Source organism: Flammeovirga yaeyamensis (assembly GCF_018736045.1).
GTDB lineage: Bacteria > Bacteroidota > Bacteroidia > Cytophagales > Flammeovirgaceae > Flammeovirga > Flammeovirga yaeyamensis.
On the sequence record NZ_CP076132.1, the window covers coordinates 3169019 to 3284361 of the forward strand.

At 32.3% G+C, this 115343-nt stretch carries 78 protein-coding genes, 1 other RNA gene and 1 riboswitch (2 of these 80 running past the window's edge); of the genes, 25 read left to right on the forward strand and 54 right to left on the reverse strand.

The genetic code is table 11. From position 1 onward, the window contains the following. Nucleotides 1-1260, forward strand: partial view of a RagB/SusD family nutrient uptake outer membrane protein gene (locus KMW28_RS12505; RefSeq protein WP_169663124.1) — the 3' portion only. It extends 378 nt beyond the left edge of the window; 1260 of the gene's 1638 nt are visible here — the last part of the coding sequence; its start codon lies beyond the left edge, outside the window; it ends in the stop codon at nt 1258-1260. A gap of 112 nt (nt 1261-1372) precedes the next feature. On the opposite strand, the gene KMW28_RS12510 is transcribed toward KMW28_RS12505, so the two are convergent. The 4 genes from KMW28_RS12510 to KMW28_RS12525 all read right to left on the reverse strand — a co-directional run bounded on the left by KMW28_RS12510 (nt 1373) and on the right by KMW28_RS12525 (nt 7866). Beyond that, entirely contained in the window at nt 1373-2410 is a 1038-nt protein-coding gene (locus KMW28_RS12510; RefSeq protein WP_169663123.1) for an endonuclease/exonuclease/phosphatase family protein, read from the reverse strand. Between the two features lie 842 nt (nt 2411-3252). Beyond that, nucleotides 3253-4941 carry a ribonucleoside-diphosphate reductase subunit alpha gene (locus KMW28_RS12515; protein ID WP_169663122.1) on the reverse strand — a complete coding sequence of 563 codons (1689 nt, stop codon included), beginning with the start codon at nt 4939-4941 and terminating at the stop codon, nt 3253-3255. Between the two features lie 42 nt (nt 4942-4983). Then, nucleotides 4984-5961: a ribonucleotide-diphosphate reductase subunit beta gene (locus KMW28_RS12520; protein ID WP_169663121.1), complete on the reverse strand. Its 978-nt coding sequence runs from the start codon at nt 5959-5961 to the stop codon at nt 4984-4986. A gap of 155 nt (nt 5962-6116) precedes the next feature. Next, nucleotides 6117-6320, reverse strand: a riboswitch (cobalamin riboswitch). Nucleotides 6321-6747: 427 nt separating this feature from the next. Next, the gene (locus KMW28_RS12525) at nt 6748-7866 is read right to left on the reverse strand and encodes a BamA/TamA family outer membrane protein (RefSeq protein ID WP_169663120.1); all 1119 of its coding nucleotides are present in this window, start codon (nt 7864-7866) and stop codon (nt 6748-6750) included. A 243-nt stretch (nt 7867-8109) separates the two neighbouring features. Between KMW28_RS12525 and KMW28_RS12530 the strand changes: the two genes are divergently transcribed. Beyond that, nucleotides 8110-9030, forward strand: coding sequence for an exonuclease domain-containing protein (locus KMW28_RS12530; RefSeq protein WP_169663119.1), 921 nt, complete (start codon nt 8110-8112; stop codon nt 9028-9030). Here the strand turns inward: KMW28_RS12530 and KMW28_RS12535 are convergent. Beyond that, nucleotides 9027-9278, reverse strand: coding sequence for a hypothetical protein (locus KMW28_RS12535; protein ID WP_215585735.1), 252 nt, complete (start codon nt 9276-9278; stop codon nt 9027-9029). The genes KMW28_RS12530 and KMW28_RS12535 overlap by 4 nt on opposite strands. Nucleotides 9279-9418: 140 nt before the next feature. Here KMW28_RS12535 and modA point away from each other — a divergent pair, with 140 nt between their 5' ends. Genes modA through KMW28_RS12555 form a run of 4 tightly spaced genes read left to right on the forward strand, consistent with a single transcriptional unit; the run spans nt 9419 to nt 12078 of the window. Beyond that, nucleotides 9419-10162 carry a molybdate ABC transporter substrate-binding protein gene (gene modA, locus KMW28_RS12540; RefSeq protein WP_169663118.1) on the forward strand — a complete coding sequence of 248 codons (744 nt, stop codon included), beginning with the start codon at nt 9419-9421 and terminating at the stop codon, nt 10160-10162. Further along, nucleotides 10159-10560: a TOBE domain-containing protein gene (locus KMW28_RS12545; RefSeq protein WP_169663117.1), complete on the forward strand. Its 402-nt coding sequence runs from the start codon at nt 10159-10161 to the stop codon at nt 10558-10560. The genes modA and KMW28_RS12545 overlap by 4 nt, the downstream gene beginning before the upstream one ends. Then, nucleotides 10557-11228, forward strand: coding sequence for a molybdate ABC transporter permease subunit (modB, locus tag KMW28_RS12550; protein ID WP_169663116.1), 672 nt, complete (start codon nt 10557-10559; stop codon nt 11226-11228). Before KMW28_RS12545 ends, modB begins: the two co-directional genes overlap by 4 nt. Next, nucleotides 11215-12078, forward strand: coding sequence for an ATP-binding cassette domain-containing protein (locus KMW28_RS12555; RefSeq protein ID WP_169663115.1), 864 nt, complete (start codon nt 11215-11217; stop codon nt 12076-12078). Before modB ends, KMW28_RS12555 begins: the two co-directional genes overlap by 14 nt. Here KMW28_RS12555 and KMW28_RS12560 read toward each other — a convergent pair. Then, nucleotides 12075-12314, reverse strand: a complete 240-nt coding sequence (locus KMW28_RS12560) for a hypothetical protein (protein ID WP_158297543.1) — start codon at nt 12312-12314, stop codon at nt 12075-12077. The two genes, KMW28_RS12555 and KMW28_RS12560, sit on opposite strands and share 4 nt — an antisense overlap. 235 nt (nt 12315-12549) lie before the next feature. On the opposite strand from KMW28_RS12560, the gene KMW28_RS12565 reads away from it, so the two are divergent. Continuing rightward, on the forward strand, nt 12550-13230 hold the full coding sequence (locus tag KMW28_RS12565) for a metal-dependent hydrolase (protein WP_169663114.1): 681 nt from the start codon (nt 12550-12552) through the stop codon (nt 13228-13230). A gap of 364 nt (nt 13231-13594) precedes the next feature. On the opposite strand, the gene KMW28_RS12570 is transcribed toward KMW28_RS12565, so the two are convergent. From KMW28_RS12570 to dnaE, 4 genes are all read right to left on the reverse strand, one after another. Next, on the reverse strand, nt 13595-14941 hold the full coding sequence (locus tag KMW28_RS12570) for a carbohydrate porin (RefSeq protein ID WP_169663113.1): 1347 nt from the start codon (nt 14939-14941) through the stop codon (nt 13595-13597). Between the two features lie 98 nt (nt 14942-15039). Next, a complete protein-coding gene (locus KMW28_RS12575) occupies nt 15040-15282 on the reverse strand; it encodes a hypothetical protein (RefSeq protein ID WP_169663112.1) in 243 nt (80 codons plus the stop codon). Nucleotides 15283-15398: 116 nt separating this feature from the next. Further along, nucleotides 15399-15653 (reverse strand): hypothetical protein, encoded by a 255-nt coding sequence (locus KMW28_RS12580; RefSeq protein WP_066206388.1) that lies wholly within the window; start codon nt 15651-15653, stop codon nt 15399-15401. Between the two features lie 295 nt (nt 15654-15948). Next, on the reverse strand, nt 15949-20214 hold the full coding sequence (gene dnaE, locus KMW28_RS12585) for a DNA polymerase III subunit alpha (RefSeq protein ID WP_169663111.1): 4266 nt from the start codon (nt 20212-20214) through the stop codon (nt 15949-15951). A 260-nt stretch (nt 20215-20474) separates the two neighbouring features. On the opposite strand from dnaE, the gene KMW28_RS12590 reads away from it, so the two are divergent. Next, complete coding sequence (locus KMW28_RS12590; RefSeq protein ID WP_205958141.1) at nt 20475-21113, forward strand: trimeric intracellular cation channel family protein; 639 nt, start codon at nt 20475-20477, stop codon at nt 21111-21113. A 65-nt stretch (nt 21114-21178) separates the two neighbouring features. On the opposite strand, the gene KMW28_RS12595 is transcribed toward KMW28_RS12590, so the two are convergent. Next, a complete protein-coding gene (locus tag KMW28_RS12595) occupies nt 21179-21415 on the reverse strand; it encodes a hypothetical protein (protein WP_066206383.1) in 237 nt (78 codons plus the stop codon). A gap of 275 nt (nt 21416-21690) precedes the next feature. On the opposite strand from KMW28_RS12595, the gene KMW28_RS12600 reads away from it, so the two are divergent. Further along, nucleotides 21691-22230, forward strand: a complete 540-nt coding sequence (locus tag KMW28_RS12600) for a dihydrofolate reductase family protein (RefSeq protein WP_066206380.1) — start codon at nt 21691-21693, stop codon at nt 22228-22230. Between the two features lie 17 nt (nt 22231-22247). Here the strand turns inward: KMW28_RS12600 and KMW28_RS12605 are convergent, their stop codons facing one another. From KMW28_RS12605 to KMW28_RS12620, 4 genes are all read right to left on the reverse strand, one after another. Then, nucleotides 22248-23222: a hypothetical protein gene (locus tag KMW28_RS12605; protein WP_169663110.1), complete on the reverse strand. Its 975-nt coding sequence runs from the start codon at nt 23220-23222 to the stop codon at nt 22248-22250. Between the two features lie 27 nt (nt 23223-23249). After that, nucleotides 23250-23792, reverse strand: a complete 543-nt coding sequence (locus tag KMW28_RS12610; protein WP_169663109.1) for a hypothetical protein — start codon at nt 23790-23792, stop codon at nt 23250-23252. Between the two features lie 255 nt (nt 23793-24047). Beyond that, nucleotides 24048-25919: a SusD/RagB family nutrient-binding outer membrane lipoprotein gene (locus tag KMW28_RS12615; protein ID WP_169663108.1), complete on the reverse strand. Its 1872-nt coding sequence runs from the start codon at nt 25917-25919 to the stop codon at nt 24048-24050. An 11-nt stretch (nt 25920-25930) separates the two neighbouring features. Beyond that, nucleotides 25931-29023 carry a SusC/RagA family TonB-linked outer membrane protein gene (locus KMW28_RS12620; RefSeq protein ID WP_169663107.1) on the reverse strand — a complete coding sequence of 1031 codons (3093 nt, stop codon included), beginning with the start codon at nt 29021-29023 and terminating at the stop codon, nt 25931-25933. Nucleotides 29024-29695: 672 nt separating this feature from the next. Between KMW28_RS12620 and ssrA the strand changes: the two genes are divergently transcribed. Both ssrA and KMW28_RS12630 read left to right on the forward strand, forming a co-directional pair. Continuing rightward, nucleotides 29696-30104, forward strand: a transfer-messenger RNA (tmRNA) gene (gene ssrA / locus KMW28_RS12625). Between the two features lie 230 nt (nt 30105-30334). After that, on the forward strand, nt 30335-32029 hold the full coding sequence (locus KMW28_RS12630) for a hypothetical protein (protein ID WP_169663106.1): 1695 nt from the start codon (nt 30335-30337) through the stop codon (nt 32027-32029). Between the two features lie 25 nt (nt 32030-32054). Here the strand turns inward: KMW28_RS12630 and KMW28_RS12635 are convergent, their stop codons facing one another. The 13 genes from KMW28_RS12635 to KMW28_RS12695 form a co-directional block, all read right to left on the reverse strand. Next, nucleotides 32055-33563 carry a DEAD/DEAH box helicase gene (locus tag KMW28_RS12635; protein ID WP_169663105.1) on the reverse strand — a complete coding sequence of 503 codons (1509 nt, stop codon included), beginning with the start codon at nt 33561-33563 and terminating at the stop codon, nt 32055-32057. Then, nucleotides 33556-33957 carry a hypothetical protein gene (locus KMW28_RS12640; RefSeq protein WP_169663104.1) on the reverse strand — a complete coding sequence of 134 codons (402 nt, stop codon included), beginning with the start codon at nt 33955-33957 and terminating at the stop codon, nt 33556-33558. Before KMW28_RS12640 ends, KMW28_RS12635 begins: the two co-directional genes overlap by 8 nt. Then, on the reverse strand, nt 33950-35545 hold the full coding sequence (locus KMW28_RS12645; RefSeq protein ID WP_169663103.1) for a hypothetical protein: 1596 nt from the start codon (nt 35543-35545) through the stop codon (nt 33950-33952). Before KMW28_RS12645 ends, KMW28_RS12640 begins: the two co-directional genes overlap by 8 nt. An 8-nt stretch (nt 35546-35553) precedes the next feature. Continuing rightward, entirely contained in the window at nt 35554-37233 is a 1680-nt protein-coding gene (locus KMW28_RS12650; protein ID WP_169663102.1) for a hypothetical protein, read from the reverse strand. A 69-nt stretch (nt 37234-37302) separates the two neighbouring features. Then, entirely contained in the window at nt 37303-38430 is a 1128-nt protein-coding gene (locus KMW28_RS12655; RefSeq protein ID WP_169663101.1) for a hypothetical protein, read from the reverse strand. Between the two features lie 10 nt (nt 38431-38440). After that, the gene (locus KMW28_RS12660) at nt 38441-39472 is read right to left on the reverse strand and encodes a hypothetical protein (protein ID WP_169663100.1); all 1032 of its coding nucleotides are present in this window, start codon (nt 39470-39472) and stop codon (nt 38441-38443) included. Nucleotides 39473-39498: 26 nt separating this feature from the next. Beyond that, nucleotides 39499-40578 carry a hypothetical protein gene (locus KMW28_RS12665; RefSeq protein WP_169663099.1) on the reverse strand — a complete coding sequence of 360 codons (1080 nt, stop codon included), beginning with the start codon at nt 40576-40578 and terminating at the stop codon, nt 39499-39501. Nucleotides 40579-40594: 16 nt separating this feature from the next. Continuing rightward, nucleotides 40595-40819, reverse strand: coding sequence for a hypothetical protein (locus KMW28_RS12670; protein ID WP_169663098.1), 225 nt, complete (start codon nt 40817-40819; stop codon nt 40595-40597). A gap of 35 nt (nt 40820-40854) precedes the next feature. Continuing rightward, the gene (locus KMW28_RS12675) at nt 40855-41157 is read right to left on the reverse strand and encodes a hypothetical protein (protein ID WP_169663097.1); all 303 of its coding nucleotides are present in this window, start codon (nt 41155-41157) and stop codon (nt 40855-40857) included. An 18-nt stretch (nt 41158-41175) separates the two neighbouring features. Next, nucleotides 41176-41901 carry a uracil-DNA glycosylase family protein gene (locus KMW28_RS12680; protein WP_169663096.1) on the reverse strand — a complete coding sequence of 242 codons (726 nt, stop codon included), beginning with the start codon at nt 41899-41901 and terminating at the stop codon, nt 41176-41178. A gap of 31 nt (nt 41902-41932) precedes the next feature. Further along, a complete protein-coding gene (locus KMW28_RS12685) occupies nt 41933-46186 on the reverse strand; it encodes an Eco57I restriction-modification methylase domain-containing protein (RefSeq protein WP_183363872.1) in 4254 nt (1417 codons plus the stop codon). A gap of 18 nt (nt 46187-46204) precedes the next feature. Beyond that, on the reverse strand, nt 46205-49015 hold the full coding sequence (locus tag KMW28_RS12690; RefSeq protein WP_169663095.1) for a helicase-related protein: 2811 nt from the start codon (nt 49013-49015) through the stop codon (nt 46205-46207). A 56-nt stretch (nt 49016-49071) separates the two neighbouring features. After that, nucleotides 49072-54402: a DEAD/DEAH box helicase gene (locus KMW28_RS12695; RefSeq protein ID WP_169663094.1), complete on the reverse strand. Its 5331-nt coding sequence runs from the start codon at nt 54400-54402 to the stop codon at nt 49072-49074. A 137-nt stretch (nt 54403-54539) separates the two neighbouring features. Here KMW28_RS12695 and KMW28_RS12700 point away from each other — a divergent pair, with 137 nt between their 5' ends. The 3 genes from KMW28_RS12700 (at nt 54540) to KMW28_RS12710 (ending at nt 58427) form a co-directional block, all read left to right on the forward strand. Then, a complete protein-coding gene (locus KMW28_RS12700) occupies nt 54540-55601 on the forward strand; it encodes a ComEC/Rec2 family competence protein (RefSeq protein WP_169663093.1) in 1062 nt (353 codons plus the stop codon). A 123-nt stretch (nt 55602-55724) separates the two neighbouring features. Further along, complete coding sequence (locus KMW28_RS12705) at nt 55725-56135, forward strand: helix-turn-helix transcriptional regulator (protein ID WP_169663092.1); 411 nt, start codon at nt 55725-55727, stop codon at nt 56133-56135. 222 nt (nt 56136-56357) lie between these two features. Beyond that, entirely contained in the window at nt 56358-58427 is a 2070-nt protein-coding gene (locus KMW28_RS12710; protein WP_169663091.1) for a DUF3854 domain-containing protein, read from the forward strand. A 445-nt stretch (nt 58428-58872) separates the two neighbouring features. On the opposite strand, the gene KMW28_RS12715 is transcribed toward KMW28_RS12710, so the two are convergent. The 18 genes from KMW28_RS12715 to KMW28_RS12800 all read right to left on the reverse strand — a co-directional run bounded on the left by KMW28_RS12715 (nt 58873) and on the right by KMW28_RS12800 (nt 89385). Further along, nucleotides 58873-59142, reverse strand: coding sequence for a helix-turn-helix domain-containing protein (locus tag KMW28_RS12715; RefSeq protein ID WP_169663090.1), 270 nt, complete (start codon nt 59140-59142; stop codon nt 58873-58875). A gap of 121 nt (nt 59143-59263) precedes the next feature. After that, the gene (locus tag KMW28_RS12720) at nt 59264-60487 is read right to left on the reverse strand and encodes a tyrosine-type recombinase/integrase (RefSeq protein WP_169663089.1); all 1224 of its coding nucleotides are present in this window, start codon (nt 60485-60487) and stop codon (nt 59264-59266) included. Between the two features lie 358 nt (nt 60488-60845). Beyond that, complete coding sequence (locus tag KMW28_RS12725) at nt 60846-62858, reverse strand: hypothetical protein (RefSeq protein WP_169663088.1); 2013 nt, start codon at nt 62856-62858, stop codon at nt 60846-60848. Then, a complete protein-coding gene (locus KMW28_RS12730; RefSeq protein ID WP_169663087.1) occupies nt 62848-66279 on the reverse strand; it encodes a hypothetical protein in 3432 nt (1143 codons plus the stop codon). The genes KMW28_RS12725 and KMW28_RS12730 overlap by 11 nt, the downstream gene beginning before the upstream one ends. 57 nt (nt 66280-66336) lie before the next feature. Further along, the gene (locus KMW28_RS12735; protein ID WP_169663086.1) at nt 66337-67248 is read right to left on the reverse strand and encodes a helix-turn-helix transcriptional regulator; all 912 of its coding nucleotides are present in this window, start codon (nt 67246-67248) and stop codon (nt 66337-66339) included. A gap of 482 nt (nt 67249-67730) precedes the next feature. After that, the gene (locus tag KMW28_RS12740) at nt 67731-68648 is read right to left on the reverse strand and encodes an HNH endonuclease (protein ID WP_169663085.1); all 918 of its coding nucleotides are present in this window, start codon (nt 68646-68648) and stop codon (nt 67731-67733) included. 2 nt (nt 68649-68650) lie between these two features. Then, nucleotides 68651-69985 (reverse strand): AAA family ATPase, encoded by a 1335-nt coding sequence (locus tag KMW28_RS12745; protein ID WP_169663084.1) that lies wholly within the window; start codon nt 69983-69985, stop codon nt 68651-68653. Between the two features lie 107 nt (nt 69986-70092). Next, nucleotides 70093-71799 carry a restriction endonuclease subunit S gene (locus KMW28_RS12750; RefSeq protein WP_169663083.1) on the reverse strand — a complete coding sequence of 569 codons (1707 nt, stop codon included), beginning with the start codon at nt 71797-71799 and terminating at the stop codon, nt 70093-70095. A gap of 2 nt (nt 71800-71801) precedes the next feature. Then, entirely contained in the window at nt 71802-73232 is a 1431-nt protein-coding gene (locus KMW28_RS12755) for a type I restriction-modification system subunit M (RefSeq protein WP_169663082.1), read from the reverse strand. Nucleotides 73233-73253: 21 nt separating this feature from the next. Continuing rightward, entirely contained in the window at nt 73254-73955 is a 702-nt protein-coding gene (locus KMW28_RS12760; protein ID WP_169663081.1) for a hypothetical protein, read from the reverse strand. A 22-nt stretch (nt 73956-73977) separates the two neighbouring features. Next, nucleotides 73978-74862, reverse strand: a complete 885-nt coding sequence (locus KMW28_RS12765; RefSeq protein ID WP_205958140.1) for a GIY-YIG nuclease family protein — start codon at nt 74860-74862, stop codon at nt 73978-73980. A 3-nt stretch (nt 74863-74865) separates the two neighbouring features. Further along, nucleotides 74866-75702 (reverse strand): agmatine deiminase family protein, encoded by an 837-nt coding sequence (locus KMW28_RS12770; protein WP_169663080.1) that lies wholly within the window; start codon nt 75700-75702, stop codon nt 74866-74868. Between the two features lie 2 nt (nt 75703-75704). Next, nucleotides 75705-79907 (reverse strand): sacsin N-terminal ATP-binding-like domain-containing protein, encoded by a 4203-nt coding sequence (locus tag KMW28_RS12775; protein ID WP_169663079.1) that lies wholly within the window; start codon nt 79905-79907, stop codon nt 75705-75707. 2 nt (nt 79908-79909) lie between these two features. Continuing rightward, the gene (gene hsdR, locus KMW28_RS12780) at nt 79910-82273 is read right to left on the reverse strand and encodes an EcoAI/FtnUII family type I restriction enzme subunit R (protein WP_169663078.1); all 2364 of its coding nucleotides are present in this window, start codon (nt 82271-82273) and stop codon (nt 79910-79912) included. 294 nt (nt 82274-82567) lie between these two features. Further along, nucleotides 82568-82759, reverse strand: a complete 192-nt coding sequence (locus tag KMW28_RS28510) for a Txe/YoeB family addiction module toxin (protein ID WP_394369905.1) — start codon at nt 82757-82759, stop codon at nt 82568-82570. A 51-nt stretch (nt 82760-82810) separates the two neighbouring features. Beyond that, the gene (locus KMW28_RS12790; protein WP_169663077.1) at nt 82811-83083 is read right to left on the reverse strand and encodes a type II toxin-antitoxin system Phd/YefM family antitoxin; all 273 of its coding nucleotides are present in this window, start codon (nt 83081-83083) and stop codon (nt 82811-82813) included. A gap of 65 nt (nt 83084-83148) precedes the next feature. Continuing rightward, nucleotides 83149-87945 (reverse strand): RecQ family ATP-dependent DNA helicase, encoded by a 4797-nt coding sequence (locus KMW28_RS12795; protein ID WP_169663076.1) that lies wholly within the window; start codon nt 87943-87945, stop codon nt 83149-83151. Between the two features lie 81 nt (nt 87946-88026). Continuing rightward, the gene (locus KMW28_RS12800; RefSeq protein ID WP_169663075.1) at nt 88027-89385 is read right to left on the reverse strand and encodes an ADP-ribosylglycohydrolase family protein; all 1359 of its coding nucleotides are present in this window, start codon (nt 89383-89385) and stop codon (nt 88027-88029) included. Nucleotides 89386-89562: 177 nt separating this feature from the next. On the opposite strand from KMW28_RS12800, the gene KMW28_RS12805 reads away from it, so the two are divergent. Then, nucleotides 89563-90162: a transcriptional regulator gene (locus KMW28_RS12805; RefSeq protein WP_169663074.1), complete on the forward strand. Its 600-nt coding sequence runs from the start codon at nt 89563-89565 to the stop codon at nt 90160-90162. A 59-nt stretch (nt 90163-90221) separates the two neighbouring features. On the opposite strand, the gene KMW28_RS12810 is transcribed toward KMW28_RS12805, so the two are convergent. Both KMW28_RS12810 and KMW28_RS12815 read right to left on the reverse strand, forming a co-directional pair. Next, nucleotides 90222-90776, reverse strand: coding sequence for an acetate uptake transporter (locus KMW28_RS12810; RefSeq protein WP_066206332.1), 555 nt, complete (start codon nt 90774-90776; stop codon nt 90222-90224). Between the two features lie 134 nt (nt 90777-90910). Further along, nucleotides 90911-91369 (reverse strand): DUF4174 domain-containing protein, encoded by a 459-nt coding sequence (locus KMW28_RS12815; protein ID WP_169663073.1) that lies wholly within the window; start codon nt 91367-91369, stop codon nt 90911-90913. Between the two features lie 902 nt (nt 91370-92271). Here KMW28_RS12815 and KMW28_RS12820 point away from each other — a divergent pair. Then, nucleotides 92272-93285, forward strand: coding sequence for an alkane 1-monooxygenase (locus tag KMW28_RS12820; protein ID WP_169663072.1), 1014 nt, complete (start codon nt 92272-92274; stop codon nt 93283-93285). A gap of 27 nt (nt 93286-93312) precedes the next feature. On the opposite strand, the gene KMW28_RS12825 is transcribed toward KMW28_RS12820, so the two are convergent. Continuing rightward, nucleotides 93313-94950, reverse strand: a complete 1638-nt coding sequence (locus KMW28_RS12825; protein ID WP_169663071.1) for a toxin-antitoxin system YwqK family antitoxin — start codon at nt 94948-94950, stop codon at nt 93313-93315. 127 nt (nt 94951-95077) lie between these two features. Between KMW28_RS12825 and KMW28_RS12830 the strand changes: the two genes are divergently transcribed. From KMW28_RS12830 to KMW28_RS12860, 7 genes are all read left to right on the forward strand, one after another. Then, nucleotides 95078-96178, forward strand: coding sequence for an acyltransferase family protein (locus KMW28_RS12830; protein WP_169663070.1), 1101 nt, complete (start codon nt 95078-95080; stop codon nt 96176-96178). Nucleotides 96179-96461: 283 nt separating this feature from the next. Beyond that, nucleotides 96462-98051: a BCCT family transporter gene (locus tag KMW28_RS12835; protein ID WP_169663069.1), complete on the forward strand. Its 1590-nt coding sequence runs from the start codon at nt 96462-96464 to the stop codon at nt 98049-98051. A gap of 149 nt (nt 98052-98200) precedes the next feature. Further along, nucleotides 98201-99358 carry a hypothetical protein gene (locus KMW28_RS12840; RefSeq protein WP_169663068.1) on the forward strand — a complete coding sequence of 386 codons (1158 nt, stop codon included), beginning with the start codon at nt 98201-98203 and terminating at the stop codon, nt 99356-99358. Between the two features lie 347 nt (nt 99359-99705). Beyond that, nucleotides 99706-102519 carry a hypothetical protein gene (locus KMW28_RS12845; RefSeq protein ID WP_169663067.1) on the forward strand — a complete coding sequence of 938 codons (2814 nt, stop codon included), beginning with the start codon at nt 99706-99708 and terminating at the stop codon, nt 102517-102519. Beyond that, nucleotides 102519-104294 carry a hypothetical protein gene (locus KMW28_RS12850; protein ID WP_169663066.1) on the forward strand — a complete coding sequence of 592 codons (1776 nt, stop codon included), beginning with the start codon at nt 102519-102521 and terminating at the stop codon, nt 104292-104294. Before KMW28_RS12845 ends, KMW28_RS12850 begins: the two co-directional genes overlap by 1 nt. 17 nt (nt 104295-104311) lie before the next feature. Beyond that, on the forward strand, nt 104312-106084 hold the full coding sequence (locus KMW28_RS12855; protein ID WP_169663065.1) for a hypothetical protein: 1773 nt from the start codon (nt 104312-104314) through the stop codon (nt 106082-106084). A gap of 16 nt (nt 106085-106100) precedes the next feature. After that, nucleotides 106101-107540 carry an ATP-binding protein gene (locus KMW28_RS12860; protein ID WP_169663064.1) on the forward strand — a complete coding sequence of 480 codons (1440 nt, stop codon included), beginning with the start codon at nt 106101-106103 and terminating at the stop codon, nt 107538-107540. Nucleotides 107541-107630: 90 nt separating this feature from the next. On the opposite strand, the gene KMW28_RS12865 is transcribed toward KMW28_RS12860, so the two are convergent. Next, nucleotides 107631-108290 carry a methyltransferase domain-containing protein gene (locus KMW28_RS12865; protein WP_169663063.1) on the reverse strand — a complete coding sequence of 220 codons (660 nt, stop codon included), beginning with the start codon at nt 108288-108290 and terminating at the stop codon, nt 107631-107633. 1 nt (nt 108291) lies between these two features. Between KMW28_RS12865 and KMW28_RS12870 the strand changes: the two genes are divergently transcribed. Beyond that, a complete protein-coding gene (locus tag KMW28_RS12870; protein ID WP_169663062.1) occupies nt 108292-109437 on the forward strand; it encodes an HNH endonuclease domain-containing protein in 1146 nt (381 codons plus the stop codon). Here KMW28_RS12870 and KMW28_RS12875 read toward each other — a convergent pair whose 3' ends face one another. From KMW28_RS12875 to KMW28_RS12890, 4 genes are read right to left on the reverse strand one after another with little or no spacing between them, the layout of a single operon-like run. Further along, on the reverse strand, nt 109438-110655 hold the full coding sequence (locus KMW28_RS12875) for an McrC family protein (RefSeq protein ID WP_169663061.1): 1218 nt from the start codon (nt 110653-110655) through the stop codon (nt 109438-109440). Nucleotides 110656-110661: 6 nt separating this feature from the next. Beyond that, a complete protein-coding gene (locus KMW28_RS12880) occupies nt 110662-112797 on the reverse strand; it encodes an AAA family ATPase (protein WP_183363871.1) in 2136 nt (711 codons plus the stop codon). 43 nt (nt 112798-112840) lie between these two features. After that, nucleotides 112841-113563 (reverse strand): hypothetical protein, encoded by a 723-nt coding sequence (locus tag KMW28_RS12885; protein WP_169663060.1) that lies wholly within the window; start codon nt 113561-113563, stop codon nt 112841-112843. Between the two features lie 9 nt (nt 113564-113572). Beyond that, nucleotides 113573-114013: a very short patch repair endonuclease gene (locus tag KMW28_RS12890; protein ID WP_183363870.1), complete on the reverse strand. Its 441-nt coding sequence runs from the start codon at nt 114011-114013 to the stop codon at nt 113573-113575. Between the two features lie 86 nt (nt 114014-114099). Here KMW28_RS12890 and KMW28_RS12895 point away from each other — a divergent pair, with 86 nt between their 5' ends. Then, nucleotides 114100-115343, forward strand: partial view of a hypothetical protein gene (locus KMW28_RS12895; protein WP_169663059.1) — the 5' portion only. Its footprint extends 703 nt past the window's final position; only the first 1244 of its 1947 coding nucleotides appear in the window; the start codon lies at nt 114100-114102; its stop codon lies off the right edge, out of view.

Below are 115343 nucleotides of genomic sequence, written 5' to 3' on the forward strand. Positions count from 1 at the left end.
TCTTTTAATGAAACGGATGATATTAAATCAACTAAAGCAGAAGTACGTTTCCTTAGAGCTTATTATTACTTCGTTTTAATGGATATGTTTGGTAATGTACCATTAGTTTTAGTATCAAAGCACGATGGTGATACTCCAGCATCTTCTCGTCCTGAACTGACTCAATTTATCATTGATGAATTAGAAGCTGTAAAAGATATTTTACCTGCTTCACCTGCATATGCTAGAGTGGGCCAAGGTGCAGCTTATGGTTTATTGGCAAAGATTTATTTAAATGCTGGTGTCTATTTACAAGATGGTTCAACTGTTGTTGCTCCAACTACCGCTCAATTGGACAAGGTGATTGAATATACATCCAAAGTAGAAACCTTAGGTTACAGCCTCTATTCTTCTTACCTAGAAACATTCAAATTAGGGAATGAAGAAGGGAATACAGATTATATCTTTAGTATCACTTATACTGCAGATGATCCACTAGGTAACCATGGTAATTCATGGGGTGTTCATTACGATACTTATAAAGTGAAAGGTGTTGAATGGGCAGTTCCATCAAAATGGAATGGTTTCTCGATAATGACTGATCGATATGAATCATTTAGTGATGATGATTTGAGAAAGGATCAGTTCTACACTGAATTTGAATCTGTAAGTGGCGATATCGTTCAACACGAACCGGAGTTACCATTATTTGATGCGAATAAAACACAAGGTGTTCGTTTGATGAAGTGGGAGCCTGATGCTGGTGCAGTGGGCGTTTCTTGGGGTGGATGGTCAGGTAACGACTTCCCTATCCTACGTTATGCAGATATTTTATTAATGCATGCTGAGGCATTGGCTCGTAAAGGGGATCCAGGAACTGCGATGCAAATCATCAATACATTAAGAACAGAAGGTGGTCGTTTTAAAAGTGGTTCTGCTATTGCAGATGCAAACACTCATTATGCTCAGCTATTATCTGATGGTAAAGTTGAGAATGAATTAGACTTCATCTTAATGGAAAGAGGTTGGGAATTATGTTGGGAAGGTGTAAGAAGACAAGACCTTATCCGTTTCGGCAAATACCTAGATGTATGGCAAAACAAGCAAATGGAGAATGATCCTGATGCTTTTGAATTAAGAATGAATGATCAAGATGTTGAATATCAGTTCTGGTTACCTTCTCAAGGCAAACCATCTGATGGTACGAAAAGGTATTTATTCCCAATACCTCCAACTCAGGTTGCTACCAACCCAAATCTTGATCAGAATACAGGTTATTAATTTCTTAAAAAGGAAAAAAGATCCGCATTTACTTTATTATTGAGATAAATTCAGACACCATCGAATTCTGTTCGATGGTGTTTTTTTTATTCGTTTTTTAGATGAAGATCCACTAATTAATTTCAAACTGAGCAAACAGAGCCATATGATCTGTCGGCCAAATGCCTAACGGAGACACAATACTATCCTCTGTGACTTCACTTACTACTTTATTATAGGCAATAGATGCTCTCGGACCTATCAAATACGTTTTCTCACATCTGATATTTTGAGAAGGATTGTAGAATATATAATCAATTCTATCCCTATCATCTGATTTTGGTGCCCAAACTAATTTAGAAAAATCAACATCCGGATTATATACAGGAAATGTAAAACCAGGGTGAGATATTGGGTTAGGATACTGTTCTCTATAAACATCTTTAAAATTATTATCCTCTAATTCTTTGGTACAAGTCCATGGGATCACCAACCCATTATGTTCATATTTATGCTTATTCGCCTCGACCCAATCTAAGTGTGACGCCTCATTGAAGTCTCCAGCTAAAATCACTAACCTACCTTTACCCATTTCTTTTTTAGCATCAGTTATAAATAGTTTTATCGCTTCAATTCTCTTCGATCGATTATTGTAGTTTAGAATAGAATCTTTATCAAATATAGGAGCCTTCAATTCCTCCCATGTGCTTCCATCATATCCTCTTGGTAAATAAATTGCACAATTTCTGTAATCTAAATGAGCTGAATAAAAAGCTATTTCCTGATGATTATAATTAATTATAGCTTTAGTAATGGATCCCCTATCGTCTTTTACCGGATAAAACATTTCCTGCTTAACTATGGGATATTTTGATAAAATACCTGAATCTTGACTGCTATCCATATAACATGTGAAGCCCTCTTGCTTTAAATCTTCTACCATACGTTTTGCTAAAGAACTTTTATTATAGTTTCTAACCTCGCTTAAAGCAATAATATCAGCTTCTGAATTGATAATCTCTGTAATTATCGCTTCATATCCATTAGGGACAACCGTCCCTTCTTGCCATATATTAAATTGAAGGACTTTTATGTTATATGATGATGATTGAGAACAAAAGGTAAAAAATAAAACCCCTAAGAATAAGGATAATAAGGTGTTTGTTTTCATGATAATGGATTCTAGTATTGTTGTTATCGATCGACGAAAAAAAAATATTTTTTTCAAAAAAAATCAAACTTGAATTGTACAAATTTTAAGCAAAATAAGTACATTTTTCAGAAAATCATACACTATTTTCAACCGATTGCACCCCATTTTTTATTAAAAATTGTCCTTCTATCTATTTCCGAAACCGATTGAAATTGTATTTATTACGCTTTTAAGTAGTTTTATCAAAATAATACAATTTTAACTATTTTCACATCTATATATCCACTTTATAATATTTGTAAAATACGAATGTATGTCGTACTATTGTAATGTAATATGAAATGAAAAACAGTCGAATACATAATAATAATGACGTATTTGACAAATATGAAAATGAAATAAAATTCTTTAATCAAACTCTCTTATTGTCCATCTTAAAAGAGTGATATAATAATAATACAATTATAAAAAATATGGCGGGTTGTAAGTAAAACTTTTGTCTATGGTTTTACAAGCGGTGTCAGAGGGTGCATGCTCTCTGACATTCCCCAAAAAATCGAAGTGTTTAACACTTCAACCTTCTTACTATAAGTTGCAATCTAATTAATAAGATATTCTCTTCTTTGCTTCGGCAATGCGGTACTCGTTAAGATACATCTTAACCCGTATAAGAGATCATCCAGACTTCCACTGATGGATTTAATTAGTTTCGGCTCAATTTTGAGCGCGGGGACACTCTCCCGCCATACTTATAGACAAGTCTCCTATACCTTTCGGGGTATAGGGGTACTTGTCAAGAATTTAGATTATAAAAAAAGCTGTGTATCTCTACACAGCTTTTTTTGTATATCATTACTTGCTTAACCCTCACAAGACACGCAACCATCATCAGTTACATTCATCTGAGTTCTAAGGATACTTTCGCTTCTTTGGTAATAAAGTGTCTTCACCCCTAACGCATGTGCTTCTAATAACACTGCGTTAATATCCTTTACAGGAGTATTTGGAGGGAAGTTCAAGTTCAAGCTTTGTGATTGATCTAAGAATTGCTGACGTAAAGCAGCTTGACGAACAATCTGCATTTGATTAATCTCCTTAAATGTCAAGAATAGTTCTTTCTCTTCATCAGTTAAGCCATTGATGTTTTGAACAGAACCACCATCAGCAAGAATTTGTTTCCAAACTTCGTCTTCATTCAATCCTTTTTCTTCAAGTAGTTCTACTAGAAGTTTATTCTTTCTTGAGAACACTCCTTTTGCAGAATCCATTACATAATAGTTACTTGCCAAAGGTTCAATACCTGTACTGTAACCACCTGCAATTAATGCGTTTGAAGTTGTTGGTGCAACAGTTAAAAGAGTAGCGTTTCTACGTCCCGTATCCATCATCACTTTAGGTTCTCCATAGGCGTTAGCCAATTTTTCAGAAGCTCTAATAGATTGCTCTTTAATCTGTTTGAAGATAATTCTTGTCCAAGAATCAGCTGCAATACCTACAAAAGGAATTTTCTTCTTTTGTAAGAAACTGTGCCATCCAAGAACACCTAAGCCAAGAGCTCTATGATTTTTAGCAAAGTTCACGGCTCTTTGCATGTGCTCGATGTCTTTGGCTTTATCAATAAATTCTTCCATTACAGCGTCCAAGAAGAAAATAGCTGTTTCAACTACATCTGTATCTTTCCACTCGTCGTATCTCACTAAGTTTAGTGATGATAAACAACAAACAAAAGATTCTTCTTCGTTAGATGGAAGCATAATTTCTGAACAAAGGTTAGAAGCCTTAATTTCAAAACCTTGGTCTTTATACCATCTAGGTCTTTGATTATTGGCATTGTCCTTATACATGATGTAAGGAATACCTTTTTCAATTCTAGACTTAATCACTTTTGCCCATACTTCACGAGATCTTCTGTCACCTGATCTAACATTATCAATAAAATTGTCAGATACAGTTACGCCCATGAATATATTTTGAATACTTTTCCCAACGTCTTTAATCGTCAAGAACTCATCAATATCACCATGTTCTACATCCAAGTAAGCGGCAAGCATACCTCTTCTTGTACTTCCTTGATTTGTACCATTAATTACTGAATCGTACATTTCAAGGAATGGATAAACACCATTTGATGTCCCATTATTTGTGATTTTTGCACCTCTAGGTCTAACATCAGACATGTTAATTGATGTACCACCACCAATTTTAGACATCATCATGACTTCGCCCAAAGAAGCACCTATTCCAGCAATACTATCTGGAATATAACTACCAAAACAACTAATAGGTAAACCTCTTTCGGTTCCCATATTAGACCAAACTGGAGAAGCAGGACATAAATAGTTATTCCAAATCGCATCAAAGAACCTCTTTTCGAAATCGGGCCTTTTTAAACGACTTGCGGCTGCCTTAGCGATACGAGTAACTGCATCTCTTACAGTTTCTCCTTCTAGTAAATAACCATTTTGTAAAGTTTGAAGACCTTCTTTTGTCATCCATTTTGGATTTGCTTCAAGATTAGAGGCCTCGGTAGTTAATGTAATTTCAGACATGTTGTGTATGAGGGTGTAGAAATAAGAGTATCAATTTATTATTTAGAAAAGATCATCAGCAGTTACTGATTGTGTCTTTTTAGTATATTCTGTAGGTCTTACAGCGAAGAAATCGTCGTGTGCTAAACCAAATACTTCTTCATCGAACCATTGCATTTTCTTCAATGTTTCTTTATCAACTTCAAAGATAGGTTTTAGACCAATTTCGCTTAAACTTTTATTCAGACGATCTCTCATGAAGTGAACTAAATGTTCTATTGGTAAAAATTCCAACTCACCATCTTCAAAAATACCATTCAGCAACCTTACTTCCACATCGTGAGAAATTTTTGCTGCTTCATAGATACGATCTTGAAGTTCTTTAGTATTCAACTCAGGGTATTCAGCAATCATCGTATTGTATAACCACATACCTGCACGTGCATGAGAGTTTTCATCCTTAGCAGACCACTTGATAATGTTACCAATACCTTTAAGTTGATTTTTGAATTTTTTATAGGACAGTAAAATAGCGAACTGAGAGAATAAGTTTACATTTTCAGTAAAACACGAGAAAATTGCAATACTCTGTAATAGGTCGTGCGGTTGGGCATTTCCATTTTTATCCACAGTTACCTGAGAGAGCATTTCAAGACGTTCCATAGCAGTCTCGTCTTCTAAGAATGCCTCAAAATTGTCCAAATCCAACAACTCGTTTAAACGTGCATATGCAGATGCGTGACGAGCTTCATTTTCAGCAAAAGTAATGGCCATTGCCTTAATTTCTGGCTTAGGTATAAACTGACCAATCACCCCCCAAAAATCATCCTGAACATTAGTTTCAGTTTGGGCAAACGTTTTCAGGATGTTACCAATAACATCTCTTTCTTGATCTGTTAAATTGGTTTTGAACTGCTGAATATCTGCATCAAAGTTTACTTCGGAGTGAATCCAGAAAGTTTGGTGAATAGCGTCAATAAAATCTTGTGCCTTTGGGTATTCAAAGGGTTTGTAAGCTACACGTTTATCTAATAAGCTCATCTTTTGGATGTTTTTTTAATACAACTAATGAAAACATATAAATGTTCTCATTGAACAACACAATGCTTTATTTTCTTTATAAGCTGACGGAAAAGCCCAGGCATCAAATTGATTTACTCAGACAGTTCTTTTACTCCCCATTATCCCGATGGAGGTTACAAGCAACAACTTAGGCAGGTCTTCTGACTAAACTATAATATAATTTTGATTCAACCTTCCCACATTTAAAATGCAGTGGATTTTTCGAATTCATTTTCATAGTATTACAGCTGCGGGTACAGTACAGGCCTCTCACCTGTTTCCCTTTTCACCAAAGCAAAATGCAAATTGCTTTAAGCACCTTCGTCATAACAAATAAATGGCCTTTTATTGATAATAGCAAACATTTTCTAACATAGTTTTTGTTAAAAAAAATCCCACAAAATTAGTTGCATTTTGCTTGACTCATTTAAAAAAAATGATAAGAGGTAAAGACACTCAAATTGACATTTAATTGCATTTTTTTAATATCAATATTTTAAAGGTATATGAAATAATTTTGTAATACTTGAATTAAAAAAAAGTGTAAGACACACACAATAAATCAAAAACCTTTCTTATACTTGGATAACGTCTATATACGTATTCATTAATCTCATTTTAAAATGGACTAATCTAAGTTACTCTGTTTACAACTCAATTATATTTTAGTGTCATTAATTTTAAGATTGATTAAATCTACTTGTAAAATTCAAACAATTATTAAATTATACTTGATTTTTGAGGAATTAATCAATATGAATTACATTAAAACGCTTCTCCGAAGGTTAAATATAAACCAGAACTTTTTTCTGATCCAATTCCATAATCTACTCGAATAGAAGCTTTGTCCTTTTTATTAATCAAAAATCTTAATCCGCCACCTCCTGCAAACTTAAAACCTTGGCTATCAAAATTTTCGTAAGTCGAAAAAACATTTGCCGTTCCAATGAAGGCTGTCATCCCAATTCTCCAGAATAAATGTTGTCTAAATTCAGATTGTAATGCCACCATTTTTTGGTCTCTCCAACGGCCTTCATAAACACCTCTCATCATGTTTAATCCGCCCATCAAAGCCATCTCTCTAAAAGGAGTATTATCACCAAAAGTTTGTTTCGTTAAACCCTGAAAAGCTAACACAGAAGTACCTTCTTTTTCTCTACTTAAATCAAAATATTTTCTGAGATCTAATGTCAATACATTAAAATTATAATCACTACCAAATATACTATTGTATACTTCAAAGCGACCTTCAATAAAAAATCCTTCTTTGGGAGAAAGTACCAGATCCCTTGTATCCCATTTATAAGTAGTCCCTAATCCAGATACGCTACCCCCTTCATATCCTGGCAAAGTGGTAATATCTGCTGGAGTACCATCTTTTTTTGGACCTAAACTAATATCCCAATAATTGGCATAACGCAATTGTAGACCTAGGAACATTTTCTCTTTTAATTTCTTCAAGATTTGTTGCCTAAAGTCGATCTTACTCCAATCTACCAATTGCTCATCCTCGTTCGAAGTAGTACTTCCTACACCATAATATTTCTCAGGATATTTTGAATGCTCCCAAGTACCTTCTAACAACCAATCTTCATTTTTAGTGAAAATTGTATGTTCTAATTTAAGACGAAGCTGATTTTCTAATGTGTAAAATCCAATAAATGTAGCATTCGACGGTCTTGTACCAAAAGTAGCATCAGGCATTTTAAACTGAAAAACAGATAATACGCCGAATTCCCAACTTGTTTCTTGTGCATAAGCCGGATAAGGAAAAGCGGTTATTTGATGTTTATAAACTGTATCTCTTTCATTTAAATTTTGTGCATGACATGTAATCACCGAAATAAATAAATGAAGTAAGCATAGTCTAAAAAATAGTCTCATATCAGTTGGTTTGCTTGTTCAATGAATGAATAGAATAATTTAAGTGCAAGATACTATAATATAAATTGACATCGTAATAATATTTTTTAAGGATCTACCCTTCTTCTATGAATATCAAATGATAGAACCTTTTAATATATTTTCTATTGAGAATTATAAACATCCCCTCCTTTTGAGAAGTTTTAAAATAGTATTAGATTAAAAATTAGTTGAGAATTTTTCAAGTTTACATTTCTAAAGAGTATGGGTTTTATTGCAATTGATTTTGAAACAGCGAATGATAAAAAAACAAGTTCTTGCTCTATCGGTCTTGCTGTGGTTGAAAATCAAGAAATTATTGATACACAACACCACCTTATTCAACCTTTTCCGAACTACTATTTTGATAAAAATATATCCATTCATGGTATCACTCCAGAAATGACATTCGATGCACCTACATTTGACAACGTATGGGGTGATCTTTCGAATTTACTGACAAAATACCCTCTAGTGGCACATAACGCAGGTTTCGACATGAATGTGCTATTAAGTTCATTACAAGTTTATGGAACACACCTGCCTTCTATTTCTTTTTTCTGTTCATTGGTGATGGCAAGAAAAGCCTTCCCTGGATTACCTAGTTATGGACTTGCCAATCTTTCCAGACATTTTGATATACAATTGAACCATCATAATGCAGAAAGCGATGCAATGGCGTCTGCAATTATTTGTATCGAAATGCTAAAAGAACACGGCTGCGATTCGCTGGATCAACTAAGCAATAAGTTCAACCATAAAATTGGCAATGTTTCTTCTGATAATGGCTATTCTTCCTACGGAAGTGGTCGACCTTACAAGAAGAGAAAAGAATATGGTTTTAGTGCACCCAAAAATGTAGATCCTAAAAACAGGTTTTACAAGAAATCGGTATGCTTTACAGGGCGGCTAACGGAAATGAATAGAAAAACAGCCATGCAAAAAGTAGTCAATATTGGGGGTTATGTGATTCCTGAGCAGATTTCTCCGCAAACGGATTTTTTAGTCGTAGGTAAACAAGATTACAAGAAGTATGGAGAAGGGTTTAAGTCAACAAAAATACGTCATGCGGAAGCGTATGCAGAACAAGGGTTTCCCATCTTCATTATGGGAGAAAATGAGTTTCTGATGAGTTTCGATGATTAGGCAAGTAAACGCATATTCTTGAAAATGGAAATTTTGATTTTATCTCCTTTATCACCTATCAGATAAAATTTCCTTCGTTTATACAAAAACTCTCCATTAGGCATTTCTTTGACAATTTTTGTGGTAGATTGCTTAATGGTAAAGATGACGTCTTCAATTTTTATTTGAAAGGGTACATTTTCGTAGGGGAAATAGCAAACAATAGATAGGTTTAAATCTTTATTAGTGAGTAGACTTTTAATATACATACAGTTGATTTATAGGGTTTAACGCAATGAGTAATCAATGTTAGCACATTTTACTAACAAATGCTAATATCAATAATCAAAATACCTAGAAAGGGGGATAAGAAAAAAGACTAAACACAATATATCATTGAAAAATTAATATGAATAGACTTTACAATATTTTCTTAATAATCACTTTATTTCTTTCTTCATGTCAAAGTAAAGAACAACCACTTAGGGTGGCTGTATCAGCAAATATGGCTTTTGTGATGAAAGATTTATCAGCTGAGTTTACCAAAAAATACAATATACCTTGTGAGTTAATTATTGGCAGTTCTGGGAAACTGTCTCATCAAATTGAAAATGGAGCACCTTATGATGTATTTATAAGTGCAGACATGAAATACCCTAACCATATATACGAAAAAAATTTAACCACATCTCCACCTAAAATATATGCTGAGGGTGTGCTAGTATTATGGTCAAAAAAACTAAAATCTTTCCATTCCGAAGATATTCTAAATAGCGATCAAGTGGAAAAAATAGCTGTAGCTAACCCTAAGACTGCCCCTTATGGTATTGCAGCAACAATGGCCTGCTCTGAAATCTTATCTAAGAGGAATTATCAAAAAAAGTTGGTGTATGGTGAAAGCATTTCACAGGTAAATCAATATGTAATCAATCAAGCGACAGATATTGGGTTTACATCACTTTTTGTAGTTCAATCTCCAGAGATGAAAGATATAGGATTTTGGATAAAAGTGAATCCTTCTTTATATCGCCCGATCTATCAAGGGGCTGTGGTTATTAAAGATAATAATGAAGAATTAGGAGAAAGGTTTTTAAATTGGTTACTTCACGAAGAAGGTAAAGATATCATCAACACTTATAATCAAAGAGATTGAATCGTTTTACAGGCATTATCACTAGAATAGATGGGCAACAAAATATACATCAATTAAGTATTCAATTAAATGATGTATCCTTTCGGGCACTCATCATAGATCATGAAATCAACCCCATTAATTTTAGTGTAGGTGATAAAGTAGGAGTTATTTTCAAAGATTCTGAGGTTTTTATGGGGAAAGATCATATTGAACATATTAGTATTCAGAATCAAGTAAGTGGAGTAATTAAAAACATAGAAATCGGTGATGTTTTATCAAGAGTTTTTCTTGAAACTTCTATTGGAATGGTATCTTCTTTAATTTCATCATCTTCAGTAAAAAGATTAGACTTTAAAAAAGGAGAAAAGGCCTGTGCTTTTATTAAAACTAATGAAATTATTTTAGAGAAAATATGAATTGGCTTCCGCTATTTATCACTTTCAAATTGGCACTGATCACATCGATAGTTCTACTACTCGTTTGTGTTCCATTGGCCTATAAAATCAGTTCCTATTCTAAATGGAATAGTGCTATTTGGGAAAGCCTTTTTAGTTTACCGCTCGTCTTACCTCCTACAGTTATTGGTTTTTATTTATTACAAGCCTTCAGCCCGAATAATCCCTTTGGAGATTTTGTAAAAAACACGATTGGATTTGAAGTATTATTCTCTTTCGAGGGCCTTGTTTTTGGGTCAATCTTGTATAATTTCCCATTTATGTTTCAACCTATACTCAATGGGTTCAGAAAAATTCCTCAGCAATTATTGCATGCCTCTTATTTGATGGGGAAATCGAAAATCAAGACCTTTTTCCATATTAGTCTTCCTTTTATACAAAAGTCGATTTTAAGTGGATTCATCATGGCTTTTGCACATACAGTGGGAGAATTTGGTGTTGTATTAATGATAGGTGGCAATATCCCTGGATTGACACAAGTAGCTTCAATTGCCATTTATGATCAAGTGGAGATGATGAATTTTGCATCGGCTCATTACTATTCGATTACACTTTTGATATTCTCATTCGTGATTTTATTTTTAATGTTTATTCTCCAAAGAAAAGATAGAGTAAATGATACATATTAAATCAAAACATCAATTCGATACCTCTCATTTTAATTTATCATTTGATATCTCTATTGATAAAGGTGCCTTCGTTGGAGTTTTTGGAGATTCTGGAGCTGGTAAAACTACATTATTTAATATTCTCACTGGTCTAATTAAATCAAATGATACTTTTATAAAAGTAAATGATACTGTGTGGGTAGATACAGAGAATAATATCAACCTCCCACCCCAAAAGCGTAAAGTAGGAATGGTATTTCAAGACTTTGCTCTATTCCCTCATCAAACTGTGCTTCAAAACCTAAAATATGCACAATCAAATGATTCCTCTAATACACTCGATGAGGTATCAGAGATTATGCATCTTAAAGAACTCTATTCCTCTTATCCTCATCAACTATCGGGAGGACAAAAACAACGTGTAGCTATAGCTAGGGCAGTTATTCAAGAACCTGAAATACTATTACTTGACGAACCTCTTTCTGCTTTAGATCACCAAATGAGGGAAAAACTTCAAGAATATTTAAGTGAGATACATCGTAAATATCAGCTAACCACATTGATGATCAGTCATGATATTCCAGAAATTTATAAACTCTGCGACAAGGTTTTACCAATCGAAAAAGGTCAAAATAAAGAATTACAATCGCCTTTGGTATTTTTTAACCCTAACCCTTTACAGGGTAAATTTAAACTAAAAGGAAAAGTTTTAAGCATCCAAAAAGCAGACATTATTTATATTGTCACTTTACTAATAGACAAAGAGGTTATACAAATAACTACTAACGAAACGATAGCAAAATCTTTAGTCCTCGGAGAAAATGTTAGCATTAGTATCAAAGCTTTTCAACCTATCATCGAAAAGCATTAAATAGCTTCTGTTGTTTCTTCTTCGTTTACATAGAATTTATCTAATTGATATTTCACAAAAAGACCTTCAATCACTTCCTCATTTAACGGCTGTAGACTGACAAAAAGTGGTCGCCTTGTTACATTACTACCTGATAAAATCATAACAGGATGTCTATTTTTTAATAGCTTCACTTTGTTATTATTTAGGGTAATACTTAATTCTTTTTTCAAAACAGCTCTCCTATTTGTTCGCATTATGAGTGAATAGTTTAGAGCATCATAAACATAAAATTGTTCCATTTTATTTGAAGAGTATGGCTTGTTTAATATGATATTTTAAGCAGTAATATTATATTGCTCAATATAAAACAAATTAAAAACAATTCAAATAATAAATTGTAATACTTGTATTAATATTCGCAAATTTGAATTGAATTTTCAATGTAACTTCATTACACTATTAATTTCATAAATTAATCTAAGTAACATTATGAATATCACTTTTTTAGGGCATGCTTCCCTTCTAATAGAAACCCAAGGCAAATCATTACTTGTTGATCCATTTATTTCAGCAAACGAAAAAGCTTCGCATATTAATATCGATGAATTAAAAGTAGATTACATTTTAATAACACATGGTCACCAAGACCACGTACTCGATGTTGAAGCAATAGCTGAACGCACAAAAGCACAAATCATATCCAACTTCGAGATCGTTTCTTACTATGGTGAAAAAGGATTGAATGGTCATCCAATGAATCACGGAGGTGAATTCTCTTTCGATTTTGGTCAACTGAAATACGTTAATGCCATTCACTCTAGTGTATTACCTGATGGTACTTACGGAGGCAATCCAGGCGGTTTTATTTTATCCAACGCTGAGGCTTGTATATACATTGCAGGAGATACGGCCCTCACAATGGATATGAAATTAATACCGATGACTTCACCTAAATTGGACTTAGCCATTCTACCTATTGGCGATAATTTCACCATGGGCGTAAATGACGCAGTAATTGCTTCTGAATTTGTAGAATGCGATAAAGTATTGGGATATCATTACGACACCTTCCCTCCAATTGTTATCGATCAAGCAGATGCGAAAGAGAAATTTAAAGCGAAAGGGAAAGAGTTGCTTTTACCTTCTATTGGTGAAAAAATATCTCTATAAATTAAAAATGAAAAGTTAAAAATGAAAAACGTGAAATGTCTGGGGGGAATAAATTCAAGTGAAGAGTGAAAAGCGAAGAGTAAAGAGCGTTTTTTAAAAAAACTTATAAGTGAGAACACTTATTGTTTATAGTAACAATAAGTGTTCTTGTCTTTAGTTCGGTGTTGAAAGTTTACACTAAATTATCTTGGACTACATTCCTCAGCGAGTCGACTTCAGTCACTCGGAACACGAACCACTTACACCGTCCACATATTCGAACTAAGAACATGCCCGACTTATGCAAACCTCTCTCACGGACCACTTACAAGTTAACCCTAACATTTCACGTTTTTCACTTTTCATTTTTAACTTTTCACTTAACTCAAAACCACCACTCCGATTTCAACCCAATATATTGTCCAAAATCCCCTTTATTTCCTGCTTCATAAAATTGAGATAAGCCATTCTGCTTTACGACATCATTATAAAAAGCTAAAGAGTAGACAAATCGGATATGAGGCCTTGCCATTAGTGATCTTTCTCTTGTTGGCACATATACTGGTGCGATGGTAAATTTATTCATCACTCCCAAACCTGGATCGAAACCGACTATACCGTTTGTGAATTCTTGATAATCCCTCATCTGATAATGGTATTCAAACATCAATTGAATTTTATCGGTTAAGAATACTTGTGGACGAACACCAACAGATAAGTCCCATTTTTCATTTGGGCGAGTAGTTCCTACAAACACTGGGGCTGAAGCACCTATGGCATATCGATAAACAGCATACCCCATGATACCCCATTTATCGTTGACATCCCAAACGAAATTTTCAGTAAAGTTTACACCATAGGCTCCATTAAATTGACCTGTCTGGTTCGGGTTACCAAAATTGATAAACGACCTTGAAGACCATCCATCATCACCAGGTCCATTGGCAATTCTAGAACCATATCGAATGGATGAATTATTAATAAAATCTCCTTTTTGATATCTGTGCATCACACCTCCTAAAACTCCATAATCACTTACCCTGTCTTTAATAAATACAGGATCCTTAAGTGAATCTTTACCTGTAAAATGATATTCAGCTAGTAAGTGTAATGAATTATTCTCGTTGATATCAATTTGATGTTGTAAGGCTAAAATATGTTTCTGACGACCATCATCATATAATTCATCACCATAGGGGTTTCCCGGCTGATCTTGTAAGACTAATGAGCTGACTAAGGCAATCTTTGTATTTCCATATTGAAAGCCAAATCCTTGACCTGTAAGGTTATTAAACGTCCAATAATCGGCCATATCGATATTTTTATCTCTGTAATACCTACTTCCAACCCACATGCTTACAGGTATGTTAAAGAGAGTATCATATACCTCAAGATACATTTCGGCAAAATTAATGACCGTATTATTAGCTATAAAAGTATTATTTCCTGAAAAGGATTGTGTGGTTAAAACAAATCGAATATTAGGTTTATCTTTTTCAATTTTAAAGATCTCCTCGATGTTGGCGACAACTGTCATTTCAATATAATCGTTCTCTTCATGACGCCCTCCTAAGGCTCCTTGATGACTTAAATTGAGTCTAGAGCCTACTTTTTCTTCATATACAGAGGAAGATACGCCTACTCTACCATAAGAATGAAATTCAAATTTTGGTTTTTGACCATAAACATAAGAAGAAAGAAAGAGAAGAAAGAGAATTAAGTATTTGTGCATAGTGTTTTTGATTGTAACACAATATACTTAATTAATTACCTACAAAAAAAGAGGCGAAACTAATTTTCAGTTTCACCTCTATAATTAAATGATAAAAACTAAGATGCTTTAGAGCAACATGCTTTTTCACCATTCGCAATTTTTTCTTTGCAACATTTATGCATTGTAGTGTCTTCATCCATTTTACAATTTGATTTATCACCACTAGAGCATTTATCACACTTTGCACAAGTTTCTGCTTTTTCCTTGTCACAACATCCTTGTTCAGCTGTTGAATTTGCCCCACAACTCATTAAAAAAAGAGCTGCAGAAATAGATAATACTTTTAATATCTTTTTCATCTCATATTAGGTTTAATAAAAAATCTCTCTTAAAGATACAATTTTTGAACGAAAAAAGAGGTTACTCAAATGAATGAGAAACCTCTTTTTAATGTCTTTTAAGCTAAGAAGTTAGCTTATGCCAATGCCTCAGTCAACTGATCCATTAGTTTTTTTGCTACGCTTCTTGGTTTTTGAGCCTTAAGGTCTGCTAAAACAGTTTGTGCTTCAGCTACTTTTTCGAATACACCTTCAGGGTTACCGTCGTTTTTAAAAGAAGCTAATACCCATTGTAGGTCATTCACTTGCTTTTCGTATTCTCCTTTTTTATTTAGGCTTGTTAATTTTGTCAGGGCAGCTTCAGCAGCTGCAACGATTTTTACTTCGCTCATGATAATTTATTTGGTTGCAATAGATATAATCTTTGTATCATTAACATTACAATTATAAAATATATCTATTTTGTTTGCAAATAGTTTGAACTCTTTGAAAATAAGTTTATTACAAGAATTTTAAACGTATTTACTACACAAACAAAGAATATCAATACAAATCATTAGTATAACACAAAATGGAAGAATTTTATTTCGGTTCAATTTACACTTTAATCTTACATTTGATGATTTTACTCAACTTATAGATTTTCCTATTTTTTGAATAAAAAAATCAAATTATTTTCAATAAAAGTTAAAACACTCTGTATTCTATCCCTTCCAATAAGTCCAATTTATTCAATAATTCTGTAGTTGGATCTACTTTATAAGTCTTAGAAAATAAGTTCACCACCATATTATCCTCTTTTGAGAAAACTTCCAATGACATTTCTCTATTCCCCTGATGCTCTTCAACAATGTCTACAAGTTCCATGATGGTATCGTCAGACAAAGATGCTACATCAACCGATAAATCGATCCCCTTACAGAAGTGGTCTTTTACAGAGGATAGAGCCATAATTCGCTTAGGATTCATCTCCCATTTACCCTTATCTCTATAGCTTTCTTTAACGTTACCAATTACACAAACAAAATCACCTTCATTCAAGAAATGACGGTGTTTGTTGAATGCCTCACCAAACATGGCCATCTGAGTGACTTGTTCATAATCTTCGATAGAAAAGATACCAAACTTATTACCGTTCTTACTTTCCAAGATCTTCGCTTCGGTAATCATACCACCCACTTTAATCTCTTGTTGTTTGTGTAAATCGATATTCTTCACTGGAATACAGAAGTTCTCTAATTCCATTCTGTACATATCCAACGGGTGGCCTGAGATAAAGAAACCAACTACTTCTTTCTCGAACCTCAACTCGACCAACTTCGACCATTCTTCTACTTCTGGAATTCTAGGTGGTGGCACAGAACCTCCATCAGTTCCTCCAAATAATGAAGCTTGGGCTGATAATTTATCTGCTTGTACACGGTTACCATAACGTAGAATCAGATCGATTCCTGAGAATTTTTCTCCCTCAGGAATATGGAAGTATTGTGCTCTATGGAACTCGTAATCATCAAATGCTCCAGCGTAGGCTAAAGATTCCATCACCTTTCTGTTCACCGCTTTAAGGTTCACTCTTTCGATAAAATCAAAAATTGATTCATACGGCTTTTCTTCACGTCCTTCAATAATAGCATTGATTGGACCTGAACCAACCCCTTTTACAGCACCTAAACCAAATCGAATCGCACCATCTTCGTTTACTGAGAATTTATACTCCGATTCGTTCACATCCGGCCCCAATACTTTGATACCCATTCGGCTACATTCTTCCATAAAGAAAGTCACCTTTTTGATATCACTCATGTTGTGAGTAAGTACCGATGCCATATACTCTGCAGGGTAATTCGCTTTTAAATAACCTGTATGGAAGGCTACCACCGAATAACAAGTCGAGTGGGATTTGTTAAAGGCGTAAGCGGCAAAGGCTTCCCAGTCAGTCCACACTTTTTCTAAGGCTTTCTGATCATGACCATTGCCTGTACCACCTTCAATAAACTTAGGTTTCAACTGCTCTAGTAAGGCAAAGATTTTCTTACCCATGGCCTTACGAAGCATATCGGCTTCACCTTTCGTAAACCCTGCCAACGATTGAGAAAGAAGCATTACTTGCTCTTGGTAGACCGTAATACCATACGTCTCTGCCAAGTACTCATCCATTTTTGGAATATCGTACACAATCTCTTCGTCACCGTGCTTACGGGCAATAAAGTTTGGAATATATTCCAAAGGACCCGGACGGTACAAGGCGTTCATGGCAATTAAGTCACCAAAAACGTCGGGCTTTAATGCACGAAGGTGTTTTTGCATACCAGCTGATTCAAACTGGAAAGTACCATTGGTCTCTCCCCTTTGATACAGTTCGTATGTCTTTCTATCATCCAATGGAATATCATCAGGATCGATTTCTATTCCATGTCTTTGTTTAATTAATTTGATGGCATCTTTGATGATGGACAAAGTTCTTAAACCTAAGAAGTCCATCTTCAGCATACCTGCTGATTCTACCACGGAGTTATCAAACTGTGTCACCAAAAGATCTGCATCTCTGGCGGTTGTCACAGGAATAAACTTCGTGATATCGTCTGGGGTGATAATAATACCACAGGCATGGATACCAGTATTTCTCACTGATCCCTCAAGAACTCTAGCTGTATTTAAAACCTGACCTTCAAGCCCGGTTTCTGTTGAAATCGCCTTTAATGAATTGGCCATTTCAATCTGGTCATTATTCAGTTTTTCCGTCAGTTGTTCATCCGACATACCAAATAATTTCTTGAGTTTCATATCGGGCACCAACTTCGCGATTCTATCGGCATCACTTAGCGGTAAATCCATTACTCTGGCCGTATCTCGAATAGACGATTTCGCGGCCATTGTACCGTATGTAATGATATGAGATACTTGGTTAAAACCATATTTATCCACTACCCAGTTGATAATCTTTTGTCGACCTTCATCATCAAAGTCAATATCAATATCGGGCAAGGACACACGGTCTGGATTCAAGAATCTCTCAAATAGTAAGTCGTATTTGATGGGATCCACATTGGTAATACCAATAGCATAGGCTACAGCTGATCCTGCTGCCGAACCACGGCCAGGTCCTACCGATACACCCATATTTCTAGCTTCCGTGGTAAAATCTTGTACAATCAAGAAATAACCAGGATAACCTGTATTTTCAATCGTCTTTAATTCGAAATCAAGACGTTCATCAATATCAGGAGTAATCTCCCCATAACGTTTCTTGGCACCTTCATAAGTAAGGTGACGAAGGAAGGCATTCTCCCCTCTTTTACCTCCATCCTTTTCGTCTTCCTCATCCTTAAACTCATCAGGAATATCGAAGGCGGGAAGTAAAACGTCTCTGGCTAATTCGTAAGGTTCTATTTTATCTACAATATCCTGAGTACACTCAATGGCCTCGGGTAAATCGTAGAATAGTTCTTTCATTTGATCGGCCGACTTGAAATAGAATTCGTGGTTAGGGAAACCAAATCTAAATCCTCTACCTCGACCAATTGGAGTAGATTGCTTCTCACCATCTTTTACACAAAGTAAAATATCGTGTGCACTCGCTCCTTCTTCATCAATGTAATAGACGTTGTTCGCAGCGAAATACTTCACATCATATTTCTCAGCAAAACGCAATAATACATCGTTCACGTGATCTTCTTCTTCTAAACCATGACGACATAATTCGATATAAAAATCGTCTTTGAAGTTTTCCAACCACCAAACAAATTCTTGCTCTGCTTGCTCTTCACCAACGTTCAGAATCAAGTTATTTACAGGGGATTGAAGACCACCTGTTGTCGCAATCAAATTGTCTTTATATTCTAATAGGATCTCCTTATCAATTCTAGCGTATGTACCATCTCTATCAGTATAAGCTCCTTCAATAAAACCTTCTGATGATAGTTTTGCTAAATTGTGATATCCTGCTTTATTCTTCGCAATTAGTACTTGATTAGAACGTCTATCAGGATCATCTCTAGTGAATTTTCTTTTCTTACGATCGTTCACTAAATACACTTCGCAACCAACGATTGGTTTTAAATCTGCTTTTAAAACATCTCTCACAAAGTGATAGGCAGTGTACATGTTACCATGGTCTGTTAGACAAACTGCTTCCGTTCCAAACTCTTTTGATTTTGCTACAAGGTCACCAATTGTACATGTAGCTCTAAGGATTGAAAACTGAGTATGGGTATGCAAATGAGTGAATGGAACATCTTTTAAACGTGCTAGACCTTCATCTTTGCTTATCGAACCTCTACCCTTATTTTTTGATGCAGTTTTGAAAGCAAAATTGGCTTCATCCAATTCTGGAGCTTCATAAACTACGGCTTCAACGGCAACATCATTGATAGGTTCAACAACACCATGTTCAATCAATCCAAAGAAACATCGAGCAGTAGCGTCAACGTCATATGCCGCATCATGGGCATCGGCAAAAGGAACACCAAATAGCTTGTTATGAAGTTCTGTTAAGCTTGGCGATTTGTATTTACCACCTCTACCGCCAGGAAGTGCACAGAAATCTGTAGATGAGGTCATGGTATCGATCACCGTCACTTCTTGGATAGTGCTATCGATGCCTGCTCTTAAAAATTCTGCTCCGGTAACATTAATATCGAACTGAAGGTTATGACCAATCTGACGATCCGCTTTGGTCAAATCCTTCTTGAATTCGTTCAATACATCTACAATAGGATGACCATGTTCCAACGCGTGTTCGGTAGTGATACCGTGCACTTTAGTGGCGTTAAATGGAATGGTATAACCATCAGGTCGCACGATTAAGTTTTGTGCTTTAATTAACTTACCATGATCATCATGAAGCTGCCATGCTAACTGAACCACTCGGGGCCAGTTGTCTAAGTCAGATAATGGTGCATTAAAGTTTTTTGGTAAACCCGTGGTTTCCGTATCGTATATGATGTATGCCATGCTACTTCCTTTCTTCAAATTGAGTTTACAAAACTAAGAAAAAAACAGTTGAATTTAGCATATCGTTTAGTATTATTCTGCATCAAGAAATCGATGGGTTTGAGGGTAAAATCATTAGGATTCATTTTGTATAAAAATTCCCACTTTTTGATGTTGAAATAAAAGATTTATCACATTTTTGCAGCGAAAAAATTATCTTCCTTTTTCTGAGACGAAAAATATAATAAATTAAGTATCATAAAACTTAAAAAAACACACTATTGGAAGAAATCATTTATTACATCGGTGTCATAGGGTCTTTTGCATTAGCAATCTCAGGGGCTTTAGTGGGCATGAATAAAAAACTTGATCCTTTTGGAGTAATTATCGTTGCTTTTGTCACTGCTGTTGGCGGTGGAACATTACGAGATACCTTATTGGAAGGAAGAGATGTCTTTTGGATAGCTGATCCTAGTTATATTTATTTCATTTTAGGTGGTGCTTTTTTTGCGATGATTTTCCAAGACAAACTAGATAGATTTAGAACTTCTTTATTACTATTTGATACCATCGGATTGGCTTTATTTTCTGTTGCCGGTGTTCAAATAGGTCTGTCGTTCGACTTGCCCTATATTATATGTGTGATTCTTGGTGTAATTACAGGAGCATTTGGTGGGGTATCAAGAGATATTTTAGTAAATGAAATTCCGGTAGTCTTTCAAAAAGAAATTTATGCTACCATAAGTATCATTGGTAGTATTTTATATATCATTTTATATCATTTTGAATGCAGTAGACTCATTAATCAAATGATCCCTATTGCTAGCATTATTGTATTGAGAACTTTTGTAGTATACAAAGAAGTGACACTTCCATCAATTTATAAAAACGATGAGGTGGTCGATGAAGAAGAATGGTAAAAAAATGGCACAAAAAAAGGTGATGTTTAGGTTAACATCACCATATATATGCGACTGATAATGGTCTATTTTTCTGTTTCAAATTCAGGATTTGGTTCTATTCCTCTATTAATCATTAGTGGCCAAATTCCACTAAAAATAAGGATAGGAACATATATATAATATCTTTGAGGGATCTCTAAACCTAACGAAAGTACATATGACTTTGCCATTGCGGCAAGGACTAGCAATACAAAAGTTAAAACGATCCCTAATTGTGCGATGGGCAATAATTGTATAGATCCGATTTTTAAAGGTTTCATGTATATATGCTTTTAATAGTTATCTGAATTAATATATAAATTTTATACGTAAGATTTGAGTTAATGTTCAATTATTAGTGTAATATCTACTTTTATTTACATTCTTAATATAATTATAAATACAATAGCAACAAAGTGGCCTAATTACCATAATAGCAACAATTTAATAACTCGTATAACAAAAAAAAGTTCAAGAAAATTCAATTTTTATTTTTAAATGATTAATGATTAAATTGTTAATATATCTATATCCAAACCTCTAATTCCAAATACAAATGAGAAAAATAATCACTTACATCGCTATGAGTATTGACGGTAAAATTGCTGATAGCAAAGGTGGGGTAAAGTGGCTCGATGAATTCACTCATAAAGATGAGAATTACGGGTATGAAGAATTTTACAAAAACATTGATACTACCATCATGGGAAACACTACTTATCAGCATATAAAAAATATGGGGGTTGAGTTTCCGTACATGGGTAAAAATAATTATGTCATTACTAAGAACAGGGAGAAGTTAAAAGAAGATCATATTGATTATATCTCCGAAGATGTTATTGGTACCATACGATCACTTAAAAATGTCCCCTCTGATAAAGACATTTGGTTAATTGGTGGTGGAAAGATAAATTCATTATTACAAGATAATGGACTCATCGACGAAATGCGTCTTTTTATCGCTCCTGTCCTCTTAGGGAATGGTATTCCTCTCTTTTCTCCCTTTGGAAAGATTACTAAATTCAAATTGATTTCTAGTAAACAATATGCTTCTGGAATGGTAGAAATGAGATATAAAAAACTGGTGGTCTCCTAAGAAACCACCTTTTTTATTTATTGCTTCACGATTACCCATTCTATTCTATAACTCTGACCTAAAACCGATGTTGGTCCTTGGTGTCTTACATACATAGAATCGGCAGAAGCATTGTGTTGGGTAGATAAATTCATGGTATTTCCCTGTGTATCGGTAATCCCAATCACCCCATTATAATATTCTTCTGTGCCTGTTGTTGGGGCTGCGCCCCAAGCCCACGCTCCTTGATAAAGGCCATTTTGTAAAAAGACTGGATCATTTATCGTTTGGAATGCACCATCTAAAACCGAAACATCAAGTGCTGAGGTGGTATTCCATTCTGCAACAAAATTAGCTCCCCAACTTGCAGTGAAACCTATATTTACTGTAGTTGTATCCGTATAATCTAGATAAACAGTAGTTCCACTATAATTCTTCATTAGATAAGCTGAAGATACCGTCCATTGTGTCCCCGTTAAGAAGAATGTACCATTTGCGGGATTGGTTGCTAAATCAAATTTAATATCTTGGACTCCTTGATTTCCCGTGATATCAGTTACAGTAATACGAATTGTAACTAAGCCTGAAAAGCGTAATAAACTATTCAAAACATATCCATCCAACTTAAAATCAACATCCGATTGTCCTGCCAGATTATTCGCAACCGGAATATTCACCGTTGCTCTGGTATTAATTGCCGTTAATTGTGCTAAATCAGAAACAGATAGATTCACTAAATCATAAGAAAGTGCTATATTGTCCTCTTCAGTTCCACCAACAAACACATCAATCTTACCTCCTGAAATAGCTGCAGGAGTGGTTACTTTTAAATTGATATAGAGCTCATCTTCGTTAAAAGTAGTAGCAGAATCTTTAATGGTGGCATTAGGATCGAATCCATTAATACCCGTAAAAGCTACAGTCGGGTCACTAGCTTCTTCTTCACTACATGAGTAGAATAAAAAGGATAATAATAGAAAGGAAATGAATAATTGCTTAAGGTGTAATTTCATTTTTTAATTGATTTGATAAATGGGTAATTAATTTTCAGAATCGTCGGGTTGCATATCAAATTGTAGTTGATAGCGGTACGTTTTTTCTCTTATTCTGGCGGTTCTTTCATAAGAACATTCAATTCTACCTTCGTAAACTCTAGTGCTCAGTCTTACATCACCTATCAGTAAAAATCCTGGAATGTAATCAAGATCATCTGCGATATCTTCGTACTCTCGATAATCCCATTGACTCACCATTAAAGTGTCAGAGGCAAAAAAAATGTCTTCATCTGCTTCAAAAAATCTGTGAATAATGTCCTTGTCTAGGGCTTCTGAATTATACCATTGCGATTGTCCGCTTAATTCAGCATTAAATCTAAAGTCAACATCCACCTCACCAGGCCCATGTTCTAAATAAAAGGAATAGCTTCCGCTTTGATCTGTAAAATTGGTTTTGAAGTCAACGGAAGTAACCTTCCATTTCGTAGAACTTACTACGTTAGCGTTTGACAGTTCGGCGACTGAGGGGTCTGTGTATTCTTCACAGCCCCAAATAAATAAAATAGGTATTAACAGGAAAAATCTCATGATAATAGTTGCTTTCCCTCACAACATGAATATAGTCGTTTGCTGTTCCCAAATTGAGGAGTAAATGATAGTTTCTTTAATTATTGCTATTGTATTCTTGATAAAAAAACAAAAGAGAAGTAACCTCATCTTACGATAAGATCACTTCTCTTTATTATTGACTAAGTAGAATTATTTTGTTTTACTTCACATCAAACCATCTGATGGTGTGATGATGTAATTTCAAACTTCTCTACTTGATTTGTATCCTTTGAATTAGAAACTCATGAACTGCTTCGCTGAGATGAAATCTGATGATGGATTATCATTTTGATTGTTCACCGCTTCAGATGCATTTGTAGGGTTTACTGTAAACTCTCTGTTTGGATAAGGGAATCTAGCAGGTCTATAACCGTTCGTTACACCACCTGTGTGTAATTCGATATCTTCTACACCAAGTTTTTCAGCATCAGGATTTTCAATTGGATCTGCAGACATTAATGGCACTTTAACCGATCTATCTTCTGAACCTAATGTAGCTTTTACAAAAGATGGGAAGTGTGTTCTGTTCCAAAGAGCAAAAGAGTTATATCCATTACCAATTTGTGATAGCCAGTGTTGGTAAACGATATCTTCAATTGGATCATTTTCTTTACCCATATTGTTAGCTACCATATTCACATAGTTATCAACTGCTGCCTCCCAGTTATATGAAGGGTTTGTTTGATTCTTATATAAATCAACATATGCACTTACATAATCTGAACCGCTACCAAAGAATGTAGGGTACTTTCTGATCGCGTGTTCAACACCAGTTTTGAAATGAGAATTTACATTGGCAGATACCCATCCTCTTTGTGCTGCTTCAGCAATCATAAAGTGAACTTCATCAGAACCCATAATAATAGAAGGTGCTGTTGCATGTAAAATAGTTCCAGGGTTTACAGCTACTAATTGAGCGTATTGTCCACCTTCACTAAATTTATAATCCATGTTGTTGTAAGCATTTCCTTCATCATCAAATTTTGTGATTGTAAATGCTGAGTAACCTACAGTACCATCATTTAATGTAAAGATACCTCTGTTACCGTCAGGACGGTCACCATCTTTTACACCTCTATAATGAATTTTCTTGAATTCTTCTCCTTCTTCTTCGTTATAAGCAAATGGATCAAAATCAGAATACTGATCAACATGCATGAAAGCTGCAGTTGTAGGACCTGAGTTATCAACGTGAGATGCTACCCAGAACAATCTTGGATCTTCTAATTTCTGCATAGAAACTAATGCTTTATGAGAAATGAACTGATACGATTGTCCACCTACTCTACCTTCGTTAGCTACACCAGAACCATTTACTGTTTGTCCCCAAGGACCATCAGATTCGTTATGTTCTAAGATTGCTGACTCTGTTAAAGAAGAAATATAGTTATTTGTATTGTATGCCTCTGCAAAAATCTCCTGACCTCTTGTAGGGTTACCTGCTGACATATAGATACCGATTTTCATCAATAATGAGTTCGCTAAACGCTCCCATGATGCTGCATTACCAGAATAGTAGTAATCCTCGATAAATAAAGGTCCTTCATTGATGTTCTCACGAGCCTCTAAAAGCTCAGCAACCATTTGTTCGAAAATATCTTCTTGACTATCGTATTTAGGATATAAGATACCTTCAGAATAACCTTTACCCGCTTCAGAGTAAGGAACGTCTCCATAAAGAGCTGTAATTCTCAAGAAGTTGATTACTCTTACAATAGCTACCTGAGATAATTTACCAAGGTTTTGCTCTCCTTCATTTTCCATTCTTGCCTCTAGCCTAACACGAATATCTTCGACGTTTTTGGCAATATCTGCATAGAATAAAGTCCAAGATGCTTCAGTGAATCCATCACTTCTACCAAAACCTTGTCCTTGAGTATATTGAGGGTTACCTGTTAGACCTGACATTGGACCTGCCATAATCAAGTTACCTCTATATCCCTCGTGACCATTAGAGAACAATTTCGCTTGGATAAAAGTAAACTGATACTTTGGATCCATGTCTCCACTTGTATAATCGTTATCATTCATTTCAAGAAAACGATCTGTACAAGAAGTAAGGGCTACTAAAGCCAATACAAATATATTTAATATTACTTTTTTCATGAGATTCTAGATTAGAAGTTAGCGTTTAATTTGAAACCAAATGTTCTTGGCAACGGCATGTTAAACCACTCGATACCCTGACCGTTTCCTGAAGTAAATGATGCTTCTGGGTCAATGTTTGGAGTGTTTCTCCAAAGGTATCCTAAGTTGTTACCATAAGCTGTAACCGATAGGTTTCTAAATGGAGTCTTCTCTAATGTATTTGCCGGTAATCTGTATGATACTGATACCTCTCTCAATTTGATGAATGAAGCATCGTAAACGAATTGCTCATTGATTAGGGCTACTTGTCTGTAGTACAATTCTGGATCAACAGAACCTGTGAACGCTTCACCATTTTCAAGTACTAAGTTACCTGGGTTCCATCCGTTACCATAGTAGAAATCATGTCTACCTTCGATCGTATCTTCATGCTTACCATTAGCATACATAGAAGCGTTTGTTTGAGAGTAGATTTGACCACCGAACTTACCATCAATCAATACTGATAATGAGAAGTTCTTGTAGTTGAATGTGTTTCTCCAACCTGCCATCCATGGCTGAATTGAGTTACCAATTTCAGAAACCTCATCACTTACTACAGGCAAACCATTTTCTGTCACAACAATATTACCTACATCGTCTCTTACATAAGTCGTACCCATGATCACACCGTATGCTTGACCAGGAATTGCCTGAACAGATACAGAACCAGATGTTGGCATTAATAAGTATGATTCTACACCTTCAGTTAATGATACTACTTCGTTTTGGTTATATGCTGCAGTGAACATCATATCCCAGCTAAAGTTATCCGTTTGGATTGGTGAGTAGTTAATCATCAATTCCACACCTCTATTTTGAATCTCACCTGCGTTAATTAATGCTTGATTAAAACCTGAAGCACTTGATACATCTACTGGAAGAATTTGATCCGTTGCTGTTTGGTTATAGTAAGCAAGGTCTAAACCTACTTTGTTGTTGAATAATCTCAAGTCTAAACCAAATTCGTAAGAGCTAGACATTGATGGTCTCAAGTTTTGGTTAGGAATCATTTGTCCTTCAATGCCACCCATTGAGTAACCAAAACCAGGACGTCCACCTTGCATACCGTTTACGTTATATTGTAAGTGTAAGCTATATGGATCAGTATCTGAACCTACTTGTGCCCATGATGCTCTCAACTTACCAAATGATAACCATTCAGGTGTATTCCAATCCATGTCTGAGAATACCCATGAAGTAGATACTGATGGATAGAAGTAGGAGTTATTACCAATTGGAAGTGTAGATGACCAGTCATTTCTACCTGAAACATCTAAGAATAAGTATCCTTTATAACCAATTGATGCTGTAGCATATACTGAAGCAATTGCTCTTTCGTATCTATTTAATGCGATAAAACGGTCAGTACCTGCACCTGGGTGTTGTTGATCTTCTGATACGAAGTTCAATGATCCAATATCAGTTGCATCCATTACTTGATACATGTATGAACCACCACCTGTTGCACTAATATCAAAGTCACCAAACTTTTTATTGTATTGTAATAAGAAGTCAAAGTTGTTTTCAGCATTTAAGTTTGTTCTCTCGAATGCTCTACCTTGCTCATATCTTGGTGTATATAAAGGATCAAGAACGTTTTGTCTAAATGTAGTAACGTCAGTACCACCACGAGCTACTAAGTTCAAGTTTTCGTTAAACTCATAGTTCAAGCTAAACATACCCAACATTCTATCTTGTTGGTCACGGTTGTTCACCTCATACATTGTCCAATAGGGGTTATTGTTGATTGCATCGTAACCAATTGGACGACCGTCAGCACCTTTATAGTTTCTCAACCAGTCCATGCTTGTCGTATTAGGAATACCCATCAAAGCATTTTGGTAGTTGTATACCGAGTTACCCATCGCCATTCTGTTATTGGCTTCTTGGTGAGTGTAAGTAACTCTTGAATCTAATGTTAATTTTTCGTTCATCAACTTTGTTGATCCTCTAAAGTTGAATGTATGTCTGTTAAACGTAGAGTTTTCAACGTTACCAGAGTTATTCATGTTTGAGTAAGAGAAACGAACATTTGAAGTTTCGTTACCACCAGTTAATGAAATACTATTATTGAACGTTACACCAGTCTTATATAATTCATCATAGATATTGTAATGCTGAACTGTACGCTCTTTACCATCAAAATATGTATTAGTTGTCATACCAGGCGTCACTTTTGGACCCCACATTCTAGTCGCTTCAGAAGCATCCATATCGTTAGGGAAAGCACCCTGCGTACCGTGAGCATATTGGTTTTGCATTGTTGGCGTGATACCTACAACATCAAAGTTAACACCAGTTGAGAAGTCGATACCTAAACCTTTTCTCTTTTCACCTGACTTTGTTGTAATCAAGATAACACCGTTGATGGCACGAGTACCATAAAGTGCTGTCGCTGCAGGTCCTTTTAGTACTGACATTGACTCGATATCATCTGGGTTGATTGATGAAAGACCATCACCTGTATCGATACCACCATTGTCCATATCATCTGCATTTTCGAAGTTTGAGTTACTCATTGGTACACCATCAACTACATATAACGGTTGATTTGAACCCGATAAAACTGCATTACCACGAATGGTTACGTTAGATGATGAAGCTGGACCAGATACTGGAGTAATTTGTACACCTGCCACTTTACCGTTTAATGAGTTCATTAAATTGGCAGATGAATTTTCACCCAAATCGTCTGATTTTACTTCAGAAACTGCATAACCTAAAGATCTTTCGTCTCTTTTAATACCTAAGGCAGTGACTACTACCTCATCTAATTCCTCAGCATCAGGAGCTAAAGAGATTTTTACTTCAGAAGAATTTGCAATGTTAAACTCAGTTGTTTCGTATCCGATAAATGAGAAAACTAGCACATCTTGTCCTTCTTCAACTTGTACTTCAAAGTTTCCATCGAAATCAGTTACGGCACCTTGTGTTGTTCCCTTAATTAAAATGTTTACACCTGGAAGTGGTGCATTATCAGAAGCATCTGTTACAGTACCTTTGATGTTTCTTTCTTGAGCATAGGACGCCCCTGCTGAAAACAAGATAATACTTGTCAGCATCAAGAAAATTCTATTCATGATTGGTTTGATTAGTATAGTAATGTTCAATAATTGGCCTTAGGCCTCATTCCTTTATTGGTCTACTTTTTTGATTACCGAAACATCTGAATTGCCCTACAATTGTTTGTGATGAGATAATAAATTCGGTAATGGTGTAAGTTAGATCTTATTTAATTGGCAATAGAAAACAGTTATCGTTTCTTCATATAACAATGGTTTTTAATTGATTTAATTAGAATTAGATTTATAAGTGTTTCTTATACATAACAAACGTAACAACATGCACGAACACGCGCAATCAAATTGTAATTTTTAATAGTATTTATTGTTCTGTAACAAAAAAAGTCTTAAAACACGCACGGTTTTTTAATAAACAAGCATAAACGGGCAATATCTGGGTACGAACAGGATGTTTGGTGGCACGAGATTGCAACATTAAGGCAAGGATTTTAGGTAATAACTAATAGGTAATAAGGAAGGGAGATTTTAACTAAGAACTAAAGAACTAAGAAACTAAGGGGAGGATTTGAAAACACCCATTACACTAGCGCAGGTCTCCTGACCTGTGCCCGCGTAATGAGGAGCGTAGCATTTCGCTCTTCACTCTTCCCTCTTCACTATTTTTTTGTTTACAAAAAAAATCCCCCTATATTTGCAGTCCCTTCAAAAAAGAAGGTTAGTCACCCATACGGGGTCGACTGGTTTTGACAGGTTGATATTTTGCAAGTATAAGCATGCAGGCTCATGGGATGAGAGCCTTGAAAGATATTTCCAAAATCTAGTTGGCAACAATTCGTTTGCTATGGCTGCCTAGTCTCCCTTAGGGTTGTAGACATTTGGGCTTAAATGGTTGAATGCGTATCGCATTCCCGAGCTACATCGTCCTCCGCCTTGATCTTTGGGCAGAGATTTGACGGTGCCGTAATCATTGATCTAGTTTGATACCTGCTGTGGGTTGATGGCGAAATTTAAGCAGATAAGGATATATTTTGGTTGTTTCCGGCGGGATATATTTCGAAAATTTAAGTGAAACTAAGCATGTAGAAGGCTTGACAGAGTACTTCTCTGGACGAGGGTTCGACTCCCTCCGACTCCACAACAAACCGCGTTTACAGTGATGTAAGGGCGGTTTTTTTGTTTAGCGGTGAAAATATTGGTGAAAGTAATTTATTTATTTCAAAAAGTAAACTTAATTTAATGATAACTGATATATAAAGACTACTTTATCATAATTTACATTAATAATTAAAAATCAATTAACGTACCTACATTACTCCTTCTTCAATTTATTTGTATTTATTCTTTTGTCATAAAGACCTTTACCTATTTATGAATAATTCAACTCCAAATCCAAATCAAATAAGAGAATTTCCAAGTCCCAAAACAAATTTAAAGTCTGAACAAAAAGTATTGGAAAAGATTATGCAAGTTCAATTGATGATTAAAAAACATCCCGAAATTGAATATAAATATAATATTATGTTTGGTTGTGTAAAGAAACAATTACATGCGGTGTTATATAACAAAACAATTGATTGCACAAAGTACATTTTATTTAAGCAATTTTTTAGAAATAAGAATTATGATCCATTTCGTTCTGAAAAGGTTACATATTATCTCAATAATAAAGGTGAAGAAATTGCTTCAACATACGATAATATTGAGTTCATTGGAATAAAAAAGGTAGGAAAAAGTAGAAATCAAAAAGTTGAGTTTTACCATAAGATTCTCAAGGAATCAAAATACTTTGAGAAATTAGAATTAGAAAAATTAAAAGGTGAACCTTTTTACCAGGAGTATTCTAGGTACTTAAATGAAGAGTTTGCTAAAAATTTTGTTAAGAAATTAGACCATATTAAATACTTAGGCCTTATCAATAAAAAAGGCGAATATTATGCAGAATATTTACATAAAACTCTAGACGAAAAAATATCTGTTCCCTTTAATAATTTGAAAAAAGAAAACTATCAACTATTTACTCTTCAAGAAGCTAGGCATAAATATAAAACACTTGCCGAAAAACTGACTCAGAGAAATGCAAATTTAATATTTAAAGGTTTACACAAAAAAGGTACAGAATTTCACGCAAAATTTTATCATAAAATTTTAGGTAGGACTAAGAAAATAAAATGTCAACTTCTAAAGAATGAATCATATCATCCATTTCATGATGAAGAATGTGAATATAACAACAAAATATTAACTGAGAATAAAGTTGCAAAATGGCCAAATGTTGAAATCATAAAGTTTACGTCAGAAAATAGTGACAGACTTTATGTTATTCTAAAACATATTAAACTTAATAATGAAAAAAAAGTACAATTTTCTACTATAAGAGCGAAAAATTATTACCCCTTTTTAGTAGAAGAGAGAAGGAAAGAAAATGAAAAGAAAGTATCAAAATTATTGGCAAAATATATCGGTATTACATTTAATGGCTTTGTCAGAAAAAATAATAAAACTGTAGCTAAAATTACTCATGATCTACATGGTGTTAAATATAGTTCTATTTCTAGCATCCTAAAAGGTGTAAATCCTTTTGGTATTGAGGATGGTCAAACTACTCATACGAAAGTACAAGCCTATTATAACGCAGATGATTATCAAGAATTTTATATTAAAGAAATAACCACTAATGATGATGAAAAGTGCCTAAAAATTGGTATCTCAAAAGATTCAAAAAATAGAAATTTTGGAAAAAATGTAAAAAGATCAAATGATTTAGTTATAGTATCTACTAATATGAGACAAGCTGCTTTATATGAACAATTAATACTTGAAATTTTACCTCCTTTTTCACTTCAAGTGGAATTAAAAAATGGAAATTCAGAATTATTTGAATACGATAAAATTATTGCTAAAAAAGTAACAAAATACACTTCATTAGAAAAATTATTTGAGTTTTTCATTAATGAATATGGTTTTGAAAAAAAACGATATTTAAGTATTAACAAAAATGGTTTTTATTTTGATAATAAAGAAAATAGATATTTGCATGAATATGAAAAGAATACTTTCCTGTAAAGAATCTTTTTAGGGTGTACCTACCTTATAAATTATCAAAATATATTTTTTTTGACTTCTCATAAAATGGTTTTAAAAACTGACTCTTTTTAGCATAGAAACTAGAACCGATAATAAACATCCTTTCCTTAACTCTTGAAAATGATACATTCAATCTTCTTGGCTCTGAAAAAAATCTCATTGAACCAACATTTCTTGTTAATGAGTAAATAATATTCTTTTCATCTTTTCCTTGGACAGCATCAATTGTGAATACTCTATAATTGTTCAGACTTTCTTTTAACAATCGATCTTTTATTAATTTTATTTGGCGTTTATACGGGGATAAAATAATGGTATCTTCTGCTGATAACTTATACTTTTTAATTGTTTTTATTATTAAGTCCACTTCTGTTAAGTTACAAACAACTTTTGAACCTTTTTTTGGCCACTTATTTTCTTCTGCTTTATTGGAATAGTCAACCCATACTAATGGGTCTACTACGACTTTATCTAATCCATTTTCTAATTTACCTTCATAAAAACATTCACTTACTAGATTTCCAATTTCATATGGCATTCGGAATTGCTTGTTCAAAAATGAATTTTTAGCTTTTGGTGTATTCTTATATAGAAAGTCAATAAACCTCTTATTTGGCAGATCTAGCCCCATTTCATTTTGCAATTCTATTTCTTCCATACAAAAAACAGGAGGAAGTTGTTTAGGATCACCTACAATGATAGCTTTATCTGCTTTAGAAAGTGCTAGTAATAATTCAGGAAATGTTGCTTTAGCTGCTTCATCAATTATGACATAATCGAATAAAATGTTATTTGAGCGACTTTCCCCCACAGGAAATTTAAAAGTTGATATTTTATTACAGGTCATACCAACAAAATTAACTGATGATGCAAATGCAAATTCCATTGATTTTCTAGATTCATCAGCCAATAGATTATTAAAGATTGTATTTATAAAACTATCTTCTCCATTAAAATGATTTAAATACTGCTCATGTAGCTTATTTAAAGTAACATTTAAGGTTGGAATATCAGATCCTTCTTCTTTATTACCTATTCTAAATATTTTTTCATGAGGATAATATTGAATTAAGTTTTCCAAAACATTATTAACTGCTACATGAGTTTCAGAAGTAATTAAAACCCTCACTTTAGCATTTTTATGGTAGAGTTGTCTACATATTTCTGTAATAACAGTAGTTTTTCCTGTACCGGGAGGTCCTTGAATTAACGCATAATCATCAGTTAGTAATGCTGATTGTACAGCATTTTGTTGGTTACTATTCAAACGCTTATTGAAAAACTCAATATTATGAGTTTCAGTATCTTTCCCTAAATGGTCAACAGAAGGGTTATGTAAACAATTTAAAACATTTGTTGATTTGAAAACCCCTAGTCTAACTTCTTTAATAACTGCCAATTGCCCTTGAATCTTATACAGTGTTGGATCAAATTCATTTGAATTGGATGAGGAGTTATTTGAAATTAATTTTGTTAAATAATCTTCCCAATCATTTAATGATTCTCTAAGCATCTTTCAAAATTTTAAGGTGAATACTATAACTTAGTGCTAAAAATGATTCTGATTGGTCATATAATTCTAAGATTTTTTTTACTCTATCTTTATCAGTAATAGTTTTCTCTCGTTCAAACTCTTCTATGTCTATACTCACGAGATCTAAAGAAGTCATCATATTTAATTTTATAAAGTCATCAGTATATTTGATTTTACCTGATTCAATATCAAAATGTATAAATCCCCAATTGTTAAGTCTCTCTATACTTTGTGCAATGATATTATTTGACCAAAAAGAAAAGAACATAGCAAGCTGTTTAATTTCTGTCAACTTAGAAATTGAAAACAAAATGGTATTATCTATTGGATCTGTAAAGTCATATTTTTTTATTTTGAATGTGATCTTAGCCATGTATTATTTCATCATAATTCATAAAGGATTCTACTTTTACCTCAATATTAAAAAGAACGCCTAATTTCTTATATAAGGCTTGATTAGTTTTCACTTCCTCATTAGGAAATTGTTGTTTTATTATTCGATAATTTTCTAACCTATCTTCGTACTGACCAATCTTTTTATTCACGGAATATTTCTTATCTTCTAGATCATATTTTTTATGTTCCACTTTGTTTAATTTTTTTATAATTTCCTTCTCTTCTAAATGTAAATTGTTTTGTTTGAAGAAGGTTTTAATTGCTTTAACTGGGTTTTTGGTTAATTTAAATTCATTTCTTTTCTCATTTAATTCATTCAATATAGGCTTAAGTTCTTCTAGAAGTTTTTGTAGAGAATCTCTTTCATTAAATAAATTCTTATATATACTTTCCTCTTTATCTAATTTTTCTTTTTCGTATTCATTTTTGAAAACCATTTCATAAATGAAATACTTCGATAGTACTTTAAATGATTCTTGTATTTTAGTTTTGCTTTTATTTTTTTTTATATGTTCTATTCTTTTTTTCAACAGCTTTAGATTAGAAGCTGATTGCTGAATTTCTATCTTAATTTTATCTAAAAATTCTTTCTGCTCACTACCATTTTCATATAGTTGCTTAAGTTGCTTTGCTTGAAATTGGTAATCATCAGCTTCCATTTCTTTTGTTACTATGTAATGTAAATTCTTATGATGTACTTTTTGTCTTTCTCCATCTTTATTCATCAAGTAATCATTCAAATACTCTAAGCTTATCTTATTGTCATCTATTATTTCATTCTTGATAGATTTAAATTCTCTCAATAGTTGATTTTCAGAATAGCGTAAATCATATAAATGCTCTAATTGTTTGACAAAAAGTTTCTCAATTGCAATATCATTATATAATTTAATTAGCTTTTCTTCTAATGACTTGTTATAGAAATCGTGATTAAAAGTGTCTAATACGGTAACGATATCTTCTTCTATCGTATAATTATTTTTTCTATCATATAATGATATAATTTCTTTTATGTCATTCTTTGATTCTAAATCTTCAATTTTTTCTTGACACTCATAAATTATATTTTCATTGTTTGTAATGTTGTAATTTTGCTTTTCAATAAAATTTTCAATTTTCTCAATTTTCCCTTGTCTCCGTTCAATCGTACAATTTTTTTTATATATCTCATTTTCAGTTAAATATTCATCATTAGATAATTGATCTTCTATTTCACCTATCTCATACTGTAACTCATCAACTGAAGAATTCGCAGAATCAATTTTCTCTTGAGATACCTCAATATATTCTCTATGTCTCTCAATTTTCTCTTCAAGTTTTACATACCATTTATAGTTTTTAGAGCGTTTTTGTTTGAGTTCTATATCTTTCTTTACTGTATTTTGTAAAGAGTCAGAAATATTCAAAAGAACAAGTTTAGTTTTTTCACAGAGATGATTAATTTCTCTTCTTTCTAAAATGACTTTTTCTTCAATGAACTGATCATGGATAAGTTCTTTTACTGATTGAGATTCCCTTTTAAGTTGGGTATTTAAAAATTTTCTGAATAATGTTCTAAATAACATAATACCTTTTAAGATAGATGAAGTAATACATCCTGATAAGAGATCCTTTGTATTGGATTATCAATAATGTTTTTTTCTCTTCTCAATTTTTTTATTAATACACTTGGGTCTATAGAATTCTTTGTTCTATCTACTAATGATTGCTGAACTTCTCTTAATTGACTAATATATTGTTCTGTATATATCACTTTTTCTTCATTCACCTTATCTAAATCATCAAATGTTTGATTTATACAAGCATGCAATTTTACCAAGTTATCGCATGAGTTTAAGTCTATCTCAATACCCACTTCTCTAAAATGATTATTGAGGTAAGCAATCTTTTCATTATCTATTTCAACCTGTTCTATTATTTTAATATCATTATATGCTGAAGTTGAATTTGCTATCTCTTTCAACTCATCTATAATTTCTTTTTTTAATTTATATTCATTCCAATCCTGTAATTCACCATGCATTGGTATTAAATCCTTAAATGAAAATTTATATTCTTTTAAAGATGATGTTTCTATTATTACACTAAAAGCTGTACTTCTTTCTCCTTCAGGGTTCTTTTTATATTTATCTAAATGCTTAATTGCTTGTTCTACATTTTTGAGAGCTTCAAATTTTGCTGATTTTAAAAGTAGTATTTGTATCTGGTTAAAAATATGCCCTAAAATCAATATAATTAATAGACTACCAAGTGGAGATGCTGCAAGAGAAGAGAGTAATGCTGATCTACTGATAAAAACCGTAAGTGTTTGAAAAGAATAACTTGTTAATACCCCTAATCCCGTAGAAGAAACGGTCGATGTTAACTCATCTACTAATTCTTCAATCGTTTTTTTACCATTGGCAAAATCACATATTTTTTTAGCTAAAGAAGTACAAATCATCATTCCATTTACATGGTTTGATTTAATTCCAAAATATGAACAAACAATAAAAAATACGCTATCTTTTGCTACTCCTACTCCTGTTCCTAAGAGTATATTTTTAAGTGATTCTAAAAAATCATCTTGTGTTAGATCTCCCTTTTTATATTTCTGTATTAATTCTTGGATTTCTTTTACTGTATGAACTACAGCATTATTTAAAAATGAATATTTAAGATGTTCTTTAGCATTATGTTTATGTAATTTTTTCTTTTTTTCTTCCTTTTTATCATACTCATACTTTTCTCCATTCCTAACTTTTCCAGTGGTACTTCTTACTTCTTCTAAAGTAACTTCATCTGATTCAACTTTAGTCCCTTTATGAAAACCTTCTATTGTTTTATCTTCAATTTGATCAGATGGACCTAAATGTTTTACATTCCTATATTTAGGATCTGAAAGTGCTCTTCTTGTGGAATACTCATCTTTATTTGCTTTTGCTTGGTATGAATCATAATCATCAGGAGTACCTACTCTTATATCATCAGTTCTATGAAACTTTCCTAAACCATGTTCTCCGGATGTCCATGCTTTGAGTTCCTCTGGATTAATGCCTTCAGCCGCAGCATTTATATTAAAGGAACCTGCATGCATTTCTTCAAAAACAAATCCAGCCTGTTTTGCAACTTGATCACCTCCTTTTGATGGCGTTTCCGGGTTATTTACCCTAAATTCCATTTGATCAAAAGCATGCAGCAAATTATTATTTTTTGTTTTATGTAAATTATTTAGATAATCATTTGATGCTTTTCTAATTACATTATCCACCATTTTTTCTTTTTTAAAAGAGGCTAAATATTAATGAATTTATTAAATCTAAAAATAAGTACTTTTATAAAATTAGCCGGTTTGTTTCATTACTTTCAAAAGACTAGCTATTTTATCAATACCATCTAAAGTTGTTGGTAGTTTTTCAGAACTAGAAGTTAGATCAGAGAATATCACTCTTTCAAAACTTTCAAGGGTGACATCACTATTCTCTTTTATATCTTTTGCATATTTAGAGTAGTCTTGGATAAATTGGCATAGCGTCATTCTGAGTTGTACTTGTCTTTTCTCAACCATCGTTACTTTATAGTTATGTAGTACAACCCTAAAGAAATAGAGCATTAAAAAAGTTAGAGAGATAACTGGGAATGTAAACATTAGTACCTCTGCAATTGAAGCGTTTTTTAAATCAATTTTTCCATCTCCAATTAAACCTGAGAAATAGGAAAACTCTAATATTACTGGAGTCAATACACCAAAAGCAAGAAATACCATTAAAACAACTAATCCCCACGAAGTATAACTCAACCTCGATTTTAATTTAGAAAAACCATCATATAATGCAACGAAATTAAATGCATCTGTATATTGATCTAAAGTTGCCTTTAGACCTTCAACTTTTTCTAGTTTTTTTTCATATTCTGAATCCCATTCTTCTATTGTTGAAATATTTTTATTTATATCTTCATCAAGTTTCTTCAATTCTTTAATCTTTAGATTATTGAATTGTTCTCTATATATAGTAGATGGTGTTTCAAAAATGATGAATTTCAAATCCGATTTTATCGTTTCTGGAAATGAATCAATATTCTCAAATACGAAATATTTAAACTTTTGATAAGTAGGATTTAAAGGTTTATCAAATCTTAGGTTATACTCATAAATCAAAGGAAATGTAATCGATAAAAGACGATATATGTAATCCTTTTGTTTCTCAACGTCTTTTGAATTAAGATTAATCTTAGGTAAAACACCATTAAGTTGTTGTTCCAAATCTTTCATTCCAATACTTGCATACTCTAACCAGTTTTCAAAATTAGAGTTAATCGATTTGAGTATTTCTTGATTAACTTTTAATACCTCATTATCAATTTCATCTTTAAAATGAAAAAAATCTAGATTTTTAATTACAGTGGAAATCTCTTTAGGAACATTTAATTTCTGTTCTTCTGATAGTGTAGTTTGCATAATATCATTCAAAAAATAAGTACTAATATTGGATATTCTCTTTTAGATCTTTTGATTCGTTTATTAGGCACTCAAAATTGTCAATAAAATCTTTGAACATTTTTTCATATTCAATCACATATGCTTTTTTCTGTAAAATTAATGCATTCATCTTTGTTGACAACTTAATTAAAGGAATATGCTGATTGATTATAAACCTATCTGGGGGTGTACTATAAAAAGGGTCCACATCAATATTTATATTATTTAACAAATCAATAACATCAATAGGGTTTTTCACTACTAGTGATAAATAGTTTTGTTGATGTATACTTATTCCTTTAGATAATGCAGTATATTGAGGTAGTTGTTTATTATCAAGAGCCAATTTAAATGTTGTGATTACATCATCTAACTCAAAGTATAAATCATTCCATCTTTCTAACAGAACTATGTATTGCTCTTTTCTTTCCTCTAGAACCTGATTTAACTTATCATAGATTAATTCATCATTTTTTAAAAGGGTAACTAACTTTTGATATAATTTACTCTCAGATTTTATTCTCATTTCTAAAAGTTCAAATAAATCATCATAACTTATTTTATCTATTTGTGATATAGTTGTTCTAGCAATTTTTACACCTTCGGGATTAAAGTCTTGAGTTAATTTACTTTTTTTTATTAGATCCCATAATCGAAGTCTAGTTATCCTATAAGACTTTATATTTTTTGTTATATGTGAATTAACAAACTTAGCAAGTTGCTCGAATTTTATTTGTTTTTCTCTATTCTTTTCAATTTCCTTGACTAAAATACCAAGTATAAAAACTGTCAACGTTGTTACTGTTGGTACCATAAATTTTGCTATGTCAAGGCTTTTATTTTCATGTTTTACAAGTGCAATAAATCCAAAGATTATTAATATAGCTATTAATATGGCTATAGATATATAGAGGTAATGTCTTCTAAATTTGATTTTGTCGATGTATACAAATACAACAAGGTAAATAATTACAGATAGTATGCCAATAAACATTAGAAATACTAATGAAGAGAGTTGTTCTATTAAGTTCATTTTGTTGTTTTAGTTCTAGAGTATTCTTATAATTTCGGTATTGAAATATTGATTGTTGTTTCTGTTGCACTCACCATTATATCTAACCATTCTTTCAATCCAAAACATTTCTTTTTTATGTTATCAAATTGAGTTTCTTCAAGTTTATCATTTTTCAAGATTAGACTATCTTTTGATATTTCAATTAAGATAGAATCTAAAATATCATTAACATTAGGTATTTCATTTTTTAAAGCTTTTACTGGGTCAATAGTATCTATAAGACAAAAAAGATAATAAAATGGGTATTCTTGAAATTTAATATTAGGATTGATCTCTAAACCTTCCATTCCATAATCCGCATAATTCTGATCTTTTCCTGGATTAAACCAAATATTATGTGCCTTAATAATTTGAGCACAATAGTAATATTGTATATCAAGTTTTGACTCCCAGTTTAGACCTAAATTTTCATATCTGTTTTGATAAACTTCAATACGATTCTTTTTTAGCTCATCAAATAATTTCATTCCAGCAATTATACCATGATCATACTTCCCTCTTTTCTCTAGTTTCCATATTACGTAGTTAGAAATATTATCTGAAAGTATTTCTGGGATAGGGTTCTCATTAAAATCTTCTTCTATTGTATAGTTTATATAAAAATACCTCTCTAAATCAGAATAAGTAAATATGTTTTGCTCTTTTAATCTTTTAATTTCTTCTACTTCTTCGTATTTATAATACAAATCATGAAATAAGGTTGACAAAAACCACATGAATTGAAAACGGTTAATATCAAAACCCTCTCTTTCATTAAGCCTTAAAATGAATTCATCTTTACTTAAATTAAGTTTCCATTGACTAAAAATTAAAATACCTAGAAAATAAACAGAGTTTGTATGTTTGACATAATCATTGTTTTTAAAGTCTTCAATATCTAAATCATCTAATACTCTTAACTTGCCACCACTAGTAAAAAAATCTTTTATGAAATTAAGATGTAACGTTTGATTATTCTCATCGTCATTATTAAATGGATTCTTCAATTTATTTTTTGAAGTTTGATTATAATAAAACCATTCATTCTTTTTCAATGATTGTATTGATTTAAGGATAGTTTTCATATTGCTAGCTCTTTAATTATTTCATATTCAATAATCGATTTACATAGTCATCATCCAACCAATATTTACCATGACCAATTGCTCCAAATTCTTCATCATGATTATGAAGCTTAGCAATTCTCACATAATAATATGAGTATTGTGTTCTATTCGTATCGTAAACTTCGTACCCTTTCTTTTCAAGATCAGATACTGCTTTATAAAAGGTTACTTTAGTTACTATTTTAAAGTTTTGTTTCATTTTATAAATTAATATGATGTATAAGTTTGATTTATCTAAAAGTCATTTAACACCTCATCAATCTTATCTTTTAATTCTCCAGAGTAATCATCTATTTTCCAACTTTCTTCAACTCTAGATTTTGTATAAATCTCATTTTTAATAGCTGAGAGAATATCGTTTGAGTTAGATTGTTTTAATGATTGAATATTTGGAGACCTTAAGTCACCAATTATCTTTTCATTGATAACATTTTTAATTGTATTTTTAGTTATTTCTCCATCTACAAAAGACCCTTTCGTTTTCATAAAATCATAGATCTCTTCTGCTAAGTGATTTCTTTCTTCGAAAATGTTCATTTTTTAATTGTATTTAGTTTAATAAAATATTTTTTGATATTGGTTGATTTTTTGAATCTTAGAATTTCCCACAAATAGCCCTCCCCTTGCTGTTGGATGATATCCTAGAAAGACTTTATTAGATTTATTAATCTTGTTTGCTGCCGTTTTTTGGTAACTATTACTACCCCATACCAACCACTCAATGTTAATGTTTTGACTATCAATAAGTGTTATTGCATTTCTAATAAATTTTCCCCAGTGTTTTAAATGACTACGTGATATTCCTTGAGTTATAGTTAATCCAATATTCAACATAAAAACTCCATTAGTTTCCCATTTTTTTATTAATTGATCAGGGGATGGAATATTTAAACTTGTTATTGAATTTCTTATAATTTGAATATTATCATTTTTATTTCCACCCTTTAGAAAATATAGTTCCTTTAAAATATTTTCCATAGATTTTGGAACATCATCATCCCATTTGGTAGGTTTATCAATGTCAAAACCAAGACCAGTTGCTACTCCAACCTCAGGGTATGGGTCAAGACCCAATATCACGAACTTAATATCTGTTACTGACATCCTAAACACCCGAAAAATTTTATCAGGTGTAGGACAAATTTTATTTTTTATTGGGGCTAAAGTTTTCTCAATTGTTTGTAATAGTTGAATATTAGCATTAAAAAAACTATCCCAAGAAGGGTCTATTTGGATTTTGTGTCCTAAAAAAGTAAATACACCATTTTTTACATTAGTCATAAATCTATTGTTTTAGTTTAGTTTAAAAATCTCACCCATCAATACTCACAATCTTCCATTCTCCACCATAGTCAAACGTGAAGCCTACAGGTCTGTTAAAGACTTTTTGTCCTAATGCAGATTGGATATCTATTTGTCGGTACCCATCTTTTACCTCTCCTTTTACAACAGTTTGTACCATTTGATATTTCATAGGAGATTGACCTTCTTTTTGAATAGTGAACTTTGTATTGATACTTATTTCAGTTGGTTTCTTTTCAAATAAAGAAGTTTGTGGTTGTGGAGTACCACCAAATATTGAAGTCTGTTGAGATGGTGACTTTGAAGGAGCTTTCTTCTTTGGAGTTTTCTTTTTAGCATCTTGTTTCTTAGATTTTGCTCCTTTTACTAATCCTTCTGCTACTTCTTTTTCATGAATTTCATGATTTAATAATAATAGCCTTTTGAGAACTTCTTTTCTTGCATCAGGATGTATGGTATATCGTATTCTATCGTTTTCTGGAAGGTATTCTACCTCATAGAAATCATGTCTTAATTGAATATCTCCCCAACCATAAGCTTCTAATACCGCCTGATCCATTTGCACATGCAATAGACGGAATTCTCCTATTAAAACAACGGCTTCTTGATAGCTTACTTTTCCTTCTTTTTTATTTTCTAGGTGATTGTAAAGATTCCATGTTTCTTTACCGTATGTTTTTTCGAAATCCTTGCTTTTAAGGTTTTCTACTTCAAGTGTTAAATCTTTATTATGAAATTGGTTATACATTTTGGTCAAACCTAAAGATATATTTACCATCAAAGCTTCTCTTGTTTTATCATATTTTTCACCTATCGTTTCTAGAATAGAATTACTTGAAGGAAATGGATAGTTTTGAAAACAGTCAGTAGGAGAATAATTTAGAGTACTAGCACCTAAAGTTGAACTATATTTCCAAGACCATAAATGATGAAAAGTATTAGAAATAATAGCAAATTCAGTAAAACTATTTATTGCAAAAACAGCCAATTTATGCATATAAACTTTATCATTTTCCACAAATGCAAAAGAAGAATATTTTGATACAAGTGGAACTACCAAAACTCTTTCCAAAGGTTTAATAATTTCATATAGTTTCGGTCTTTGTCTTAAAAACTTCCACCATTCTTCACTTAAAGTCCTATCATCATTATTTAATTTTTGCCCTTTTGCAAGTTTCTTCTCAACTGTTTCTAATCTATCAGGCTTAACTCTTTCTTCTATAATTTTAAAACAATCAGGATATTCCATTGCTTTTTCCTCATCCCAATCAAAGAAGTTGATTACCCAACGACTTGTTGATTGATCGATATTATTATTTAAATCTTGTCCATTTAAATAAGGAAAAAGAACATTTTTATTTTGAGGGTCTTTTTCAATTAGATTTTGTGCTTCTTCTGGATCTAATACAAAACCCTTTCCAAATATAATCGATCCTTGAAAACTTTTATCTTGATTTTGTACCAATGAATATGGATCACCTAAATCCTCTTGGTCATCTATATAAGTATTTATTAAATCTACTTCTTTAGTATCTAAGATGAATTTTCTTAACCAATCTCCTTTATGAACAGTTACCAAAGCTACTTCAACAGCTGCTACGCCAGGCCATTTCATAGAACGAACAGCGTGGTTAATTACCCCTCCTTTATCTTCAATTACAGCCAATCCACCTTCTCTTGCTCCACCTTGGGAAATAGTGTTTGTAGAAATTAATGATTGGAACCCACCTCTTTTAATGATCTCAAAATCTCTTCTAAAAAAGTATGTTACTAAATCAACACTTCCTATTGGAGCATAATAATATTTGACAAATTCAAGAAAATCAACACCGAATGAACTACTTAATTTTTGTCCTCCCAAAAACGGCGGGTTCCCCAAAATACAATCAAACCCACCTCCAGACATAATCTGAGGAAATTCTAAAAACCAATGAAAAAACTTCTTCTCTTCTGCGATAGCTGATGCTTTAGCGGGGCCCTGTCCTGTTATTTGAGCACCAGTCTTAAGAAATGATTGATAACTTTTTTGAGTTACTAGTTGATCTTTTGTTGTTTCATTTTTATCAATAAAAAATTGGGCAATTTGAATATCTGCCAACTGTTTCAATCTAAACCAGTGGACTCCTTTTTCTAATTTTTTGTATGCTTCTGCTTTTTGTTTTATCTCCCCTGAAGTTGTTTCTGGCATATTACCAAACTTTCTAAATTCAGCAGTTACCAACTTGATAGTATCTTCCAATGATTTTTGATTATCAAGTGTTTTCTGATGTCCAGCAGATTTAATTTCTTCCTCAAATAACTTTCTCTCTGCTTTATTTCGTTTAGAAAACTCTGAAGCAATAGCAGTATCTCCTGCCAGTTTTTTAAAGGCTTCATTTGCTATACCCTTATTCAACTCTTCCATATGTGCCAAGCCAACAATGGCATTACCACATTTAATATGGTGATCTAAGAAGTTTAAAGGTTCATTCGGGTTATGTGCCTCTAACCATAGAGCTACTTTACATAATTCAACAGCTAATGGGTTTAAATCCACTCCATAAATACAATTCTTAATCACATCACGAGTAGCTAGTCGAATTGCTTCATTATTTGGTTGTTCTTGATCTGTACGAACAACAGCTAATTCAAAAGCAATATATCTTGCAGCTGAAAGTAAAATATGTCCCGAACCACACGCAACATCACATACTCTTAATCCTAATAAAGCCATCTCCTGTTTTTGAAGATGATTTAACTCCTTAGTTGTTGAAATAAATTGATCAGGATCTTTTAACCTATCCTCTACCTGATATTTCAAAGAGTGATTAATCAATGGTCTGACAAGCTCTTCAGGAGTATAATGAGAACCAGAAGAAGACCTTTCTTCACTCTTTTCGAATTGGAATTTATACTTATTCCCTTCAACTTTTATGACGGGTTGATATTCTAGTAGTCCCTCATACATAGAGCCAAATTCCTCAACATCAAGGTCAGTAAAATTAACCCTTGTGAGTTGTTTTTTCTCATTCTGAAAATAAGACAGATTACTCAACACCTCTAAAAACACCTCATTGGATAATTTCAAATCATACAATGTACCCAAAGCATCAGGTGAAAATAAACCAGAAGCCAACGCATTCAACCCAAACTCTTCTGCTACTTCTTGTCTTTCAAAGATGGCAAAACACATCTTTAAAGATTCCCATAAGTCATGAGGTCGTTTTTCAATAAAATGCTTTTTCTCTACTAACTTTTTTATCCTAGATACAGAATAATAATCATAATAGATTTTCTTCTTTTTTTGAATTCTTTTATCCCATGATTTATTTTCATGAGAAGGGAATATCAAATCTCTTTCCTCTGTCACCATCAAGAACAAGAGTCTATATACCATCCTTAGAAGGTTATGGTAAAACTCCGTTTGTTGTTGACTTCTATATCCAGCATCCTCAGAATTCAAATAGTTTTCAACCTGATTCTTTAATGCTAAATTTTCAGGATGTTGTAAAAAACCATTCGCTAATTGCATAATGGATTTTTCAACAGCCGATGATAACTTTTCTCTTATTCTTGAACCAGAACTTAACGCATCGGCATGAAAAACTTCCCAATAAGAGGATTCATTATCATCAATACTTTTTGGAGCCCTTGTCTTATGAAGGATTCTATATAAAAGAACAAACTCTAAATAGAGTTCATCTTCTATGATCTTCTTAAGGTCAAATTCTAAATACGTCAATTTAGTCAACCTTGTCGCATCTCTAAGTAGTCGTAACTGATAACCATTGGTTACAATACCATATAAGTTCTCTGTATTGTTTAAATACTCTTGTAACAAGTTATGAGGTGTACGCTGACCTCTTTCTAGTGACTGATCTAATAAGACAAGTTCACCCTCCACTAATTTTGCACCAACAATATGGATAGGTACGTTACAATCATTGTCGGCTTTGTGAGATATATTATAGGTCTTATCATTGATCACTTGAGGGACTACATCTTTTATTTCGTACCCTAAGTAATCAAGAAAATTCCTTATCCATAAGTCAGTAGCTTTTTTTCCATCATCAGAAGCTCTCGCTTTTTCTGTTTTCTGATGGAAACGCTCATACAGTTGTCTTATATCATGCCACGCAATACCTATTTCGTCCCTTAAATCTTCCGTATTTTTAAAGCCGAAATCTTTAGGTTTTTGAAATTTATAGTCCTCTGCTGATTGTATTTTATCTAAAATCTCTCCCGAGATGATATTTCCTTGAATTTGAATCCCTGAATAATTCATAAACTATTGTGATAAGGGTTAGAAAAGTTTTTTAGCTACAGGTAGTAATACATAAACTCCAATTACCTCTGGAGGCAATACTGGGTAGACCGCTTTAAAATCTGAACCACCCACTAATGTTTTATAGCTACTCTGAGCTCCAACTAAGTTTTCAGCTCTCTCCTCCGCTAATTTTATAAACTCTTCTTTTATATCTTCAAAATTATTTAACTGCTCTTGAATATTATGTTTTCTTTGTTCCAAAGGCATATCTCCTTGAGGAACTGCATCCAATAATAGCTTCTTTACTTCATTATAAGACAATGTCTTTTTAGAAACTGAAGGATCTAAACCTTCATACCCCCAAAGGAATAATTCTTCTGCGATTAATTCATTTCTTCTACTTTTTTCACGAATTACATTTCGCACTCTAAACTGAATTAAAACCGTCAATTGTTTTACAGAAGTTGTACGTATAGAGGCTACTCTTGCTACTTTTTCTAATGTAGTTTGCTTTTCAAAAGCAGCATTCATTACCATCTGACATAATTGTTCTACAAAACGATGGTTCCTTCCTATATAAATTTGTGCTCTTGGAGTAGGAGAAACAAAAGACATAGGAATCTGTTGTAGATCACTTGGGAAGAAGACTTTTAATTTGATTGGTAAAGTATCTGCTACAATGGTATAATGATCATCTTGTTTATGAGTAATTGTACCAAAATGTTTTAGTGCGGAAATGACAAAGTTTTCTACAGATTGCACATCACCAATGGCTTCATCTACCTCTTTTAAAAGTGTTTCTATTTCAGATAGTTTTACTCTTTCATGAGCAAAGATTGACCTTAGTTTCTCCGCTTTACTCTTAATCTGACTAATCTCATTAGAGAATTTTTGTTCAAGGGCTTTACCGTTAACCGTTAAATCTAAACTCAACTGTTTCCCTTGATTTACATTTGTCTCTTCTAAAACCTCTTTTAAGATTTCATCCATTATTGAAAGGTTCTCTTCACCAAGAGAAACAGACACCCCTGTTGTACGCTGTATGTCTCTTACTTTCTTTAAAAGTACTGTCAAAACAATCTTATCCATAGGGTTATCAGAACCCCATAAAACATAAGATTTTACTTCTTCTTTCGTTTGCCCAAATCTATCTACACGACCATCCCTTTGTTCTAAGCGGTTAGGATTCCAAGGTAAGTCATAATGTAAAACAGCATCAAAATGATCTTGTAAGTTAATCCCTTCAGAGAGACAATCTGTAGCAATTAGTACTTTCTTTTTAGCCTTCCCGATAATATCAATTCTTTCTTTTCTTTGCTCATCAGAAAGCTCGGAAGTAACCGCTTCTAGGTGTACATTAGAAGGGAGTAACGGAGCTAAAGCTTCTTGTAAATATTTAGCCGTTGAAATGTATCTACAAAAGATGATTGGCGAATACTTCTGTTTTAACCATCCTTTTACCAAATCACCTGTTTTGATAACCTTTTTATCCCCACCTTTTTTCTTTACATCAATCAATAAGTCATGAATTTTAGACATGGTATTCATTTCCTTTGATGAAAACTCTAAACCGTCTAAAGATTCAATATTATCAGAATTAGCACTTAACTTTTGTCCTATTGTCTCCTCTTCTTCAATCTCTATAATGGCTTTTTTCTTCTTCATTCTATTTCTCACCATCTCAATTCCTGCATCAGGACTTGACATAATTCCTCTCAGTAATGATAAAGCAGCCCAATATTGATTTCTTTTTCCATTAGTTGTTGTCAACTGTTTAGCCAATGCCCTAGTTAACATATACACCTCTTGATAAGATGGAGAAAGTTCATAATCTAGTTCTTTACTATCTCTTTTTGGAAAAGGGAATTTTTCTTTATCCTTTAACCACCTTTCAATATTCTCTCTCTTTCTCTGAATAAAGTATTTTGAAATTAATTCTCTCTGCTTTGGTGTTGCATTCTCCAGATCCACTTTTGCAAGGTCTGGATTAAGCAAACCTAATAAAGCTGAAAACTCATCATTTTTACCAGAATGGGGTGTTGCAGTAAGTAATAAAAGATGTCTATCGAGTTTCTTAGATATATCGTTTAGTAAATGATAACGTAACTGTTGGGTATTTAATGTTGCTCCAGAAGGTAATGTACATGTATGTGCTTCATCAACAATCACAAAGTCAGGACAATCGTTTAGAAATTGTCTTCTTCTTCTTTCTGACTTAATATAATCTATAGATATTACTTGGTAAGGCAATGCTGCAAATACAGATTGATCAGTAGATATTTTACGATCAATAGCTGATGCTGTACTTGAACGAATAATATCAGCATCAATATCTAATTTATCCTTAAGCTCCTTTTTCCATTGTTCACAAAGATGCGGTGGACATATCACTGCAAATCGAGAGACATCTCCTCTTTCAATTCTTTCTCTAAGAATCATTAATGCCTCCACTGTCTTACCAATACCAACATCATCAGCAATTAATAACCTTGTAATTTGTTGTTTCAAAGCCATCACCAAAGGAACTACCTGATATGACCTTGGTCTAAATGATAGTTTACCCATACAACGGAAAGGACCTCCAGCATTTCTAAAGGATAACCTTGTTGCATGGAATAAAAGTTGAGCCGTTTCAAAGTTATCTATATCTTCAATTGTAGGTTCTTGAAAGTGTGCTTCTTTGAAGCCTCCTTCAATTTTTAACAGCGGTTTATATACTGCTGTTATTTCCTCTTCAGATCCTCCGAGTGGCTTTAACAAAAATATATCTTCATTCTCCTGAGGTAGAATTACCCATGTTCTACCTCTGAATTTGATTAGATTACCTGGTAAATTTTTAGTGGACATAATAAGATGCCTTTTATAATTTCTTTTATCTGTCAACTACTTAAAAGCAGTTGACGTTATTTTTTTAATGATGGAAATACGTAAGAATACTTTTTAACAAAGTCTTCTAATTTCTCTTTATAATTCCATTCGATAACAGTGAAACCATTATTCTGTAAAAGCTGACGCTTCTTTTTATCTTCTTCTTTTACACTTTCTTTATCATGTACACTACCATCAACAAAAATTAAATAAGGATGATCATCAATTTGAGAGACAAAATCGACACTAACATAAAAGTCTTCCATATTAAACTGAGCCTTATCTGGTAACCTCAAATTATTCAAAAATAAATAATCAATGAGCTTTTTCTCCATATAAGAATTCTTGTCATATGCCTCCAGCAGCTCCTTATGCCTATCTTCTTGTAAAGAATGTTCACTACTAGCCAAGTTACCATCCATCAACATCTCAAGTGGTTGTTTAACGGATTGTCTACTTAGGTTTTTATGATTCATCTGATTATAATATGAGAGTAGATCGTCATAAGTCGCATCCTCTCGTTTCTTTCCTGATTCAGAAGGTATTTCTTCTCTTGTTGTAATATCAAAGAAGCATGAAGTGTAGGCTTCTTCTATCACTTTATTTAGAATTGAAGGATCTTTTATTATTTGATGTAATACTCCTAAACTACCTTCAGAAGCCTCATATATTAAAATATTAGGTCTACTCTTATCACCCATTGTCCAAACACCAATCTCTCCTTCCTCTACAGAAAAAACTTTTTGTATCCCTCTTTCTAATGCAGTCATCAATGAAATAACAGTAACCTCATGATCAAATCCATCAGAAATCAATTCCCCTAATGGTTGAATATAGATAATGTCAGAAGTATCGGTTGTAAAAGGGGTCACTCGCTCTACTGTTCCTTCTTCCGCTTTTTCTGCTTGCCCCTTATTTTTCCAAATTCCATCTTTATTACCAATGATAAATCCAGGCTCCTTAGTTTCGTTAGATGTTCTCCATCTATTGTTTACACTAATTAATTTAGCAGCTGGTGCATAAGTAAATTGGGCTATATTTTCTCCACCTCTTTGATAATAAATTATCTTATTGCCTTTGCTATTATCCCAACTGAAAAAGTGCTCAATTTGATAACCTAATCGCTGACGTTCTTCCTCGAAACTTGTAATTTTTTCAATTGGTGTTGTAGCTGAATTATCCATGCTAATTAATCTAGCATTTACATCATCTAATTTTTTATTAGTGATGGGATCATTATCAACTCCTTTACCCGATTCATCTAAAAAGCCAAAACCTGTTGTCGTAGAAAATCTTATTTTATGTTTTTCAATTTCAGATTTAGGTAACTCCAATCTGTTTACTTTGTATTTATTCCCTCTATGGTAGATCATACTTTGTGGCCCGAACTCTTGTAAAGCAATCATTCTAGGTCTTGAGATATATTCCCCTTCTTCATTTGCTTTATTCCCTCCTACATATGCTCTGAGAGGTAATCTTGTAAAATTATACCCAGGTAAGAAGCCTTCTGCAGCTAAATACCTGTATAAGGTAAATTCATTTTCACCTTTATTATATGAAGATCCTAATAATTGATTCCTTTGTTTCTCTCCTAGGTTCTGATTCCTTTTAGCATCTTTATATTCTTGACTATTATCCTTTATAGTATGATCATCAATTATATTTCTTGCCTTGTCTACCAATATTTGAGCTGCATGATACATTGCTCTCCATCTATCAAAGGAATAATTAAATGAAGTTGCAAACTGATTTACTTTCTCCTCTACCCAATCTTCTCTATACCAATTTGCTATTTGGCTATTTTTAAGATCTAATTCTTCTAATATCTTTTCAAAATCCTTCTTAACAGTAACTATATTATTTTCAATATAAGCTTTTACATTCTCTTGGATGTTCTTATGTACAGGAAGATATTCTTTATTATCTACATCTAATAACTGGCCAATTTTTCTAACATCATGATGGTTTTTCTCAAAATTAAGATCCATCATAATCATTGAGTGAAAATGTGTTTGAAGTAACTCTTCATTGCTCAAATCTATCTTTGGAGCAGTTACAGCTCCTGCCACCATGTCGATTTGATTTTTAAAATAGTGTCTATCATGAGGACTAGTATTTGATGCATAAGTAAATACCAATGCTGTCTGACCACCTCTACCAGCACGACCACCCCTTTGAGCATAATTAGCTGGGTTTGGAGGTACATTCCTCATATGAACAATATTGAGGTTCTTGATATCGATACCTAGTTCCATAGTTGGAGAACAATAAAGAGCCGATAATTTTCCTTCTCTAAATTCACCTTCTACCACTTGTCTATCTTTAGCGGCTATTTGACCAGTATGTTCACCTGCTTTAAATACTTTTGGAAAGGACGAAAAATCCTGTTGATAGAATTGCTTAAAATATTCATTTGGTTGATTCTTTTTGGCATCATCAGAATGCATAACAAGACGTATCTTATCAGTATATGGCATTGAATTTTCATTCTTTTTCCAATTAATAATTGATAGATTCATCAAATAGGCAACTTCACCATCAGCAAGATTTACTGCATCAATAAGTTCAAAATTTAATAAGCTTGTAAATAGTTTCTCAATCTCACTATTATAGTTTGTCTTATTTAATTTTGGTTCATCAGGAAATGCATCCTGATACTTTCTTCTCAGGTACTTTCCAAACTGAGACCTAAACCCAATACTCTTTATAGAATCATATTTAATACTTGCTTTCTTCTTTTTCTTAGGAATATCAAACATCAAAAGGTTTGGTAAATCAATATCATTGTAACTCTTGATAGACCATGGCGTTTCAGGGTTTAATCTATCAAAAATTTGATTTATATTCTCATCAAATACATCTTGATAAAACCTATGTGAAACTGCAAAAGATGTTCTAAAAAACTGTAGAATCTGATAGACAAAATCATATCTATCTTCTTCCTTATAACTTGATAGCCAATCACTGTTCTTATAAAACTCCTCATTAGCTACATAATCTTTAAGGTCTCCATATTCAATAGATAATAAACCAGCTCCTTCTAGGTTAGGTGTTGTATACCTCCAACCTAATTTAAGCTCTTCCATTACTTTATAGAAAATAAAGAGGCTTAAAATTCTTTGGTTCTCTTTTTTGGATACGAAACTTACTTTTGAAGCATAGTCCTCTTCTTTTAAGTTTAACATATCTCTAACTTTGTCAGCAATCGAAAAAATATCTAAAGTATCAAATTTCTTAACTGCAGAATATATTGCTGAACGAAGCTGACCTAATGTATAAAAGTGATTAAAATGTCCTGCTTGTAATGAAGCATCTTGTCTATTATCAGTAAAACTTAATACCTTTTGATCTTGTAATGGAATTTTCTCGTTTACAAGAGCTTCTAATATACTGTATGATATAATAGTTGTAGCAGAAGATCTACCCTCATTACCTATTCCTGATAACTTCGTTCTTTCAGTTGCTTGACCTTCATACATCACATCACATGTAGGATCAAAAGTAAAATGAGTTGGAATAAATAAACCTTCAAAAGGTAAATTTGCATTATCATCTGAGAATTCTCCATTTTCATCAAAGAAAATTGGCTTAGGAAGATAATGTTCATGGTAATTTGTCAGAGTTCTACCATCTTTCTTAAACCATGTCTCAGGTAGGTATTCTAATTTATCTTCATTCCAGATTTTATCCAAAACAGTATCATCATGAGCAATTAAGATATAACCTTGAACTAATTGGTTTGGAGTAAGTTCTTTTCTTTTTGTCCCTAAACTTTTACTCCCTTTTAAATCATCTTGCTTAATTTTAGGAGATAAATTCTTAAAGTCTCTGCCCAATAACATCCCATTATAATAATTCTTTTCAACACACAAAAATTCATACCCTGAGTGTCTACTAAACATAATAGGAAATAGAGGTTTATCCTCATATGTAAGAGCATCTTCTAAAGTAATATAACGAGTTTTATCGTCACCTAACGTTGAATATATATTACCTGTTTGAGAAATAAATTGATGAAATCTAAATGGAAGGAATGATCTTCTTTCTCCCATTTCTACATGTTTCATATTTAAAGCCTCAGCCCATCTTAATAGTTCCTTTACCCTTTCAGGTAAATCACTAGATTTTAGGTTTAAATCAGAAGATAAAGTATTAACTATGTCAGATAATGTCATCGGTTTTCCTCTTTGGATGACCTCATCATGATCGGATAATGCAATATTCTTCTCAAGCCAAATTGCTAATGGATTATTGATAAAATCATCTACTTCAACTTTCACTTCATCTTTGGATAACGATTTAACTTTATCGATATCTTTATTGAATGATTTGTCAAGCTCTTTTATTAATTTATCTCGATTAAAACTTCTAACGTTAGTGCTATATTCTAAATACTCTCCAATAATTTGATCACTAGAGAACTTAGTACCAAAAAGTGTTTTAGCTACCCCTGCAATACCTTCTTTGACTTTAGAAATAGTTTCTCCCGTAGCCATTGTCGCAGATGTACCAATACAAATAATATCTCTTTGTACGAGAGCTTTCAGTCTTCTATTCAACATAGAAACATCAGCTCCCTGTCTACCACGATAAGTATGTAATTCATCGTAGACTAAGTACTTCAGTGTATTTTGAAAACTATCTCTAAGACCTTTTTCTTTTTTACGAGACATGATTAACTCTAACATCATATAGTTTGTTAGAATTATGTCTGTTGGCTTTTCTAAGAAATCATCCTTTTGATTCTGAGTTTCTTGACCAGTATATTTTTTATAAGTTACAGGAAATTTTTTCGTGCTTTTTTCTCTATATAATTCAAGTAACTCTGATAATGGTTTTTCTCCCCCATTTTCTAAATGACCTTCTATTTGTTTAATATCTTCCTCAGAAGTATATTTCTTCAAGTAATTCACCTCATACTTCATGATCTCCTCTTCTTGGGAATTGATCAAAGCATTCATAGGATACACAAGAATCGCTTTTACACCCTTTTTAGTTGTGTTTTTTTGAAGTATGTCATTAAAGATTGTACCTAAGAAGGTAAGAGATTTACCTGACCCAGTACCAGAAGTTACAATAAAGCTTTCACCATTAAGACCTTTTTCTAAGGCCTCTACTTGATGTTGATATAATGTGTAATTACCAAATATGGTTTTAAGTTCAGGATGAATTCCTGATATATGATCTAATGGCTTTCCTTTTGCAAAAGATGGATTAAATTGGATTAAAGGTTCTGGTAAAAACTTCTTCTCTTTAAAATGTTGTTCAACAGTCTCCCTAATCTTTTTGTTTTTTATCTGGATAAAGCTTTGTAAGTAGTTCTGATATTTCTCTACAACTTCCTGATGGATTTTAAAAACGTTCATTAGCTAAAGGCAAAAATTACTCTTATATAATTACCGACAAGATAACATATTAAAATTAAGATTAGTGTTACATTATATTTTAATTAATTTTTTTAGATCTTGTTCTTGTCTTAAATCAAATTAAATCAATAATTATTATGAAATATTATCAAATCATTGCTTTACTTCTTATTACTATAACGAATTCTTTCGCACAAATTGAAGTGCATGTACTTGATGTTGGTGCTGGACATGCAACAATCTTAGAACTTGAAAACAATAAATGGGGAATTTATGATGCAGGAGGCGCACACAAAGACAAAGGAAAAACTTTTAAAAGTAAGATAAGTAAATTAATACCAAAAGGAGATTCAATTGAATTTATGGTACTATCTCATACAGATGCAGATCATATCTATGCGGCAAAATATGTGTTAGAAAAATATTATGTGAAAAAAATAATTACAACTGGATACACAAAAAATAATATTGGAAATAACCATAATTCTTATTGGAATCGATTATTACGTAAAATTGAAAAAGTAGAATCCAAAAAGAACACACAGGTAATAAATTTAAATAAAGAAAAAAGAAATATTAGTACGCAAGACAACTTTTATGTAGGTCAATCTTATTTTGAATTTTTATCTGGATTCCACCAACCTTTACCAAATTGGAATTTAAGTGAAGCTAAATCAGTAAATGCTGTTAGTATAATTATGAAACTTACTTACATGAATAAGTCAATTTTATTCACTGGAGATGCAGTAGGTCGAAAAATTGGATCAAATAACTCAAATCTAATTGCAACTGATAAATTTTTAGCTGAAAACAAAAAAGATGAATTAAATGTAGATGTAGTTATAGCTCCTCATCATGGTGCTGATAATGGCTCTTCAAAAAAATTCTGTGAACTAACAACTCCAAAATATGTGATTTTCCCCGCAGGAAATACTTATGGCCACCCTACCAAACAAACAGCAGATAGATATCATTTATTTGGTGGAACTTCATATCAAAATATTTTCAGAACTGACAGAGGAGAAGGTTGGGTTAACTCTAGTGAATATAATAATTATATAAATGCAAAATATAATGATGTAAGAGAGTGGGCAGGGCAAGCACAAAAAAACTACAAAGACAAAATAGGTGATGATGATATTTATATTCGAATTTCTAAAGCAAGTATGTTAGAAGTAGATTATTATTCAAAAGAATAAAGACAACTGATTCAAGCCCTATATTTTAAGATTTTCCTATCTAAACCTAATCGCTAAGAAAAAAAAATACCTTTTTTTGAAAAAAAATTTGATACACTACATTTTTAGGCTCAAACTTGTAATATGAAACGAATACTTAGAAGTAATCGAATATCTCAGTTACGAGAAAAGTACAGTATCTCAAAAGCTGAACTAGCTCAAAAATTAGGCGTTCATCTAAGAACAGTAAATAACTATGAATCTGGGGAGACTCTTCCTAAGGCAAAAGATTTATTAGTTATGTCTAAGCTATTCAAGGTTTCTATTGACTTCATATTAGATAATGAATCTATTGAGGAACAAAATACAGAAATTTTCAATCCATTTTGGGGCGAAATTTTATGGGAAAATAGCACAAGGAAAGAAATTAACGACTTAGCAGAAATGTTAGATTTTGATACTTTGAAGCTAAAATCTCTCTATTACATGTTAAAAGCAAAATTTAAGAATGAAAGAGCTGAAGCATTAAAAAGTGCTTTCAACTTAAACGTATAACAAATAAAAAAAGCATCATTGCACGGGAAATGAAATGATGCTTATAGTTCTCACATACAAGTAATGTAGGAGTAAATATAAGGTGTAAGTTATAGTTGGCGCTATAACATACATACTTAATCCGTTTACTGTATACTACAAATTTAATAGAACCTTACGAATTCTCAAAAAAAGGTTGATGGTAGAAAACACCCTATAATTACTTGTGCATCAATTTTATTAATGAATAGCACAGCTAATGTTATTCTATCGTTACCTAAAGAGTATTGGGATCTCAGATTAGGTAAACATAGATACACCTTTTCAAAAATCAATAAGGAGGTAGAATTAAACAAACAAGATAAAAGTGTTGATTACTACATCTATTATTGTGATTTAGAAGGTAATCCCATCAGATATAGGCCAGAAAATAATAAATGGGAAAAGATATACATCAGAGTAAGAGTATCTGATGAATATTTAAAAAGGACAGGTAAAAACTTCAAGTATAAATCACCTAAGGGACAACCCTCTCAAATATTTCTCAATGGTTTATATCACTGCTTCTATGGTAAATATGATAAGATAAAAACCCTTACTATTGTTGAAGGAGAGAAAAAAGCGATGAAACTCTGCTTAAATGGTATACCTGCAGTCGGAATACCTGGAATTCATTTTACTAAACAAAAAAACACAAAACTATTACGCGACAATATTTTACAATTACTCAATGATCTTAGAGGTGTTGAAGTTGTTAATTTATTATTCGATGCAGATTTAAGAGAAAGCTTTACTGACAAAAGAAAGGTATCATTTTATAGTGCTGTAAGAAACTATGTAACAGCAGCGAATAATCACCCTAACCTACTATTCTACTTTATACACCCAAACGAAAATTTCCTCCACAAAGGGTTAAAAGGAATAGATGACATTATTATTGATCTCAATAATAGAGGAGAAAAGAAAGATTTAGAGAAAATTAAAGATACTATCATCGATGGTACAGACATAAATGGTAATCATTTAATCAAGAAGTTTTGTGCACATACTCACGACAACCATTTCTTTAGGTATTATTTTTTTGAACAAAGTGTGAATATGCCTTCAATTGAAGAAATTTATGATTTCATAAATGATCTTCCTTATTTTGATTCATTGAGGGTCCATGGTGGAAAACCAAAATTTTCGGGAAATGGAAGATATAAATTATGTATTGATCCTCACTACAGTAAGAAATGCTTTCATGCTGATAATCACATCCCCTTTTTCATTGCTAATTTTTGTACTATAAGATTAAGAAAAAGTAAATTCCTGAGAGATAATAAATCAATACAAAAAAAGTTGTACAATACTATCAAATGTTCTCGATTCGAAGATGATTATTTAACAGAGCAAATACAAGCGCTTCGATATCAAAATATCGCAGAAGAGGATATTCTGAAAATCTGTTTTTTTATGCAATTCATTGAGATTAGACAGGGGAAGCTTACTCCTCGCTACAAATTTTATAATCCATACACAATAAATGAACTAAATGAGATTATCGATAAGGTTAAAGAAGAAAAATGGAAAACAAATGAGTATTATTATGTATTAAACCCAAATAGAGAATATCTTCCAAGCGAAATTGGAAATATTGCTGTAGAATCAAAAGCGAAGGTAAAAAGGATAAAAATCGCCAAAGAAATGTCTGCTAATTTGAAAAGCATAATGACTATTGATGAATTAGCAAGAACGCTATCAACTTGCCATAATACATTGACATTAAAAAAAGCATGGAAAGAAAAATTCGGGAAGGATTATCCACCTAAAAGAGTAATTACTGCACTTAGGATTAGTAATACATTAAAAGACTACATCCATTTAACTTGTGAAGAAGTTAGCTATATATTGGGGATATCGCTTAGAACTGTCAAAACGTATTGGAAAAAGAAAGGTGCAGAAATATTGAAGGACTATATATATTTTGTAAATATAGTGTATCAAAAAAATTGCACCATAACTTCAAAAGTAGAATCTATGTCCACCTACAATGAAGATGATGCTGTAATTCATATTTCTAAATGTCATGATGTTATAAGAAATGGAGAACAGAAGACATCCAAAGAAATTCGCGCAGAAAATAAGTTAAGTGAGTTTATTATAGATTATACTAATGGACATAGATTTACCCTTAAACAAATAATGGTTGGATACAACGTAAATAAGAAGATTGCTAAACAGTTTATTACAAACCTAAAGGGTAACAAAAAGGCAATAGCTCTAACTAACCCCTATTCAAGTAATATCCTTACAATACCTCCTTCAGGATAGTTTGTTACTAATCAAAATCTAGGATATCGTTCTAATATAGGAAATCGGGCAAATCAATTGTTTTGGGCCCGAACTTTAAGGTAACAAAAAGTATGGGATATGATAGGAAATGATTACCATTCATGTAATTTTCAGTTAAATCATAGAAGGTTCTGTCTTCTGTGTTAGGTAGGCATAAGTCTTATTGTATTAGGTTTGGTAGGAAGGTGTCCTAGTTCATTACTCTTTATAGATTCTTATAGAATCTAATAGCCCCCCCATTAAATAGGTAGTATAGGTAAAGTATTCTTTGCCCTAGTCAGAAAAAAATTTTCCGAGATTATTTTTTAGGCACTAGGTTCAATAAGGATATAAAAAAAACTCCTATCCAAAATTAGATTGAATAGGAGTTTAGATGGTATTGTATTCAAAATTTAAGCATAAGTTGTCCTTTGTGGAAAAAGTATTATACTTGCCCTTCTATAAATGCTTTCATTTGATCTCTACTAACCATTGTTTTTCCACCGAATTTATTGTAGTGCAAAGTTCCATTTCTCATATACTTATAAATAGTTGTTCGAGATAACTTGTATTCAGTCATTACTTCATTTATAGTCATCCATTCTTTTTTAGAGGCAACGTTTTTATTAGTTACTCTATTTTGCTCCATTAAAAAACTAGTCTGTTTTTGAATCTCATCTAATCTAAGTAAAATTTCTTCAAAAGGATTTACCATATTAACTAAAACATTTAAAGTGATATTAATTCTTACAATGCTAAAGCAAGTAGTATAGATTTCTGCAGAGTATCCAACATTTAAAGAAAAATATTTACAGTATTTTACAGTCCCGGAATTACTACGATGATAATGCTAATCTCACTAATTCCATTTCTTTTTCTTTTGGGATATTTACATACTTAGAAAAGCTTTTTTCGTCTTTGTGACCGGTAAACTTCATCACTGTTGCAGATGGTACTCCCTTCAATAATAACTTTGTAGCAAATGTTCTTCTTCCTGTATGTGTTGTAATCAATTCATATTTTGGCTTAAAAGATGTGATCTTTTTATTTCCAACAAATTGATCCACTTCAAATTCATCATCAATACCAGCAAGCCTACATGCTTCCTTTATATATTTGTTTAGCTTTTGGTTACTAATTGCTCTTAACTTACCAGAGATCAGATCATGAACTATTCTAGAAGCGTCTTTATTCAATGGAACTTCTATCCTTTCCTTAGTTTTTGTTTGTCTAATTGTCAAAAATTCATTCCCATTAGTATCATACCTCAACTGGCCCAAATTTATTTTGGTATAGTCACTAAACCTTAAGCCTGTTAAAGCAGATAAAATTAACAACCATCTTGCATTGTCTAAGTATCCTTTTTCATATTCTGCATTAAACAACTTAGTCAAGTCATCATCACTTAATATTGGTTTAAGTATATCAGGTTGATGTGTTAGTGAGAATTGCTTATGATCTTCATTTTGTGTCAGCTTCATAGATTTACTCCAATTTAAGAATGTCTTAAATAGACCTAAATATTTTGCTGTAGATTGAAGGTTAAGTTTTGCTTGATAGTAAAAGTAATCTTGAACCAATTCTAAAGTTTTCCTATCAATGGTGTCTAAATCAAATGTTATTTTCTTCTTCCTTTCAAAAGCTTTTAGATGAACAACCAACGACTTGATTTTTTTAATTGAAGATAGTGACAATCTTTTTTCTTTATACTTAAGATAATCGTCGACAATAGACCAAAATTTTTGCTTAGTAGATACTACTTTCTCTTTAGGCCTTAACCTATCAGTCATATATTCTACATCAGCTATAATCCCATCACTTTTAGATTCAAGATATATTTCTAATACCTTATTTTTGAACTCTTGTAATTGCCTATTTAATACTATCGCATTTGGATTGCTTGAAAGAACCTTATTATTTTTCTTACTCCAATGTTTAGGTGGTATTGAGATTCCAGTAGACAACCTAATTAGCACATCTACTCCGTCAGCGACAATACAAATAATCCTTGTAACCCTTTTCGCATTTTTCTCCTTTAAGAAAAATTTTACCGTTGCCATGTCATTTGATCATTAAATACTTTCACCGAAAAAGCGGTGAAAATATTGGTGAAAATAAAACTGTACTGGAATGAATAATCTCATACATTCTAATAGCAAATTGTATAGATAAATGCAGACTATCCAATCATTTTGACTATTTCTAATAAAATTGTACAAATAGTTCTATTTCCTCCGACTCCACAACAAACCGCGTTTACAGTGATGTAAGGGCGGTTTTTTTTGTTTGTGGGGGAAAATGGTGGTGAAAATAAAAATTTCGACTTTTAAGTAGTTGTGCTTAAAAAGTTTAATTACCTAGAAGTGATATACCAATTTAACTTAATTACTTCAATATCATTTCTAGGTGATCATATAATCAAAGCATCTTATTCAACTCATTTTGTATAAAATCAATTTTTCCAATCTTCAAATGTTCTCTCAAGTACTTAAAAGGGAAAGGTAGAACTGTCGGTGCATTGACCCTTACAAAATCCACTTTCATCATTTCAAATAATATTTTTATTAACGACTCGTCCATTTTACCGTTAACACAAGTTACTTTTCTTATAACATTTGTTTTATCTAGTTTAAATTTATGTTCCTTACTTGGAGATTGAGCCCAATAATAAATTTCATTACCATTTTTATGGTAACAAAGGTTGAATAAACTATTCCCATATAACTCAATATCTGAACTAGATTTGATACCTTTTTCAACCTTAACATCTAATTCTTCTTTGATTTTAGAGAGTAATAGCTTCTCCAAGGGATGTGGACCCCATCTAAAAAATAGCTTTCTTACCTCTTCAATACTTAAATCAACTTTTAAAGATTTATCCAAATCAGTTTTTAGGTCATTAAATCTTTTTAAACTTTTTGACTCAGGATATTCTTCACGAAAAGATTCAGTTATTTCTCTTAATTCCATTAGGCTTAACTCTACTTTATTGTAATATTCTTTTTTCTGAGTATTTAGCCAATCTATCATTGGAAATGATCTTAAGGTTGTTTTTTCAATAATATAAAATGAATTATTATAAACTATACCTCCTTCAACATTAGAACCTGTCATTTTATCTTTATGAAAAACATCATTCTTTGGAATGTAAGTACTAAAGAATTTTTGATCAAATTCTATTAAACCATTAGTGGAAATACTTAAGATCAGTAAATCACTTACTCTCTCTTCTTCAGAATGCTCATATTGATAGAAAGATATAGGATTAATTAATTTATAGTTTATCCAGTTTGAATTTATCATTTTCTGGAAATAAATATCTTCCTTAATCGTCATTTCTTGAAGAACCTTACTTAGATATGCCTTTTTAGAATTTGATTTATTGAACTGTTCAGCTATAATATTCTGGTAAATAAATTTTTGATCTCCTTTCAAATGAGGATCATTTTTTCCAGTATAAAACTCTTTTGAGTTGACAATATTTAAAAGAAAATCGTTTTCACCTACATCATTTAGAGATTTCAATTCTGCACACTGTAAACCTAACTCACTTAGATAATCATCTATGTCAACTCCTACAGAAGTATTATTATAATAATAAATCGGTTTAGTTATTGATCTGAATGAATTGCCTGAAATTAAACAATCACAGAATGACTCGAAACAAAATTGATTAAACTGCAAGTTGTACTCACTGTAGACACTTTTAATTTCATTTAAGATATCAATCAGCACTTGTATTTTTGTATTCTCAAACTCTTCTATATTTAACCCCATGAAATCGACATTGTTTTTTGTCTTCGTCACTTTTCCTTGAATATAACAATCATCACTTTCATGCAAGTCTCTTCTAAATGTTAAAGTATCAGCATCAAATACATAAGTGGGTCTTGACAAAATCTTTTTCCTCTTGTCTTGAGAACAATTTTTATTGTAGTGAAAAACTAACCTTCTAGGAGAAAATGTAGTCACTTTTAGAGATACTACACAATTTTCATCAATATCTATTTTTAAAGCAATTTGTTCTTTTCCCTTAGACTTTAATTTGTAAAAAATCTGTCCAGTAATATTACTGTATCCAATCTTATCTGCATTGCCTAATGAATTCAATAGTAGTTGGAATAATACATCATCCTTTACAGTACTTTCATTTAATAGAAATGGTTTTGAATACCCTTTATTTTCTTTTTTAATTGCATTATCTAAGTATGAAAGAATAAGGTTAGACTTTGAAGCATCTGCAAGTAAAAAAATAGATTTCCCTTTCTCTTTACTCATAATTGCATGTACTCCTTCAATTACTTTATCTAAAAATAGATCTTTGTAGGACCATTTACTCACTACATTTATTTGTATTATACTATAATCACAAAAGAATTTTTCCTTTTCAAGGCGAATTCCAAATTGGTTTAAATAAGCTTTAGTTGACATATTTTTGGATTTTTATAAATGAAGAATTTATCAATTTACCATCATTATCTAAAAGACCAGGGATTTCAATTAGCTCCTTTCCACCTTGTGCTGTTTCGATAATTCTATGGTTTGGATCATCATTGATTAGATTGATGATAAGTACTACTTTAGCATCCACCCTATTCATTTTTTCAAAATTTCTTTGACGTTCTTTTGTTGCTTTCACAGCGTAAGAAGTGTTCCAATGTTTAAAATCAATATAAACATCATCATTAACTCTAAAATCAAATACTTCAAATATTTCTTCAGGTAATTCTAATAACTCTATGTTCAGAGTTTTTTCTAATAAGATTTGTCCTGCTAATTCACCTAATCTACCCAAGTAAATATTTCTGTAAGCTACTGGATTTAATATGTAATCGTTCTCTGTAAATACTAAAGGTATTTTTCTATTTAAAAATTCATCCCTTAATAATGGTACCTTTTGTATTATATCCAATCGAGCTGACAAATCACTTACTTCAAAAGATTTCTTATTATCAAAAGAAATCTCCAATGGATGTTCTTTTGTATGAATAGAAAAATCAGTGTCTGTAAAAAAAGAATATGAATTAACTTTAGAAGGTTGAGGATTTCTAATAAAAAATTTTGCGAACCTATGATTTGAAATTTTGTTTTGAGATATAGTTGGGTTAGATAAAATAAAGTCACTGAGCTCATGATAAAGCTGAATGTATCTCTCATCCCAACTACCATATGTAATCTTTTTTATAATCTCATTACTTAAAATAGTATTATTAATATTAATATCTTTTAAATGGGATGAGTCTGAATTCCAACTTAATTTTTCAAAACAATATTGATGTAATAATTCATATTCCTTACCTAAAAACATTGAAGAAATATCAAACTTACCGATATACTCAATTAATGATTGATCTATATATATTTTGGTTTCAATGCCCTTTGTATTTGTTCTAGAGAGCCTTCCAACAGCTTGAATAATAATTTTATTTATAGCATTGATAAAAAACATTTTCCTTTTGTTGTTAAAAGGAGCTTTTTCATATTTATTTCTATTCTTTTTAAAACCAAATAATAATCTAAGATACCTCTCTGTATAACTTAGTCCATCGAATAAGAATAAATAGGTGGTTTCATATAAAAATTGAAGAAGATCTTTAGTTTCAACCTTATTATCACCACTCAATGAGTTAATGACATAAGTCGGCGTTTCTAAATAGCACCCATCAAAATCTTTTTCTTCATTATTATAATCTAGTCCATTTATCGAGTAAACGTTAATATCTTCAGGAATTTTATATTGAATATTTTGTCCTGCTCCCATTGTATTATAAGTGGTAATCAGGAATGCCTTCTCTCCCATTTCTGCTCTTTTTCGAACATTTTCTATATTTTTTTGATAGGTTGGTCCAATTGCAAAAAAGATATCTTTATTTATTTCATTTTCTGATTTCTTTAATCCTTTTTCTTTTAAATAGGCCTTTATTACTTTAATTAACTGATGCCTATTAAAATATTTTGAATCATTAAAGCCTTTATTTAAAAAGCATATAAAAGAGTTGATATTATTTGATACTTTAAAATCATAATAGATGACAGCAATATTAATTAACCTTATTATATCAATTTCTTCCAATTGATCGCTTAAACTAGAAACCATGGTTTTATGTGGTCTCAATTTGAAATTTAGATTAATTATATTATTCAAATTTGAAGTAGTATCATTAATCTCTTTAATATTAAGTTTCGTTTTATCAAATAACTTATATTTCTGATAAATTGAATTCCTAATAATTTCTTCATCAAAAAGATCTAATTGATAAAAATGCTCATTCAGATATGCACTTAAAGAGGGAATGGCAAAGTTTGATATTGATGAAGAAATATTTGCCGTTGCACTCATACCAATAACCATCGCATTTTCACAAATTTTCATTAACCATAACTCAGGGAAAAAAGCTTCTACTTTTTTAAACACCGTTCTAGTGTTATGTGATGGATTGTCAAAAATATCTATGTAATGAAAGCCTTTTGTAATTAGAGATAACTTTAAATTCTCATTGTTAGCTGGTGTAATTATATGATAGTACTCTATGAGTTGAATAAAATATTCTTGAATCTCTCTCTTTTGTGAATCAATATGTAATGCATCTAGTACCGTATAAATTGCATCATCATAAGATACCTCTGAGTTTAAGTTTGTATATTCTTCTGTTAGATCGTAAACAAAATTTGAAAATTGAATTAAAAGCTTATTGATATTATTCAATACCAATAATAGGTTTTTAGAATCTGTAGGTTTTTCATTGATAATAGAAACCTCATTATATTTCTCTTTAACTCTAAAATGTCTCTGATAATAACTTCTTACAAACCCTGTATCTTCACCCTCCGAAGGTTCTGCTATTGTTTCATTGGTGAAATCTGAAAATAGAAATGATTTTGGCTGATCATTATCTTCTGTAAACTTATAGGGAAATGAAAGTTTATAATCTTTATTATAAGTTTTAGCTCTTTTTACAAGCGATCTATACCTTTTTTTGAAACGATTATTTAATGCTTCTTGATTAATACCAAATAAATTTACAGGGTATGGTTTTGAGTTTAAAATTGAATGTACTTCATTAACTCTAGAAATTACATCTCCTTTGTTCGCATTACGATCTGCAATGTCTATAAATAGATCCAATAGGTCTTTTTTACATGAATCAAATTCGTCTATAATAAAAAGTCTATCTTTTAAATTTGAGTCAACTATAAAAGTATGTTTCCCAGAAATAATAGTATCAACTGAAAAAAATACTTTTTTTATCGTAGCAAAAACAACTTTTGCTTGTTTTAGTTTTACCTGAGGATATACTTCTTCAACCCAACTGAACCTTTCATGATTTCTTAGAAGATCAATACTTACTGTTCTATTTTTAAAAGACTCTTTTATTCTTTTTGAGAGATCTTTCCTGAAATTTCTTTCTGCTTTACTTAATTGGGCTTCTAGCTGTTTTTTATAAGCACTGTCATCTATATTTGAGTCCTTAAACCTCAAATAGTCCTTATAACATTGTTCCAGTTCAAGGTATAAACTTGCTTCTTTTTCAACTTTGGGAATTTTAATTCTACCTTCCAAAAGACCAATAACACAATCAACATTACTTTTGAGGTGAACTACAAAATCATCACAATATTCTTTCCCCTTTTCTCCATACTTTTGTTCTATTTTTTCACAAAGTTCTTCATAGGGTAAATTTTTCTTTAATGTTGTAAGAAAGATAATCTGCTTTTTTGAGTGTTTATTATTAAAAACAAACTCCTCAATAATATATTGAAGAGAAAAAAATGTTTTACCAAGCCCGGTTGGGAATGGAAAAATACTCAACCCTGAAATAAAACTACCGAACTTTATAAATAACTCTTTCATTATGTGTTATAATTAGCATGAATCTATAACACAATAATACCTTATTGATGCACAATATCACTGTGCATCAAAAAATAATGACTCTTTTACTACATTTTTTAGATAATCCTGAAATTCAATCGGTCTTATGTCAGTAATAAGGTCAATCATACCCAAAACAAACCTTCCTACACCTTTATAATTTGCTACATTATCCTCAAATTTATATTCACCTTCTGTATTTTGAGTAATCTTATTCTTGGCATAAGGAAATTCTTCACAAAGTAGAAGGAAAGCAATCTTATTCATGCTAAATGAAACATGTTTTTTTTCTTCTTCAATACATGAAAAACCAAAGAGATCATGAAACTTCTTTATATGTAACCCTTTTTTAGAGAAACTATCGTTACTAACTTCAATAGAATCAATCCGTGAAATTTTAAAAGTTTTACAACGTTTTGAGTCAACATCTAACGCATATAACATCTTTCTTCCTGGCGTAAATTCTATTGGTTCAAGTATAAAATCATCAACTTTACTTCTATGAGTAGAGCTATAGTTATATAAGTGAATTCGTAGATTATTTTTAATGGCATATTCAATTTTTTCTAAAATGGAATAACCTTCATCGGGTAATAAAATTGAATTGTTAATCAGAAAATCTAAATTTTTATATATTCTCTTGTAAGCACTAAAATCGATGTCCTTAATTTTAGTAATCTGTTCATTAATGAGCTGTTTATCTATGCTATTGAATAAAGGAGTAGCAACCTCATTCCTTGTAAACAAGTACCGATTGAATTTCCCTTCTTTCTTTTCATAAATAGTTACTAACGGGAAAAATATATCCTCAATGAGCCTCCTATCGTTAAGGAACTGATTACGACTCTTTGCAAACTTTTCTTTGTACTCATTTAGAGTAATTCCATTAGTATTTAATAATCTAATTATGTCAAGGATTCTATGGAGGTGTTTTTTTGTGTTAGTCATATGTGGTTATTTTTAACTCCGTTACTCCCAATAGTTTGAAAAACTCTTTCAACATTCCCAATATGATTAGTATCTAATGATCATTAGAACTTAACCATTTAATATATTTTGATATTCCATCTAAATCAGGGTAAATTGTTACAGCATGGATACCAAGTTTATAAAGATGTTTTTTAATTTTCTTTCTTATTTGTGTCTCGATTTTAATTACTTCTATGTCATCTGACTCCCATGGTTCATAAGGCTTATTGTGTAAAGTAAATAAACCACTTTGAGCAATTATTCTGTTATCAATTGATTTTAGTACAACTCTCTGTACAGTATCTATTTTAAATGGATTTCCTTTTTCTCCGAATTTTATTTTAGCCTATTTCTTTTATTAAAAGAAATTTGTTTAAAGAGTGTTGTAACATATAGCTTTTATATTTTACTCACATAAAAAATATGATTTTTATTTGGTCTAGTATACATGTTAAAATTAATCAATAAAAAACTTCATTATATGCTTGCTTAAATAACTCCCGATATTGCATCGGAATTTCATTTGTAAAAAAGCTATCAAGATTTATATTATAATAAACAGCCATTAATGAATATGGTTTATTTTTCTTTCTGTTGCACTTAATCTCTTTACAAATAATTTTAAAATAATATCGTAAACCTGTATCATCAATTATTCCCATTTGTCTTGTCATAAGGTGAGTTCTTATTTTACTTAAAATAGAATCAATAACTTTTTTGCGAGCAATCGTAAGAGGTGTTCTTTTTAAGTCCAATATTTCTATTGATTTTTTCCCTCTATCATTTAATCCAAAAATTTCACCATCAGAATTAAATGTAAAAGATATTTTAATTTCTTTGCCATCAACTTCTGGATGGAATAAAATAGGTTGTTCAGATAATAATTGTTCTGAATTTGCTAAACAACTTGCTCGATCAAAATTATTATTTGCATTTAAGGGGGAGTCTGTTTTCACTCTAACATTACCCACAGGAAATTTATTTCCTTTTGCAGACCTACCGTTACATTTTGGACAAGCTAACACTAAATTAGACCACTCTGCTCCTAGCCAATAATAACCATTATGATCTTCATCATCAACTCCATCAATATCTTGTGATTTAGCTTTAGGTCGGTAATGCTCGACTTGTAATGTTGCTACATTTTCTGAAATAGATTCACAATAGTAACATTTAGGCTCATCTTTTTTTATATTAATATGATCTTTATTAATTGAATATGCTTTTAATTTTTCAACTACTTCGTCAGCTTTATAATATGTACCTTTAAAAAGATCCCCATCTTTTTTACTTACAGCTTTTGAAATTTTCTCTATACAATTCTTTGATAATAATTTTGAAGGTGGAAGTAAAAATATTTTCCTTTTCCAATAAATCATAATTAGTCGTTGATTTGTTTATTCAGTTCTTGAATTTTTCTTTTTAATACTTTATTGTAGATAGCTTCCTCAAATTCATCTTCAGTTGATATTTCAGAAATATGGGTTTGTGTAGAGGATATATTATCCAGATCAAATAAAGGTGATGTTAAAATAGAATTAGGAAGAAGTTTATTTATTTCAATTTTATTATCCCATCTATCCAAAGTAATTCCATTTTCTATACTCCTATTAACTTTTAGAAAAACACTATTCTCAGGAGCATCAATTAATGGTAATGGACTATGAGTAGATGCAATAAATTGTACATTGGGTAAATATTTTGATAAAATTTTTGGCAACCTAAATTGCCATTTAGGATGTAAATGTAAATCTAATTCATCAATAATCACGATACCTTCAACATCTTTAGGTTTACTAATTCTATCAATGCCTAAACGATATAACATATCTCCCACCCAACTTAACAACATTCTATTTCCTGATGCTAATTGATTACTTTTCTTTGGTGTTTTTGGATCATTCTTTTCAATAAAAATTAAATTTTTATTATCTACTTTTATTTCTAAAATATTATCCATAAGCTCAACAAGAAACTTAGAAATCAATTCAAACTTATCATCCGGATATGAGTAATTATTTAGATAATTTTGAAAGTCATCTGGATCAGAAATTTTATCAATTGGATCTTTTAATACTTCTTCTTTTAATTGAATATTCACTTTGCTTATATAGCTATAAATCAAGTCATTATCTTTAAATTTAGATAATATCTCATTTAGATTAATCTTAAAATTATTGTTAACCATATCGCTTATAATAATTTTATAATAATCGTTTATTGCTCCTTTTTCTTTACTTAATCTTTCATTATATAAATCTTTTAGATCTTCTTCAATTGGATATAATAAATCAGGTTCTGTTGTAAAAAGGCTTTTAATGTTAGATTTAAAATTATTACTTGAGACATTATCTATTGGAATTCTGATAGGACCATACGCAGCTAATGGAATTGTAGAATACTTAACTTTATTATCTTTATATACCCATCTAACCTTTGTATCTCCATTATTTTTATTTCTATGATTTATTGCTAATTCTATTTTAGTGATTTCCTCTTTTGACCATAATAGTTTATCGGAATCATTTAAATCCTTTGGACCATTTAATCCTATAGTAATCCCTCTTAGGATAGATGTTTTCCCATAACCATTTTCACCTGTTAAGAAGATCCAATTGGCATTGGGTGGTAATTCTTTAATATGTAAAGATTTTATACCTTGAAAATTTTCGATATAAAATTCTTTTAATGTAAAAGGTAAATTATGTTTTTCCATAAGTTTTTTCTACTAATTTTTTATTCAAATATAAATATTATAGTACAGAAACAACTATTTGTCTTAGTAAAACTCTGTAAATATGAGATAATAATATGATTAGAAAATTACCCATTAATCACACTCTTCATCCAATCCAACTCTACACCTTCTTTTTCTGATAAGGATGTTTCTAGTTGGTCACATAATACCTTTAAATTATTGACAATTTTTACAATCTTAATAATTTCTTCTACTGGAGGTAATGGGAATTTCAGTTCATATAGAATGCCTAAATTAATATTTTTTTGAGCTGTAGATGGGGCATATTTTTCTAAGTCAGATTTAGTTACTGTTATAAAAAATTCTACATATTTCGATATAAATTCACTATCCAAAGTTGTAAAACCTACAACACTATCTGGAAAGCATGCCTCATAACCAAGAAAACCTGTTTCTGCAATATTTGCTGCTATAGTTATGCAAAGAGTCCCCTTATCCCACATTTTACTTTGGGCTAATCCAAAATCATTGTACATGGATTTATGTTGACTTATAATTCCATCTGTTTTCTTTGCACTTGATACATCACCTGTCTGTACTAAGGGATAAATTCCATTTTCAAATAATCTTGTATCGTTCCTTGGCCTATGTTTTGATTTACCTCTCTGAAATAGCCCAACTTCCTGCATCCTACACCAACTCCACCCTTCAGGCAACTCATAAGGAATTTCCTCTTCAGTAATTTCAGGGAGGACTTTTTCTTTCTTGACCTTCTTCTCCTTTATGAGTTGTGCTTTTTCTTCTTGGATACGTTTTAGCAATTCGGAAGCGGGTTCAACATTGGGGTTTTGTTTACGCCAATGATGGGTAAGCTTTCCTTGAACGGCTAATTGTAAGATGGCTTCTCTTAGCTTCTTTACATTGGGTTGGGTAGTAAAGAAGGTTTGGAAGTGAGGTTTTAAGAACGTCCAAGCATTTTCTGTATCAGAAGAGGTTAATTGCTGTAATGAGGATGTGGCAAAGTCTTCTTTTAATTGAATTCGCTTTTTTGTCTGCTCTTCTAATTGCTCTATTTCTGCAAAGAGTTGATTGACGATTTGGACGATGGCTTTTTGTTCTTTTAAAGGAGGTATTGCTATGACACAATTTCTTAATTTTGTAAGTGAAATAAAAGACTGTACTGCTCCATCAGAATTACTTTTCAAATGAGGTGTTTTAAAATTCAAATAATGCAGAATATAATATGGACAATACTCAAATCCAGTATAATATTTAATTAAAGCAACATTTTTTATACTAAAATCAAGGTCTATATCCACTATTACTGGATTGCCAATTGAACCAATCATAGCAAAAAGAATATCGTTCAAATCTACTTTTGATCTTTTAGAAATTTCTAAATGATCTTCTTCTGATATGTACTTTACATTATCAAGATTTAATTTTTTTGTATATAAGTTTTTACTAGTTACCAAAGGATATCCTTTCTCAACATACTTAGGTGTTGCATGGGTACCATCTCTTACATCAAGATAATTTTGCATCCTAGTCCAAACCCACGAACTTGGAATATCAAAATGTATTTCATCCTTCTCAATCTCAGGTAAAGCCTTCTCCTTCTTAATCTTCTTCTCCTTTATCAATTGAGCCTTTTCCTCTTGAATACGTTTCAGTAATTCAGAAGCAGGTTCAACATTAGGATTTTCCTCTCTCCATTTTTCTGTCAACTTCCCTTCCACTGCCAATTGAAGAATTAAGCCTTTTAATTCCTCAGCATTTTTAGGATGGATACTTAACTCCTTGAAGTATTCTATAATATGCGAATGTGTCATGCTTAGTGTAAGGCTTCCGTTAATACTTTTACAATCTCCTCTTGGATACTACTTATGTTTTGCTCACAAGCTCTAAACTCTTCCAATAGTTCCTCTGGACTTGCCAAACTGTCTTCCGCTTGATGTGGATTTTTGATATCCAAATTGTAGTTTCTCTTCTTGATTTCTTCCGCAGACACTTTCCATGCATATTGGTTTTCCTCACGGTTATTCCACCATGCTTTTTCTAAATCAAACTCCTTGATGTTGATCGGCTTTGACTTATTATAGTTCTTTACCCCTTCAGGATAAGGATGCTCAAAGTACCATACCTCTTCTGTAGGTGTTCCTTTCTCAAAGAACAATACATTGGTTTTAATACCCGTATAAGGATTAAATACACCATTCGGTAAACGAACGATGGTATGTAAATTACATTTCTCCATCAGTTCCTCTTTGATACGCGTTTTTACCCCTTCACCAAACAAAGTACCATCAGGTAATACCACTGCACAACGTCCTTTATCTTTTAATAGCTTAATGATTAAAGCTAAGAATAAATCAGCCGTTTCTTTTGTGCGAAATTTTTGAGGAAAGTTAGTTTCCGTTCCGTCTTCTTCCACTCCGCCAAAAGGAGGATTGGTAAGGATGATATCTACTTTATCTTTACCACTCCAATCTGCATAAGGCTTCGTCAGAAGGTTATCTCTTCTTACCGCAGGAAGATCAAAACCATGCAACATCAAATTGGTAGTACACAACAATGTCGGCAAAGGCTTCTTCTCAATACCACGAATTGCCGATTGCATAATTTGTGTATCCTCAGAAGTCTTCACTTGTTGGTTGACATGATCAATAGTACAAGTCAAGAAACCACCCGTACCACATGCAGGGTCCATTACACTTTCACCCAACTGAGGGTTTAAGATATCCACCATAAACTGCGTTACAGCACGAGGTGTATAATACTCTCCCGAAGAACCTGCCGATTGCAATTCCTTCAAGATCGTTTCATAGATATCATTAAACATATGACGCTCTTCATTGCTATTAAAGTCGATCGTATTGATCTCATTAATCACCTGACGGAAGAGTGTTCCGTTTTTCATATAATTATAGGTATCGTCAAATACAGAACGAATAATTCTCGCCTGAGGGCTTTCCGTTATATCTAACTCCTTTAATGTCGGGAACAATGTATTATTGACAAACTCCATTAAATTATCACCTGTCAACCCTTCTTCATCTGCCGCCCAAGTCTGCCACTTCAACTCCTCAGGAATCGGACTCTCATAATCGTCTATGGTAATCTCCCATTCCTCTTCTTTATCAGCAAAAATCTTCATAAATAGCATCCACACCATCTGTGAGATACGTTGTGCATCTCCGTCTACACCAGTGTCTTTTCGCATGATGTCACGAATGCTTTTAATATTTGATGTTATTTGGCTCATTGTTGTTTTCTTAATTTTAAATTAGAAAGGTAAATTTCCTTCTTCTGAAGGTTCTGAAAAATTCATGAATTGTTTACTTTCTATTTCTATACTCAACGATAAAATAAAATTAGATACTTTCTCTAAAAACTCAATAGGTAATTCAGACGATTCAATAAAGAAACCATTAATAGTATCATCATATTCAATACCAGTTTCAAGTGCATTTTTCATATTATTATAATCTCTATTGTTTCTAATTTGAGATTTATTATGTGCTATACCATTTCTTAGTAAACGATATACATTAAATGTCTCAAACTCCTGTAGTAAATCTCCGACATCTGAAGTTATTTCGAAAAAAGACTTAAATTTTAATATATCAGTTCTACCATTTAGATTTAGCATTGATAAAGGTGATGAAGTTTGATTTTCAATTTCTAAACATAGCTCTTTTAGTGTATTTTCAAAAAGAGCATAAATCAAGATTATACTCGAATGAAAGAAGTGGCAATTCAAAATTCTCACTTTTTTTTCATACAATTCCTGAAGTTCACTTTCTTTATCAGGGTCCTCTTCAATTTGTTGAAGTAATCTTTCTCGATTACTGGAAGAAAAATCATGAGTGGTTACTGTACATAATTCTATATGTTCAATTAAGTATTCTTTTTCTTTTAGATGATTATCTTTAAAAGTAGATAAATCGATAGTCATCTCATTTAGATTACTGTAATTTGTTAACATAATAATTGTCGTTTAAATAAATCTAGATAGACTCTTCTTCAATCTGTTTTAAGGATTTTCCTATACTATTTTTCCAACTCTCAGGTCCACTCCTAGCTGTTCCTGCAATTATAGCTGCCGCGTAGGAAGATGAACTCATTAAAACATTTTTTTTAAGGATAAAGCATTTATTAGTTACTTCCACGATATTTTCATCATTAGTTAAGTCTTCTCTTTTTTCTAGTAATTTCTTTTGGTTCTCCCTAAAATTATCGGATGTTTCTTTTACCATTTGAGAATCTTTTAATAAGACGAAGCCTTCATTACTTCTTTTACCTTTTGCAGTTAGCCCTTTGATTTTGAAATAGAATATTTCTTCCTCTTCAGTTTCCAATTTCTTTTCTTCTTTGTTAGAAGATGTAGCATCTAGCTTTTCTAATAATGGATGGCCTAATGTTCCCATCACCATTTTAATATTATGTAGATATTCTTCCATTGCAGACCTCTCAGACCGGGGTAGAGAAGACTGTGGAGGTGTATTACTATTTTCAAGGTCATAACGATCAGCATCAAGAGCTAAAGCAGTTATTCTAGATTCTAGGTACTTAATATGAGCTTTGGTTAAGTTCTCATCTTTACTTGTAAAGAACACTACCTCACTCCAAAAATCTTTATTCCTAAAATGTTCCACCAATCGATCATATACGTTTTCTGACTCTCCTATATATACATTATTTCTACCATCTGTAGCATGTTGCTCTAAAAGAAAATAAACTCCTGGTCTTTGTGCTTCTTCCCATGCCTTCAACTCAGAAAATTTACTCCTTGGACATGCTACCGCTTGACCTGACCAATTGACAATTTCTACATGTCTCAATCCACTTGCAGAAGCATCTGATAAATATATTTTTATTGTTTTTCCGAACATAATTTAGTTTGCTTTAATAGTCCATGTAATACAGTTCAAGGCTCCTCCATTTTTGACGATACTCTTCATAGAAACAAGAAACATTTTAGATGCATATGCTGGGTAAAGCTGTTGCAGTTGTTCTAATGCTTGAATATCTTCTACAATTTCAAACTTAGGTATAAGGATTATATCTTTCATTAAAAGAAAGTTAATATATGCCCAATTACGATTTTTATTTTCTTGTTCTGAAAATTTTAATTTTTCAATATGAAGACCTGCTTTATCTAACGGTTGATATATTTCTTTTTCCTCATCATAAATATGATTCAAAAGTATTGTCTCCTCATTAATAAAACGAAGCATACCATCAGAATGTCCATAGGGTTCTAATTTATCCCAAGGGATTAATACTACATTATCAACCTCAAAAATCTCATGCAAACTCTTTAATAGCGTTTTTTTTGAGTAATGATGTCTATTCTCATAAACTAACTTATCTGTAAGAATTATAGTATTCCTAGATTTAACAACATTACCTCCATCTAATATGACATCTGATTTTATCGTTTTTAAACCCAACGCATCACATACTAAATCAGGATAAGTTTTCAGGTTTCTATACCCTTTCTGATTCCCTTGTAAATAATCAGGATCATATCTAAATTCAATAAACTTATCCTTACTAATTTGTATAGGCATATAATCTCTAGCCCAAATATCATTTGTTTTAGGCAAAAAATTAATTGGTATATTACTATGTTCAAGAATAGCTTTTATTTCTTGAAAATCGTCTTGGTATTTTTCATCATTTATTAGTTGAGAAAAATAAACTTTGGTCGTTTCAAAATCAGAGATCATACCTATTCTTTGTTTTGAGTAAAAACTGATTTATCAATTTCAATTTTATAATTCCTTGGAGTCAAAGAAAATGAAGATGATTTTATCGTTGAAATGTGTTCTTCAATGCTTTTTATAGGGTTACCAATAAAATAAAGTTTGTTCTTAGAGTTGATTACTATTTCGTAATGCTCATTTGCTCTAGCTGCATTTACTTCAGCTATAGACATAAAGAAATCTCTACCACTTGAAGATTTTTTCACCTCAATAAGCGTTGGAGTTCCATTATCATAAACAAGTAGATCAAAATATGAAAACTTATGATGCATGGTAATGTAGAAAAGGGAGATTAATTTCTCTCTTAGAACCTCTGTATTATTGATATTGGTCAAACATTCTTCTTTAATAGATTCTTTTAAAGTAGCTCCTAGCTTTATTGATTTTTGATATACCTCTTCAATACCTTTCTTTTTTTCTTCTACATCTAAAGTGAGAAACTCATCAATATAATACATCAAAACCGTTTCTTCACCCAAAACACCCATTTGCTCTAATATTTGACCTCGTAGACTATTTCCTTTGAAAATCTTTTTATTCGAAATAGAAACAACCTCTTGAGTAATATTACTAGTACCTAATGTAAGGTGATCTTCTACAATACGATCCTTTTGTTTTGAATAATTATCTAGTATATCTTTTATTTTATTCTTTTGGACTAACTCTTTTTCAAGCTCTTCATTTTTCTCGTTTACTACACAATACTTACTCATCAATTTTCTTAGTTCCAGCTCTACTCCAAGTTTCTGAGTAAGTTTTTCGACATATTCGATTTCATCATCCAATTTAAGATCATGAAGTGTAGAGAGGACTTGAGTACCCATACTTACTATATGAGATCGATCTATATTTAATTTAAAATTCCCAAATAGTTCATTAAACTTACTATCAATCTGAACTTCCCTTATTTTATTTTCTAAGTCCTTTAGTGTATTGTTTTTATCTCTTTGGATTAACAGTTCACTTTGAAAATCTTTGTTATAAACAAACCAACTAGAATGTAATTTTTTTATTTCATGATCATTAAGAATAATAGAATAAAATTCATTTTCTATTTCTTGATAATTATTATTCCAACTCTTCTTGATTTGGTTTATTTCTTCTTGATCATATTGCATCAGTATGTCTTCATAGTTTCCATTGAAGAACACTAATTCAATTCTATCTTTAATACCTTTTAGATTAAATAAATGCTGTGCTATAGCTTCGGCTTTCTTTGTATTTGTAATAGACCTATCTAAGTATAATATCTTGTTATCAAAAAGGTAATCTGTTTCAACCTCAATCACCTTATCTAATAAATTATACCTCGCAGTTAAATCTTCTTTTTCAATAATTTTCAACTCATCCCATTCACTTCTCAAATTTTCTATAAGATGATTATTTATTAGGTAATTTCTATCTGAGATATGTGTATCTGATTGGCTTATATCTAATAAAATGAAAGGTACATAGTTCACATATTCAGATTTAAAATTAGAAGTTATGTCTATCTCATTTTTTCCTTCAATAGCATTAAGGCTAACTGATAATACTTTCTCTTTCAAAGGATCACCTTCTGAAAGCTCTTTTGTGTTGAAGAAGCATAAAACATCAAAATCAGCATTCTTTTTATATAAGTGATAATCCTCTCTATTTTTTGCTACATGAAAGTTAGTATCATTTACCCATTTATATTGCTCATTTTTTACTACTAAATACTGATTAAAGTCTTTTGTATTAAAAGCATGAAATAGATTTGAAGTATAGAATCTTGCTACTTCTCCAGGGTTTGTTTTAGTTTTTTCTGATGTTGTTAAGAAACTAAATAAAATCTGTTTAAACTCTCTAGGAAAACTGTTATAATCTCCAACTTTAAGTGGTGTTAACTGCTTTCTTATTTCACGATTTCCTACAGTTTCAAAAAATGAATAATTATTATAATTGATTAATGACGGATGTACATCATTATTCTTTGATATGTAGCGAATATTAGGAAGTATATCCTCTGATTTCATTTGTTCAACTGCATTTTGCTTTACAGGTTTAGGCAATTGGTCTGTCTTTCTATTAAGAAGCATTTTCCTTTTCCATAGATTCCCATCACAAACTATCGTACTGTTAATCGTATTAACACCTAGGTACATGACAAAGCTCTTCAGTTGTTCCTCATTTACTTCTAACTGTCTTTGAAGAAACTGGACATCTAATTCTTTATACTGACATAGTTGAGCAGGTAGGTATGTGCCATCGTTTATTTTCAAATAGATGGTAGATACACTGAATGCCGCATGATTTCGAATTACATTATTCTCTCTATCATTTGAATCCAAATAGTGTTTGTAACGATGAACAAAAGATACAATATTATCCGTCTTACGTTTAAAAAACTGATAAACGCTTTTAATAAGTTCTATTTGTTGCTCTTCAGAAATAAGTTCAGATGAAATCTCTCCTTTGATAGATACTTGTCTAAAATATTTCAGAACCTCATAAGGGTTATTATACTCCTTCACCCCTAATGCTTTTCTAAAAACATCATCATTAATGCGAAAACTTGTAATTGTAGCGTCTACAAATTGTGGAATTTTTATATTCTCTTTAGTAGAATCATTAAATAATATCTCCTTATTCTCAACTAAGATAATACTAGGAAATAACTTCACCTTTTTTTGTTTTAGCTTGTATGCTAACTCTTTTTTAAAGATTTCAGATCGCCTATGTTGAGTATTTCTATCAAAAGTAAAAGCATGAATAAAACCTATTATAGCTTCTAAAAAATGACTTCTTTCAAAATCATTATTTAAATTTTCTTTAGCCAAGTCACTAATAATATCAGTTATCACTACATATTTATTTCTATCATCTTTATTCCATCCATTAACATAAGTATCATTGAAGCCTAAAATTTCCCTAACAGGAACTTTAATATCATCAGTGTTATTTAATAATAAGTGCGACCACAAAAAATTTAGATTTTTAACATCCTGAATTTTATTGTCAAGGTACTGAAGATGAAAATCACATCCTTCAATTTTTGCTTTTTGAGCTATTAATTGAAAATAAAATTCTAAACAGCATCTGAGTAAAGCTTTGTTATACCTACCAATTTTTGTTTTTTCATCAAATTCAATTGATTTTCTATCTACAGAGGTGTGAAAGTCTGCATGAAAATCTACGTATTTAAAAAAAGAATTTTGTTGAGTAGGTAAATAGTTATAGAGGTAAGACTCTTTTCCTTCTTCTATTTCTTCTTTTGATTTAAAATATATCCCAATCTTTTGATCACCCTGTATTTCTACAGCAGCTTCTTTTGCTAATTGATTTAACTTTTCACCTTTTACTGAAGTAGAAAAGAAATTTGAGCTCTTCCCTACATTTTTTTGGAAACTGCTTTCCTCGCTAGGAACAAACTCAATAATAAAATTTTTCTCATATTTTAATTGAACAAAATTGAAATGAATATTTTTTATTTCATCAATTAATAAATTGACCTGATCAGCATTAGCAAATGGTATTTCTATAATAGTTACAAAGCCTTCACCGTAATATTTATCAATATCAGTTGAAGGTAAATCAATAGGTATTGGATAATAATATCCTGGTACTCCACGGTCTGCTCTCTCTTTATGTAATCTATCAATTTGTTTAGCTAAAACTTTTAGTAATTCAGAATCAAAACCTTTAGGAATTTGATTCAGTGTTCTAAAAACATCATATAAACAAAAGCTTACCCTACTCTGAATCTCTTTAGTACCATTTTTAATTATACCCTGAGTATGTACATTTACTTTCTCGTCTTTGGTAATACTAAAAACTGATTTAAAGCCTACACCTTTATTCCCTATGTTTTCACTTGTTAGTTTAGAGGATGTAGAAATCGAACATAATGATTGAAAATCACACCTGCTTGAAAGATGATCATCTTTACCTGCATAATCATGATTCAAATTATAAGTGAATTTTTCGCCATCATTCATTATCAAGAGTCTATCCTCCTCTACAATTACTTTGATATTTTTTTCTGCCTTATCAAAAGCATTTTGTAAAAGTTCATAAATAACTCTTCCTTGATAGTCGGCAATGACTTGTTCAATATTGCCCGATTGTTGTGAAATTGTTTCAGCACCAACACTCATATAATAGTGATGATGTCTGTTAAAAATATCTGTTATTAGTTTAGTTTGCATATTTAAGCATATAATTCACTTTCAAGCTCTTTCACGGCTTGATCAAAATCTTTTTTCTTTCCAAAGGCTTTCACCAATTCAACAGGGGAGCCAATTTGATTTAGGGGTTGCACTTTTAAGATGCCACCTTGTTCAATAGAGACAATACCTTCTTCTTCATATTTCTCTAAAAGACTTGATAACACTTTCTGAGCTACATCTCCGTATTTTGTAAAATAGTTTCGCTTTCTTACGTTATTCGCTCTATCTTTTCTAGTCAATGCAGGTTGATCAAAGGCGATATGACATATCAAGTCAAAAGCATCCATATCTTTTCCTACTTCCTCTCTTAAAGCATCAATTAGTATCCCTTGTTCTTTTAGTTCATCTATTATAGCCTCTTTTTTGTCTGCATTATTCCACTTCTCTTTAAAAACTTCTATTGATGAGAATTCTCTTTGAACACTATTTTTTGTATAATCTTTTAGCGATTCGGTGATCAATTTACCATCAGGTCCATAATACTGTACTCTTTCATGGGCGACGGTTACTTTTACATCATTGACGTAATATTTACGAGGCTCATCTTCCTCATCCATATCACCAAAATCATGAGGTGGTACACCATCTTCTCCATCTATTGGCTCACCGTCTTCTCCTAAAATTGGATCTTCTTCAGATATATCATCCTCTTCTGGTATAACGGGTTCATTCTCACCCGGCTCATAAATTTGAACTGGATCACCATCAAAATCAGGGTCAGCAAAAAGGTTGGTTACCTTTCTAAAATCCATCACTGTGAAGAATACCTTGCCATCTTGCTCCCTGATACGAGTACCTCTACCGACAATCTGTTTGAACTCCGTCATAGAACCAATATTTGTATCTAGAACTACTAATTTCACCATCTTGGTATCAATACCAGTAGTCAACATCTTAGAAGTAGTAGCGATAACAGGACACTTTTCTTCAACATCAGTAAAGTTGTCTAACTCCATTTTACCCACTTCATCATCTCCTGTAATTTTTACAACGAAGTTTGGATGTTTTGCAACAAGGTCTGCATTTGCGTTAATCAAAGCTTGCCTCATCCTATTAGCATGATCAATATCTACACAAAACACAATAGTCTTAGCATAACGATCAAAACCCTTTAGATATTCTGTTATTTTTTGAGCGACTAAGTTTGTTCTTTCATCAATAGCAAGATTACGATCATAATCCTTGAGGTTGTATATTCTATCCGCTACTTCATGTCCATACTTATCTAGCTTTCCTCTTGTAGGTCTCCAACCTTCATCAATTGTAGTGGTAATTCGTACTACTTTATATGGAGCTAAGAATCCATCTTCAATACCTTGTTTTAATGAATAAGAGTATACCGGTTCCCCAAAGTAATTAATGTTAGATACATCTTTTGTTTCTTTTGGAGTTGCTGTCAAACCAATTTGTGTGGCACTACTAAAGTAATCCAATACTTCTCGCCAAGCTGATGCCTCAGAGGCACTTCCTCTGTGGCACTCGTCTATAATAACTAAATCAAAAAAATCAGGACTAAACTCTTTATAAGCGTTTTTTGATTCATCATTCCCTGTCAACCCTTGGTATAGAGCAAAGTATATCTGATAGGACTTATCAATTTTGCGATTTTTTATAATCGTCATGATATCATTACCAAATGGAGAAAAATCACCATTTTTAGTTTGCGTCAAAAGAGCATTCCTATCTGCTAAAAATAAAATTCTCTTTTTAATACCTGCTTTCCAAAGCCTCCATATAATATTAAAAGCTGTGTATGTCTTGCCAGTTCCGGTAGCCATTACCAAAAGAATTCGATTCTGTCTTTTTGCAATTGCCTCTAACGTTCGGTTTATTGCATTCTGCTGATAGTATCGAGGGGTCATACCACTCTCATCAATATAATACTCTTGCTCTACAACTTTTTTTGCTGATTCATCCTTTATACCAATAAAATTTAGGTACTTATCCCATAAAGTTTCAGGAGAAGGAAAATCTTCTAATGCGATTTCTTGCTCAGTATTGGTAGTCTTATCATGAAAAACAAAAGAATCACCATTGGACGTAAAAACAAATGGAACTTGTAGAATATCAGCATATTCTAAAGCTTGTTGCATACCAGAACCTACAGGCTTTTTATTATCCTTTGCTTCAATAATAGCAATTGCTTCATTAGGTTTATTAAAAAGAATATAGTCAGCTCTCTTACGTTTACCTCTTGCATGCATTTTACCTTGGACAATAATACGCCCATCAGTAAAAGACACTTCTTCTCTTACTTGCTTCTTTATATTCCATCCTGCATTGATTATTGCTGGGGTAATGAATTTTGTACAGATATCTCTTTCCGACAGTTGTTTTTTGTTCATCAGTTTTGAAGATCTAGCTAATTATCAAATCAGAGTTTAAATATATCAATTTTGACAATAATAATTACATCAATTGCATGATTTAATAGTATCAAAATCATTAATATATAAATTGATGCAAAGGAATCTTATTTCAATATCCTATTTAAAACTAAACTACTTTGGGTTAAAATTTAATATTTAAGCTAGTTTCATGTTCACAAATACATTGTGTTCATAATTTATGAACAACTAAAAAAAATGAACAAGCTATTAGATAATCTTGTTAAAAGATCCCTTAGAAATAGATTAAACTCAATAATGATCCCTTAAAGAAATTAATCTCACACAATCCCCTACTTTTTGATATACCAATCGATCTTTTTTATTTATCCTTCTAGAATACATACCTGTTAGTTGATGCTTTAGCTTTTCGGGTTTACCTAAACAACAATCTAGTCCATTCCTTTCAATATCAAGCATTAATTTTTTTATCTTTTTAGAGATCTATTATCATTTTGCTTTTTGAAAATTTTAATCTCTTTTTCAAATCGATAACTAAATTCCCAATGCATCAAATGTATCGTCTAGATTATCAAATTTTTTAGATTTCCCTTCTTTATAGTCTTCTAAACTTTCATTGATAGCCTCCATCTTTTCTGGATTACTTAAAATATATTCTGTCTCTTTTAATGAATTATATTCCTCTTCAGTAATTACAACAAAATTACCTTTGTTTGTTGTGATCGTTAATTCTTCAAAGTCACCTATTATTTTATCTAAGAATGACTTTGCATTCGCCCTAAAGTTTGTAATTGTGGTAAAAATCATAACTTATTGAAAATTATTTGATTACAAATATACGTACTTCATCACTTACATACAGTTTTTGGAACTCACCCCCTCCTCAACAAAACCTCCGGCAACACTATCTTCACCTCTTTCTCATGTTCCTCACACCACCAATATACTATATAACTCACCTTTACTTTTCTGATAGTATACCCTTTCATCTCATATTTCTTCAACTCTTCCTGAAATGCTTTAGAGAACTTTAATAAGGGAAATTGTTCATGGAAATAGCAGCCTTCATTATCAAAAGTAAGTTCATCTCCTGTCTTTAATTTTGATATTAGAGTTTGCATACGAACAAAATAACTTAACCAAAGATCTTTGTGGGTAGTCTGAAGCAATAAAAGTTTCGATGGTTCGTATTGTTCATCATCTTGCTTCCAAATTAAATTATTAATAGAGATACTATTGAGATAATTCTTATTAGTATGAATAAATAAATTGTGTTTTGCTCTGGTGAAGGCGACGTATAATTCTCGCTTTTTAGCATCTACATTATCAATTTTGTCTTTTAACATGATGAAGACATTATCAAATTCTTTTCCTTTTGATTTATGAATAGTAGATACCAAAATAGTTTCTTCTTCTGAGTTGATAAAGTCTTCTAGCTTAGACTCTTTGATGAATATTTTTAGATCTGATTTGTACTTGATTTTTGGGTATAAATCATGGAACGCTGAAGTAATATTCAAACAAACTTCTAGATGAGGACTGTCCTTAAATTCTATCTTAATTTTATTGATGGCTTCTTTCCAAACCTGATTATCAATAATTGCTTCAGAGTTTTGGAAATCGATGGCTAAGATGAACGTTCTAATTTCAAATAAATTGAAGAGATTAAATCCTTCATTGGTTTGAATGAGTTTGGCTTTCTTACCCATCATGTTCAACATTCCTGCTATTTGGAGGGCATCTACATTGTAATGAGTAAGAATACAAGTCGAACCTTTTAATTCACTGTAAAATACTTCCCTCACAACTGCTTCAATAATAAAAGGTGAAGAATATTTGGTCAATTCAACGGTGCCATCCACTTTAGATTTAGGAATGATTGGGGTTTCCTTCAACCTATTTTGGATCTTTTGAACAAACTGATTGGAATACTCGACCAGTGATTTATCACTTCTATAATTCTCTGTTAGCTCAATCTTCTTGGCTTGATGTTCATGTATAAAGTTTTCCAGATATTTTGATGAAGCCCCTCTAAATTCATAGATGTTCTGATCGTCATCTCCCACCATAATCACTCTCATGTCATCGTTTACCTCCATTAAAGCGGATACTAAATCGAATTCTGCTTCGTCCATATCCTGGGCTTCGTCAATTACTAACACTGTTTTGGTTATATTCGATGGCTCAATCTCTTTATTTCGAATCATTTCCACCGTAGAAGCAATCACATTCTTGGCCTTTTCTAAGTCACCTACCCTTCCCAATATCTCAAAGCAATACGAATGGAAAGTCATTATTTCAATTCCATATACCGCATTACCAATCAGTTCTTTCAAACGCATCTTAAACTCAGTGGCTGCTGCTCTAGAAAATGTCAACATCAAAAGTTGTTCGTGCTTTACATCTTCCATTAATATTAAAGAAGCGAGTTTATGCACTAATACCCTAGTTTTCCCACTTCCAGGCCCTGCCAATACAGAAATATACTCCGATTTATTATCCGTAATAATACTGTTTTGAGTAATGGATAACCCACCAAACAACTGTTCATATTTTGCAGGAGTGATGTTCTGTTTTAATTCTTTCCCTTTATTTCCTTTGAAATATTTCTTCAAAAAATCGGCATATTCTAAATGAAAATAATCCTCTGTAAATTGTAGAGCTGACTTATAATCATCAATCATTTTGTTGGCATATTCCCCAACAATATGGATTTGTTCTGTCTTGCTTTGATAATAATCCTCTAGCTTTTTATAATCCGATTTTTTGTACTTAATCGCATTATTTTTCTCTATACGATCGACTTTGATTTTATTGTAAGTGATCAAAAATCCTCCATCAATCTTTATAGCATCAATTCTTGAAAGATAGAATAGAGCCTCTTCAATATCTTTAATTGAAGGAGTGATTTTATATAAAGTTGCAGAACTTCTATCCTCAACAACTTTCTTTAATTCCATTACAGAAAAATGAATTAACACTTCAGAACCTGATGACTTTTGTTCTTTACTTCTTTCAAATAATTCCTTGACAATAAATTCAGCTATTTGACTTCTTAATTCTATTTTCTTTTTAAACTCCTCTTTCGATAATTTACTTTTCACCAAGATATGATGATTAGAAAACTCATCTTTCTTCCTCTTGATACAATTGGTAATCACCCAAAAATTTAAAATGGTTTTTATCTTTTGAGGATTTACTTTGGTCACATTTTCAGCTTCACCTTTTTCATTTAACTCTTTGATATGGTATTGGCCTTCTTCCTCAGTAAACTCATTCATCAAGAACCTTTCGATACCAATAAACCATTTCAATATATTCAGAGAAGTATTTTGTTTGTCTTCCTTTTTGATGAAAGCTGTAAGATCTTTAGCATCAGAAAGTATCCCTTCTTCTCTCATTAAGGAAATGCTTTCAATGACCTCTTCTTTACTTAATCCAAGATGATCAGAGATATAATCCACCCTTGTTTCTGCCTTTTCATCATCTTCTTTTATTCTAGTTTTTGATGAAAACAGCTTCTTAATCACCCGAATCGCATTTTGCTTTTGAGCCTCATTAAATCGAGGAGAATCATAAATCTTATCAATCGCTTCTTGAGCGTTTTTCGATTGTATACTATCTGCAAATACTTGAGGCATATTCTGCCCTCGTTTCACATATCCAGCATCTTCTAAAGCTGCTATGGCAGTAGTGACTCTTGTTTCTAATTCTTTGATACTATCGTCCCAACCCGCTTTTCTTGCAATTTCTAAAGCAGAATTAGACACACTATTTCTAAAAACAGACAACTGCTTGATGGCACTCCATATCTGTTTTATTTCATTGAAATTTAATTTTGTCTGATTTAGAAGAAGAAAATGCTTATCTAAATCTTCTTCATTAAATAACACAAAACATTCTGCTGTCAAGCTCTGATCTCTACCTGCCCTTCCTGCCTCTTGAACATAATTTTCTAAAGAATCGGATACCTCGAAATGTACTACCATTCGAACATCACTTTTATCTACTCCCATGCCGAAAGCAGAAGTAGCCACCATAATATCTACTTCTCCATTGATAAAAAGTTCCTGATTTTCCGACTTCTCATTTTTATCCATCTTACCATGATAAGCCCTGGCACAAAAACCATCTTGGTTCAATTGTTCGGCTACTTTATACGCCTTTTTTGTTCTAGACACGTAAACGATAGTCGGACATTGTTTCGCCTCTAATAACTCTCGAAGCTTCGCATATTTTTCTTTATCTCCTTTCTTAGGAATTACCTGATAACTTAAATTAGTTCTTGATGCTTTTGAGCTAAACTCTTTTAAATCAAGGGAGAGTTTGCTTGCAAAATAGAACTTAATATCGTTGACTACTTGCTTCTTTGCAGTAGCTGTAAAGCATGAAATAGGAATGGTATAATCAAGATTTTTCTTCTCTTGAAGGTTCTTAATAAAATCAGCAATATATAAGTAATCCACCCTAAAATCTTGTCCCCAAGATGAAAAACAATGGGCTTCGTCAATGACAAATCGAACGACATTTCGTCCCAACAAAAGTCTTTCAATTGACCTCGACCGAAGTGATTCTGGAGAAATATACAATAAAGAAGCCTTCCCTTCCTCCACTCTTTCAAAAGACTTTGCTCTTTCAATAGGGTCTAATAATCCATTAATCGTTACTGCATCTGTAATACTAGATTTCTCCAAATTATCCACCTGATCTTTCATCAAAGATTGTAATGGAGAAATGACGACCGTTAACCCTTTTACATTATCCCCACTCATCAAAGCAGGTACTTGAAAGGTAATCGATTTACCTCCGCCTGTAGGAAATATAGCTAAGATGGAGTCATTATTAATGGCAGCGTTTACAGCATCTTCTTGAAGTGATTTCCCTTCAAACTTACGGTAATCAGGATAGCCAAAATATTTCTTTAAGCCTTCCTTGGCATTTAATTTCTGATTGCAATAATTACAGTTCGAAGAACATTTTGTATTACGAAGAAGTCGAAATACATTTTCAATCTCAGGGTATGTTTTCAAGACCCAAGGTGGAGTGATAGAATATTTACTCTTTATCGAAATTAAAGACAATACATAAGCCAACTCAATAGGGTGATCGGAAACTAATTCTGTTAGTTCATCTACATTGTCGCATATCTCATCTTTAAATCTTTTTCTAATCAAAGTGATTGGATCTGAATCAGATTCTTTATACCCAATGTATTTGAAGAAAGACAAGAACTCCTTTTTGTCTTTCAATAATGAATAATAAATTGACTTTAATTCATCATCTAATTTATGGAAGGAGGAAATTTCATCTTGTAAAAGATCTTTTGCTTTTAGACAATCGTTTAATGGATTATTCAGCTCTTCTGTTTGAAGTTTATCGTCTTTTAGAAGATGATGATAAGGTTTGGTGGGAAATAATAATGGGGACCAATGTAACGTATCAATCAAATGTTTATCATCAAAAGATACTATATATTGTTTTTCAATAATAGGTATATCATGGACAAAAATATTATGTCCACAAATAAAATCTTTGGTTTGAATACATTGAAGTAAGTCCTTATTTGATGTTGAATGAGATTTCATTCCATCGCAAGTCAATACACCAATATCTTCAATTTTTTTAGATTTTACATTAACCTCAATATCAATAAATGCAATAGTTCCCATTTAAAAATAAATATAACAAATCACATTTATTATTTAAATATTGCATTAATTTAAGTTAACAGGATTTTTGGTTTTCTACACTTAAGTACCAGGCACCCACCAAACCCCCTCCCCAAAATCAACACCACCACCCATCTCTTCCTGCACCACTCTATCCACAATATACACCCCAACTTCAGCCATACGATCAAAAGTATCTACACTATCTAGGGGAAAGTTTTGTCTTGTTCTATGGATATCAAAACGGTCGGAAAGGTTATTTCCGAAAGCAGACTCTACTCCTTCTTTACCAATCATAAAACCAATAAGTCCTCCCCATGTAGCGGTTGGATTATCGGAATCCCATCCTGAAAGTGTACCAATCTTGATAGTTTCTTTCAGATCTCCCTCTCCATAGAGCAAGCTGATGATAGATGCTCCATAATTAATACCTGCAGCAAAGCAGCCGTTACAATACAGTTCCTTGGAGGTAATATCGTAGCCATCTTCTTGGTTCACTTGGTATTTGATGTACAATGAGTCTCTCACTTCTTCCCATTTTGTTCCTTTTTGATATTCGGCATTAACGAAGTCATACATCTTCGTGGCATATGAAGTGGCTGGCATTTTAGTTCTTGCTTCTTTGGCCATCCATAAGATCTTCTCTTTTTGGGTTAACTTTTGATCTACCTTTGATGCCAAAGAGTACATATTGACATAAAATTCTGAGATATAAGCGGCATCTTCCCTTGCTACTGTTCTTATAGGAAGATAGGCCATTTTCTGAGCGATATCAGGACGAGCGGGTGCAAAGAATCCAAAGATCTCTGTGGTCAATTGGGCATCGATCATATCGTAATGCTCGTTATTTTTGGGATCACCTGTTTCAGGTGGTAACATTCCCTCTTGCATTAAATCAAATGCTTTTTGATTAGATACCCAAAGGTAGTTTTCTTCCTCTTTTTTAATATGCTTCAACCAACCTTCTCGAATGTCTTCCGGAGATAAAATACTTTTCTTTTTTGTGTAAAGTAGATGTTGATAGATGTATTCAATATCAGTATCATCGTCTGCTCCCCAAACTTCATCTTTTGTTCTAATAACGAAATCAATAGTTTCTGATAGATCACTTGGTATGCCCTGCCCCCAAATACTTGGCAGGTCCGGTTTCCCCCAATCCTCTCTTGTATAAAAGTCACCTGTTTTGATTTCTCCGATATTGCCAATCTTATCCATTTCTGTAACTAAACCAGTCCAATTTGCAATACACTGACCCAACCAGAATCCATATAATTTATCTTTGTACTCCATTCGAGATATTTTAATATCTGTTGTTTTTGGAGTGTATGCTTTATAGGTAAGCTGAGGATCTTGTAACACTTTACCCTTCTGTGAATTACAAGAAATAATTATTGCAGATAAACAAAAAAATAAAATGGGGGTTTTGATATTTATATTCATTTCAATTTGAAGTTAGTACTAATTTAAAAAATGTAACTTATATAGCTGTTCAACATTAGGTTTACCACAAGGTAATCATTCATAATTGGGGAGCAAAATGGATTATTGAACAATTTTCATTAACTTCATGTTGATGTATTTAACGACCCCTTTTTACAAATCTACTAGCTTACTTATATGGATCAATTGTTACTTAACTACTTTAAAAATTCTCTTTACGGAATAGCGGTTTATGAAAGAGTGGAAAAAGATCGATATCGATTCGTACTCTACAATACTACAGGAAGAAAAATGGATGGAGTCCCTGATATAGATTATGAAGGGAAGTTCATAGAAGACTTGTTTCCCAATGTACACGAGTTTGGGATATTTGAAAAACTAGAAGAGGTTTTTAAAACAGGAATCCCCCAAGAACATCAATTGAAAACCTATAAAATTTCTGATGATCACTATTTATATCGGACCAATAAGATTCAGAAATTATCCAATGGGTATATGGTTTGTCAGTATCACGACGAGTCAAAAGTATTTGATTTAACCGATCGGCTTGTACAAGATTACGAGACCTTTGAAAACATCTTCAACTATTCAGAATATAAGGTAAAAGGTGATTTCTCTATCGTTCATCAGTTAATTCAAGTGTTGCTAAAGAAACAACCTAGTGATGAGTTGAAGAAGATCAATACACATATTAAAAATATTGAAGATAAGATTGATGCCCTTTCCTCATCCATTTCCAGAGGAATGAAGAAAATTAAACAAGAAGTTTTTAGATAAACAAAAAACCACCCCAAGATCACTCCTGAGGTGGTTTTAATATTTAAAATAAAGTCAGACTATTTGATAATCTTGTTACCTAAAGGTAGTACTACTTTACCCGCTAATTCGTTGATGATTGCCGCCGCCATCATGTACCATGCAGCCAATGCACAAATGATCAAATCGATTGCTGCGATTGTTTTGAATGCTTCCGATACGAAGTGCTCTAACACTAAGAACAAGAAACCAAGCAACAATGTACCAAATGTGAAGGCCATTGCCGTATGAATTCTTAACGAAGCAACGAACATGATTGCTGTATATAGCATCCATGCCAATAAGAAGAATCCTACATCAGAATGCGACGAAGTGTACACTCCATAGTGGTTACAAAGCCAGATGATGCATAAACCCATCCAGAATGCTCCGTATGATACAAATGCAGAGAAGCCAAAGCTATTGCCCATTTTTTGCTCTTGGAAACCTGCGATAAACTGTGCTAGACCACCGAAGATAATACCCATAGCCATAACAGGACCTAATCCGACCCATCCTAGGTTATGGAATTGTAATAATAAAGTAGTCAAACCGAAGCCTGCTAAACCCACTACTGCTGGATTGCCATTTTTCATTTTTAAGTAATTTATCCGTTTTAAATGATTCTTTTTTGCTTGTTGAAAGAGAACCGTCAATTTTTTTCGGATGCAAAAATATTAAATTAAAAATGGCTTATAAGTTAATGAATGATAAGTGGATCTTATGAAAGTTAATGGACATTCTTATCCCTTAACTCCGTCCTTCTCATTGGCATACTATCTATTTTATCATATAAGTCTTTTTTTGACAGAAATGTCGATTCTCTTAGCTTCACTCCACCATCTAAACCTATTAGAACTACTTCAAAATCCATTCTTTTATCAAATAGCAAGGGGTGTTCCCAATCGATTGAAGCTTTTTCATCAGCGCTTAACGAATAAGATGAATTGACAACATAAAATACCTTTATTTTCCTTTCCTCAAACTCATTTTCCTCCCCTTCGAACTCTTCAATTTGTTGGGTATAGAGGTCTTGACCTTCAGTATTTGTTTTGATGACCAATAAGCGATGCTTCCATTGATGATCATCTAAGTTTTGTGCTTCTACTTTACCAAATAAAAAAATACAGGTAATAAAAATAAAGCACAGAATACATCTGTTCTTCGGTTGTAAGTAGCGTTGGAGCATAGTAGAAATTTAAATATTTATTGAATTGGAAGTTGGTTCCTTAAGTTAATCATTACTACAATATTATCATAATTTTATTCACGTTACACTGGTGCAGATGTTTAGCGATAGCGGCATCTGTACCTATAAACGTTAGAGGTCTCCCGAACTCGTGGTAAACGGCAACAAGGTCGGGAGACCTTGGAAGTTTGTGGGCACAAGAAACGCTAGCGCTTAATTCTTGCGCCAGTTTTACTACACTGGTGCAAATGTTTAGCGACAGCGGCATCTGTACCTATAAACGTTAGAGGTCTCCCGACCTCGTGGTATACGGCAACAAGGTCGGGAGACCTTGGAAGTTTGTGGACACAAGAAACGCTAGCGCTTAATTCTTGCGCCAGTTTTACTACACTGGTGCAGATGTTTAGCGACAGCGGCATCTGTAACTATAAACGTTAGAGGTCTCCCGACCTCGTGGTATACGGCAACAAGGTCGGGAGACCTTGGAAGTTTGTGGGCACAAGAAACGCTAGCGCTTAATTCTTGCGCCAGTTTTACTACACTGGTGCAGATGTTTAGCGACAGCGGCATCTGTAACTATAAACGTTAGAGGTCTCCCGACCTCGTGGTATACGGCAACAAGGTCGGGAGACCTTGGAAGTTTGTGGGCACAAGAAACGCTAGCGCTTAATTCTTGCGCCAGTTTTACTACACTGGTGCAGATGTTTAGCGACAGCGGCATCTGTAACTATAAACGTTAGAGGTCTCCCGACCTCGTGGTATACGGCAACAAGGTCGGGAGACCTTGGAAGTTTGTGGGCACAAGAAACGCTAGCGCTTAATTCTTGCGCCAGTGGGGTTCACATTTCAATTCCTGAAATTTCTTCCGTATTTTTGTAGTAACCAATAAATTAACACACATAATGAATACCAAAGAATTAAAATATTTCTCCGCTTACTTGATCCCACTTTTTTGTCTGATTGGCTTCCTTAAAGGAGGTTTCTTCGCTTGGGGAACCGTTATTTTTGCTTTTATCTTCGTTCCTATCTTAGATGCAATACTTCCAACCACAGAAGAAGTAAGTGACACCAATAACAAACAATACGCTTTAATTTACGACCTACTTCTCTACTTTAACCTAGTTTGGTTGTATGGATTGGTGGCATTATCAATTGCTCAATGGGAAGCGACAAATTTCTCTACTTCTGAAAACATCGGGCTTATCATCAGCCTAGGACTTGTATTAGGAACAGCGGGTATTAATGTTGCTCACGAATTAGGACATCGAAATAAAAAGAGAGAACAGATCTTTGCACAATTGCTCTTACTCCCTTCATTTTATATGCACTTCTATATCGAACACAATCGAGGTCATCATTATCACGTAGCTACGCCTAACGACCCTGCCACGGCTAAAAAGAACGAGTGGCTCTACCTCTTTTGGATGAGAAGTATTATCTTCTCTTATGTTGATGCATGGAAGATTCAGCTTCAATTATTGAAAGGGAAATTCTTTACAGTTGAGAATAAAATGCTTTGGTATTCCATCATCTATTTGATGTACATGACTACATTATTCCTCCTATTTAATTCCACCACCGCTGTCTTTGTGATACTCTCAGGTATAGTCGGAGTATTATTATTAGAGACCATCAACTACGTTGAACATTACGGTTTGCTGAGAAAGAAATTACCTAATGGTCGATACGAAAAGGTACAGGTATACCACTCTTGGAATGCCAACTATACGTTTGGCCGTATCATTTTATTTGAACTTACCAGACATTCGGATCATCATTACAAAGCATCGAAGAAGTACCATACATTGGAACATCAAAAAAAAGCCCCCGAATTACCTTTTGGGTATCCGGCGGCTATCATTTGTGCTTTGTTTCCTCCACTATGGTTTTGGGTGATGAATAAGCGGATTATTTGAAGGGGCGTATGCGATGCGCCCGTACTTTTAAAAAGTTGGAGCAACGCTTTGAATATGATGTAAGTTTTGTTGATGCATCATTTGTTGGTGCATGAAATTATTATGCCACATCATCTGTTGGTGCATCATCCAATCCGCATTATTATTGATAAACCAGAATTGTCCTCCGATCAACAATTCAAAAGGTACGATGACCACTAATGGGGAATCTATTTTTTTGTCTTTTGGTCGTAATTTCAACTTCTTACCTCCTCCATTTAATACATGGGCTTTGATGAATTCGTCTACTTTTACATCAAATTTATCGTTGACTTCATTCAAAAGCTGATACTCCTTTACATAACCTTCGGTATCTATTTTCATGCGGACCAATAATGGTTTGTAAACATCATGGAAAACAAAGAATTGATCTTTTATGTGGCTTTGAAAAAGCCTGTTTATCTTTTTCAGTTTGAAAGGATTTCCAGATTGAACAAAATAAGATTTCAATTGTCCATGGTCGTTGAAAGTAATGGATGTTGGAACACCATTATCTAGCGTAATAAACTTCTTGAGGTTATCAAAAGGATCATAGAAATCGAACGTTCCCGTTTTCTGATCTCCTTGTCCAAAATTGAAAACACACTCAGTATATTCAGCACCATATTCAGGTTTTACTTTTTCATTTCTATAAGAATACACTAAAAGGCCATCTTTATATACTTCTCCCTGCTTCACTTCTCCATCTTCAATTGTCTTTTTAATGGCCAATTTCCCATTGTAATACATGGTATAGTTACCATGTAGCTCATTCATTTTGGTATTCTTAAAGTCGACTTCATATATTAATTCATCATACAAATTAAAGTACTGCTTTGTATAATAGTCTTGATAAATACCTTTAATTTTTGTGTAATACTTTGCTTTTGATGTATCTCTCGTTTCTATAAAAAACTTATTTAAATAAGTCTTTTCATCTTTACTGAACTTAGAAGTTATCTTTGCAATATTGATTAATCCTGCAATGGATTGATCATTTAATTCGAGATTCTTTTCGTATTCGAATCCTAAAAAAGCAAAGTAATTTACCGCACCTGTTTCCATGGTTTTTCCTTGAGTGATAACATTATCATACTTCGAGAAAAAATGCTCAATCATTGGTTCGATACTTTTTTTATTTGGGTTAATCTCTTCCCAAGTTTCCTCATCATACTTCTTTGCAATATAGGTCTGATGCATCACCGAACCGTTAAAGTTCATGTTATATACCTTTGCAAAGACTGTACTATCGAACTCTGCAATAAATTGTACAAAAGACTCACGGTTTCGAGTTCTACCTCTGAAATGAATATTTTGTGCAACAAAAAAGGAATCCTGCCCTACTGTCACTGCAGAATATCTGCTTGGATAAATGGCTTCAGAAATACCATCAGCTGACTTTTTAGAAAGTTTAGCCACGGAGAATTTTGTTAGGGTTTTACTTGGATTACCCTCTTTGTCATAGACCTTTCCAGGTAAGAATTCTCCTAAATTTTTAGACACCGATGCCGAAGAAGAAAAAGAAAGTGGATCATAATACCCATGAATAGGCTGTCCGTATAAATCAAATTGAAGCCCGATTGGCGTTTGTGCATTAGCAGTAAGTCCTACCAATAAAAATAGAACTAAATAGAGTAGTCGTTTCATGTTTGCTTGATACATTATTAAAAAAGTAATTCAAATATAAAGAAGTTCTTCGATAATCAATAATTCCACCTCTCCTATCAGATTTATGATTACCTTAGTGGTTAGATAACAAGATATTAAAGTAAATATGAAACCGACTAACTACTTAACTTCTCTCACTCCTCTAAGAGGAATAGCAGCTTTATGGGTTATTATTTTCCATATTGATGTAAGCACTTACTACCGTGATCTTGGCAGTTTATTCGATCGCTCTTCTACAGGTATTTTCTCTAAAGGATACTTATGGGTGGATTTCTTCTTTTTGTTAAGCGGATTCATCATCTACCATGTCTATGGACAGGAGTTTAAAGAAGGCTTCTCATTTCTTAAGATGAAACGCTTTTTATGGACGCGTTTTAATCGATTATACCCTCTCCATTTATTTACTTTAATGGTGACCATTATTGGTGCATTGGTCTTTGGTCAACTTTATCCTCAATTGATTGATGGAAGCTGGGAACTCTATTTCTCTCCCAAGGCCTTACTTCCCGAATTCACCATGATGAATGCCATGAACTTCTATCATTTCTTATCATGGAATATGCCGTCGTGGTCTATTGGAGCAGAGTTTTGGACCTACTTCATCACCATCTTTATTCTCGGAGCATTGGGAAAACAAAATGAAGTAGGATGGATAATCTCTTCTGTTGTATCATTTAGTCTTTTGGTGATGTTAGTTCATTTCCATCCCAACCATAATTTAGACATCACTTGGGATTTTGGTTGGGTGAGGTGCCTATTTCAATTTATCTTAGGAGTCAATATCTATCAATTATTTGATAAAAAAATCGGAGCTTCATTTCTATCAAAAGACATTGTTTTTATAGTATTGATGGTGAGCATTGGCATTGGTTTTCACTTTATGTGGAATGATTTGATATTCGTTCCTTTATTTGCTTTACTCTTACTTGCAACAGCCTACAACAACAATAAAGTAAGCGCTTTGTTAGAATCTCCATCCCTAAAATTCTTAGGTGATATCTCCTACTCACTTTATCTGATGCACGGGTTAGTCTTCTTCTTTTTCTGGTTTCAGTTTCCGATATGGAAAGCGCAATTCGGTTGGGAGACTTTACCCCAATGGATGCATCTTCTGTATATGATCACTTTCATCGGGATCACCATCTTGATATCGAATTGGAGTTATAAATATATAGAGGTAAAAGGCAGAAAGTGGCTCAGAAAATAAGCGAGTTCACTTCTGATCCTTATTAATAGCACATCTCTACGATATTATTGTACTATCATCTTAACAATCCCTATTCAATTCGTTATCCAAGGAATAATCAGTAATTTTGTGAAGTAATCAATTTGATATTTTGATTTGCATCTTTTCTAGTCCACGTGAATTGTGACATCTAACTTTGAGCTCCCCCCGAGTTTGGTTAGCTTCCCTCCAATTTCCCTCTGTTCGCTTAGAACATCTCAATATCCTAAGGACATCAGTTTCTTAGTCACTTAAAAATAGAAGTATGAGTCGCCACGTTCGTAGTGATCAAAAAACCTTTTGGGGCATTAAAGCAAATGCCACCGTTTCCCTTACATCCATATTTATCATTTTAGTACTTGTTGTAAGTACACTCGTCGTCGGAGAACCAATGAAAACGTGGTTCGCCGAAACACAAAATGCAGTAGCCAATAATGTCGGATGGCTATTTATTTTACTATTAAACTGCATGCTTTTCTTTGCATTATTCTTAGGCTTTGGTAAGTACGGAAAAATAAAGATTGGCGGACAAGATGCAAAACCAGAGTTCTCTCAAACGGCATGGTTTGCCATGTTATTCAGTGCCGGTATGGGTATCGGTTTACTTTTTTATTCAGTTGCAGAACCTATCTTTCACTTCAATAGTAATCCATTCTTGAAAGAGGGTGGAGCACCTGCAATGGCAGCTGAAAAAGCAATGGGGATTACCTTTTTACACTGGGGAGTACATGCTTGGGCATTATATGCGGTAGTAGGATTAGCATTGGCCTTCTTTACTTTCAATTTAAAATTACCACTCACCATCCGCTCTATTTTCTTTCCCTTATTAGGTAAAAGAGTCTATGGCTTGATGGGAGATATCATTGATATTATTGCAGTAATCGCCACCTTATTTGGTCTAGCTACCTCATTAGGTTTAGGAGTACAACAAGTCAATGCTGGACTTACCTATCTCTTTGGTATTGAAACTTCTAACTCGGTAGAACTGATCCTTATTGTCATCATCACTGGATTTGCTACGCTATCTCTGGTATTAGGGCTTGATAAAGGAATTAGAATGTTAAGTGAATGGAATATTCGTTTAGCATTAGGGTTAATGATTATAGTATTATGCGTTGGACCTACCCTTTTCATTTTAAAGTCATTCGTACAAAATATTGGTTACTACATTTATGAATTTTTCGAGTTAAGTTTTTGGACCAACTCTTACAAAGGTGTAGTAGTCGATGATAAGAATTGGCAGAACTCATGGACGGTATTCTACTGGGCTTGGTGGATTTCATGGTCGCCATTTGTGGGTATTTTTATCGCTCGTATTTCTAAAGGTCGTACCATCAAAGAGTTTATTTTAGGTGTTTTAATTGTTCCACCATTATTGACTTTCTTATGGCTGTCCGTATTTGGAGGTAGTGCTTTATATCAAGAATTAACGGGGAATCATAATATTACAGAAGCGGTAAATAATAACGTAGCCACGGCTATATTTTATCTACTAGAACAATACCCTTTTACGACATTCACTTCTATCCTAACGGTTATTTTGGTGACGAGTTTCTTTGTTACCTCATCAGACTCTGGTTCCTTCGTAGTAGATACGTTAACCTCTGGAGGAAGACACGATGCACCTGTTGGACAAAAAATATTCTGGGCCTCTATGGAAGGCTTGATTGCTGGAGTTTTATTGATGGGCGGAGGCTTAATTGCTTTACAAACCGCTTCCATCCTCACCGGGTTACCATTTGCCATAATCATAATTATTATGTGTTTCTCCTTCTATAAAGCATTAAGTGATTATTACGACGAACACTTTAAATCGCACAGAGAAGTACACAGAAGGGAGAAAAAGAAAAAATAATTCCCGATATAAGGATGTATCATCATTCAATAAATCCCGTATCAAAAGCCCAGGAATTCATTCCTGGGTTATTGATATGAGAAAAAAATAGATAATTGATACAACCTCCCACACACTCATCAAATAATTTTCGCACGCATTATTCCATCATGAAAAAATATTTACTACTATCTTTCTTATTTCTCCTCTCATCCCCTTTATTTTCCCAAGACAAACCCGAATTTCATTTCGGAGGAGCGCTAAGGTTTAACTACAATTATTCCACTTGGAAAGAAGGACACCAACAAAGAGGTGGAGATTTCGGATACGATATGTTTTCACTACAACCCACATTGAAATATAAAGGCATCGGACTAAAAACCGATATTCGAATTTATTCTGAAGCCTTCGGAGGATATTTCATGAAATTCGGTTGGTTTGATTACAATTTCACCGACGAAAATCAGATTCAGTTAGGTTTAACACAAGTGCCTTTTGGTATCACCACCTTTAACTCACATAACTGGTTCTTCAGTTTAAATTATTATTTAGGTCTTGAAGATGATCATGATATGGGCGGTAAATTCACCCACTCAGGTGAGGGTTGGGAATACAGCATCGCCTTCTTCAAAAACGCAGAAGAACTTTCGTTCGGCAGCTACTCTGATGCATCAAATAGTCGTTATTCTTATGATGTCGGCTCCATAGACGAAAATGGAGATGGCACACTTCAATATCGAAATAAGGAAACGAATCAGTTTAACGTCAACCTTCTGAAAAAACTAAAAACCGGTGAGATGGCGCATAAACTGGGTATCTCCGTTATGTTTGGTGGATTATACAACCTCGATACCGAAAAAATGGGCAAGCATTATGCTGCCGCCCTACATTATGAATTCGATATCAAAAAATGGAATTTAAAAGCACAGGCTTCCTACTATAAAAAAGACGCCCATGCTCCCGATGGTGAAAGAAAGGATGTCGTAGCACTTACTGCTTACGGTGCTCCCTACCTTGTCGCCGCTGAGGCCATGACGTATACACTTGGCGTAAGTTTCACCCAACCCGTCGAATGGGGACCTGTCAGCTCCCTCATGTTCTACAACGACTTTGGATACATGGACAAAACAGAAGAAGCCTTCTACGACTCCTACCAAAACGTGACGGGCTGTATGATCACCGCCGGACCGATGTATATCTATGTCGATGGAGCTCTGGGAAAAAACCAGCCTTGGCTTGGGCCGAACTACAACACCGCTCTGGCCTATGGAGATGAAGATGCGGGCTGGCACATGCGCTTCAACATAAACTTTGGGCTGTATTTTTAGGGTCAAAGAAGAAGTGGTTTGAAAAGTAGGTCAAGGATGGGCGAATCGCATTCGCCCATAAGGCTTAATTAGAGATAAGCTTTTTTTATCATTCGGGGGATTATCATTTATAAAGGCTATTATCCTTTTTTGTTGTTATTGATCCTGAAGAGTTCTTTCATTTTATTTCTAAGTCTAGGAATAATAAAAGAAGAAAAGTCTGTAAATTGAGTATTGCATAAAAAAATATTTATAAATTTGAATTAAGTATATATCATTTGAAGTAAGTAAAATAATTATAGATTTTTTTTATTCTAAGATATACGAGCTAAAACTATTTTTTATTCTGACTAAAACAAACTCAATTTATGCTCGAGCAAAAATTAACTACGACTGAAAAAAAAGATAAATATTCCGGAACTGACCTTGAGGTAAATGACAAGGTTTTGGATAAATTTGATTTTGCCAATCAACAAAAAGAAAAACATAAAACTGTTGCAAACCATCTAATCATTGAGGGACAATGGTTTCATATTGTATTTAAACCAGGAGTTCACAGTTTTATTCAAAGACAATTAATTCCATATAAATTCGAAAATGGACAATATGTAGCTTCTTCAAAAAAATTAGATCTCTATCTTTTAATGATTAACATCACAAATGATGGAAGTTTATTTTATAAAGCCAAATTAGAAGGAGAAGATAATTATGTCTATTTAAAGAAAAATATTATAGATAATTGCATTAAAGGGCCTCATCCTATTGCAAGATTATCCATCTTATTAGAAGAAGTATTTGTACCTGCCTTTTTTTCTGATGAAACCACTTTAGTTGCCAAAAAAACAACCGCTTTTTCAAATGAAGGGACGGTTCTCGATCCAAAAATGGGAGAATATGCCTGTGAAATTAATGCCAATACTAAAGTGCATGTTTATGAAAAAATTGGTGATTATGCGGCTGTTAAATGTATAGGTGGTGATGTAGATGAAAATAAGAGCTATTTGATAAAATGGAATGACTTAGTATATGATCTTGTAGAGATGCCCCCTGACCCAAGCACAATAAGACATAATATTAAAAATTCAGATACCATAGAAAAAATTGTCACTAAGTATTATAAACCTCACGACGATTTTAACATTAACTATTTTATTAATGCTTTACTTTTTATTAATAATCCAAATCGAGTGAAGAAAGATAATCCTCTTGTAGGAATTTATCTTGAGGATGACTCTTATTGGCAAATCATTAAAGAAAAATTCAATTTACAAACAGGGTTAATAAACATCATTCCAGGGAGAGCCATATGGATTCCTTCTCAAGCATATATGGAGGGTATATATGATTTCTTACCAAATGTTGGTGACTTTGTAGAAGATTGGTTTAAGGATTTTGAAGATACTGGTGAAAAATTATTAGCTCAAATAAAAAAATATTGGGTAGATGGTATTGGGGTGAATATTTCTGCTTATGCAGGCGGTACTTTTGGGATACCTAGAATCGATAGAGATATAAAATGTACGGTCATCAGAAATGGAGATACTATAATTCTTAAAAAATACAATGCCACTGGAGTTGGAGCAGAAGTCGGAGTCGGAGCAGGTATTGAGTTTGGGTCTAAAAAATCAGCAATAAGTGGAGGGGCAACCGCGGGAATGGAGATGAGTATAATGGGACGTTTATATTCATTATTAGAGTTTAATATTCCTTTAGATGCAAAACAATTAATTCAATGGGTAAAAAATAAATCTTCTGATATTAATCCCTTCTATTTAATTATTCAAAAAGGTGTCCCAGGATTTTTAATTGACTTTTTAGATTCGTTCAAGGAAACAGAAGAAGTAGACCCTTTCTTGCGAAGAGCGGTTACTGGGATTTTAATTGAAGGTCAACTTGGAGCAAATGCAAAGTTAGGAGCGGTGGAAGCCAAGAAAAATGATAATTCTTATGCTGGCAGACAAAAAGGAAAAGATGCAGTAGCTTATGCGGATGATCAAACTATTAAAAAACTCACAGATAGTGATGTAGACTTTATTCGTGATAAAACTGGAGGTTTAATAGATAGAGATTTATTGAATAAAAGAGCTTCATTTTTTGGTAGAATTTTAGATAAAATCGGAATATCCTTGGGGCTATTTTTAAAATTAGGTTTTTCGATTTCAAAAGAGGATGTATATCACAAAGAAAGAAAGTCCAAAATAATTCTTACCGCAAATTTAGCAGGAGATTATAAAGTCCCTTTTTTTACCTCCGGTGCTATGAATAAAACTTTAGGCATAGAGTTAAATATTCAAGAAAAAGAAAATGGCGAATTTGATCTCTTCAAAGATGTTGCTATTTTTCTTCAAGATGGAGAAGTGGAATGGTATGATGGTAATAGTAGCCTTTATTACATTAATTTAAATAAAGATCTTTTTATAAAATTAGTGACACAATTCAAAAGTTTAGATGGCATTCTAGAATATGTTACTGGAATAAAAATGAATCCAGACTCCGTGACGAAGGAGGATATTTTAATGCCTACATTCTCTCGTTATCATATTAATTCTGATAAGTTAGTCAAAATGGCCTCTTTTCAGCTAGAAAAAAAATTAAGAGGAATAAACCTACAGAGAAAAAATAAACAGGTAATGAGCAAGGATTATAAAAGCTTCTTTCCTCGTTTCTCTGCCTATTTCGAAATTGACCACCAAAAAATGAAAGATGTAAAATTCTCCAATTTTTTAGTTAAAAATCTCACCGGTCATGATAAAGACGACATAATAAAACAGCTTTGGAATATTTTTATTATGGATCCCACTGCAAATCATGAGTTTCCCAAGGAGTTACTACAAAAGTTAGGTGAAACAGGTAGTGATAAAATATTAGATAGTCTAAAACAATCATTCAATCAATTTTTGCAACAAATAATTGAGAAAAATGCATGGCATTTTAGAGCCGAATTTAGTGTAATGGCAGCATTAGGATTTGATCTTGGCGCTGGAGTGAAAGGAGCAATAGATGCCAATGGAGAAGGGAAGTTAATATGGGAACCAAGTGAAAAGATTAAAACAAAAATAAATGATGAACTCATAGATTATTTAGAAAACATTAAAAATTCTAGTCAGCTATTACTCTTTAATGATGAAAATATTTATGAAACATTGATTCAAAATTTAACTACTGATCTAACTAAAAAATAATGAAAAATATATTCCTGTGTCTATTAATTTTATGTATTTACAGCTGTAAACCTTTAAATAATTCACACATTGATTATCAAAGCATTTTTGATAAACCCCAAAAGAAACACAACTTCCTTGTTCCCTACTTAGATACAGATTCTACTTATTGGATGGTAGACAGATATACTATGGAGAAAAAAGTATCCTTAGGTGATATTCCAATGTATATTAACGGTATTATTCCCGAATTAGGGTGGACATCAGTTTGTAATTCCTATAATAGCGGAAGAGATGGAGAATTTATATTTCTTTTGGTGTATGATAAAAATGGAAATAAAGTTGATTTTCTTTCGGTAAGCCTATGTTCAGAAATTGATGGGACCTCTAAATATTTTCTGGGTACTAAAGAAGATAATGGAAAATACAAAGAGGCGATATTTGATATAAAAACTCAAAAAAGATTAACTCCATGGTTTTATAAAAAATATAGAGGCGTTTCCTACTCTAATATTACGTACACTGGAAACGAACATTATTTTGTAAAGAAAAGGGACCAGACGCCATACAATGAGAAAATATCATTTTATTCATTTAATAGTAATACCCCAATTAATATCTACAATGATTCCTCTATTTGGTATACCAGTCTGGATTATGTAGATCACTTCATTAAAGATGGTCAAGCCACTTTTGAGTTTTCTGAAATCCAAAAAGACACAGAGGATTTTAGAAGCGATAAGCAAACTATAATCAAACGTTATAAAAATAATAAATATCAACATTCCTTTGTAGTCAATTATAAAGGCGAATGTATTGTCTGTAAGGATAACCAAATCGGGACGAAAAAAACAATAGTTAGTAGTCCATGGGACTCCACTTATATAACTATAAAAACAAATTCATATCATAACTTAGATAGCTTTTACACTCCTAAATCCTACCTTATTAACAATAATGGGGAGGTTATTTTTGAATCAGTACTTAAAGAAAACGGCACAATTATTTACCAATTAAATAATTTGTTCGAAGAAAATATTCTTAAATATGATACCTTCTATATTCCCAAAGGAGAACAACCTGAACTAAAAGAATACTTTAATAGAATTATTGATTTAGAAGGAAATGTATACAGAGAAAATGAATATGAATTTGATGATATAATTTCTCATCTTGAAAAAGATAAATTTAGCATAATGTTTCCTTTTAATAAAGAAACATATCGTCTCCTTAATAAAGATGAGCATTTACTCGAGTATTACGATAAGAAATTAAATCGTATCGAAAATATCCTTCCTGGATACATATTTGTTTACCCATCTACGATTGGTGGTATGACAAAAGCCTCTATTTTTGATGAGGAAAAACAAGAAAAAATCTACTTTCTAATTGATACTCTTGGAAACGAAATCATTCCTAAAGATCACAATCAAGGACAAGGTATGATGTCAGGTAGAGCATTCGAAAATGCTTTTGGATATGTGGTTCGGTCAGATAATGGGAGAACATGGTATAACTTTAAAGGGGAACAAATTACGCCAACCTCCGCCTTAATACCTGAACCTTACTATTATAAAAATTATCATGAACAAACGTCTCACTTTTTAGACTTGAACCAATATGTGAGGAATATTAAAGACAATCAAGGCATCTTTAAACTCATGACTACTAAATCCGGGGAAGCTTATAGGTTAAGATACTATATGGAACTGAGAGATGGGAAAGCATTCCATTATAAATCGGATAGTATTCTTACGGAAGTGGATAATAAATTTGAGCCTTTTAAGGCTTGGTAAAGATTTCAATTTTGGATATGAGATATATAATTATCACCTTCTTAATCGTCGCTATGGGTTGTGGTAAACAAAAAAATAATCTTGAATTCGATTATTCAAACATTTTCGATAAACCCCAAAAGAAACACAACTTCCTTGTTCCCTACTTAGATACTGATTCTACTTATTGGATGGTAGACAGATACACAATGGAGAAAAAAGTATCCTTTGGAGATATACCAATGTATATTAACGGTATTATTCCAGAATTGGGGTGGACATCAGTTTGTAATTCCTATAATAGCGGAAGAGATGGGGAATTTATTTTTCTTTTGGTGTATGATAAAAATGGGAATAAAGTTAATTTTCTTTCGGTAAGTCTGTGCTCGGAAATTGATGGAACCTCTAAATATTTTCTGGGTACAAAGGAAGATAATGGAAAATACAAAGAGGCAATATTTGATATTAAAACTCAAAAAAGATTGACTCCTTGGTTTTATAAAAAATATAGAGGCGTTTCCTACTCTAATATTAAGTACACAGGTAACGAACATTATCTTGTAGAGAAAAGTGATAAAACTCCATATAATGAAAGAATATCATTTTATTCATTCCATAGTGATAGCCCCATTAATGTCTACAATGATTCCTCTATTTGGTATACCGGTCCATTATATGTAGATCACTTCATTAAAGACGGTCAAGCCACTTTTGAGTTTTCTGAAATCCAAAAAGGCACAGACGACTTTAGAAGCGATAAGCCAACCATGATCAAGCGTTATAAAAATAATAACTATCAACATTCCTTCATAGTCAACTATAAGGGCGAATGTATTGTCTGTAAGGATGACCAAGTCGGGACGAAAAAAACAATAGTTAGTAGTCCATGGGACTCCACATATGTAACTATAAAAACTAACGCATATCATAACTTAGACAGCTTGTACACTCCTAAATCCTATCTTTTTAATAATAATGGGGAGGTCATTTTTGAATCCGTACTTAAAGAAAACCAGAAAGTTGTTTACCAAATAAATAATTTGTTCAAAGAAAATATTCTTAAATACGATACCTTCTATATTTCCAAAGGAGAACAACCTAAACTTAAAGAATACTTTAATAGAATTATTGATTTAGAAGGAAATGTTTACAGAGAGAATGAATATGATTTTGATGAAATAATTTCTCTTCTGGAAAAAGACAGATTTGATTTTCTGTACCCATTTAATAATGAAACATATTTTTTTCTTAATGAACAACATATATTCGAGTATTACGATAAGAAATTAAATCGTATTGAAAATATACTTCCTAAAAATATTTCCCCTGAACCTTTTCCATTTGGCGGTATGACAGAAGCCTCTATTTATGATGAGGATAAACAAGAAACAATCTACTTTCTAATTGATACCCTAGGATATGAAATCATCCCTAAAAACCACAATCAAGGAAAAGGTATGATGTCAGGTAGAGCATTCGAAAATGCTTTTGGATATGTGGTTCGGTCAGATAATGGGAGAACATGGTATAACTTTAAAGGGGAACAAATTACGCCAACCTCCGCCTTAATACCTGAACCTTACTATTATAAAAATTATCATGAACAAACGTCTCACTTTTTAGACTTGAACCAATATGTGAGGAATATTAAAGACAATCAAGGCATCTTTAAACTCATGACTACTAAATCAGGGGAAGCTTATAGGTTAAGATACTATATGGAACTGAGAGATGGGAAAGCATTCCATTATAAATCGGATAGTATTCTTACGGAAGTGGATAATAAATTTGAGCCTTTTAAGGCTTGGTAAAACTAATTAAGTAAAAATGCTAACATTACAATTAAACAAAACAGCACTTATTGAGCGTTGTGAAATTCTAAACGAGTGGTTGGAGAAATTTATTCAACAACAAATTAGCTCTAAAGAAAATGATATTATACCAAATAGGGATACATTTCATTTTCCTCCACTTATCGAAGACTCTAATTTAAAGGATCTCGTTGACAAATATGAACTCTCACAAGAAGAGGAATTACTTCTACTTTTTGCCTATATGTGGGAAGCCCATCCAGAACTTTTTGTCCCCTTTTTAGTCTTAACAAAAGAAGCGAATGGACGTGCTATTCTTGGTGGCACAAAAGATAAACATACCAATTTATTCGTTCCAACGCTGAGAACCTTTTTCAATATTTTTCTAAATTCTTCTGAAAGAGATCCATTCTTTTTAAAATTATCGTCTCCTGAATTTCCATTAATTAGAGATGGTGTGCTTAAGTTGGATAAAAATGGTAATGATGAACGGTTTTTACTTGACCAATCCATTAGGCTAACTACAAACTTTAGAAATTATTTATTGGGAGGAAACTATCCATCACTAGATCATGAAATTGATTTTCCTGCAAGACTTTATCAATCAAAATTATCATATGATGATGTAATATTATCTCAGGAAACATTAGACGAATTAAAAGTATTAGAAAGAATACTTGAAGTAAAACCAAAATTAAAAAACCTCCCTGATATTCAAAAAAGGGTGAATACGAACCATATCATTGTCTTTTCAGGCCCTCCAGGTACAGGTAAATCACTTACCGCAACAACATTAGGGAACAAGTACAATATGGATACTTATGTATTAGATTTATCTAGAGTATTATCTCGTTATGTAGGCGACTTTGAAAAAGCGATGGAAAAAGTATTCCTTCGATTGGAAAATCAAAATTGTATTTTATTTATCGATGAAGCAGACTCCATCTTCACAAAAAGAAATGAAGATGTCAAAGAAGCTAAGGATAAATATTCTAATCAAGAAATGTCTTATTTACTTCAACGATTAGAAAAATTTGACGGAATAGTCATTTTAGCAAGCAATGTGAAAGATATTAGAAGTCATGTCGACAAAGCAATGATGAGAAGAATATCCCACATTATGGAATTCCCATTCCCTTTAGAATCGGAGAGAAAAATATTATGGGAAAAAGCTTTACCTCCAGGATTCAACTATGATGAAAATGTTTTAGAAACCGTTTCTAGAAATTATCAACTATCTGGAGCAAATATCGCTTCAGTAATATCTAATACACTATTAGAGGCAATACATAAAGACACTAATTGCATCACCCTAGAATTAATTAAGCCTATTATTCAAAGAGAATTTTATAAAAGAGATTCTAGGTTTATGGAATGTCCTGATAATTCACCAGGAGCAATACTTATGGAACAACGTCTAGGAAGAGATGCGGTTCATAATGGTAGAAGAATGTAATTAAAATGAGGGCGAACATAATTCGCCCTCTTGCATTTCTCAGCTTGTCTCTAATTTTATAGCTATTCTAAACCTATCATTCACACTATTTCAAACTAAATTTGTATTTATTCTAGGAATAAAACATTGACTTCTCTCCTCTCCCAAGACCTCCTTCAAAAGCTCAATCGCCTTTCCTGTCCGAGCATTCACCGACTCCTTCTTCTTATATTGCACTTTGTTATTTTCCCATACCGCAGCTACACTTATCGTCTCCGTTATCAACCATGGATCGGATGGCTTAGTGTATTCGTAAATTTCGCAGTGTTTTGTCTTCATTAAAGAAGGAAAGGGCAATATCACATTACATTGATACGTTGGCTTCTTGTAGATCGCATGTATTCGAATCCCTTCTTTTACTAAATCTCTTCTTACGGTAAAATAAGCTTTACCTCCTTGCTTTAATAACATAGAAACCTCTGCCAAGACTTTGGATTGATCAGTCTTTTCTAAAACATTTAAAACATAATGACAAATGATTGTTTCATATTTCTTGATTGGAAAAACAGGTGAAAAATGAGGGTCATATTGATCCACTTTCAAACCTTTATCATTCAACTCTTGAGTATCTTTTCCATGCCCTGCTCCAAAGTCAAGGACATCTCCTATTAAAAATCCTTTTTCTAATAAAAAACGTGAGGGAAAAGAGATACTTTTACGATGAATAGCCGTAAGTTCGGGATAATGTTTAACTGTTGTATTTTCTAGCATAATGAATCGTTTGAGTAGTAATAGTAATGAGGCTTTCCAACTGATCAGCCATATTTTACAGAAAGATAGTAAATCTTCGTCTTACAAATTAGCTTTACTCAGAGGAATAATAGAAATACTCACTGAAAATCAAGCCTTAGTCTATGAAAAAGAAGATTACTGTTATATTCCTTTAGGTCCACTTACAGAAAAATGGTTATTCTATTATTTTCCTTTTGTCTATCATGAGGTACATCAAAACTCAGGAAAACCCATTGTCTTCTATCAATCCTTAAAAGAATTACAACAATGTTATAAAGGGGAATTGTTAGACATTGAAAAAAATATCCTTAGAGACATCAAAAATGGCTTCCAAAATCCAAACAAAAGACAAAAATACCACACTTGTATTCATGAAATAGCTCAATGTATTTACAAAAACCCTATGAGATATACATTGAATCAGTATTTCAAAGGTGAATATCAATTTTATCAAAAAAGAAAATCTATTCCATCTTTAAAAAAATTAAATGTGAATCAAGAATTTTTTAGAAATGACATTCATATTCATTTAGGTTATATCGCTTTTAGAGCAGAAGTCAGACATGGATTAGAACTTTTCGGTTCATTCCTAATTGGAGAAAATTCAATAATCAATAACTGGGCAGACTTAACACTTAATTTCAAGAAAAATAAAACACTGCCTTTCGATAAAAATGAGATCGTTGAGTTTCTCTATCGCTCCAATAATATTAGAAGTGTTAACCCTCCAAGAAGTTATTATGAAAATGTCCAAAGCAAAGGAAAACTATTCTGTTTGTGGACTCTCAAACCTCTAAAAGGAAATTTTGAAACCGACCATATCATCCCATGGTCATTTTGGAAAAACAATGATATATGGAACCTTATCCCCTCTCAGAAAGATATCAATAACAACAAAAGAGCTAAAATCCCTACTGTAAAATTACTCCTCTCCCGAAAAGAAGAACTTATCAATATTTGGCAACAAACTCATACTGAATACAAAGAGCAATTTGAAAGAGAAATAGCGCTTACATTGAATATTCCTAAGCAAGACTTTTCTTATGAGAAAATCTTTGAGACGTTGATTGAAAAAGTAAAGTATTTGATTGATGAGTTGGGTATGGAGGAATGGAAAGGAAAATAATTACGACAAACAAAACTCCCTAACTCTCTCAACCACCCCACCAACAAACTTCCCCAAATCCTCATCCACACCAATCTGCAACACCCCACATTCGACATCATTTTCCCACTTGTAATGCCCTTTATTCACTCCCAATAAACCAGGATAAATCAAAGCCACTTTCTCTGCATCAAAAAACTGGCTGTAGGCAAACATCTGACGAAGATCTGATGGATTGGGTGTATTGGATTGAATATGCTTCCATTTGGTGTCCAACACTATTTTTTGATTGTTCTCTTTATGCTCCATCAAAATATCTGGTCGCATATAAGAACGGCCTCTATCTTTTCCAACCCAAAATAATTTAGACGTTTGCCCCTTTATCTTATAATCAGTTAATTTCCTCTGTAAACTGATCAATACAAATCGCTCCCATAGTGCATTCATATCAAACATTAAGGCCAATACATCATTTCCCCCTTTGGTAAGATCGGGATGATAATTTAGTAATAGCAATCGGGCAATATCCAACGCTTTTTCATAAGGCTTCAACTTTCTGTTTAGGGCAATTTTATCGAAAGTATCATGACTTACCTTTAAATCTTTCATCTCTGGGAATGAAAATAAAGTGGCTCTAACATTAAGAGCAGGATTGTTATTGAGTTGATACACCAACTGCAAAGCCTTATACAATATCTGATGCACCTCATGTTGTTGGTCATAAACAGTATGACTCACATAAAATCGTTCTTTATGGATGATGTTTTTTTGAAGGTGTTTCGACATCATCAACTTTCCTTTTAATGCCTTTTGATTGTTTTCTGATGTTCGATATTTTTTCACCAATCCGGTACGCACCAAGTAATTGATTTCTTTGATGTACATCTCGAAATAAAGGTCTAAAAGGTAATTCCTTTTGATACTCAAATCAGCTGATGATGGTGAAGAGACACGAAATGCTCCTACAGTTTTGAGCATGCCAATGAGTACCTTACGCCAACGGTCAAAATTATTGTCCTTATCCGCTTTTGGAAGTACCTCAATAACGATATCATCTACATTGATCACCCCAACATATTCTGTTGCTTTAATACCTTTATTGACCAACGCAAAATAAGGTGTACCATTGCCATAGTAGTTTTCTAAAGCCTCCAAGTGATGCTGTGTAAACTTCACTCCATTCACCTCATTACCTAACCGAAGTGTCTGATGTTCATACAAAGAAAAAATGGTTTGCATCAGTGCTTATCTTTTGATTAATAAATCGATGGCTGTACTAAATTCCCCCGCATCCATCTTCAATGGATCCTTTAGTTCATAAACCTTTTGATTAGAATAATCGGGTTTATCTGCATCATCAATTTCAGCAAAAATGTCTTCCTCCACATTATCAATTGGTTCGAAGAAACCCTGTCCTAACACCAATGCAATTTTCAAATAATCCCCATAAAAATATTCTTGAAGAAGAGGAATAATCTCCTTCGCAAAAGCTTGTTTTAAATCGGATTCGCTCTTCACATTCAAAAAGTAACTATGTCCTATCTGATGGTCACGATCCAACAAGACTTTTATGCGTTTGTTGATCGTTTTTAAAATAATTCGAAGATCATAGCCATCAGGTTGCTCTTTTAATAATTCCGGTTTAGGCATCATTTCCTCAAACACAAATCGTCTACGAAGTGCAGTATCTAAAGCTTCCACAGATCGATCGGCCGTATTCATTGTCCCGATAATATGAAGATTGTTCGGTACCCCAAACGACTCTTTACTGTAAGGTAATTTTACCTTTAATTCCTCCTCATTACCCAAACGTTTGCTTTCTTCTAATAAGGTAATGAGTTCACCAAAGATGGCAGAGACATTACCTCGATTGATTTCGTCTATGATGAGGACGTGTTTTTTGGGTTCTAATTTTTCTCTCTTAGCAAATGTATCTTTTAAAACATCAATTTTAACATCTGCTTTTTTAAACTTATAAATAGTTTGTTGTGAAATATTTTTAGTGATAAATCTGGATGGATCTATATTTAAATCTGTGGCTAACCAATCTACTTTTCTAAAATGAAAATGATCAATATCTGTTGAATCATCATAGTAATAATCACTAGAAATTACACCAATTGCATCGATAATAAAGTTACCCAAAGTGACAATTACAATGTCTCCTATTTTCATATTCAAAAATCTGAATGCTGCATTAGCATGAAATTTTGAATTGTCTAAGGTTTCCCGTCTTTTCTCTTCAAATGTTGCTTTAAATGTAGTCCAATCTTTTATTTGTGAAAATTCATTTAAAGAAACAGATCCACCATACCCTAAGCTAATTGTCCCATTTTCTATGTTCCAATCATGCATTTCTTTTCGGTGTTTACCACCAATTGACATTTTATAATAATCTACATTATCAAAATCAATTTGGTTATTATTCTTAATCTCAATCTTTTTAGCTGAAGAACATACTCTTTTGAATATTCCATCTTCAACATCATAATATACTTGATCGTCGTTGTTTACTTTCGGTTTTATGCCTTCTACAAAGTCTTCATAACTCATACTTTGATGAAAAGTAGTAAAGACAATTTGAGAATTATCTACTAAATCATTAAACCTTTGTTTAGCCTCTCCATTTTCTCTTTCTAATTCTGTTGGTGCTTTTCCTTCAATTATTTCTAGTGCTTTATTTATAGTGTTGTAAGTTTTTCCGGTACCTGGAGGGCCGAATAAAATTTGATTAAGATGTTGTTTGTCCACTTTATTATAAGAATTCATTATTTCAGAACTTTCTTCAATTACTAATCTAGTATCATATAAATCCCATAGTTTTTGAGAAAAGGAATAAAATTCCTCATGATCTTGTTTTAATGACATTAGAAATTTATAGGCATTAGCAAACGAAAATTTCCCTTCATATCCTTTTTCATTAATGATAAACTTTATTGCTTCTTCTTTGAAAAAATTGGGTATGTTATAATTACTATATAAATGAGCAATTTTCCATTTATATGCATTACCTATATCTATATTTTCAATTTTTTCAAGATCATTACTAATTGCATATTTTGCTATCCCAATTATTAAATTTTTGACTTTTATAAATGCTTCATCTTTTGTATTTCCATATTTATCCACCCATGAATAAACCCCATCAGTTTTTCGATAACCAGTTACTTCATTTTCTAAATTATTTCTTTTAAAAATACCGAATTTATATGATGATCCACCCCATATGCTACCTACTTCAGATGTAATTGCTTCTAACCAATAACAGAAAGAGTTTTTTTCTAAGTTTGTATATTCTTCAATTTTTAAATTTTCTAATCTATTTATTGGCCACTCTTTCAAAAAGTCTTCTTTTAATTTTCGACGTATTTGTAAATCCATGTGTTTATTTTGAATTAAATTATTGCTTAAATCTCAATTTAAATTATAGACGATTCCATTTCAAACATTCATCATAAAATCCGTTCAACTCTTCTTTAAGATCACCTTCTTCAAATTGATCAATCCAATCTTCATAAGTTAAGATTCCTATATTACAACGGTCAACTCTATCAAGAAGAATTGTATCTTCTTTTACTTCAGAAATTTGAAACCTATTTCGTATCTGAGATTTAATTACTTCTTTATCTAATTTATCTTTTATCTTATGATGAATAGCCATTGATTTAGGAGCCGTAACTATAAAGAAGTTATTAGTTTCTAGATCTATACAATTATGTACAATACATGCTATATTTCTACTCGCCTGATTATAATTTGAAGCATTTGTTGTTCCCTTGCTTAAATTGCTTTTCATTTTTGCTTCTATAATTCCAAAAATTGAAGCCTCCTCTTCTACTCTTATCTCTCCCCTGGTTTCATAATCGATTTTAAAATCACCAAGTGCCATATCAGCATGAGTATATCCTTCACGATTTTTTTCTGCATTTATAAATGGACTAGAAATTAAACCTTCGGATGTGGCATTTTTGATTTTACCAAAATCAATTAGGCCTTCAATATTTAAATTTTCTTGCATTGAATAGTGAACTAAGAATCTAGTCATCCACCCTTCATTGTAAATTTCTGTAGGATTGATAAAAGGAATACTTGATTTTGTTGAAATGGAATTAATTGAGGAGGTGAATAGGTGGAGAAGGTTTTTCATTTTAATTGTTTAGTTTGTTTTAGGCTTAATTTCGCTTAAAAGTAATAATAAATTCTTTAAAGTTTCTTCTCTCTTATCTTTCAAATCACACTCCCAAATTGTAATTACATTCCATCCTATTTCATTCAGTTTGTGTGTATTTAGGATATCGTTTGCTTTATTTCTACTAATTTTCCATTTCCAAAAATCAACATTTGTTTTAGGCAACCTGTAATACTTACAGCCTTTGTGTCCATGCCAAAAGCAACCATTGACATTAATAACAGACTTATACTTAGCTAAAACTACATCTGGTTTACCAGGTAATATCTCTTTTTTATACTTCCCATGTAAACGAAAACGAATCCCCTGCCCATGTAAATACTTTCTCAAAATAATTTCAGGTTTTGTATCCTTACTCTTTATTTGAGACATATTGTAGGAGCGTTTAGATTCGTTTAATATATTCATTATAATGAATGATTTTGGCTAATGTATAATTCAAATGAAATAACTATTTTCACGTTAATTCATTATAATCGTAATTATTAATACCCATGCCAATAAACTTTACCGAAATCAATAATTTAATAGAAGAAAAAAATATTTTCAATATTATTAATTTAGTTGATAAATTATTTAAAAATCATTCAGAAGTCAATGTAAATATTTTAAAAGAGCATTTAAATAATGCAAAGCATAAAGAATACATTTTTAGACTATTAGATGAAAAGTATTTACTAAGAAAAAAGAATGATTTTAATAAGTCAGATATTATCAAAAAGGATCAATTAAAATTAAGTCGTATTGATTTAATTTTTGAAATTGTAAAAGAAGATAATTTAGATAAGCTTGAAAATTTGGTTTTACAATATCATAAGCAATACCAAATTGAGTCTGAAACTCATTTAAATAGATTATTTTCTGAATCTTCGCTTTTCTTAGAAATAAAAAAAATATGTTTAGATAATAATCTAATTAGACAGAATGTAGTAATGACTAATGAAAATGTATCTAAAGAAGATTTGCTACTTAATATAAAAAATAAGAAGAGTATATTAGAAGTAAGAGATGCAGTATTAACATTCAACAAACTTTACCCAATAACTTCAAGATTAGAATTAGATAACTTATTTTACGGAACACAATACCATGATTACATTTTAGAGTTAGCAGCTCTTTATAAATTCTACGAAGAAAGTGATTTAGGATCTCAAGATACAGTTCAGAATCATTATATACCTCCCCAATCTGATAAACAAAATAGTATTAATAAAATAAATACTTCTAGAAGCGAATACGAGATAAAAAATCTATTATATGATTTCAATGAAAAATATCCTCTTAAAAGTATCGATGAGGTTAAAACTTTATTTAGTAAAGCAATTAACTATGATTATATCATCAATTGTATTAAATTCTACAGCATTGATAAACAGTTTATAAACCAAAATAGCAATCATGATAAACTAATTACTCAAATTAAAGTAAGTACAAATAAGTTTAAAGTTGAAAAGTTATTAAATCAATATTTAAGTACATCAGAGTCATTTACAGAAGATGAATTAAATATTCAATTTAAAAGTGCATTTTATGCCTCTTATATTAGTGCACTTATCAAAGAGAAATTTGAAAAAAGTAAAATAATAATCGATGAACAAATTGATTTAGATTATTCTAAAATAGATAAAGAAACTTTAATTTCTAGAATAAACACTGAAGAAGATATTAATATCCTAATTGAACTTTTAGATAATTATGTTGAAAGATTTAATATTAAATCCAAACAAGAAATCACAGA

What these genes read in the sequence shown, in the direction of transcription:
- KMW28_RS12510 (WP_169663123.1), bottom strand. Translation starts at nt 2,410, where the DNA reads ATGAAAACAAACACCTTATTATCCTTATTCTTAGGGGTTTTATTTTTT.
- KMW28_RS12515 (WP_169663122.1), bottom strand. Translation starts at nt 4,941, where the DNA reads ATGTCTGAAATTACATTAACTACCGAGGCCTCTAATCTTGAAGCAAAT.
- KMW28_RS12520 (WP_169663121.1), bottom strand. Translation starts at nt 5,961, where the DNA reads ATGAGCTTATTAGATAAACGTGTAGCTTACAAACCCTTTGAATACCCA.
- KMW28_RS12525 (WP_169663120.1), bottom strand. Translation starts at nt 7,866, where the DNA reads ATGAGACTATTTTTTAGACTATGCTTACTTCATTTATTTATTTCGGTG.
- KMW28_RS12530 (WP_169663119.1), top strand. Translation starts at nt 8,110, where the DNA reads ATGGGTTTTATTGCAATTGATTTTGAAACAGCGAATGATAAAAAAACA.
- KMW28_RS12535 (WP_215585735.1), bottom strand. Translation starts at nt 9,278, where the DNA reads ATGTATATTAAAAGTCTACTCACTAATAAAGATTTAAACCTATCTATT.
- modA (WP_169663118.1), top strand. Translation starts at nt 9,419, where the DNA reads ATGAATAGACTTTACAATATTTTCTTAATAATCACTTTATTTCTTTCT.
- modB (WP_169663116.1), top strand. Translation starts at nt 10,557, where the DNA reads ATGAATTGGCTTCCGCTATTTATCACTTTCAAATTGGCACTGATCACA.
- KMW28_RS12555 (WP_169663115.1), top strand. Translation starts at nt 11,215, where the DNA reads ATGATACATATTAAATCAAAACATCAATTCGATACCTCTCATTTTAAT.
- KMW28_RS12560 (WP_158297543.1), bottom strand. Translation starts at nt 12,314, where the DNA reads ATGCGAACAAATAGGAGAGCTGTTTTGAAAAAAGAATTAAGTATTACC.
- KMW28_RS12565 (WP_169663114.1), top strand. Translation starts at nt 12,550, where the DNA reads ATGAATATCACTTTTTTAGGGCATGCTTCCCTTCTAATAGAAACCCAA.
- KMW28_RS12570 (WP_169663113.1), bottom strand. Translation starts at nt 14,941, where the DNA reads ATGCACAAATACTTAATTCTCTTTCTTCTCTTTCTTTCTTCTTATGTT.
- KMW28_RS12575 (WP_169663112.1), bottom strand. Translation starts at nt 15,282, where the DNA reads ATGAAAAAGATATTAAAAGTATTATCTATTTCTGCAGCTCTTTTTTTA.
- KMW28_RS12580 (WP_066206388.1), bottom strand. Translation starts at nt 15,653, where the DNA reads ATGAGCGAAGTAAAAATCGTTGCAGCTGCTGAAGCTGCCCTGACAAAA.
- dnaE (WP_169663111.1), bottom strand. Translation starts at nt 20,214, where the DNA reads ATGGCATACATCATATACGATACGGAAACCACGGGTTTACCAAAAAAC.
- KMW28_RS12595 (WP_066206383.1), bottom strand. Translation starts at nt 21,415, where the DNA reads ATGAAACCTTTAAAAATCGGATCTATACAATTATTGCCCATCGCACAA.
- KMW28_RS12600 (WP_066206380.1), top strand. Translation starts at nt 21,691, where the DNA reads ATGAGAAAAATAATCACTTACATCGCTATGAGTATTGACGGTAAAATT.
- KMW28_RS12605 (WP_169663110.1), bottom strand. Translation starts at nt 23,222, where the DNA reads ATGAAATTACACCTTAAGCAATTATTCATTTCCTTTCTATTATTATCC.
- KMW28_RS12610 (WP_169663109.1), bottom strand. Translation starts at nt 23,792, where the DNA reads ATGAGATTTTTCCTGTTAATACCTATTTTATTTATTTGGGGCTGTGAA.
- KMW28_RS12615 (WP_169663108.1), bottom strand. Translation starts at nt 25,919, where the DNA reads ATGAAAAAAGTAATATTAAATATATTTGTATTGGCTTTAGTAGCCCTT.
- KMW28_RS12620 (WP_169663107.1), bottom strand. Translation starts at nt 29,023, where the DNA reads ATGAATAGAATTTTCTTGATGCTGACAAGTATTATCTTGTTTTCAGCA.
- KMW28_RS12630 (WP_169663106.1), top strand. Translation starts at nt 30,335, where the DNA reads ATGAATAATTCAACTCCAAATCCAAATCAAATAAGAGAATTTCCAAGT.
- KMW28_RS12635 (WP_169663105.1), bottom strand. Translation starts at nt 33,563, where the DNA reads ATGCTTAGAGAATCATTAAATGATTGGGAAGATTATTTAACAAAATTA.
- KMW28_RS12640 (WP_169663104.1), bottom strand. Translation starts at nt 33,957, where the DNA reads ATGGCTAAGATCACATTCAAAATAAAAAAATATGACTTTACAGATCCA.
- KMW28_RS12645 (WP_169663103.1), bottom strand. Translation starts at nt 35,545, where the DNA reads ATGTTATTTAGAACATTATTCAGAAAATTTTTAAATACCCAACTTAAA.
- KMW28_RS12650 (WP_169663102.1), bottom strand. Translation starts at nt 37,233, where the DNA reads ATGGTGGATAATGTAATTAGAAAAGCATCAAATGATTATCTAAATAAT.
- KMW28_RS12660 (WP_169663100.1), bottom strand. Translation starts at nt 39,472, where the DNA reads ATGAACTTAATAGAACAACTCTCTTCATTAGTATTTCTAATGTTTATT.
- KMW28_RS12665 (WP_169663099.1), bottom strand. Translation starts at nt 40,578, where the DNA reads ATGAAAACTATCCTTAAATCAATACAATCATTGAAAAAGAATGAATGG.
- KMW28_RS12670 (WP_169663098.1), bottom strand. Translation starts at nt 40,819, where the DNA reads ATGAAACAAAACTTTAAAATAGTAACTAAAGTAACCTTTTATAAAGCA.
- KMW28_RS12675 (WP_169663097.1), bottom strand. Translation starts at nt 41,157, where the DNA reads ATGAACATTTTCGAAGAAAGAAATCACTTAGCAGAAGAGATCTATGAT.
- KMW28_RS12680 (WP_169663096.1), bottom strand. Translation starts at nt 41,901, where the DNA reads ATGACTAATGTAAAAAATGGTGTATTTACTTTTTTAGGACACAAAATC.
- KMW28_RS12685 (WP_183363872.1), bottom strand. Translation starts at nt 46,186, where the DNA reads ATGAATTATTCAGGGATTCAAATTCAAGGAAATATCATCTCGGGAGAG.
- KMW28_RS12690 (WP_169663095.1), bottom strand. Translation starts at nt 49,015, where the DNA reads ATGTCCACTAAAAATTTACCAGGTAATCTAATCAAATTCAGAGGTAGA.
- KMW28_RS12695 (WP_169663094.1), bottom strand. Translation starts at nt 54,402, where the DNA reads ATGAACGTTTTTAAAATCCATCAGGAAGTTGTAGAGAAATATCAGAAC.
- KMW28_RS12700 (WP_169663093.1), top strand. Translation starts at nt 54,540, where the DNA reads ATGAAATATTATCAAATCATTGCTTTACTTCTTATTACTATAACGAAT.
- KMW28_RS12705 (WP_169663092.1), top strand. Translation starts at nt 55,725, where the DNA reads ATGAAACGAATACTTAGAAGTAATCGAATATCTCAGTTACGAGAAAAG.
- KMW28_RS12710 (WP_169663091.1), top strand. Translation starts at nt 56,358, where the DNA reads ATGAATAGCACAGCTAATGTTATTCTATCGTTACCTAAAGAGTATTGG.
- KMW28_RS12715 (WP_169663090.1), bottom strand. Translation starts at nt 59,142, where the DNA reads ATGGTAAATCCTTTTGAAGAAATTTTACTTAGATTAGATGAGATTCAA.
- KMW28_RS12720 (WP_169663089.1), bottom strand. Translation starts at nt 60,487, where the DNA reads ATGGCAACGGTAAAATTTTTCTTAAAGGAGAAAAATGCGAAAAGGGTT.
- KMW28_RS12725 (WP_169663088.1), bottom strand. Translation starts at nt 62,858, where the DNA reads ATGTCAACTAAAGCTTATTTAAACCAATTTGGAATTCGCCTTGAAAAG.
- KMW28_RS12730 (WP_169663087.1), bottom strand. Translation starts at nt 66,279, where the DNA reads ATGAAAGAGTTATTTATAAAGTTCGGTAGTTTTATTTCAGGGTTGAGT.
- KMW28_RS12735 (WP_169663086.1), bottom strand. Translation starts at nt 67,248, where the DNA reads ATGACTAACACAAAAAAACACCTCCATAGAATCCTTGACATAATTAGA.
- KMW28_RS12740 (WP_169663085.1), bottom strand. Translation starts at nt 68,648, where the DNA reads ATGATTTATTGGAAAAGGAAAATATTTTTACTTCCACCTTCAAAATTA.
- KMW28_RS12745 (WP_169663084.1), bottom strand. Translation starts at nt 69,985, where the DNA reads ATGGAAAAACATAATTTACCTTTTACATTAAAAGAATTTTATATCGAA.
- KMW28_RS12750 (WP_169663083.1), bottom strand. Translation starts at nt 71,799, where the DNA reads ATGACACATTCGCATATTATAGAATACTTCAAGGAGTTAAGTATCCAT.
- KMW28_RS12755 (WP_169663082.1), bottom strand. Translation starts at nt 73,232, where the DNA reads ATGAGCCAAATAACATCAAATATTAAAAGCATTCGTGACATCATGCGA.
- KMW28_RS12760 (WP_169663081.1), bottom strand. Translation starts at nt 73,955, where the DNA reads ATGTTAACAAATTACAGTAATCTAAATGAGATGACTATCGATTTATCT.
- KMW28_RS12765 (WP_205958140.1), bottom strand. Translation starts at nt 74,862, where the DNA reads ATGTTCGGAAAAACAATAAAAATATATTTATCAGATGCTTCTGCAAGT.
- KMW28_RS12770 (WP_169663080.1), bottom strand. Translation starts at nt 75,702, where the DNA reads ATGATCTCTGATTTTGAAACGACCAAAGTTTATTTTTCTCAACTAATA.
- KMW28_RS12775 (WP_169663079.1), bottom strand. Translation starts at nt 79,907, where the DNA reads ATGCAAACTAAACTAATAACAGATATTTTTAACAGACATCATCACTAT.
- hsdR (WP_169663078.1), bottom strand. Translation starts at nt 82,273, where the DNA reads ATGAACAAAAAACAACTGTCGGAAAGAGATATCTGTACAAAATTCATT.
- KMW28_RS12790 (WP_169663077.1), bottom strand. Translation starts at nt 83,083, where the DNA reads ATGATTTTTACCACAATTACAAACTTTAGGGCGAATGCAAAGTCATTC.
- KMW28_RS12795 (WP_169663076.1), bottom strand. Translation starts at nt 87,945, where the DNA reads ATGGGAACTATTGCATTTATTGATATTGAGGTTAATGTAAAATCTAAA.
- KMW28_RS12800 (WP_169663075.1), bottom strand. Translation starts at nt 89,385, where the DNA reads ATGAATATAAATATCAAAACCCCCATTTTATTTTTTTGTTTATCTGCA.
- KMW28_RS12805 (WP_169663074.1), top strand. Translation starts at nt 89,563, where the DNA reads ATGGATCAATTGTTACTTAACTACTTTAAAAATTCTCTTTACGGAATA.
- KMW28_RS12810 (WP_066206332.1), bottom strand. Translation starts at nt 90,776, where the DNA reads ATGAAAAATGGCAATCCAGCAGTAGTGGGTTTAGCAGGCTTCGGTTTG.
- KMW28_RS12815 (WP_169663073.1), bottom strand. Translation starts at nt 91,369, where the DNA reads ATGCTCCAACGCTACTTACAACCGAAGAACAGATGTATTCTGTGCTTT.
- KMW28_RS12820 (WP_169663072.1), top strand. Translation starts at nt 92,272, where the DNA reads ATGAATACCAAAGAATTAAAATATTTCTCCGCTTACTTGATCCCACTT.
- KMW28_RS12825 (WP_169663071.1), bottom strand. Translation starts at nt 94,950, where the DNA reads ATGAAACGACTACTCTATTTAGTTCTATTTTTATTGGTAGGACTTACT.
- KMW28_RS12830 (WP_169663070.1), top strand. Translation starts at nt 95,078, where the DNA reads ATGAAACCGACTAACTACTTAACTTCTCTCACTCCTCTAAGAGGAATA.
- KMW28_RS12835 (WP_169663069.1), top strand. Translation starts at nt 96,462, where the DNA reads ATGAGTCGCCACGTTCGTAGTGATCAAAAAACCTTTTGGGGCATTAAA.
- KMW28_RS12840 (WP_169663068.1), top strand. Translation starts at nt 98,201, where the DNA reads ATGAAAAAATATTTACTACTATCTTTCTTATTTCTCCTCTCATCCCCT.
- KMW28_RS12845 (WP_169663067.1), top strand. Translation starts at nt 99,706, where the DNA reads ATGCTCGAGCAAAAATTAACTACGACTGAAAAAAAAGATAAATATTCC.
- KMW28_RS12850 (WP_169663066.1), top strand. Translation starts at nt 102,519, where the DNA reads ATGAAAAATATATTCCTGTGTCTATTAATTTTATGTATTTACAGCTGT.
- KMW28_RS12855 (WP_169663065.1), top strand. Translation starts at nt 104,312, where the DNA reads ATGAGATATATAATTATCACCTTCTTAATCGTCGCTATGGGTTGTGGT.
- KMW28_RS12860 (WP_169663064.1), top strand. Translation starts at nt 106,101, where the DNA reads ATGCTAACATTACAATTAAACAAAACAGCACTTATTGAGCGTTGTGAA.
- KMW28_RS12865 (WP_169663063.1), bottom strand. Translation starts at nt 108,290, where the DNA reads ATGCTAGAAAATACAACAGTTAAACATTATCCCGAACTTACGGCTATT.
- KMW28_RS12870 (WP_169663062.1), top strand. Translation starts at nt 108,292, where the DNA reads ATGAATCGTTTGAGTAGTAATAGTAATGAGGCTTTCCAACTGATCAGC.
- KMW28_RS12875 (WP_169663061.1), bottom strand. Translation starts at nt 110,655, where the DNA reads ATGCAAACCATTTTTTCTTTGTATGAACATCAGACACTTCGGTTAGGT.
- KMW28_RS12880 (WP_183363871.1), bottom strand. Translation starts at nt 112,797, where the DNA reads ATGGATTTACAAATACGTCGAAAATTAAAAGAAGACTTTTTGAAAGAG.
- KMW28_RS12885 (WP_169663060.1), bottom strand. Translation starts at nt 113,563, where the DNA reads ATGAAAAACCTTCTCCACCTATTCACCTCCTCAATTAATTCCATTTCA.
- KMW28_RS12890 (WP_183363870.1), bottom strand. Translation starts at nt 114,013, where the DNA reads ATGAATATATTAAACGAATCTAAACGCTCCTACAATATGTCTCAAATA.